General features: G+C 69.7%; 101 protein-coding genes, 3 tRNA genes and 1 pseudogene (1 of these 105 running past the window's edge). 60 read left to right on the forward strand and 45 right to left on the reverse strand.

Annotated elements, in window-relative coordinates; all coding sequences use genetic code 11:
- Positions 1–119: 119 nt before the first annotated feature.
- On the reverse strand, positions 120–1,502 hold the full coding sequence (locus ACIGXX_RS13735) for a serine hydrolase domain-containing protein (RefSeq protein WP_399975479.1): 1,383 nt from the start codon (positions 1,500–1,502) through the stop codon (positions 120–122).
- A 141-nt stretch (positions 1,503–1,643) separates the two neighbouring features.
- Positions 1,644–3,122 carry a replicative DNA helicase gene (dnaB, locus tag ACIGXX_RS13740; RefSeq protein ID WP_344525039.1) on the reverse strand — a complete coding sequence of 493 codons (1,479 nt, stop codon included), beginning with the start codon at positions 3,120–3,122 and terminating at the stop codon, positions 1,644–1,646.
- 460 nt (positions 3,123–3,582) lie between these two features.
- Between dnaB and ACIGXX_RS13745 the strand changes: the two genes are divergently transcribed.
- Positions 3,583–4,920, forward strand: coding sequence for an MATE family efflux transporter (locus ACIGXX_RS13745; RefSeq protein WP_361472684.1), 1,338 nt, complete (start codon positions 3,583–3,585; stop codon positions 4,918–4,920).
- A 94-nt stretch (positions 4,921–5,014) separates the two neighbouring features.
- Here the strand turns inward: ACIGXX_RS13745 and rplI are convergent, their stop codons facing one another.
- From rplI to rpsF, 4 genes are all read right to left on the reverse strand, one after another.
- Positions 5,015–5,461, reverse strand: coding sequence for a 50S ribosomal protein L9 (gene rplI, locus ACIGXX_RS13750; protein ID WP_249588914.1), 447 nt, complete (start codon positions 5,459–5,461; stop codon positions 5,015–5,017).
- Between the two features lie 18 nt (positions 5,462–5,479).
- Positions 5,480–5,716 carry a 30S ribosomal protein S18 gene (gene rpsR, locus ACIGXX_RS13755; RefSeq protein WP_003949403.1) on the reverse strand — a complete coding sequence of 79 codons (237 nt, stop codon included), beginning with the start codon at positions 5,714–5,716 and terminating at the stop codon, positions 5,480–5,482.
- Positions 5,717–5,773: 57 nt separating this feature from the next.
- A complete protein-coding gene (locus ACIGXX_RS13760) occupies positions 5,774–6,385 on the reverse strand; it encodes a single-stranded DNA-binding protein (RefSeq protein ID WP_351169228.1) in 612 nt (203 codons plus the stop codon).
- Between the two features lie 80 nt (positions 6,386–6,465).
- A complete protein-coding gene (gene rpsF, locus ACIGXX_RS13765; RefSeq protein ID WP_006604399.1) occupies positions 6,466–6,756 on the reverse strand; it encodes a 30S ribosomal protein S6 in 291 nt (96 codons plus the stop codon).
- Between the two features lie 276 nt (positions 6,757–7,032).
- On the opposite strand from rpsF, the gene ACIGXX_RS13770 reads away from it, so the two are divergent.
- The 3 genes from ACIGXX_RS13770 (at position 7,033) to ACIGXX_RS13780 (ending at position 9,734) form a co-directional block, all read left to right on the forward strand.
- Positions 7,033–7,344: a hypothetical protein gene (locus ACIGXX_RS13770; protein WP_249588912.1), complete on the forward strand. Its 312-nt coding sequence runs from the start codon at positions 7,033–7,035 to the stop codon at positions 7,342–7,344.
- A 146-nt stretch (positions 7,345–7,490) separates the two neighbouring features.
- On the forward strand, positions 7,491–8,612 hold the full coding sequence (locus tag ACIGXX_RS13775; RefSeq protein ID WP_351169223.1) for a peptidoglycan bridge formation glycyltransferase FemA/FemB family protein: 1,122 nt from the start codon (positions 7,491–7,493) through the stop codon (positions 8,610–8,612).
- A 90-nt stretch (positions 8,613–8,702) separates the two neighbouring features.
- Entirely contained in the window at positions 8,703–9,734 is a 1,032-nt protein-coding gene (locus ACIGXX_RS13780) for an alanine racemase (protein ID WP_351169220.1), read from the forward strand.
- 95 nt (positions 9,735–9,829) lie between these two features.
- Here ACIGXX_RS13780 and ACIGXX_RS13785 read toward each other — a convergent pair whose 3' ends face one another.
- Both ACIGXX_RS13785 and ACIGXX_RS13790 read right to left on the reverse strand, forming a co-directional pair.
- Positions 9,830–11,377, reverse strand: a complete 1,548-nt coding sequence (locus ACIGXX_RS13785; RefSeq protein WP_361472692.1) for a glycosyltransferase 87 family protein — start codon at positions 11,375–11,377, stop codon at positions 9,830–9,832.
- A 135-nt stretch (positions 11,378–11,512) separates the two neighbouring features.
- On the reverse strand, positions 11,513–14,263 hold the full coding sequence (locus ACIGXX_RS13790) for a transglycosylase domain-containing protein (protein ID WP_399975485.1): 2,751 nt from the start codon (positions 14,261–14,263) through the stop codon (positions 11,513–11,515).
- A 374-nt stretch (positions 14,264–14,637) separates the two neighbouring features.
- Between ACIGXX_RS13790 and ACIGXX_RS13795 the strand changes: the two genes are divergently transcribed.
- From ACIGXX_RS13795 to ACIGXX_RS13810, 4 genes are all read left to right on the forward strand, one after another.
- Positions 14,638–15,324 carry a helix-turn-helix transcriptional regulator gene (locus tag ACIGXX_RS13795; RefSeq protein ID WP_351169210.1) on the forward strand — a complete coding sequence of 229 codons (687 nt, stop codon included), beginning with the start codon at positions 14,638–14,640 and terminating at the stop codon, positions 15,322–15,324.
- 59 nt (positions 15,325–15,383) lie between these two features.
- Positions 15,384–16,466, forward strand: coding sequence for an inositol-3-phosphate synthase (locus ACIGXX_RS13800; protein WP_351169207.1), 1,083 nt, complete (start codon positions 15,384–15,386; stop codon positions 16,464–16,466).
- Between the two features lie 78 nt (positions 16,467–16,544).
- Complete coding sequence (locus ACIGXX_RS13805; RefSeq protein WP_361472701.1) at positions 16,545–17,801, forward strand: MFS transporter; 1,257 nt, start codon at positions 16,545–16,547, stop codon at positions 17,799–17,801.
- Between the two features lie 113 nt (positions 17,802–17,914).
- Positions 17,915–18,400, forward strand: coding sequence for a hypothetical protein (locus ACIGXX_RS13810; protein WP_351169201.1), 486 nt, complete (start codon positions 17,915–17,917; stop codon positions 18,398–18,400).
- Between the two features lie 100 nt (positions 18,401–18,500).
- Here ACIGXX_RS13810 and ACIGXX_RS13815 read toward each other — a convergent pair whose 3' ends face one another.
- Positions 18,501–19,943: a CCA tRNA nucleotidyltransferase gene (locus ACIGXX_RS13815; RefSeq protein ID WP_361472706.1), complete on the reverse strand. Its 1,443-nt coding sequence runs from the start codon at positions 19,941–19,943 to the stop codon at positions 18,501–18,503.
- A gap of 193 nt (positions 19,944–20,136) precedes the next feature.
- Between ACIGXX_RS13815 and ACIGXX_RS13820 the strand changes: the two genes are divergently transcribed.
- The 7 genes from ACIGXX_RS13820 (at position 20,137) to trxA (ending at position 29,876) form a co-directional block, all read left to right on the forward strand.
- Entirely contained in the window at positions 20,137–22,491 is a 2,355-nt protein-coding gene (locus tag ACIGXX_RS13820) for a DUF6049 family protein (RefSeq protein ID WP_399975993.1), read from the forward strand.
- Between the two features lie 47 nt (positions 22,492–22,538).
- On the forward strand, positions 22,539–24,821 hold the full coding sequence (murJ, locus tag ACIGXX_RS13825) for a murein biosynthesis integral membrane protein MurJ (RefSeq protein WP_399975492.1): 2,283 nt from the start codon (positions 22,539–22,541) through the stop codon (positions 24,819–24,821).
- A gap of 118 nt (positions 24,822–24,939) precedes the next feature.
- Positions 24,940–26,649, forward strand: a complete 1,710-nt coding sequence (locus ACIGXX_RS13830; RefSeq protein WP_399975495.1) for a protein kinase family protein — start codon at positions 24,940–24,942, stop codon at positions 26,647–26,649.
- A gap of 33 nt (positions 26,650–26,682) precedes the next feature.
- The gene (gene sigM, locus ACIGXX_RS13835; protein WP_399975499.1) at positions 26,683–27,417 is read left to right on the forward strand and encodes an RNA polymerase sigma factor SigM; all 735 of its coding nucleotides are present in this window, start codon (positions 26,683–26,685) and stop codon (positions 27,415–27,417) included.
- Entirely contained in the window at positions 27,414–28,358 is a 945-nt protein-coding gene (locus ACIGXX_RS13840; RefSeq protein ID WP_399975502.1) for a hypothetical protein, read from the forward strand. The genes sigM and ACIGXX_RS13840 overlap by 4 nt, the downstream gene beginning before the upstream one ends.
- Before the next feature lie 182 nt (positions 28,359–28,540).
- On the forward strand, positions 28,541–29,500 hold the full coding sequence (trxB, locus tag ACIGXX_RS13845; RefSeq protein WP_351169183.1) for a thioredoxin-disulfide reductase: 960 nt from the start codon (positions 28,541–28,543) through the stop codon (positions 29,498–29,500).
- A 43-nt stretch (positions 29,501–29,543) separates the two neighbouring features.
- Complete coding sequence (gene trxA / locus ACIGXX_RS13850) at positions 29,544–29,876, forward strand: thioredoxin (RefSeq protein ID WP_135332065.1); 333 nt, start codon at positions 29,544–29,546, stop codon at positions 29,874–29,876.
- Between the two features lie 120 nt (positions 29,877–29,996).
- On the opposite strand, the gene ACIGXX_RS13855 is transcribed toward trxA, so the two are convergent.
- The 9 genes from ACIGXX_RS13855 to rpmH form a co-directional block, all read right to left on the reverse strand.
- Positions 29,997–30,614 carry a GNAT family N-acetyltransferase gene (locus ACIGXX_RS13855; RefSeq protein WP_160506106.1) on the reverse strand — a complete coding sequence of 206 codons (618 nt, stop codon included), beginning with the start codon at positions 30,612–30,614 and terminating at the stop codon, positions 29,997–29,999.
- A gap of 308 nt (positions 30,615–30,922) precedes the next feature.
- The gene (locus tag ACIGXX_RS13860) at positions 30,923–32,023 is read right to left on the reverse strand and encodes a ParB/RepB/Spo0J family partition protein (RefSeq protein ID WP_399975507.1); all 1,101 of its coding nucleotides are present in this window, start codon (positions 32,021–32,023) and stop codon (positions 30,923–30,925) included.
- Positions 32,020–33,096 (reverse strand): ParA family protein, encoded by a 1,077-nt coding sequence (locus ACIGXX_RS13865; protein WP_351169253.1) that lies wholly within the window; start codon positions 33,094–33,096, stop codon positions 32,020–32,022. The genes ACIGXX_RS13860 and ACIGXX_RS13865 overlap by 4 nt, the downstream gene beginning before the upstream one ends.
- Before the next feature lie 307 nt (positions 33,097–33,403).
- Positions 33,404–34,120 carry a 16S rRNA (guanine(527)-N(7))-methyltransferase RsmG gene (rsmG, locus tag ACIGXX_RS13870; protein ID WP_351169176.1) on the reverse strand — a complete coding sequence of 239 codons (717 nt, stop codon included), beginning with the start codon at positions 34,118–34,120 and terminating at the stop codon, positions 33,404–33,406.
- A 99-nt stretch (positions 34,121–34,219) separates the two neighbouring features.
- A complete protein-coding gene (locus ACIGXX_RS13875) occupies positions 34,220–34,741 on the reverse strand; it encodes a R3H domain-containing nucleic acid-binding protein (RefSeq protein ID WP_135332061.1) in 522 nt (173 codons plus the stop codon).
- Between the two features lie 14 nt (positions 34,742–34,755).
- Positions 34,756–36,045, reverse strand: coding sequence for a membrane protein insertase YidC (gene yidC / locus ACIGXX_RS13880; RefSeq protein WP_351169173.1), 1,290 nt, complete (start codon positions 36,043–36,045; stop codon positions 34,756–34,758).
- Positions 36,046–36,048: 3 nt separating this feature from the next.
- Entirely contained in the window at positions 36,049–36,408 is a 360-nt protein-coding gene (yidD, locus tag ACIGXX_RS13885; protein WP_399975512.1) for a membrane protein insertion efficiency factor YidD, read from the reverse strand.
- Positions 36,405–36,776 carry a ribonuclease P protein component gene (rnpA, locus tag ACIGXX_RS13890; protein ID WP_351169169.1) on the reverse strand — a complete coding sequence of 124 codons (372 nt, stop codon included), beginning with the start codon at positions 36,774–36,776 and terminating at the stop codon, positions 36,405–36,407. Before rnpA ends, yidD begins: the two co-directional genes overlap by 4 nt.
- A gap of 20 nt (positions 36,777–36,796) precedes the next feature.
- Positions 36,797–36,934: a 50S ribosomal protein L34 gene (rpmH, locus tag ACIGXX_RS13895; protein ID WP_006381191.1), complete on the reverse strand. Its 138-nt coding sequence runs from the start codon at positions 36,932–36,934 to the stop codon at positions 36,797–36,799.
- A 367-nt stretch (positions 36,935–37,301) separates the two neighbouring features.
- On the opposite strand from rpmH, the gene dnaA reads away from it, so the two are divergent.
- The 9 genes from dnaA to ACIGXX_RS13940 all read left to right on the forward strand — a co-directional run bounded on the left by dnaA (position 37,302) and on the right by ACIGXX_RS13940 (position 50,035).
- Entirely contained in the window at positions 37,302–39,203 is a 1,902-nt protein-coding gene (gene dnaA, locus ACIGXX_RS13900) for a chromosomal replication initiator protein DnaA (protein ID WP_351169166.1), read from the forward strand.
- 862 nt (positions 39,204–40,065) lie between these two features.
- Positions 40,066–41,196: a DNA polymerase III subunit beta gene (dnaN, locus tag ACIGXX_RS13905; protein ID WP_160506115.1), complete on the forward strand. Its 1,131-nt coding sequence runs from the start codon at positions 40,066–40,068 to the stop codon at positions 41,194–41,196.
- Positions 41,197–41,285: 89 nt separating this feature from the next.
- Positions 41,286–42,170, forward strand: coding sequence for a phosphogluconate dehydrogenase (NAD(+)-dependent, decarboxylating) (gnd, locus tag ACIGXX_RS13910; protein ID WP_351169162.1), 885 nt, complete (start codon positions 41,286–41,288; stop codon positions 42,168–42,170).
- 73 nt (positions 42,171–42,243) lie between these two features.
- Positions 42,244–43,365: a DNA replication/repair protein RecF gene (recF, locus tag ACIGXX_RS13915; protein ID WP_399975519.1), complete on the forward strand. Its 1,122-nt coding sequence runs from the start codon at positions 42,244–42,246 to the stop codon at positions 43,363–43,365.
- Between the two features lie 22 nt (positions 43,366–43,387).
- Positions 43,388–43,951 (forward strand): DciA family protein, encoded by a 564-nt coding sequence (locus tag ACIGXX_RS13920; RefSeq protein ID WP_361472734.1) that lies wholly within the window; start codon positions 43,388–43,390, stop codon positions 43,949–43,951.
- A 265-nt stretch (positions 43,952–44,216) separates the two neighbouring features.
- The gene (gene gyrB, locus ACIGXX_RS13925; protein WP_351169153.1) at positions 44,217–46,286 is read left to right on the forward strand and encodes a DNA topoisomerase (ATP-hydrolyzing) subunit B; all 2,070 of its coding nucleotides are present in this window, start codon (positions 44,217–44,219) and stop codon (positions 46,284–46,286) included.
- Between the two features lie 42 nt (positions 46,287–46,328).
- Positions 46,329–48,926 (forward strand): DNA gyrase subunit A, encoded by a 2,598-nt coding sequence (gyrA, locus tag ACIGXX_RS13930; RefSeq protein WP_361472738.1) that lies wholly within the window; start codon positions 46,329–46,331, stop codon positions 48,924–48,926.
- A gap of 18 nt (positions 48,927–48,944) precedes the next feature.
- Positions 48,945–49,688, forward strand: a complete 744-nt coding sequence (locus tag ACIGXX_RS13935; RefSeq protein WP_399975524.1) for a DUF3566 domain-containing protein — start codon at positions 48,945–48,947, stop codon at positions 49,686–49,688.
- A 273-nt stretch (positions 49,689–49,961) separates the two neighbouring features.
- Positions 49,962–50,035: transfer RNA gene (locus ACIGXX_RS13940), tRNA-Ile, on the forward strand.
- Positions 50,036–50,142: 107 nt separating this feature from the next.
- Here ACIGXX_RS13940 and ACIGXX_RS13945 read toward each other — a convergent pair.
- Complete coding sequence (locus ACIGXX_RS13945) at positions 50,143–50,472, reverse strand: DUF6344 domain-containing protein (RefSeq protein WP_351169144.1); 330 nt, start codon at positions 50,470–50,472, stop codon at positions 50,143–50,145.
- Between the two features lie 336 nt (positions 50,473–50,808).
- Here ACIGXX_RS13945 and ACIGXX_RS13950 point away from each other — a divergent pair, with 336 nt between their 5' ends.
- Together ACIGXX_RS13950 and ACIGXX_RS13955 are read left to right on the forward strand one after the other, a co-directional pair.
- A complete protein-coding gene (locus tag ACIGXX_RS13950) occupies positions 50,809–50,937 on the forward strand; it encodes a DLW-39 family protein (protein ID WP_003999697.1) in 129 nt (42 codons plus the stop codon).
- Positions 50,938–51,160: 223 nt separating this feature from the next.
- Positions 51,161–52,549, forward strand: coding sequence for a hypothetical protein (locus ACIGXX_RS13955; protein WP_383816245.1), 1,389 nt, complete (start codon positions 51,161–51,163; stop codon positions 52,547–52,549).
- A gap of 103 nt (positions 52,550–52,652) precedes the next feature.
- Here ACIGXX_RS13955 and ACIGXX_RS13960 read toward each other — a convergent pair whose 3' ends face one another.
- Both ACIGXX_RS13960 and ACIGXX_RS13965 read right to left on the reverse strand, forming a co-directional pair.
- Positions 52,653–54,272, reverse strand: coding sequence for a serine/threonine protein kinase (locus ACIGXX_RS13960; protein ID WP_383815570.1), 1,620 nt, complete (start codon positions 54,270–54,272; stop codon positions 52,653–52,655).
- A 49-nt stretch (positions 54,273–54,321) separates the two neighbouring features.
- Positions 54,322–54,870, reverse strand: a complete 549-nt coding sequence (locus ACIGXX_RS13965) for a DNA-binding protein (protein ID WP_351169138.1) — start codon at positions 54,868–54,870, stop codon at positions 54,322–54,324.
- 182 nt (positions 54,871–55,052) lie between these two features.
- Between ACIGXX_RS13965 and ACIGXX_RS13970 the strand changes: the two genes are divergently transcribed.
- Positions 55,053–55,125 (forward strand) — tRNA-Ala (locus ACIGXX_RS13970).
- Positions 55,126–55,204: 79 nt separating this feature from the next.
- Here the strand turns inward: ACIGXX_RS13970 and ACIGXX_RS13975 are convergent.
- Complete coding sequence (locus ACIGXX_RS13975; RefSeq protein ID WP_351169135.1) at positions 55,205–55,927, reverse strand: DUF5324 family protein; 723 nt, start codon at positions 55,925–55,927, stop codon at positions 55,205–55,207.
- A gap of 250 nt (positions 55,928–56,177) precedes the next feature.
- Here ACIGXX_RS13975 and ACIGXX_RS13980 point away from each other — a divergent pair, with 250 nt between their 5' ends.
- Together ACIGXX_RS13980 and ACIGXX_RS13985 are read left to right on the forward strand one after the other, a co-directional pair.
- On the forward strand, positions 56,178–56,711 hold the full coding sequence (locus tag ACIGXX_RS13980; protein WP_361466636.1) for a peptidylprolyl isomerase: 534 nt from the start codon (positions 56,178–56,180) through the stop codon (positions 56,709–56,711).
- 116 nt (positions 56,712–56,827) lie between these two features.
- Complete coding sequence (locus ACIGXX_RS13985) at positions 56,828–57,721, forward strand: rhomboid family intramembrane serine protease (protein ID WP_361466633.1); 894 nt, start codon at positions 56,828–56,830, stop codon at positions 57,719–57,721.
- Between the two features lie 301 nt (positions 57,722–58,022).
- Here the strand turns inward: ACIGXX_RS13985 and crgA are convergent, their stop codons facing one another.
- Positions 58,023–58,277 (reverse strand): cell division protein CrgA, encoded by a 255-nt coding sequence (gene crgA, locus ACIGXX_RS13990; protein WP_160506128.1) that lies wholly within the window; start codon positions 58,275–58,277, stop codon positions 58,023–58,025.
- Between the two features lie 92 nt (positions 58,278–58,369).
- Here crgA and ACIGXX_RS13995 point away from each other — a divergent pair, with 92 nt between their 5' ends.
- Genes ACIGXX_RS13995 through ACIGXX_RS14020 form a run of 6 tightly spaced genes read left to right on the forward strand, consistent with a single transcriptional unit; the run spans position 58,370 to position 62,808 of the window.
- Complete coding sequence (locus ACIGXX_RS13995; RefSeq protein WP_351169126.1) at positions 58,370–59,140, forward strand: DUF881 domain-containing protein; 771 nt, start codon at positions 58,370–58,372, stop codon at positions 59,138–59,140.
- Between the two features lie 39 nt (positions 59,141–59,179).
- Entirely contained in the window at positions 59,180–59,869 is a 690-nt protein-coding gene (locus ACIGXX_RS14000) for a class E sortase (RefSeq protein WP_351169123.1), read from the forward strand.
- A gap of 31 nt (positions 59,870–59,900) precedes the next feature.
- The gene (locus ACIGXX_RS14005; protein WP_361466628.1) at positions 59,901–60,062 is read left to right on the forward strand and encodes a hypothetical protein; all 162 of its coding nucleotides are present in this window, start codon (positions 59,901–59,903) and stop codon (positions 60,060–60,062) included.
- Positions 60,062–60,712 carry an aminodeoxychorismate/anthranilate synthase component II gene (locus ACIGXX_RS14010; RefSeq protein ID WP_351169121.1) on the forward strand — a complete coding sequence of 217 codons (651 nt, stop codon included), beginning with the start codon at positions 60,062–60,064 and terminating at the stop codon, positions 60,710–60,712. The genes ACIGXX_RS14005 and ACIGXX_RS14010 overlap by 1 nt, the downstream gene beginning before the upstream one ends.
- On the forward strand, positions 60,709–62,025 hold the full coding sequence (locus ACIGXX_RS14015) for a class E sortase (protein ID WP_399975533.1): 1,317 nt from the start codon (positions 60,709–60,711) through the stop codon (positions 62,023–62,025). The genes ACIGXX_RS14010 and ACIGXX_RS14015 overlap by 4 nt, the downstream gene beginning before the upstream one ends.
- A 24-nt stretch (positions 62,026–62,049) precedes the next feature.
- Positions 62,050–62,808, forward strand: a complete 759-nt coding sequence (locus ACIGXX_RS14020; protein ID WP_351169115.1) for a class E sortase — start codon at positions 62,050–62,052, stop codon at positions 62,806–62,808.
- Between the two features lie 79 nt (positions 62,809–62,887).
- On the opposite strand, the gene pknB is transcribed toward ACIGXX_RS14020, so the two are convergent.
- The 6 genes from pknB to ACIGXX_RS14050 form a co-directional block, all read right to left on the reverse strand.
- On the reverse strand, positions 62,888–64,891 hold the full coding sequence (gene pknB, locus ACIGXX_RS14025) for a Stk1 family PASTA domain-containing Ser/Thr kinase (protein WP_351169112.1): 2,004 nt from the start codon (positions 64,889–64,891) through the stop codon (positions 62,888–62,890).
- A 168-nt stretch (positions 64,892–65,059) separates the two neighbouring features.
- Positions 65,060–66,523 (reverse strand): penicillin-binding protein 2, encoded by a 1,464-nt coding sequence (locus ACIGXX_RS14030; protein WP_351169109.1) that lies wholly within the window; start codon positions 66,521–66,523, stop codon positions 65,060–65,062.
- Positions 66,520–67,947, reverse strand: coding sequence for an FtsW/RodA/SpoVE family cell cycle protein (locus ACIGXX_RS14035; RefSeq protein WP_351169106.1), 1,428 nt, complete (start codon positions 67,945–67,947; stop codon positions 66,520–66,522). Before ACIGXX_RS14035 ends, ACIGXX_RS14030 begins: the two co-directional genes overlap by 4 nt.
- 26 nt (positions 67,948–67,973) lie before the next feature.
- Positions 67,974–69,521, reverse strand: coding sequence for a Stp1/IreP family PP2C-type Ser/Thr phosphatase (locus tag ACIGXX_RS14040; RefSeq protein ID WP_383815583.1), 1,548 nt, complete (start codon positions 69,519–69,521; stop codon positions 67,974–67,976).
- A 120-nt stretch (positions 69,522–69,641) separates the two neighbouring features.
- Positions 69,642–70,169 carry an FHA domain-containing protein gene (locus tag ACIGXX_RS14045; RefSeq protein WP_351169100.1) on the reverse strand — a complete coding sequence of 176 codons (528 nt, stop codon included), beginning with the start codon at positions 70,167–70,169 and terminating at the stop codon, positions 69,642–69,644.
- Between the two features lie 10 nt (positions 70,170–70,179).
- Entirely contained in the window at positions 70,180–71,088 is a 909-nt protein-coding gene (locus ACIGXX_RS14050; protein WP_351169097.1) for a DUF3662 and FHA domain-containing protein, read from the reverse strand.
- A gap of 397 nt (positions 71,089–71,485) precedes the next feature.
- Here ACIGXX_RS14050 and ACIGXX_RS14055 point away from each other — a divergent pair.
- Positions 71,486–71,572: transfer RNA gene (locus tag ACIGXX_RS14055), tRNA-Leu, on the forward strand.
- A 221-nt stretch (positions 71,573–71,793) separates the two neighbouring features.
- Here ACIGXX_RS14055 and ACIGXX_RS14060 read toward each other — a convergent pair.
- On the reverse strand, positions 71,794–72,426 hold the full coding sequence (locus ACIGXX_RS14060; protein WP_351169094.1) for a ScbR family autoregulator-binding transcription factor: 633 nt from the start codon (positions 72,424–72,426) through the stop codon (positions 71,794–71,796).
- A 154-nt stretch (positions 72,427–72,580) separates the two neighbouring features.
- Here ACIGXX_RS14060 and ACIGXX_RS14065 point away from each other — a divergent pair, with 154 nt between their 5' ends.
- The 3 genes and pseudogenes from ACIGXX_RS14065 to ACIGXX_RS14075 form a co-directional block, all read left to right on the forward strand.
- Positions 72,581–73,567 (forward strand): ScbA/BarX family gamma-butyrolactone biosynthesis protein, encoded by a 987-nt coding sequence (locus ACIGXX_RS14065; RefSeq protein WP_351169091.1) that lies wholly within the window; start codon positions 72,581–72,583, stop codon positions 73,565–73,567.
- 41 nt (positions 73,568–73,608) lie between these two features.
- Positions 73,609–73,929, forward strand: coding sequence for a LysR family transcriptional regulator (locus ACIGXX_RS14070; RefSeq protein WP_351169088.1), 321 nt, complete (start codon positions 73,609–73,611; stop codon positions 73,927–73,929).
- Between the two features lie 114 nt (positions 73,930–74,043).
- A pseudogene (locus tag ACIGXX_RS14075) lies at positions 74,044–74,643 on the forward strand (HAD family hydrolase); the annotation flags it as partial.
- Between the two features lie 19 nt (positions 74,644–74,662).
- Here the strand turns inward: ACIGXX_RS14075 and ACIGXX_RS14080 are convergent.
- The gene (locus ACIGXX_RS14080; RefSeq protein ID WP_399975543.1) at positions 74,663–75,301 is read right to left on the reverse strand and encodes a TetR family transcriptional regulator; all 639 of its coding nucleotides are present in this window, start codon (positions 75,299–75,301) and stop codon (positions 74,663–74,665) included.
- A 183-nt stretch (positions 75,302–75,484) separates the two neighbouring features.
- Between ACIGXX_RS14080 and ACIGXX_RS14085 the strand changes: the two genes are divergently transcribed.
- Both ACIGXX_RS14085 and ACIGXX_RS14090 read left to right on the forward strand, forming a co-directional pair.
- Positions 75,485–76,627, forward strand: coding sequence for an acyl-CoA dehydrogenase family protein (locus ACIGXX_RS14085; RefSeq protein ID WP_351169082.1), 1,143 nt, complete (start codon positions 75,485–75,487; stop codon positions 76,625–76,627).
- Between the two features lie 325 nt (positions 76,628–76,952).
- Positions 76,953–77,555, forward strand: a complete 603-nt coding sequence (locus tag ACIGXX_RS14090) for a MarR family transcriptional regulator (protein ID WP_366461906.1) — start codon at positions 76,953–76,955, stop codon at positions 77,553–77,555.
- Here ACIGXX_RS14090 and ACIGXX_RS14095 read toward each other — a convergent pair.
- Positions 77,552–78,043 (reverse strand): FBP domain-containing protein, encoded by a 492-nt coding sequence (locus ACIGXX_RS14095; RefSeq protein WP_351169076.1) that lies wholly within the window; start codon positions 78,041–78,043, stop codon positions 77,552–77,554. The genes ACIGXX_RS14090 and ACIGXX_RS14095 overlap by 4 nt on opposite strands.
- Positions 78,044–78,149: 106 nt before the next feature.
- Here ACIGXX_RS14095 and ACIGXX_RS14100 point away from each other — a divergent pair, with 106 nt between their 5' ends.
- Together ACIGXX_RS14100 and fusA are read left to right on the forward strand one after the other, a co-directional pair.
- A complete protein-coding gene (locus tag ACIGXX_RS14100) occupies positions 78,150–79,592 on the forward strand; it encodes a DHA2 family efflux MFS transporter permease subunit (protein WP_351169073.1) in 1,443 nt (480 codons plus the stop codon).
- Positions 79,593–79,657: 65 nt separating this feature from the next.
- Positions 79,658–81,778: an elongation factor G gene (gene fusA, locus ACIGXX_RS14105; protein ID WP_351169070.1), complete on the forward strand. Its 2,121-nt coding sequence runs from the start codon at positions 79,658–79,660 to the stop codon at positions 81,776–81,778.
- A 107-nt stretch (positions 81,779–81,885) separates the two neighbouring features.
- Here the strand turns inward: fusA and ACIGXX_RS14110 are convergent, their stop codons facing one another.
- The 11 genes from ACIGXX_RS14110 to ACIGXX_RS14160 are packed head-to-tail and all read right to left on the reverse strand — an operon-like array spanning position 81,886 to position 94,348.
- Positions 81,886–82,500: a dTDP-4-dehydrorhamnose 3,5-epimerase family protein gene (locus ACIGXX_RS14110; RefSeq protein ID WP_383815644.1), complete on the reverse strand. Its 615-nt coding sequence runs from the start codon at positions 82,498–82,500 to the stop codon at positions 81,886–81,888.
- 56 nt (positions 82,501–82,556) lie between these two features.
- Complete coding sequence (locus ACIGXX_RS14115) at positions 82,557–83,594, reverse strand: transketolase C-terminal domain-containing protein (protein ID WP_351169064.1); 1,038 nt, start codon at positions 83,592–83,594, stop codon at positions 82,557–82,559.
- 32 nt (positions 83,595–83,626) lie between these two features.
- Positions 83,627–84,604: a thiamine pyrophosphate-dependent dehydrogenase E1 component subunit alpha gene (locus ACIGXX_RS14120; protein WP_351169061.1), complete on the reverse strand. Its 978-nt coding sequence runs from the start codon at positions 84,602–84,604 to the stop codon at positions 83,627–83,629.
- A gap of 26 nt (positions 84,605–84,630) precedes the next feature.
- Positions 84,631–86,013 (reverse strand): NDP-hexose 2,3-dehydratase family protein, encoded by a 1,383-nt coding sequence (locus ACIGXX_RS14125; RefSeq protein ID WP_351169058.1) that lies wholly within the window; start codon positions 86,011–86,013, stop codon positions 84,631–84,633.
- Positions 86,013–87,293, reverse strand: coding sequence for an activator-dependent family glycosyltransferase (locus ACIGXX_RS14130; RefSeq protein WP_366461908.1), 1,281 nt, complete (start codon positions 87,291–87,293; stop codon positions 86,013–86,015). The genes ACIGXX_RS14125 and ACIGXX_RS14130 overlap by 1 nt, the downstream gene beginning before the upstream one ends.
- Positions 87,294–87,310: 17 nt before the next feature.
- Positions 87,311–88,384, reverse strand: coding sequence for a cytochrome P450 (locus tag ACIGXX_RS14135; protein WP_399975552.1), 1,074 nt, complete (start codon positions 88,382–88,384; stop codon positions 87,311–87,313).
- Positions 88,385–88,443: 59 nt separating this feature from the next.
- A complete protein-coding gene (locus tag ACIGXX_RS14140) occupies positions 88,444–89,646 on the reverse strand; it encodes an FAD-dependent monooxygenase (RefSeq protein WP_399975556.1) in 1,203 nt (400 codons plus the stop codon).
- A 5-nt stretch (positions 89,647–89,651) separates the two neighbouring features.
- Complete coding sequence (locus ACIGXX_RS14145) at positions 89,652–91,628, reverse strand: anthranilate synthase family protein (protein ID WP_399975559.1); 1,977 nt, start codon at positions 91,626–91,628, stop codon at positions 89,652–89,654.
- Positions 91,629–91,632: 4 nt separating this feature from the next.
- Positions 91,633–92,292, reverse strand: a complete 660-nt coding sequence (locus ACIGXX_RS14150; protein ID WP_351169043.1) for an isochorismatase family protein — start codon at positions 92,290–92,292, stop codon at positions 91,633–91,635.
- Positions 92,293–92,325: 33 nt separating this feature from the next.
- Positions 92,326–93,159 (reverse strand): 2,3-dihydro-2,3-dihydroxybenzoate dehydrogenase, encoded by an 834-nt coding sequence (locus tag ACIGXX_RS14155; RefSeq protein WP_399975562.1) that lies wholly within the window; start codon positions 93,157–93,159, stop codon positions 92,326–92,328.
- 31 nt (positions 93,160–93,190) lie between these two features.
- Positions 93,191–94,348 carry a 3-deoxy-7-phosphoheptulonate synthase gene (locus ACIGXX_RS14160; RefSeq protein WP_399975565.1) on the reverse strand — a complete coding sequence of 386 codons (1,158 nt, stop codon included), beginning with the start codon at positions 94,346–94,348 and terminating at the stop codon, positions 93,191–93,193.
- Positions 94,349–94,751: 403 nt separating this feature from the next.
- Here ACIGXX_RS14160 and rfbB point away from each other — a divergent pair, with 403 nt between their 5' ends.
- The 9 genes from rfbB to ACIGXX_RS14205 all read left to right on the forward strand — a co-directional run bounded on the left by rfbB (position 94,752) and on the right by ACIGXX_RS14205 (position 104,504).
- Entirely contained in the window at positions 94,752–95,780 is a 1,029-nt protein-coding gene (gene rfbB, locus ACIGXX_RS14165; protein ID WP_351169034.1) for a dTDP-glucose 4,6-dehydratase, read from the forward strand.
- Between the two features lie 35 nt (positions 95,781–95,815).
- Complete coding sequence (rfbA, locus tag ACIGXX_RS14170) at positions 95,816–96,685, forward strand: glucose-1-phosphate thymidylyltransferase RfbA (RefSeq protein ID WP_351169031.1); 870 nt, start codon at positions 95,816–95,818, stop codon at positions 96,683–96,685.
- Between the two features lie 80 nt (positions 96,686–96,765).
- Positions 96,766–97,971: an acyltransferase gene (locus ACIGXX_RS14175; RefSeq protein ID WP_351169028.1), complete on the forward strand. Its 1,206-nt coding sequence runs from the start codon at positions 96,766–96,768 to the stop codon at positions 97,969–97,971.
- Between the two features lie 104 nt (positions 97,972–98,075).
- A complete protein-coding gene (locus ACIGXX_RS14180; RefSeq protein WP_399975570.1) occupies positions 98,076–99,200 on the forward strand; it encodes a glycosyltransferase in 1,125 nt (374 codons plus the stop codon).
- Between the two features lie 4 nt (positions 99,201–99,204).
- Positions 99,205–99,654: a VOC family protein gene (locus tag ACIGXX_RS14185; RefSeq protein WP_361466594.1), complete on the forward strand. Its 450-nt coding sequence runs from the start codon at positions 99,205–99,207 to the stop codon at positions 99,652–99,654.
- Between the two features lie 50 nt (positions 99,655–99,704).
- Entirely contained in the window at positions 99,705–101,354 is a 1,650-nt protein-coding gene (locus ACIGXX_RS14190) for an FAD-dependent monooxygenase (RefSeq protein ID WP_383815660.1), read from the forward strand.
- Positions 101,355–101,439: 85 nt separating this feature from the next.
- On the forward strand, positions 101,440–102,210 hold the full coding sequence (locus tag ACIGXX_RS14195) for an SDR family oxidoreductase (RefSeq protein WP_351169016.1): 771 nt from the start codon (positions 101,440–101,442) through the stop codon (positions 102,208–102,210).
- A 52-nt stretch (positions 102,211–102,262) separates the two neighbouring features.
- Positions 102,263–103,348 carry a ketoacyl-ACP synthase III family protein gene (locus ACIGXX_RS14200; RefSeq protein WP_399975575.1) on the forward strand — a complete coding sequence of 362 codons (1,086 nt, stop codon included), beginning with the start codon at positions 102,263–102,265 and terminating at the stop codon, positions 103,346–103,348.
- Between the two features lie 16 nt (positions 103,349–103,364).
- A complete protein-coding gene (locus ACIGXX_RS14205) occupies positions 103,365–104,504 on the forward strand; it encodes a ThiF family adenylyltransferase (RefSeq protein ID WP_399975578.1) in 1,140 nt (379 codons plus the stop codon).
- 234 nt (positions 104,505–104,738) lie between these two features.
- Here the strand turns inward: ACIGXX_RS14205 and ACIGXX_RS14210 are convergent, their stop codons facing one another.
- On the reverse strand, positions 104,739–106,106 hold the full coding sequence (locus ACIGXX_RS14210; protein WP_399975581.1) for an aminotransferase class V-fold PLP-dependent enzyme: 1,368 nt from the start codon (positions 106,104–106,106) through the stop codon (positions 104,739–104,741).
- A gap of 73 nt (positions 106,107–106,179) precedes the next feature.
- Positions 106,180–106,977 carry a LuxR C-terminal-related transcriptional regulator gene (locus tag ACIGXX_RS14215; protein WP_351169247.1) on the reverse strand — a complete coding sequence of 266 codons (798 nt, stop codon included), beginning with the start codon at positions 106,975–106,977 and terminating at the stop codon, positions 106,180–106,182.
- Positions 106,978–107,248: 271 nt separating this feature from the next.
- On the opposite strand from ACIGXX_RS14215, the gene ACIGXX_RS14220 reads away from it, so the two are divergent.
- The 8 genes from ACIGXX_RS14220 to ACIGXX_RS14255 all read left to right on the forward strand — a co-directional run.
- Entirely contained in the window at positions 107,249–108,670 is a 1,422-nt protein-coding gene (locus ACIGXX_RS14220; protein ID WP_351169004.1) for a nitroreductase family protein, read from the forward strand.
- A gap of 5 nt (positions 108,671–108,675) precedes the next feature.
- Positions 108,676–110,112 (forward strand): class I adenylate-forming enzyme family protein, encoded by a 1,437-nt coding sequence (locus ACIGXX_RS14225; protein WP_399975586.1) that lies wholly within the window; start codon positions 108,676–108,678, stop codon positions 110,110–110,112.
- Positions 110,113–110,135: 23 nt separating this feature from the next.
- Positions 110,136–110,408: a hypothetical protein gene (locus ACIGXX_RS14230; protein WP_351168998.1), complete on the forward strand. Its 273-nt coding sequence runs from the start codon at positions 110,136–110,138 to the stop codon at positions 110,406–110,408.
- Positions 110,401–111,153, forward strand: a complete 753-nt coding sequence (locus tag ACIGXX_RS14235; protein ID WP_399975589.1) for a dihydrodipicolinate reductase C-terminal domain-containing protein — start codon at positions 110,401–110,403, stop codon at positions 111,151–111,153. The genes ACIGXX_RS14230 and ACIGXX_RS14235 overlap by 8 nt, the downstream gene beginning before the upstream one ends.
- Positions 111,150–111,905: a class II aldolase/adducin family protein gene (locus ACIGXX_RS14240; RefSeq protein WP_399975592.1), complete on the forward strand. Its 756-nt coding sequence runs from the start codon at positions 111,150–111,152 to the stop codon at positions 111,903–111,905. Before ACIGXX_RS14235 ends, ACIGXX_RS14240 begins: the two co-directional genes overlap by 4 nt.
- Positions 111,899–112,615, forward strand: coding sequence for a 4'-phosphopantetheinyl transferase family protein (locus ACIGXX_RS14245; RefSeq protein ID WP_399975595.1), 717 nt, complete (start codon positions 111,899–111,901; stop codon positions 112,613–112,615). Before ACIGXX_RS14240 ends, ACIGXX_RS14245 begins: the two co-directional genes overlap by 7 nt.
- Positions 112,612–113,793: an acyl-CoA dehydrogenase family protein gene (locus ACIGXX_RS14250; protein ID WP_399975597.1), complete on the forward strand. Its 1,182-nt coding sequence runs from the start codon at positions 112,612–112,614 to the stop codon at positions 113,791–113,793. Before ACIGXX_RS14245 ends, ACIGXX_RS14250 begins: the two co-directional genes overlap by 4 nt.
- 154 nt (positions 113,794–113,947) lie before the next feature.
- Positions 113,948–115,343, forward strand: partial view of a GMC oxidoreductase gene (locus ACIGXX_RS14255; protein ID WP_399975600.1) — the 5' portion only. Its footprint extends 368 nt past the window's final position; only the first 1,396 of its 1,764 coding nucleotides appear in the window; its start codon is at positions 113,948–113,950; its stop codon lies off the right edge, out of view.

The following is a 115,343-nucleotide window of genomic DNA, read 5'->3' on the forward strand; positions in this document are numbered from 1 at the left end:
TGTGGTGGGGGTGGTTGTTGGTCGGTGCTGGCGGGGGTTCTGGGGGGGGGGCCGGGGGGGGGGGGGGGGGCGGTCTTCCCCCCCCCCCCCCCCCCCCCCCACCGGCCTGTCGCAAACTCCTACTGGGGCAGCCCGCGCCAACCCTGCGGGTCCACACCGCCCGGCACGGGAGTCCCCGCGTCGTAAGGCTCCCGCGTGAAGAAGAACGACCCCAGATCGAGATGGCTCACCGACCCGTCGGGCCGCCGCACCGCCCGCAGCCGCTCCCCGGCGAAGTAGCCGTCGAGCCCGGTCCAGGCGCCGTCGCCGTGCGGCCGGAACAACGACCCGCGGCCATAACCCGTAAGAGGCGTCAGCTCCAGCGCCCCGTCAGCCTTCGGCCTCAGCACAAAGGTGCTCGTCCCCCAGTACCAGGGCCCCGCCAGCTCCAGCAGCCCCTCGTCCAGCTCGGGCAGGGGACGCCACTCCGCGGGGATACGCGGCTCGGCCTCGGCCACGATCTTCAGCAGGTCGAAAGCCAACGCGGTCACGGCAGGCCCGGAGGTGCAGTTGGTCAGCGTGACCGCCACCAGGCCGTCCTCCTCGCTCGCCCACAGCCCGGCCATGAAGCCCGGCAGCGAGCCCCCGTGCCCGACCAGCGTGCGCCCCTCCCCACGGATCAGCTGCGTGCCCAGGCCGTACGTCACGTCCCAGTCCCCCGGCAGCGCGGGCGACGCCGGCGCACGCATCTCCCGTACCGAATCGGCGGACAGGACCCGGTCGTCGCCCTTCAGAAGGAAGGCGGCGAAGCGCGCCAGGTCCGCCGTCGTGGACCACAGCTGCCCGGCCGGAGCCATGAGGCCCAGATCCTCGGCCGGTTCGGGCATCATCACGTCCGCCCACGGATGGACGGCCCAGCCGCCCGCGTGCGGCGCCTGCGGCTGCGCACTCGTACGGTCGAGGCCCAGCGGCTCCAAGACCTCCCGCCGCAGCACAGCTTCCCAGGAGTCCCCACGCAGCGCCTCGATCAACGAACCGAGCAACGTATAGCCGGGGTTGGAGTAGTGGAACCGGCGACCGGTGGGGTGCTTGAAAGGCTGCTCGCCGAGTACGTCCCCGAGCTCGGGACGCTGCGAGGCGGGCGTACGCTCCCACCACTCCCCGGGCGTCTCGGCCGCCAACCCGCTGGTGTGCGCGAGGAGTTCAAGAATAGTAGCGTCGCCTGCGGCCGTGCCCGGGAGGTGCTTCTCCAACGGGTCGGAGAGATCAAGGGCGCCCTCGTCGCGCAGCCGCATCACCAGCACGGCGGTGAAGGTCTTGGTGATCGAGCCGATGCGGTACTGGACGTTCTCGTCCGGCGCGTGCCCCTCGACGCAGGTGCGCCCCTCCGTCCACACCAACTCGCCGTCCCTGAGCACCGAGGCGACGAGCGAGGGGGCCCGCCCCTCCGCCTGAGCGGTGGCGACACGGTGCAGCAAAGCTCGGCGGGTGGTGGGCAGCAACTCTTCACGGGGTGATGTCATGGCCCTAGTCCACCCGCGAAGAAGCCGCACGTCGAACGAATTCCACCGACCGCGCTACGCGGAACGCGTACCCGTGGCGCCGAGGCATGGCAGCCCTCGGCGAAACCTCGCGGCACCCGCCCTGAGGTACCTCGGTCACTGCTACGTCTGTGCCATGTCCACGAAGCGTGAGTAGTGGCCCTGGAAAGCGACCGTGATCGTCGCCGTCGGACCGTTACGGTGCTTGCCCACGATGATGTCCGCCTCGCCCGCGCGCGGCGATTCCTTCTCGTACGCGTCCTCGCGGTGCAGCAGGATCACCATGTCCGCGTCCTGCTCGATCGATCCGGATTCACGCAGGTCGGAGACCTGGGGCTTCTTGTCCGTGCGCTGCTCGGGGCCACGGTTCAGCTGCGAGAGCGCGATGACCGGGACCTCGAGCTCCTTGGCGAGCAGCTTCAGGTTTCGCGACATGTCCGAGACTTCCTGCTGGCGGCTCTCGGCGCGCTTGGAACCACCGGACTGCATCAGCTGCAGATAGTCGATGATCACCATCTTGATGTCCGCGCGCTGCTTGAGACGACGGCACTTCGCACGGATCTCCATCATCGACAGGTTCGGGGAGTCGTCGATGTAGAGCGGGGCCGCGGAGACCTCGGGCATGCGGCGCGCGAGCCTCGTCCAGTCCTCGTCCGTCATCGTGCCGGAGCGCATGTGGTGCAGCGCCACCCGTGCCTCCGCGGACAGCAGACGCATCGCGATCTCGTTGCGCCCCATTTCCAGGGAGAAGATGACGCTGGGCAGGTTGTGCTTGATGGAGGCAGCGCGCGCGAAGTCGAGCGCCAGCGTGGACTTACCCATGGCGGGACGGGCGGCGATGACGATCATCTGGCCGGGGTGCAGGCCGTTCGTCAGCGAGTCGAAGTCGGTGAAGCCCGTCGGCACGCCGGTCATCTCGCCGCTGCGCGAACCGATCGCCTCGATCTCGTCGAGCGCGCCCTCCATGATGTCGCCGAGCGGCAGATAGTCCTCGCTGGTGCGCTGCTCGGTGACCGCGTAGATCTCGGCCTGGGCGCTGTTGACGATCTCGTCCACGTCGCCGTCGGCCGCGTATCCCATCTGGGTGATGCGCGTGCCCGCCTCGACGAGGCGACGCAGGACCGCCCGCTCGTGGACGATCTCCGCGTAGTACTCGGCGTTCGCCGCCGTCGGCACCGTCTGCACCAGCGTGTGCAGATACGAGGCCCCGCCGACCTTGGTGATCTCGCCGCGCTTGGTGAGCTCGGCCGCCGCGGTGATCGGGTCGGCAGGCTCGCCCTTGGCGTACAGGTCGAGGATCGCCGTGTAGATCGTCTCGTGCGCCGGCCGGTAGAAATCGTGGCCCTTGAGCACCTCGACCACATCGGCGATGGCGTCCTTGGAGAGCAGCATGCCGCCGAGCACGGACTGCTCGGCGTCGAGATCCTGCGGCGGTACGCGCTCGAAGGCGGTGCCTCCGCCATCCCAGCCGCCGCCCTCACGCCCGCGGTCGTGCTGCTCGTCGCGGCCCCTGCCCCCGTCGCGGCGCTGCCGGGAGGCGGGCAGACGGTCACTGGGACCGCTGTCGGCCCAGGGGTCGTCCAAGGGCTCGGAAATGCTCACCGGGCCACCTCCCTCACGTCCGCCACGCGGACCTCGCCGTGCCTTTCTTTCTTACGGCACGACACTGACAAATGGGCGGCCCAACTCCGGTTCTGACGCGTCGGTTTTACAGGCTTTCCGAGGTCGGATCACGAGGGGGGCGCCGCACCACGGTAGGCCCGTGGGCACCGTCAGCCAATCTGGTTATCCACAGGCGGTGTGGATGACGGGCGCGTTGCTGTGGAGAACCCCGCCAAACCTGTGCACGGCTCGGTGGACAGGCCTGTGAACAAGCACTCAGCGTTCCGAACAAACACGTCCTGACCTGCGACTTTCCCATCCACCGGCTGTGCAGAAGAAAAACTTCCCCAGTCGGACCAAGATCGTGCCAAACAGCGCCCCGAAGAGTGTCCCACTCGAGACCAAGTAAGGGTCCCTACTACATTGCATCTCTTACCTGTGGAAGATTAGATTGGTGTCCATGACACAGGCTCCCGCGGCACCCAAGGCCGCTCGGCGACAGCATGACCGAGAGATCATCGCCCTCGCCGTTCCCGCCTTCGGCGCACTCGTCGCCGAGCCTCTCTTCGTGATGGCCGACAGCGCCATCGTGGGCCACCTCGGCACCGCACAACTGGCCGGTCTCGGCGTCGCCTCGGCGCTCCTCACCACCGCCGTGAGCGTCTTCGTCTTCCTCGCCTATGCGACCACGGCCGCCGTGGCCCGCCGGGTCGGCGCCGGAGATCTCCAGTCCGCCATCCGCCAGGGCATGGACGGCATCTGGCTCGCCCTCCTGCTCGGGGCCGCCGTCATCGCCGTCGTCCTGCCCACCGCACCCGCGCTCGTGGAGCTCTTCGGCGCATCGGACACTGCGGCCCCGTACGCGATCACGTACCTCCGCATCTCCTCGCTCGGCATCCCCGCCATGCTCGTCGTGCTCGCCTCCACCGGTGTCCTGCGCGGTCTGCAGGACACCAAGACTCCGCTGTACGTGGCGATCGGCGGCTTCATCGCCAACGGCGTCCTGAACGTGGCCCTCGTCTACGGCGCCGGCTGGGGCATCGCCGGATCCGCCTGGGGCACCGTCATCGCCCAGTGCGCGATGGCCGCCGTGTACCTCTTCGTCGTCGTACGCGGAGCCAGACGCCACGGCGCCTCCCTGCGCCCCGACGCAGCCGGTATCAGGGCTTGCGCCCAAGCAGGCGCACCGCTCCTCGTCCGTACGCTCTCGCTGCGGGCGATCCTGATGATCGCGACCGCGGTGGCGGCCCGCCTCGGTGACGCCGATGTGGCCGCCCACCAGATCATCCTGTCCCTGTGGAGCCTGCTGGCCTTCGCGCTCGACGCCATCGCCATCGCCGGCCAGGCGATCATCGGCCGCTATCTGGGCGCGAACGATGCCCAGGGTGCGCGTGACGTCTGCCGCCGCATGGTGCAGTGGGGCATCGCCTCGGGGGTCGTGCTCGGCGGCCTTGTCGTCCTCGCCCGGCCGCTGTTCATCCCGCTCTTCACCAGCGACTCCGTCGTCCAGGACGCTGCCCTGCCCGCGCTCGTGGTGGTGGCCATCTCCCAGCCGATCTGCGGGATCGTCTACGTGCTCGACGGCGTCCTGATGGGAGCGGGGGACGGCCCGTACCTGGCCTGGGCGATGCTGGCCACGCTGGCCGTCTTCGCTCCGGTGGCACTCCTCGTGCCGACCTTCGGCGGCGGACTGACTGCCGTCTGGGCGGCGATGACACTGATGATGACGGTGCGCATGGTCACCCTGTGGCTGCGTACGCGCTCCGGGCGCTGGATCGTCACCGGCGCTACCCGCTGATCCCGGACCGCTCGCCGTTTCACGTGAAACACGTTGGGCCGCACCCTGAGGGTGCGGCCCAACGGTTGTGCTTCAGCTCTGCCAAGCGCAGTGCTTAGGCGGAGACGACCTCGATGTTGACCTTGGCGGCAACCTCGGGGTGCAGACGCACGGACGTCGCGTGGGCGCCCAGCGTCTTGATCGGCGCGCCCAGCTCGACACGACGCTTGTCGATCTTCGGACCACCGGCGGCCTCGATCGCCGAAGCGACGTCAGCCGGGGTGACGGAACCGAAGAGACGACCGGCGTCGCCGGAGCGGACGGCCAGACGGACCTTGACGCCCTCGAGCTGGGCCTTGACCTCGTTGGCCTGCTCGATGGTCGCGATCTCGTGGATCTTGCGAGCACGACGGATCTGCTCGACGTCCTTTTCGCCACCCTTGGTCCAGCGGATCGCAAAGTTCCGCGGGATCAGGTAGTTGCGGGCGTAGCCGTCCTTGACGTCTACGACCTCGCCGGCGGCACCGAGGCCGGAGACCTCGTGGGTGAGGATGATCTTCATTATTCGGTCACCCTTCCCTTATCGCGCGGTGGACGTGTAGGGCAGCAGCGCCATCTCACGGCTGTTCTTCACGGCCGTGGCGACGTCACGCTGGTGCTGCGTGCAGTTGCCGGTCACGCGGCGGGCACGGATCTTGCCGCGGTCGGAAATGAACTTCCGCAGCATGTTCGTGTCCTTGTAGTCCACGTACGTGACCTTGTCCTTGCAGAATGCGCAGACCTTCTTCTTAGGCTTGCGCACAGGCGGCTTCGCCATTGTGTCTCTCCTGTGTGATCAAGAAGTGTGGGAACGGCCCGCCCCTGGCCCTGAGGCCTAGAAGGGGGGCTCGTCCGAGTAGCCGCCGCCAGAGCCGCCGGAGGAGCCGCCGGAGCTTCCGCCCCAGCCACCGCCACCGCCCTGCTGCTGGCCGCCGCCGGCCGGCGCACCGGTCGCCCAGGGGTCGTCGGCGGGAGCACCGCCGCCGCCCTGAGGCTGACCGCCACCGGAGCCGCCGCCCCAGTTGCCGCCGCCCTGCTGGCCGCCGCCACCGCCGCCGAATCCGCCGCCCTGGCCGCCTCGACCCGTGGTCTTGGTGACCTTGGCCGTGGCGTTCTTCAAGCTGGCGCCGACTTCCTCGACGTCCAGCTCGTAGACCGTGCGCTTGACGCCCTCACGGTCCTCGTAGGACCGCTGCTTCAACCGGCCCTGCACGACGACGCGCATGCCTCGCTGAAGCGACTCCGCGACGTTCTCCGCCGCCTGACGCCAGACCGAGCAGGTGAGGAAGAGGCTTTCGCCGTCCTTCCACTCATTGGTCTGACGGTCGAAGGTGCGGGGAGTGGACGCGACACGGAACTTCGCGACCGCCGCACCGGACGGGGTGAAGCGCAGCTCGGGGTCGTCGACAAGATTGCCGACGACCGTGATGACGGTCTCGCCTGCCATGGGGGAACCTCTCGGCGGGTTTGCTGCTGGCTGCTTTTGCTGCTGCTACTCGGATCCCGAGTACCGCTGAGCTGGGAAGCTCAGTGGGTCTCGGGACGGAGGACCTTGGTCCGGAGGACCGACTCGTTCAGGTTCATCTGGCGGTCGAGCTCCTTGACGACCGCAGGCTCGGCCTGCAGGTCGATGACCGAGTAGATGCCCTCGGGCTTCTTCTTGATCTCGTACGAGAGACGACGACGGCCCCAGGTGTCGACCTTCTCAACCTTTCCGTTGCCCTCACGGACGACGGAGAGGAAGTTCTCGATCAACGGGGAGACAGCGCGCTCCTCGAGATCGGGGTCGAGGATGACCATCACTTCGTAGTGACGCATGTGGAACCCACCTCCTTTGGACTCAGCGGCCACGGTCGTTCCGTGGCAGGAGGGTCGTGATGCGTACGCAACGGTATCGGCAGCCACTGACAATCGGGCTCCCCGATCGGTAGACCGATCGGGAGTCCCTGCCATGGCCTGGGCAGACACCGGTGCAGACGGTACAGACTACCCGCACCTGGGCTTCCGGTTGAAATCCGGCGGGCGGCGGGCAGAATCTGTACACATCGGGTGTGTATGGCGCTACGATGCGCCGCCTTACGCAGGAGGTGCCTCATGGCACAGACATTGCGACCCAACACCGCTGGTTCTCTCTTCGCCACGGACGGCAAGGCCCATCCCATGCAGGACACGCTGCTCGGCGTGACCCTGATCCTGGGTGCGATCGCCTTCGTCTCGGCGATGTTCCACAACCTCCACCTGCTCAGCTCCTGGGCCGGTCTGGTGGGGATCGCCACGGGTGCTTGGGGACAGTTCATCTCCGAGACGACCCGCGAGCGCTTCGGTCTGATCCTCGGCCTGGGCGCATCGGCGGTCGGATTCTTCCTGGGCATGGCACACGGCGGCCTCTTCGGCGGCCTCTGGTAGCCGCCCCCTGGACGCCCCCGCCGCACAGAGGCCGGGGGCCAAGGTTCCGTACGCCCAGACGGGGCGCTCTCGGGGCACAGTAGGCTTCGGCGCGAGAGCCGGAGCCCCTGTACCCATGGGGACACACCAGCCGAGGAGCGCCCCGAATGAGTCTGACCCTGAGGACCATCAGTCGCGAGCAGCATCTGGCGTACATCCAGAGCCTGCCGTCGGCGAGTCATTGCCAGGTCCCGGCATGGGCGGATGTGAAGAGTGAATGGCGTTCGGAGAACCTGGGCTGGTTCGACGACCGGACCGGCGAACTCGTCGGTGCGGGCCTGGTGCTCTACCGGCAGTTGCCCAAGGTGAAGCGCTACCTCGCTTACCTTCCCGAAGGCCCGGTCATCAACTGGTACGCGCCGAACCTGGACGACTGGCTGCAGCCGATGCTCGCGCATCTGAAGCGGCAGGGCGCCTTCTCCGTGAAGATGGGCCCGCCGGTCGTCATCCGGCGCTGGGACGCCCCCGCGATCAAGTCGGGCATCCAGGACCCGGACGTGAAGCGACTGCGGGACGTCGAGGCCACGCACATCGAGCCGCGTGCCTTCGAAGTGTCCGACCGGCTGCGGAAGATGGGCTGGCAGCAGGGCGAGGACGGCGGCGCCGGCTTCGGCGACGTCCAGCCGCGTTACGTCTTCCAAGTACCGCTGGCCAACCGCTCCTTGGACGAGGTCCTCAAGGGCTTCAACCAGCTGTGGCGACGCAACATCAAGAAGGCCGAGAAGGCCGGCGTCGAGGTCGTCCAGGGCGGTTACGAGGACCTCGCCGAATGGCAGCGCCTCTACGAGATCACCGCGATCCGCGACAAGTTCCGGCCGCGGCCGCTGGGTTACTTCCAGCAGATGTGGCGGACCCTCAACTCCGAGGATCCCAACCGCATGCGGCTGTACTTCGCGCGGCACAACGGCGTGAACCTGTCCGCGGCGACGATGCTCGTCGTCGGCGGACACGTCTGGTACTCCTACGGCGCGTCGGACAACATCGGCCGCGAGGTCAGGCCCTCGAACGCGATGCAGTGGCGGATGCTCCGGGACGCCTACGCGCTCGGCGCCACCGTCTACGACTTGCGGGGCATCTCCGACTCCCTGGACGAGACCGACCACCTGTTCGGACTGATTCAGTTCAAGGTGGGCACGGGTGGAGAGGCTGTCGAGTACATCGGCGAGTGGGACTTCCCGCTCAACAAGCTGCTCCACAAGGCGCTCGACATCTACATGTCGCGCCGCTGACCGCACTGCCCGGGCACAATTCGCAGCATCACAAATAGTCTTCATACCTCTGATACACCGCAGCCACGAGAAAGGTTCCGGGATCCGGCCATGGCGCTCACGCTCTATGTCGACACCGCGCGCTGGCGGGCACACCACAAGCACGTGCTGGAGCAGTTCCCGGGAATCGTCCCGGTCTGCAAGGGCAACGGCTACGGCTTCGGTCACGAGCGCCTCGCGGAGGAAGCGACCCGCTTCGGCTCCGACATCCTCGCCGTCGGCACCACGTACGAAGCCGCCCGGATCAAGGACTGGTTCAGCGGTGATCTGCTGGTCCTGACCCCGTTCCGGCGGGGCGAGGAGCCCGTGCCGCTGCCCGACCGCGTCATCCGCTCCGTGTCGTCCCTGGACGGCGTACACGGCCTCGTGGGCGCCCGCGTCGTCATCGAGGTCATGTCCTCGATGAAGCGGCACGGCGTGAGCGAGCAGGAGCTCTCACAGCTGCACGCGGCCATCGAGGACGTACGGCTCGAGGGCTTCGCGATCCACCTGCCGCTCGACCGCACCGACGGCTCGGACGCCGTCGAGGAGGTCATCGGCTGGATGGACCGGCTGCGTGCCGCCCGTCTTCCGCTGCACACGATGTTCGTCAGCCACCTCAAGGCCAACGAACTCGCCCGCCTGCAGCAGCAGTTCCCGCAGACGCGCTTCCGGGCGCGCATCGGTACGCATCTGTGGCTGGGCGACCACGAGGCCACCCAGTACCGCGGTGCCGTCCTGGACGTCACGCAGGTGACCAAGGGCGACCGCTTCGGCTACCGCCAGCAGAAGGTCGCCTCCGACGGCTGGCTGGTCGTCGTCGCGGGCGGCACGTCGCACGGCGTCGGCCTGGAGGCCCCGAAGGCGCTGCACGGCATGGTGCCGCGTGCGAAGGGCGTGGCCCGCGCGGGTCTCGCGACCGTCAACCGCAACCTGTCGCCGTTCGTCTGGGGCGGCAAGCAGCGCTGGTTCGCCGAGCCGCCGCACATGCAGGTCTCCATCCTCTTCGTGCCATCGGACGCACCCGAGCCGAAGGTGGGCGAGGAGCTGGTGGCCCATCTGCGGCACACCACCACGCAGTTCGACCGCATCGTCGACCGCTGATCACAGCCGGGCCGACGACAGACTGAAGGGCCGGGAGCGACGGTTGTCGCTCCCGGCCCTTCAGTCATTTCCGGCCATTTCGGTGGCCTGTTCGCTCAGGGTGAAACGTCGGTCGACGTCGTTCCCCACCGCACGTAGGTCCCCTCGGTGGAGTGCGCCGCGTGCCTCGGTGGATGGGCCGCCTGCCCGAGGACGAAGACGTCCTGCGCACCGTCCAGGACGCCCCCGGAGGGGTCGTCGTCACCGGACCGGCGAACCGGGTCCCTCTCCGGCATCAGGATGTCGCGCACGACCACGGCACACAGGTACAGCGTCCCCAGCAGGTGCACCACGATGGCGAGTTGATAGCCCTCGGTCGGCAGTCCCTTGTGGGCGTCTCCGCTTGTCGTGTACGCGAGATACAGCCAGATCCCCAGGAAGTACGCGACCTCGCACGCCTGCCAGATGAGGAAGTCACGCCAGCGCGGCCGGGCCAGCGCGGCGAGGGGAATCAGCCACAGTACGTACTGCGGCGAGTAGACCTTGTTGGTGAGGATGAACGCGGCGACCACCAGGAAGGCGAGCTGCGCGAAGCGCGGGCGGCGCGGCGCGGTCAGGCCCAGCGCGCCGACTCCGAGGCAGGCCAGGAGCATCAGCGCCGTCGCCAGGGTGTTGACCGTGTCCGTCGACAGCGGATCGTCCATGCGCTGCGAGAGGATCAGCCAGAACGAGCCGAAGTCGACGCCCCGTTCCTGGCTGAAGGTGTAGAACTTCGCCCAGCCCTCACGGATGTGGAAGCCCGTAGCGTCGTGCGTGATCATCACGGGCAGGTTCACCACGAGCCAGGCCCCCACCGCGGCCCCGGCCGTCATGAAGAAGGGCCGCCAGCGCCCCGCCCGCCAGCACAGGATGAGCAGCGGGCCCAGGAGCAGCGCCGGATAGAGCTTCGCGGCGGTCGCCAGGCCGAGCAGGACACCGGCGGCCAGCGTCCCCCCACGGGCCCACATCAGCATCGCGGCGGCCGTCAGAGCGACGGCGAAGAGATCCCAGTTGATGGTGGCCGTCAACGCGAAGGCGGGCGCCAGGGCGACCATCAGGCCGTCCCAGGGGCGGCGCCGGTGGGTGCGGGCGACACAGACGGCGATGACTGCCGTACAGGCCATCAGCATCCCCGCGTTGACCATCCAGTAGAACTTCTCCTGGTGCTGGATGCTGCCGCTGCCCGGGGTCAGCCAGGAGGCCACCTCCATGAACACACCGGTCAGCACCGGGTATTCGAGGTACTCCATGTCGCCGGGCAGCTTGTCGAAGTAGGGCACGAGCCCGTCGGCGAAGCCGCGCCCCTGGTAGAGGTGCGGGATGTCGGAGTAGCAGGCATGCGTGTACTGCGAGCTCGCGCCCTGGAACCAGGCGCCGTCGTAGCACGGCATCTTCTGCACCATGCCGAGCGCGAACATCCCGATCGCCACGAGCGCGATGACGCGTACGGGAGTCCACCACGTCGCCGCGTACAGCACTCTGCGGCCGATGGGTCCACCGATCAGCTCGCTGCCGGCCGCGGCGACCTCGTCCTCCTTGGTCGGCCGTACGGGCTCCGGCTGGTGTGCACCTGGGGTCTTGTGCACGCTCGTGCGCGTCGTCTCTGCACTGGGCATGCCGCACATCCTGCCGTACGCACCTGAGAACACGACGAGGGCCGCCATACCGGTGCGGTGTGGCGGCCCTCGTCAGCGCCTGGCGGCGCATGTTTCACGTGAAACCGTGCGTTTCACGTGAAACACACGCACGGGGAACCCCGGTCAGCCTGTCGGACCTCCGAGCCAGCCTCCGTTGCCGCTTCCGTTGTTGCCACCGCCACCCGATGGCTCATCGGTGGCCGGTGGCGACTCCCCGCCGGTACTGCCGTCGCTGTCGCCGCCTTCTGCCGCACCGCCGTTGTTGTTGCACTGCAAGTCCCAGTCGGCACAAGACTCAGTGGGGTCGGGACTCCCCGAGGGGGTCGGGGACGGACCGGTGTCCGAAGGAGTCGGCGAGGGGGACTTCTCCGGCTCCTCGGTCTTCGACGGGGTCGGGCTCGGGGCCGGCGGCGGAGTCTCCCCGACGACCGTACCGATCGGATCCGGGACCGGGAAGTTCCGCACAGGCTCGCCCTTCAGGGCCCGCTCCATGTAGTCCTTCCAGATCTGCGCGGGGAACGAAGCTCCGTGGATCTTCTCCTCGCCACCCGTGCCGAACATCTCCAGGAACTCGCGCTTCTTGTTCCCTTCGTTGTCGTCGAGGCGGTACATGCTGATCGCGGTGGACAGCTGCGGGGTGTACCCGACGAACCAGGCGGACTTGTTTCCGTCGGTCGTACCGGTCTTGCCCGCGACCTGGCGGCCGCTCAGCTGGGCCGAGGTGCCCGTGCCCTTCTCGACGACGGTCCTGAGCACGTCGGTGACGTTGTCGGCGACCGAGTTGTCGAAGGCCCGCTTGGGCTGCGACTTGTGCTGGTAGACGGTGTTGCCCTTGTGCTCGACCTTCGTGACCGAGTACGGATCGTTCTGCTCGCCGCTGGACGCGAAGGTGGAGTAGGCGCCGGCCATGCGGATCGCACTCGGAGAGGACGTTCCGAGAGAGAAGGACGGATAGTTGGCGCTGGCCAGGCTGTTCTCCTTGATGCCGGAGGCGATGGCCGCCTCCTTCACCTTGTCCAGGCCGACGTCCATGCCGAGCTGCACATAGGCCGAGTTGACCGACTCCCTCATCGCCTCGCGGAGGTCGATCTGATAGGTCGGCGCGTTGTAGCTCTGGTCACCGTCGTTGGTCTGGAGCCACTCCTTGCCTTCCTTGTCCGTCCAGATGCTGCCGTCGTAGTTCTCGATCTTGAGCTTGTTCTTGCCGCTGTAGAGGCTCTTGGGGTTGACGATCGTGCGCTGGCCCTCGCCCTGATCCGGCAACCCCTCCTTGTCGCGCGTCCCGTCCTTGAAGGCCGCGGCCAGCACGAAGGGCTTGAACGTCGAGCCGACCTGCGCACCGGTCTGGTCCGCGTTGTTGGTGAAGTGCTTGGTCGCGTCCTCACCGCCGTAGATGGCCTCGATCGCGCCGTTCTTGGGATTCACGGACGCGCCGCCGAACTGGACGTGGGTGTCCTTGTCCTTGCGCAGCTTGGGCTTGATCTTCGCCTTGCGGACCTTCTCCACGGACTTTTCGAGCTTGTCGACCTTGCTCTTGTCGAAGGTCGTGTGGATCTCGTAGCCGCCCTGTTGGAGATCGTTGGCCGTGATCTGCCCGTCACTGTTGTTGATCACATACGCCTTGGCCAGGTCGACCAGGTAACCGACCTGACCGCCCAGCTGAGCGTTGGAGCGGGGGTTCTCCAGCCTCGGGAACTTCGTGTACTTGTTCCGGGTCTCGGCGGTCAGGTGACCGTCCTTGACCTCCTCGTCGAGGATCCACTTCCAGCGCTTCGTGGCGCGCGCGGTGTTGGCTTCCCGCGAGGCGGCAGGGTCGACCTCGGGGGAGCCCGCCGGGTCGTAGTACGTGGCGCCCTTGAGGACCGTCGCCAGGAGCGCGCACTCGCTGGGGTTCAGCTCCTGGGCGTCCTTGCCGAAGTAGGCACGGGCGGCGGCCTGGATTCCGTAGGCGCCGCGGCCGTAGTAGGCGGTGTTGAGATACCCCGCCATGATCTTCTCCTTGGACTCCTGCCGGCCCACCTTTATGGAGATGAAGAGCTCTTTGAACTTACGCGTGAACGTCTGCGACTGGTCGCCCAGGCGCGCGTTCTTCACGTACTGCTGAGTGATGGTCGAGCCACCCTGGGTCTCGCCGCCCTTGGCCATGTTGACCAGGGCGCGCGTGATGCCCATCGGGTCGACGCCCTTGTCGTCCTCGAACGTCTTGTTCTCGGCGGAGATGACGGCGGTCCGCATCTCCTTGGGGATCTTGTCGTAGTCGATGATCTGGCGGTTCGTCTCGCCGCCGGTGGCGACCATCTGCTTGCCGTTGGCCCAGTAGTAGACGTTGTTCTGCGCCTTGGCCGCTTCGTCGACCTTCGGCACCTCCACCAGGGCGTACGCGATCCCCGTGACCGCCATCAGGCTGCCGACGAACCCGACGAACAGGCCGGTGACAAGGCGCCAGGACGGCACCCAGCGCCGCAGACCGTCCTTGTCCGCGCGCGGGTAGTCGATGAACCGCTTCTTGCGGGGCTCATGACCGCCACGGCCTCGACCGCGGCCGGGCCCGTTCGGGCCGCCACCACCACGCCGACCGCCGCCACCGGCGCCTCCGCGCCCGGCACCGGACCCGTCGGGAGCTCTGCGGCGGCTTCCGCCCGCGCCGACAGCGCCACTGCGCTGCGCGGCACGACGGGCTTCGGCGCGGCCGCCGTAGGAACGGTCCCCGTCGTCGGGGGCCCCTGTTCCGTGCGAGCCGGTTGAGGAAGTGGGTGATCCAGTGGCGCCACGCGGTGCCGCGCGGCGACCCGACGACGCGCCTGGGACGCCGCGTCTGGCCGCGGCGCGTCCGCCGCCCTGCGGCTGCGGCGGTTTGCGACGGTGCTCGCTCATCGAACGATTACTCCTCGGGCAGGCGCAGGTATCCGCGCCTGGAAACGGCGGCTGGTTTCCGGTCCCCCCGAAGTACGGATGCGCCCATCCCAGCGCTCACCCGCACTACACCAGGGTCAACGACGCCCTCACGCGTCACTTGGTTCCCGGCGGTCTGCATGGCGCACAGACTACGCACCGTCAAAACCCTCTTAGGGCAGAAGTTCACCCCAAATCAGGCAAGTTACTTCCTACGAATCGGTGATGTGATGCCGTTCACCGTTTCCCCCCTTGCCTCAGCAGGTGGGCCGTTCTATCGTCTCGATGTATCGAGTCGATACATCAGCTCGGCATAAAGACCGTGCAGACAGACGCTGGCAGACGGGAGGGCGAAGATGAGCAGACGCTCCGGCATCCTCGAGTTCGCCGTGCTCGGTCTGCTGCGCGAGTCCCCGATGCACGGCTATGAGCTGCGTAAACGCCTCAATACATCGCTGGGAGTGTTCCGCGCCTTCAGCTACGGGACGCTCTACCCCTGCCTCAAGACGCTGGTCGCCAACGGCTGGTTGATCGAGGAATCGGGTGGCACCCCCGAGGAGGCCCTTGCGGCCCCCCTCACCGGGCGCCGCGCCAAGATCGTCTATCGGTTGACGGCAGAAGGTAAGGAGCACTTCGAGGAGCTGCTCTCACAGACCGGCCCCGACGCGTACGAGGACGAACACTTCGCCGCCCGCTTCGCCTTCTTCGGGCAGACATCGCGGGACGTACGCATGCGGGTGCTCGAGGGGCGTCGCAGCCGCCTCGAGGAGCGTCTGGAGAAGATGCGCGCCTCCCTGGCCCGTACCCGGGAGCGCCTGGACGACTACACGCTTGAGCTGCAGCGGCACGGAATGGAGTCCGTGGAGCGCGAAGTGCGCTGGCTGAACGAGCTCATCGAGAGCGAGCGAGCGGGGCGGGACCAGCAACGGTCCGCCCCGGACAGCTCCGCTCAGCACGACAGCACATCTGGGGAGTCGGGCGGCCTGCCCCGGCGGCGGGACACGAACCCGCCGCCGGATCCGTCCGATGACACCGCCAAGTGAGGCCCAGCGGTCCGCAGGGTCTCATCCGGAATACACGAATCACACAGGGAGCAACCGGAATGGGTTCGGTTCGCGTAGCCATCGTCGGCGTGGGCAACTGCGCCGCCTCGCTGGTCCAGGGCGTCGAGTACTACAAGGACGCAGACCCGGACGCCAAGGTCCCGGGCCTGATGCACGTCCAGTTCGGCGAGTACCACGTCGGTGATGTCGAGTTCGTCGCCGCCTTCGACGTCGACGCCAAGAAGGTCGGCCTCGACCTCTCGGACGCCATCGGCGCCAGCGAGAACAACACCATCAAGATCTGCGACGTGCCGAGCAAGGGCGTCACCGTCCAGCGCGGCCACACCCTCGACGGCCTGGGCAAGTACTACCGCCAGACCATCGAGGAGTCCGACGAGACCCCGGTCGACGTCGTCCAGACCCTCAAGGACAAGCAGGTCGACGTTCTCGTCTGCTACCTGCCGGTCGGTTCCGAGGACGCCGCGAAGTTCTACGCGCAGTGCGCCATCGACGCCAAGGTCGCCTTCGTCAACGCTCTTCCGGTCTTCATCGCCGGCACCAAGGAGTGGGCCGACAAGTTCACCGAGGCGGGCGTCCCGATCGTCGGCGACGACATCAAGTCGCAGGTCGGCGCCACCATCACGCACCGCGTGATGGCGAAGCTGTTCGAGGACCGCGGTGTCCGTCTCGAGCGCACGATGCAGCTCAACGTCGGCGGCAACATGGACTTCAAGAACATGTTGGAGCGCGACCGCCTCGAGTCCAAGAAGATCTCGAAGACGCAGGCCGTCACCTCGCAGATCCGCGACCGCGAGATGGGCGAGAACAACGTCCACATCGGCCCGTCGGACTACGTCGCGTGGCTCGACGACCGCAAGTGGGCGTACGTCCGCCTCGAGGGCCGCGCCTTCGGTGACGTCCCGCTGAACCTCGAGTACAAGCTCGAGGTCTGGGACTCCCCGAACTCGGCGGGTGTCATCATCGACGCCCTGCGCGCCGCGAAGATCGCCAAGGACCGCGGCATCGGCGGCCCGATCCTCTCCGCGTCCTCGTACTTCATGAAGTCCCCGCCCGTGCAGTACTTCGACGACGAGGCTTACGAGAACGTCGAGAAGTTCATCAAGGGCGAGGTCGAGCGCTAAAGCTCGTCGCTTGAACGGCTGTTGAGGGTCCCCGGGCAATCCGCCCGGGGACCCTCCTCGTATGTGAGGCTGTGCTCCATGGCTGTCGTCGGTGACCTGCGCGTACTGCTGCGTCTGCGGGACTTCCGGCGGCTGCTCGCCGTGCGGCTGATCTCCCAGGGCGCGGACGGCGTCTATCAGGTGGCCCTCGCCACGTACGTCGTCTTCTCCCCGGAGAAGCAGACCTCACCGGCCGCGATCGCCTCCGCGATGGCGGTGCTGCTCCTGCCGTACTCGCTGATCGGCCCCTTCGCCGGCGTGCTCCTGGACCGCTGGCCGCGCCGTCAGGTTTTTCTCTACGGCAATCTCCTGCGGACCGCTCTCGCCTCGGTGACCGCGCTGCTGATGCTGGGCGGCGTGCCCGACTGGCTCTTCTACGCCTCCGCGCTCTGCGTCACGGCCGTCAACCGCTTCGTCCTCGCCGGGCTCTCGGCGGCGCTGCCACGCGTGGTCGACGCCGAGCGCCTGGTGATGGCCAACTCCCTCTCGCCGACCGCGGGGACGCTGGCCGCCACCGCGGGCGGCGGTCTCGCGTTCGCCGTGCGCCTGCTGGGGTCCGACTCGGACGCGGCGGTGGTGATGCTCGGGGCCGCCCTGTACCTCTGCGCGGCACTCGCCTCGCTGCGGATGGCCCGTGAACTCCTCGGTCCGGACCCGGAGCTGATGCGTCCCCGGCTCGGCGCCGCACTGGCCGGTACGGCGCGGGATCTGGTGGCCGGGGTGCGGCATCTGTCGCAGCGGCGCCCCGCGGCCCGCGCGCTCCTCGCGATGACGCTCATGCGGTTCTGCTACGGCGCCCTGTCGGTCATGGTCCTGATGCTCTGCCGGTACGCCTGGTCGTCCTCGGAGTCCGACGGGCTCGCCCTGCTCGGGCTCGCCGTGGGGGTCTCGGGGGCGGGCTTCTTCGTGGCGGCCGTGGTGACGCCGTGGGCGGTTAACCGGCTGACGGCCGGCGGCTGGATCATCGCCTGCGCGGGGGCGGCGGCGGTCCTTGAACCGGCGCTCGCCCTCCCCTTCGCACCTGTCCCGCTGCTGATCGCGGCGTTCCTGCTGGGCCTGACGACCCAGGGCGCGAAGATCGCCACGGACACGGTGGTGCAGTCGGCGGTTGACGACAGTTTCCGTGGCCGGATCTTCTCGGTCTACGACGTCCTGTTCAACGTCGCCTTCGTCGGCGCGGCCGGAGTTGCCGCCCTGATGCTGCCGCCTGACGGCCGTTCGGTGCCGCTGGTGGTCACGGTGGCCGTTATCTACGCAGCAATTGCTGCCGCTATGACCAGGTTTGACGCGCAGTAAGTGTCACATCAATGCCACAGAGCCTCTTCGGACTTCAGAGATGTCACCACATCCCTATAACTTACGGACGTCGTATCCGCGCCATCGCGCTTCCGTTCGAGGGGGACCCCCAAGTGACTACTCCGCCCCAGGGCCAGAATCCGTACGGCCAGGGCGTGCAGCCGCCGCACCCCGGCCAGCCGGCACAGCCCGGCCAGCCCGGTGTTCCGCCGCAGCAGCCCTACCCGCCGTACAACCAGGGGGCGCCGGTTCCTCCCCCGGCTGCTCCGAGCGGCGGTGGGCGAGGCAAGAAGCTGGCCCTGCGGATCGGTGGCGTCATCGTCGTCGGCATCCTCATCGCTGTCGGCAAGTTCTACTTGGGCAAGAGCGACGCCGAGACCACCGCCGTCGGTGACTGCCTGCACAACAAGGGCACGCAGTCGCAGCCGGATCTGAAGAACACCGACTGCTCCTCCAGTGACTCCGAGTTCGAGGTCATCGAGAAGTTCGACGACACGAGCAGCGTCAGCAAGTGCGACACGGTGAAGGGGACCGAGGTCTCCTACTACCAGACCGGTGGCGGCCACGATGTGGTGCTCTGCCTGAAGACCACCAAGTAACGGCATACGCGAAGGGGCACTGTTTCACGTGAAACAGTGCCCCTTCGCATGTCCGGATGCGGTGCGATGTTTCACGTGAAACATCGCATCGAGCCGCATCTCACTCCTGTGCGGCCCACCACTCCTTGAGCGCCGCGATCGCCGCGTCGCGCTCCATCGGCCCGTTCTCCAGCCGCAGCTCCAGCAGGAACTTGTAGGCCTGACCGATCACCGGTCCCGGCCGTACATTCAGGACCTGCATGATCTCGTTGCCGTCCAGGTCGGGGCGGATCGAGTCCAGCTCCTCCTGCTCCTGAAGCCGCGCGATGCGCTCCTCCAAGCCGTCGTACGCACGCGAGAGCGCGTTGGCCTTGCGCTTGTTGCGCGTCGTGCAGTCGGACCTGGTCAGCTTGTGCAGCCGACTGAGGAGGGGCCCCGCGTCGCGTACGTAGCGGCGTACGGCCGAGTCCGTCCACTCGCCCGTCCCGTAGCCGTGGAAGCGCAGGTGCAGCTCCACCAGGCGCGAGACGTCCTTCACGAGCTCGTTCGAGTACTTGAGCTCCGTCATCCGCTTCTTGGTCATCTTGGCGCCCACCACCTCGTGGTGGTGGAAGGAGACCCGGCCGTCGTCCTCGAAGCGCCGCGTCCGCGGCTTCCCGATGTCGTGCAGCAGCGCCGCGAGCCGCAGCGTCAGGTCCGGACCGTCCTCCTCCAGCGCCATCGCCTGCTCAAGGACGATCAGCGAGTGGTCGTAGACGTCCTTGTGGCGGTGGTGCTCGTCACTCTCCAGACGCAGCGCCGGAAGCTCGGGCAGTACGCGGTCGGCGATGCCCGTGTCGACAAGTAGAGCAAGTCCCTTCGCCGGGTTCGGCGAGAGGATCAGCTTGTTCAATTCGTCACGGACGCGCTCAGCGGAGACGATGTCGATGCGCTCGGCCATCGCCTTCATCGCGGCGACGACATCCGCGGCCACCTCGAAGTCCAGCTGCGCGGCGAACCGCGCGGCCCGCATCATGCGCAGCGGGTCGTCGGAGAAGGAGTCCTCCGGGGCGCCAGGAGTACGCAGGACACGCTCCGCCAGGTCCTCCAGGCCCCCGTGCGGGTCGACGAACTCCTTCTCGGGGAGAGCGACGGCCATCGCGTTGACGGTGAAGTCACGGCGTACGAGGTCTTCCTCGATGGAGTCGCCGTACGACACCTCGGGCTTGCGCGAGGTCCTGTCGTACGCCTCGGACCGATAGGTCGTGACCTCGATCTGGTAGCCGTCCTTCTGGCTCCCGACCGTGCCGAAGGCGATCCCGACCTCCCACACCGAGTCCGCCCAGGGCCTGACGATCTTCAGGACGTCCTCGGGGCGGGCGTCGGTCGTGAAGTCCAGGTCATTGCCGAGCCGGCCAAGGAGCGCGTCTCTGACCGACCCACCGACCAGGGCGAGGGAGAACCCGGCCTCCTGGAAACGGCGGGCAAGGTCGTCCGCGACAGGGGACACACGCAGCAGTTCGCTGACCGCGCGGCGCTGCACCTGACTCAGTGCGCTGGGAATTTCTTCATTGGCGTTCGGCACAACAGAAAAGGGTACGTGCCCCGGACGCCCGCAGCCGCCCGGTTTTCAGCGGGGCCGCCGGGGCCGCGCGCCCCTCCCCGGCCAGGTCTTCCGATCATGTGGAGCAGTCCGCGGCACTTCGCCACAGCGCACCTCGTTACCATGCGTGGACGCACAACCGACGACCACTGACGACAACGAGGACGGGCAACGCGTGGCCGAGGCGGCAGACTTCCCGGGGACCAGTCCCTCACCTGCCCGCCGGTGGCTGCGGCGAACGGCAGCGTTGCTGGCTGGGGCTCCATTGCTGACCGGCATGCTGCAGCTGTCGGCGGCGCCGACCGCGCACGCCGCGGCACCGAGCGCGGCGGCGGACGCCACCGGTTCGAACACCGTGGACGTCTCGCTCAACAAACTCACACCCACCGCCCCGTCGGACGGTGACACGCTCACCGTCTCCGGCACCGTCACCAACGAGGGCAAGCAGACGGTAGCGGGAGCCACGGTCGGGCTGCGCCTGGGGCCGGTCCTGAACGGCCGGAGCCAGATCGACTCCGCCGCCAAGCGCACCGGCTACCAGTCGGGCGCCGACGGCACGGAGATCGGCGGCAAGTACGTCAAGAAGTTCTCCAAGCTCGCCCCCGGCATCCGCCAGGACTTCAGCATCTCCGTCCCGGTCAAGGCCCTGGACCTCGGCGCCGACGGCGTCTACCAGCTCGGTGTCTCACTCTCGGGCCGGACCACCACCCAGCCCTGGTCCCAGGTGCTCGGCTTCGAGCGGACCTTCCTTCCGTGGCAGTCGGGCGGCACCGGCACGAAGACCAGGACGACCTATCTGTGGCCGCTCATCTCCACCGCGCACCTCACGGCGGAGACCGGCTCGGACGAGCAGCAGACGCCCGTCTTCACGGACGACGATCTGGCCAAGGAACTCGCTCCCGGCGGTCGCCTGGAGCAGATGCTGGCCCTGGGCCGCCAGCTCGATGTCACCTGGGTCATCGATCCCGACCTGCTGGCCTCGGTCGACGCGATGACGCGGAACTACCGGGTACAGACCGCCGACGGCAAGAGCACCACGGCGGGCAAGGGCCAGGCGGTCGCCAAGGACTGGCTCAACAAGCTCGAGCAGACCGTGAAGGACAAGCAGGACAAGAAGGTCGTCGCCCTGCCCTTCGCCGATCCCGACCTGGCCTCGCTCGCCCACAACGGCAAGACCGTCACCGGCTCCCTGGGCCAGCTCAAGGACGCCACCGACGCGGGGGCGCTGGCCGTGGAGTCCATCCTCCACGTCAAGCCGCAGTCGGACTTCGCGTGGCCCGTGGACGGTGCCCTCGATCCGTCGATCGTCGATGTCTCCACCTCCGCCGGCGCCCACACGGTGATCGCCCGGAGCGACAGCCTGCGTGACTCCAGCGCGCTGCCGTACACGCCCAACGCCGCCCGGCCCATCGGCGGCGGCACGACGGCCGTGGTGGCCGACGCACGCCTCTCCACGGCCTTCCAGGGCGACATGACGGGGGCCGAGAACTCCACGCTCGCCGTGCAGCAGTTCCTCGCCCAGAGCCTGATGGTCACGCTGCAGGATCCGGACAAGCAGCGCACCGTCGTCGTCGCCCCGCAGCGCATGCCGTCCGCCAGCCAGGCCCAGTCGATGGCGAAGGCGCTGACCGCCCTCTCCGACGAGCGCTGGTCGGAGTCGCAGGACCTATCGGCGGCGGCCAAGGCGAAGCCGGACCCGCGGGCCACGACCCAGGTGCCCTCGACCGGTGCCTATCCGGCGTCGCTGCGCAAGCAGGAGCTGCCGAAGTCGGCCTTCAAGTCGATTCAGGGAACCCAGAACAAGCTCAACCGCTTCCAGACGATCCTCAGCGAGCCCGACCGCGTCATCACCCCCTTCGGGCGGGCCATAGACCGCGAGATGTCGACGTCCTGGCGGGGCAGGGCCGCCGAGGCCGCGACCTTCCGGGAGGGCGTGGAGAACTACCTGACCACGCTCGTCAAGCAGGTGGCGCTGATCGACAAGTCCGACGCGAAGCTCTCGGGGCGCAGCGCGACGATCCCGGTGACGGTGCAGAACAACCTGGTCCAAGACGTCGATCACATGGTTCTGCGCCTGACCTCGGAGAACCCCACGCGTCTCAAGATCGGCGACAAGGCCTACTGGGAACAGCCGGTGAAGGTCGCGGGCGGGCACGCCCAGTCGGTGAAGTTCACCACCACGGCCAATGCCAACGGCCCGGTCCCGGTATACGCCCAGCTCTACACCGAGGACGGCCAGCCGTACGGCAAGCCGGTCCGCTTCGACGTGAACGTCACCGAGATCACCCTCACCGTGATGCTGGTCATCGCGGGCGGCGTACTGCTCCTCGTGCTCGCCGGATTCCGGATGTACACGCAGCGCAAGCGGGCCGCCCGGCAGCAGGCCGAGGAAGGCCCGGAGGACGGCCCGGACGGCGAGTCCGGCACGGAGTCGGGGGAGGACGACCCCGAGCAGCCGAGTGACCCGACACCGGACACCGCTCCGGAAAGCACCGACCCGTCGGACACGGGTGAGAGAGTGGACCGTTGAGCGATGTCGTGGCCGGTGGGCCCGGGGACGATGAGGTGGGGTAATCCATGAACGCGCCGTACGACGGTGACCGTGGCCAGGGCGCGGGCGGGTCCGGTCCCCCTGAGGACGGGCACGTGCCACCCCAGCCTGCCCCGGACGTGTACCTCCAGGACGCCTACGACCAGGATCCCTACCGGGCACAGGACCTCACCGCCCAGGATCCGGTGACCGAGGCGCTGTACGACCGCGCCGCGCACCCCCCGCCGCCTCCCGGTTACTACCAGGACCCTCAGCCGCTCTACGCCCAGCCGCCCTCCCCGCAGCACGCCCCCGACCCCCGCGTGTGGGCCCAGACCCCGGCCCCCGAACCCGAAGGCCCGACCCGGCACCTCCCGTACGGCGACGACGCCCGTACGACGCAGTTCGTGGGCGTCGACGACCTGGTCACCCAGGCCGGCGAGGAGCGCCACGAGCCGGACGCCTTCGCCCACCTCTTCCGGGACCAGCAGCCCGGCGGCTACCGCGAGCAGTCCGGGGGCTACCAGCAGCAGGACGGCTATCCCCAGGGCAACGGCTACCCGCAGGGCACTGGATACCCGCAGGGCAACGGCTATCCGCAGCAGCCCGGGGGCTACCAGCCCCCCGAGCCCCCGATGGTCCCAGCCCCGGCAGCTCCCCCGACCCCCGCCCCGGCCCCCAAGTCGGGCGGCGGCGGTCGCGCGGCGAGCCTGCTGAAGTCGAGCGCGGTGATGGCCGCGGGCACGCTGGTGTCCCGGCTCACCGGCTTCGCGCGCACCCTGGTCATGGCCGCCGCGATCGGCGTCGGCACCCTCAACGACTCGTACCAGGTCGCCAACGTCCTTCCGACGATGATCTACGTACTCGTCGGCGGCGGCGCCCTGAATGCGGTCTTCATCCCCCAGCTCGTGCGCGCCATGAAGAACGACGACGACGGCGGCGAGGGCTACGCCAACCGCCTCCTGACGCTCGTCATGGTCCTGCTCGCGGGCGTCACCGTCATCTGTGTGGTGGCCGCGCCACTGCTCGTACGCATGATGTCGCCGACGATCGCCGACGACCCCGTCCGGTTGGACGTCACGGTCACCTTCGCGCGCTTCTGCATCCCGACGATGTTCTTCATGGGCGTGCACATCGTGCTCGGCCAGGTCCTCAACGCGCGCGGCCGGTTCGGCGCGATGATGTGGACGCCGGTCCTCAACAACGTCGTGGTCATCGCCACCTTCGGCGCCTTCATCTGGGCCTTCGGCAGCTTCAACTCGACCGACATGGACGCCTCCACCATCACGCCGGAAGGCGCCCGGCTGCTGGGCATCGGGACCCTGCTCGGCCTCGCCGTGCAGGCCCTGGCGATGGTGCCGTACCTGCGCGAGGCGGGATTCAAGATCCGGCTCCGCTTCGACTGGCGCGGTCACGGCCTCGGCAAGGCCGCCCGGCTCGCCAAGTGGACCCTCTTCTTCGTCCTCGCCAACCAGCTCGGCATGGTCGTCGTCACTCAGCTGGCCACCAGCGCGGGCGCGACCGCCGAGGATCTGGGGCACCCCGGCACCGGCATCACCGCGTACAACTACGCGCTGCTGCTGTGGCAGATGCCGCAGGCCATCATCACGGTCTCGGTGATGACCGCGGTGCTGCCCCGCATCTCCCGCTCCGCCAACGACGGAGATCCCGCAGCGGTCCGGGACGACATCTCCTACGGCCTGCGCACCTCGGCCGTGGCGATCGTGCCCTGCGCCTTCGCCTTCGTCGCCCTGGGCGTTCCGATGGCCACCCTGCTCTACGCCAGTTCCGGCTCGGGCGCGCTGAACATCGGCTACACGCTGATGGCCTTCGGCCTCGGCCTGATCCCGTACTCGGTCCAGTACGTCGTCCTGAGGGGCTTCTACGCCTACGAGGACACGCGCACGCCGTTCTACAACACGGTCATCGTGGCGGCCGTCAACGCGTCGGCCTCGGCGGCCTGCTTCTTCGTCCTGCCCGCCCGCTGGGCCGTCGTCGGCATGGCCGCGTCCTACGGCCTCGCCTACGCCGTCGGTGTCGGCGTCGCCTGGAGCCGGCTGCGCAAGCGGCTGGGCGGCGACCTGGACGGCGCACAGGTGGCACGTACGTACACGAGGCTCATCGGGGCGTCGATTCCGGCGGCCCTTCTTGCCGGCGCCGCCGGCTTCGGGATTCTCAAGACTTTGGGCGACGGCGCAGGCGGTTCCCTCATCGCTCTGGTGGTCGGCGGAATCGTCCTCGGCGGCGTCTTCTTCATCGCCGCCCGAAAGATGCGGATTGCGGAGCTCAATTCGATGGTCGGGATGGTCCGCGGCCGTCTCGGACGGTGAGATGCAGGGGTTCGCACAACCATCACCGGCCACCGCGTGTCGTGCATAGCGCCGGACTGTGGGCACAATTGGCTTTGGCGTCTGACGAAGCGCAACGGATGGGGAGGCAGGAACGACGGTGGCGGAACGGAGCACGGCTGCCGTCGACGTGGCAGACAACAGCGGCGATGAGCCGCTGACCGCGAAGGCGGACGAGGCCACGGCCGACGGGGTGGCCCAGACCCGGGAGCGGGAAACGGCAGAAGAAGGCGTAGCGGAGACCGGTGAGCCCACAAGCCCGGGGGCGGCATCACCCCCCGAGCTGCACAGCGGTCACAAGCTCGCCAGACGCTACCGACTCGAAGAATGCGTCACCCGTCTGGACGGTTTCAGCAGCTGGCGTGCGGTGGACGAGAAGCTCCGCCGGGCCGTCGGCGTGCATCTGCTGCCCGCCGACCATCCGCGGGCACGATCGGTCCTCGCAGCGGCCCGCTCGTCGGCGCTGCTCGGCGACCCCCGCTTCGTGCACGTCCTGGACGCGGTCGAGGAGAACGACCTCGTCTATGTGGTGCACGAGTGGCTGCCCGACGCCACGGAACTCACCGCGCTGCTCGCCGCGGGCCCTCTTGAGGCGCACGACGCGTACCAGCTCGTCAGTCAGGTCGCCCAGGCCATGGCGGCCGCTCACCGCGAGGGTCTCGCCCACCTGCGGCTGACCCCGAGCGCGGTCCTGCGGACGTCCTCCGGGCAGTACCGCATCCGCGGTCTCGCCGTGAACGCGGCGCTGCGCGGCATCAGCTCCGACACCCCGCAGCGCACGGACACCGAAGCGATCGGCGCGCTGCTGTACGCCTCACTGACCCAGCGCTGGCCGTACGAGGACGATGCCTACGGCCTCTCCGGACTGCCCAAGGGCGTCGGCCTGATCGCCCCCGACCAGGTGCGCGCGGGCGTGCACAGGGGCCTGTCCGAGCTCGCCATGCGCGCGCTCGTGAACGACGGTGCGACCGCCTCCCGCCAGGAGCCGCCGTGCACGACGCCGGAGGAGCTGGTGAAGGCGATCGGTGAGATGCCGCGCATCCGCCCGCCGGAGCCCGCGTTCACCGCACCGCCCGAGTACCAGCGCACGACCTATCAGCAGGGCACCTACGGCCGCACCACGCCCCGCCCGGGCGTCACCCAGCCCGTTGCGACCCCGCCGCCCCCGCTGCAGAGCCGTACGGGCAAGGCCCTCAAGTGGGCCGTGTCCGCGCTGCTCATCGCAGCCCTGGGTCTTGGCAGCTGGCAGCTGGCGGACGCACTGATGGACCGGAAGAACTCCGATGACCCCGGCAGCGCGGACACCTCCGACGAAGGCGACAAGAGCAAGCCGAAGACCGCTCATCCGATCAAGATCGCGAAGGGCGAGGAGTACTCCCTCGACGGCAACCCGCAGGATCTTGAGGGCGTCCCCAACACCTACGACGGCGACGACTCGACGTACTGGCGGTCCAAGAGCTTCATAGAGGGCCCCGAGCTGGCCCCGTACAAGCCCGGCGTCGGTATCGTCTACGACCTTGGCAAGGAGGAGCACGTGTCGACCGCGTCGCTCGGGCTCCGATACCCCGGCGACCACACGACGGTCGAGCTGTATGCCGCGGACTCGATGTCCTCGTCGACGCCCCCGACCTCGATGAAGAAGATCGGGACCGTCACCACCACGGGCACGACTGCGAAGATCAAGGCGAAGAAACCCGTCACGACGCAGTACGTACTCGTCTGGATCACGGATGTACCGAAGTCGCCCCGTGATGAGTACAGCAGCTCCGGGTACAAGCAGGCCATCACGGACGTGAAGTTCGCGGGCTGAGGCCGAGGCTCACCGGGGGAGGGGGGTTCGACGGTGGACGACACCACGCACGGCGAGATGAACGACCAGGAACTCCTGGCCCGCCACGTGGAAGGGGACAAGGACGCCTTCGGCGAGCTCGTCCGGCGCCACCGCGACCGCCTGTGGGCCGTGGCCCTGCGCACGCTGGGAGACCGCGAGGAGGCCGCTGACGCCGTCCAGGACGCCTTGGTCTCCGCCTACCGTGCCGCGCACACCTTCCGCGGACAGTCGGCCGTCACGACGTGGCTGCACCGGATCACCGTGAACGCCTGCCTCGACCGGGCACGCAAGGCGGCCTCCCGCAAGACCTCCCCCATCGACGACACCGAACGGCTCGAGCAGCTCCTGGAGCCGCACGAGTCCGCGGCGGCCCCCGTCGAGCGCGGCGATCTGCACCGCGAGCTCGTCGAGGCACTGGGCACGCTGCCGCACGACCAGCGCGCCGCCCTCGTCCTGGTGGACATGCAGGGCTATCCGGTCGCCGAGGCCGCCCGTGTGCTCGATGTACCCACCGGCACCGTGAAGAGCCGCTGCGCACGCGGCAGAGCAAGACTGCTGCCGCTGCTCACCCACCTGCGTACGGAGCCCCGTATTCAGAGTGGAGACGGCGCCACCGACAAGGACGGCAAGAAGTCGGGCCCGGGAAGGAACCGGACGCAGGGGACATCCGTCCCACCTGCAGCGGGACCACGGGATGCGGGACCAAGCGATTCAGCTGCTGTGAAGGGCGGAGGTGGGCGAGCGTGACAACCACGACCGACTCGGCCGAGCACCCAGAAGTCGCTGAGATCTCCGACCTCACAGAGGGCCTGCTCACCCCCTCCCGAACCGTCGACGTCCGACGCCACCTGGACGACTGCACGCTCTGTGCCGATGTCTACGACTCCCTGGAAGAGATCCGCGGCATGCTCGGCACGCTGCCGGGGCCGCCACGGATGCCGGCCGACATCGCCGGGCGTATCGACGCGGCACTGGCGGCGGAAGCACTGCTGGACTCCATCGCGCCCGGCTCCGTCGAGCTGATCGATCCGGAGCCGGTACGCGAGCCCGCAGCCACTGTGCGTGTTTCACGTGAAACAACGCCCGCCTCCAGCCCGCCCGCAGACCGGCCCGCCGGCCACCCCCGTGCCGCCACGGGGCCCGGACGCGGCGGCAGGTTCCGGAACGGCCGTCGGCGCAACGTCGTACTCGGTGCCGTCTTCACGGCGGCCGCCATCGGCCTCGGTTCCTTGTTGATACAGAACGTGGGCGGCGACTCGGGCGGTAACGGCGACACGGCATCGGGCCACTCCGACTCCGCGCACGCCTTCTCCGAGGGCACGCTCAAGGGCCAAGTGACCGACCTACTCGCCAAGGCCCCCACGACGGCGCCCGAGTCCGGCAGCAGCGACAAGCCGTCCTTCGACGTGCGCTCCAGCCCGGAGTCCCCGAAGGACAAGACCGTGCCGAAGCGCGAGCCCACGGTCACCGTCCCGCAGTGCATCCAGCTCGGCATCGGCGACCGCACACCGCTCGCCGCCGAAGAGGGCACTTACCAGGGGAAGGACGCCTACCTCGTCGTGGCGTCCCATGACTCCGACAGCACGAAGGTCTCCGCGTACGTCATCGACGCGACGTGCGTGGACAAGGCGTCCTCGGCCACCGCTGCGGGCAAGGTACTGCTGACCAACTCCTACACGCGGCCCTGACCATCTCGCCGCCGCGGCGGTGGACTCGGCCCAGCGTGGCATCCTGACGTCCCTGACATGCTTCCGTGCGCTCGGACACGTCGGGAATGCACGCCCCGTAGGATCCGTTGGGTGGGGTGAGAGACCTGAGACAGGCACCCACCAGCAGTACGCAGCAGTCTCCAGAGACGAGGAATCAAGCCGTGACCGACGTCCGTAACGTGATCATCATCGGCTCCGGGCCCGCCGGCTACACGGCGGCGCTCTACACCGCGCGAGCGTCGCTGAAGCCCCTGGTGTTCGAGGGCGCCGTCACCGCAGGCGGTGCGCTGATGAACACCACCGAGGTGGAGAACTTCCCCGGCTTCCAGGACGGCGTCATGGGCCCCGAGCTCATGGACAACATGCGGGCCCAGGCGGAGCGCTTCGGCGCCGAGCTGGTGCCGGACGATGTGATCTCCGTCGACCTCAGCGGCGAGATCAAGACCGTGACGGACACGGCGGGCACCGTGCACCGCGCGAAGACCGTGATCGTGACCACGGGCTCCCAGCACCGCAAGCTCGGCCTGCCGAACGAGGACGCGCTCTCCGGCCGCGGCGTCTCCTGGTGCGCGACCTGTGACGGCTTCTTCTTCAAGGACCAGGACATCGCCGTGATCGGCGGCGGCGACACCGCGATGGAGGAGGCCACCTTCCTCTCCCGCTTCGCCAAGTCCGTGACGATCGTGCACCGCCGCGACAGCCTGCGTGCGTCCAAGGCGATGCAGGAGCGCGCACTGGCCGACCCGAAGATCAGCTTCATCTGGGACAGCGAGGTCGCCGAGATCAAGGGCGAGCAGAAGCTCTCCGGACTGACGCTGCGCAACCTGAAGACGGGCGAGACCTCCGAGCTGCCCGTGACCGGCCTGTTCATCGCCATCGGCCACGACCCGCGCACGGAGCTCTTCAAGGGCCAGCTCACGTTGGACGACGAGGGCTACCTGAAGGTGGACGCGCCCTCGACGCGGACGAACGTGCCCGGTGTCTTCGCCGCCGGTGACGTCGTCGACCACACGTACCGCCAGGCGATCACGGCGGCCGGCACCGGCTGCTCCGCCGCCCTCGACTCCGAGCGGTTCCTCGCTGCCCTCGTGGACAGCGAGACGGCCGCAGCCACCGTCTGACACCCCATCCTCCCCACCGCACCACCAAGTTAAGGAGCCCGCCGTGGCCGGCACTCTGAAGAACGTGACCGACGCCTCCTTCGAGGAAGACGTCCTGAAGAACGACAAGCCCGTCCTGGTGGACTTCTGGGCCGCCTGGTGCGGACCGTGCCGCCAGATCGCCCCGTCGCTCGAGGCGATCGCGGCTGAGCACGGCGACAAGATCGAGATCGTCAAGCTCAACATCGACGAGAACCCGGGCATCGCGGCCAAGTACGGCGTCATGTCCATCCCGACCCTGAACGTGTACCAGGGTGGCGAGGTGGCCAAGACGATCGTCGGCGCCAAGCCGAAGGCTGCTCTGGAGCGCGACCTCGCGGACTTCATCGCCGAGTAGCGAGCAGCGGCGTCGCGACGAGCGACGCGTTGTTTCACGTGAAACACGAATGGGCCAACCCTCCGGGGTTGGCCCATTCGCATGACCGGGGTGATCGCCAGGCGTGAGGGACAGGGTGCGTCAGAGCGGCCGGAGCACGGGCTCCTTCTGCACCGCCCCAAGCAGTCGGTCGAGCGCCAACTCGACGTCCTCCTTCCAGGAGAGCGTCGTACGCAGCTCAAGCCTCAGCCGTGGATACGAGGGGTGCGGACGGACCGTCTTGAAGCCCACCGCCAGTAGATGGTCGGCGGGCAGGACGCAGGCGGGCTTCTCCCATCGCGCATCCCCGAAGGCCTCGATCGCCTTGAACCCGCGGCGCAGCAGATCCTTCGCGACCGTCTGGACGATCACACGGCCGATCCCCTGGCCCTGATAGCCCGGCATGATCCAGGCGGTCATCAGCTGCACGGCATCGGGGGACACGGGGCTCGTCGGAAAGGCGGTGGCGCGCGGCACGTACGCCGGCGGGGCGTAGAGCACGAAGCCGACCGGCACGTCATCGACGTAGACGACTCGGCCGCAGGATCCCCACTCCAGCAGGACGGCGGAGATCCACGCCTCCTTCTCGAGCTCCGGTGTACCGGCCTTTACCGCGGCCTGGCCGCTGACCGGGTCCAGCTCCCAGAAGACACACGTCCGGCAACGCTGGGGAAGGTCCGGAAGGTTGTCCAGCGTGAGCGGTACGAGCCGACGCCCCATGAAGGCTGTTCCTCACTTCCTTCGCCCGCCGCATCACGGGCGGCAGTCAGAGCGCTCCGTTCCTTCAGCAGGCTGCCGACGAATCCGCCGACGGCTCCCAGCCCAAGGCCCGCAGTCATCAGTCCGGTGCGGCTCACCGATCGCATGGCCCCTCCCCTCCCCAGTGAGGTGTCGCCAGCTGGATGCGCCATACCCAATCGCATCGTATCCACGATGCGATTGCACCGATACCGTAAGAAAGCAAAGAGCGGGCCGTGTTCCGGTACACACCGGACACGGCCCGCTCCAGGCGGACTGACTGATGAGGATCAGGCTTCGTCGCCCTCGGACGTGTCGTCCTCGGCGAGTCCGTTCTTCAGGACCGGACCCTCACCCGGGGCGAGCGTCGAGAGGATGCGCTCCAGGTCCTCCAGCGAGGCGAAGTCGACGACGATCTTGCCCTTCTTCTGCCCCAGGTCCACCCTCACCCGGGTCTCGAACCGGTCGGAGAGACGGGTGGCAAGGCTGGTCAGCGACGGCGACACTCGCGCGCCCGCACGCGGCCCCTTGGCCCGCGGAGCACTCTGCGGCCGCGAACCCATGAGGGTCACGATCTCCTCGACGGCCCGCACCGACAGCCCCTCGGCCACGATCCGGTGCGCCAGGCGGTCCTGCTCCTCCGAGTCCTCGACGGACAGCAGAGCACGGGCGTGGCCCGCGGAGAGCACTCCGGCAGCGACCCTGCGCTGAACCCCCGGCGACAGCTTCAGCAGCCGCAGGGTGTTCGAGACCTGCGGGCGGGAACGGCCGATCCGGTCCGCCAGCTGGTCGTGCGTGCAGTTGAAGTCCCTGAGCAGCTGGTCGTAGGCGGCAGCCTCTTCCAGCGGGTTCAGCTGCGCACGGTGCAGGTTCTCCAGGAGCGCGTCCAGGAGGAGCTTCTCGTCGTCCGTCGCGCGGACGATCGACGGAATGCGCTCGAGCCCTGCCTCCCGGCAGGCCCGCCAGCGCCGCTCGCCCATGATGAGCTCGTAGCGCGAGGGCCCTACCTGCCGTACGACGACGGGCTGGAGAAGCCCGACCTCCTTGATGGAGGTCACGAGCTCGGCGAGGGCGTCCTCGTCGAAGACCTCACGGGGCTGCCTCGGGTTCGGCGTGATGAAGTCGAGAGGCAGCTCGGCGAAGTGCGCACCGGCCGGGTTCTCCTCGACCTCCACCGCCCCGTTCGGCGGCTGCTCCGTTTCATGTGAAACGGGGCTTTGCGGGAGCGCCGTCACCTTCGCGGCCGCCACACCCCGCTCGGCGGTGAGTACCGGTACAGCACCGGGCGAAGCCGAAGCTCCGCTCATGGCCTGGGCGGTCGACTTCTCCGTCGGGGCCGCAGGGATCAGGGCGCCGAGGCCACGACCCAGCCCTCTCCGTCGCTCGCTCACTGCATCCCCTCCGTCGTGCTGTGCTGATCATTCTGAGCGCCCATGTGGGCGTGCTGGACGTCGTAGCGAATGCCGACGCCGCGGAGCGCGATCTCCCGTGCCGCCTCGAAGTACGAGAGGGCACCGCTGGATCCCGGATCGTAGGTGAGCACGGTCTGGCCGTAGCTCGGCGCCTCGGAGATGCGGACCGAGCGGGGAATGCTCGTCCGCAGGACCTCTTCACCGAAGTGGGTGCGCACCTCGTCCGCCACCTGTGAGGCGAGCCGGGTCCGGCCGTCGTACATGGTGAGCAGGATCGTCGAGACGTGCAGGTGGGGGTTGAGGTGCCCCCGCACCAGGTCGACGTTGCGCAGGAGCTGACCGAGGCCTTCCAGTGCGTAGTACTCGCACTGAATGGGGATCAGCACCTCCGCGCCGGCAACCAGGGCGTTGACCGTCAGCAGTCCCAGCGACGGCGGGCAGTCGATGAGGATGTAGTCCAGCGGCTGCTCGTACGCCTGGATCGCCCGCTGGAGTCGGCTCTCCCGTGCCACCAACGACACCAACTCGATCTCCGCACCGGCGAGATCGATGGTGGCCGGGGCGCAGAAGAGTCCTTCGACATCGGGGACCGGTTGCACGACTTCCGAGAGCGGCCGGCTGTCGATCAACACGTCGTAGATCGACGGCACTTCCGCGTGGTGGTCGATACCCAGAGCCGTGGAGGCGTTGCCCTGCGGGTCGAGGTCGATGACCAGGACGCGCGCGCCGTGCAGAGCGAGTGAAGCGGCGAGGTTGACGGTTGTCGTCGTCTTGCCCACTCCACCCTTCTGGTTGGCAACCACCATGACTCGGGTCTGCTCGGGTCGTGGCAGGCCCTCGCCTGCACGGCCCAGGGCTTCCACCGCCAGTTGGGCAGCACGACCGATAGGGGTGTCGTCCATCGGGGGCGGTGTTTCACGTGAAACATCCTCCCCCGCCGACTCGGTACGGGGACCGGGGACCGGATCGGTCATCGGTCCCGCGATGTTGGCGTCGGACCGCAAGGATTCACTCTCCTCGACTTCAGGCTCGCAATGAACAGAGCCTCCCATGCTTTGAGGTTCGTGAACCAGCGAGGCCCGGTCTTCTGTGGACGAATCCACCTCTGTGGACAACTCCGTCCCCTTGTCGAGGGAACCGAGTGGCCGCCGGTCGCGAGGTTCCGCAGCGCGGCCGCGACTGATGATGCCATGCAGCAGTGAGCGACGTTTCACGTGAAACACGATGCACGGCAGCCGGGGTGCCGCTTGCGCGACACCCCGGTATGCGTACGTTTGGCAGCTTTTGTGGAGTACGGCTCGTCGTCAGGACGGATGAACGACGAGCGCGGCACGCCTCGGCAGGAGGCTGGGTGACCGCTCAGCGACGACGCCGAGTCCGCCCTGTCCGGGCCGCCTTCGCGCGCTTGGCCGCGAAGCGCACACCGCCGGGGCTCTCCCCGACCTCCACCCGCACGACCGTGGACAGTGGGTCCACCACACCCTCACCGACATGCAGCACCGAGGTGTTCACGGCACCGAGCTTGCTCAGAGCGGCACCTGCGGCCTTGACCTCTTCCTCGGCCGTGTCGCCCTTGAGCAACAGCATCTCCCCGTAGGGACGCAGGAGCGGCACGCCCCAGGCCGCGAGGCGGTCCAGTGGCGCTACGGCCCGCGCGGTCACCACGTGGACGGGAGGCAGCTTGCCAAGGACCTCCTCGGCGCGCCCACGCACGACCGTCACGTGGTCGAGTCCGAGCAGCTCGACCACTTCGGTGAGGAAATTCGTGCGCCGCAGCAGCGGCTCAAGCAAGGTGATCTTCAGGTCCGGCCGCACGAGTGCCAGCGGAATGCCCGGCAGACCCGCGCCCGAGCCGACATCGCACACCATCACGTTCTCGGGTACGACCTCGGAGAGGACCGCGCAGTTCAGCAGGTGCCGCTCCCACAGCCGAGGCACTTCACGGGGGCCGATCAGGCCACGCTGCACCCCCGCGTCGGCAAGCAACTCCGCGTACCGGACCGCGTCCGAGAAGCGCTCACCGAATACCGCCCGGGCCTGCTCGGGCGCCGAGGGGAGCTCCGCTGCCTCCGTCACGGGGACCGTCCTTCCGTACCGCACTGGGGTGGCTGACTATCAGGCTGACAAAGACCGGCCCCGCCTGCGAACAGACGGGGCCGGGGGAACGACGTGCGATCAGGCGGGAAGCACGACGACGAAGCGCTGCGGCTCCTCGCCCTCGGACTCGCTGCGCAGACCGGCGGCCTTGACCGCATCATGCACGACCTTGCGCTCGAAGGGCGTCATGGGCTTGAGGTTCACCGGCTCGCCGGAGCTCTTCACCTCGGCCGCGGCCTTGGCACCCAGCTCGGAGAGCTCCTCGCGCTTCTTGGCGCGGTAGCCCGCGATGTCCAGCATCAGGCGGCTGCGGTCACCGGTCTCCCGGTGCACCGCGAGGCGCGTCAGCTCCTGGAGCGCCTCCAGAACCTCACCGTCACGGCCCACGAGCTTCTGCAGATCGCGGCTGTTCGAGTCGCTGATGATCGAGACAGCGGCGCGGTCGGCCTCGACGTCCATGTCGATGTCGCCGTCGAGATCGGCGATGTCCAGCAGACCCTCGAGGTAGTCCGCCGCGATCTCGCCCTCCTGCTCAAGGCGGGTGAGAGTGTCGCCGGCCTCGACCTCGGCCTCGGCGGGGGCGGTGGTGCCTTCCGTCACGGGATGGACTCCTTCTACTTCTTGGACGGGTGCTTGGGGCGCTGCTGGCCCTTGCGCTGCCCGGACTTGGCTTGGCTGCGTGCGTTCCCTGACCCGGTCTTGCCGCCCGCGGCCTTGCCCTTGGGAGCGGCGTCCTCAGGCTCGTCCGGAGTCTTCTCCAGCGACGTCTTCGCATCCGAAGGCGTCTCCGCGTCACTCTCCGCCTTGCTGTGTGCGGCGGCGGACTGGCGCTGCGACTTGCTCTGGCGCTTGGGCTGCTGCCGCTTCGGGGCGCCGGCGGCGGTGGCGCCGTCCTCGGTCTCCGTGGCGACGGACTCGCTCGGCGCGACGGAGCCGTCGGCCTGGGCCGCCAGGCCCGCCTTGCTCAGACCGTTGATGAACTTGCGCTCGAACTCGTTGCGGTCACGGCCCTTGGCGACGATCGCCTTGATGACGTTCGCGTTGCCGCGGCCCCGCACCTTCTTGGTGTGCGAGAGCTGCTTCTGCAGGCGCTCCAGGAACGCGGCCTGGGCCTTGGAGCCCGGAGTCGGGTTCCGGCGGATCACGAACATCTGCTGGCCCATGGTCCACACGTTGGTGGTCAGCCAGTAGACGAGAACACCGACGGGGAAGTTGATGCCGAACACGGCGAACATGATCGGGAACACGTACATCAGCATCTTCTGCTGCTGCATGAACGGCGTCTTGACCGTCGTGTCCACGTTCTTCGTCATCAGCTGGCGCTGCGTGTAGAACTGCGAGAACGACATCAGGACGATCATGATCGCGGTCACGACGCGGACGTCGGTCAGCGAGGCGTGGAGCGCCGCGACCTTTTCCTCGCTGTCCATGAACTTCGCGGCCAGCGGGGCGCCGAAGATGTGCGCCTTCTGCGCGCTCTCGAGCAGCGGCTTGTCGATGACACCGACGGTGTCGTTCGACGCGATGCCGGAGAGCACGTGGTAGAGGGCGAAGAAGAACGGCGACTGCGCCAGGATGGGAAGGCACGAGGAGAGCGGGTTGGTGCCCGACTCCTTGTACAGCTTCATCATCTCTTCGGACTGACGCTGCTTGTCGCTCTTGTAGCGTTCCTGGATCTTCTTCATCTCGGGCTGCAGCGTCTGCATCGCCCGGGTGGCCTTGATCTGCTTCACGAAGAGCGGGATCAGGCAGATACGGATCAGGATCACCAGGGACACGATGGACAAGCCCCAGGCCCAGCCCGTGTCAGGGCCGAAGATCGCCCCGTACAGCGAGTGGAACTGGACGATGACCCAGGAAACGGGTGTCGTGATGAAGCTGAACAGACTGGCAATCGTGTCCACTAATCAGGCTCCTTGAGCATGGGACGGGGTCTCGGCGGCCGGGCTCGGAGTATCCGGGGAGGTCTCCCCGGACGGCACGCCAGCGGCGGAGGGCCCGCCCTTGCGTTCCTGCCACGTGGCACGCAGCATCTCGTGCCACCGCGGGCGCTTGCGCGACGGGACATGGTCGACACCACCGAGCGACCACGGATTGCACCGCAGGATGCGCCAGGCAGTGAGCGCCGTTCCCTTGATCGCACCGTGCCGGTCGATGGCCAGGTAGCCGTAGCGGGAGCACGACGGGTAGTACTTGCACACCGGACCAAGCAGCGGACTGATCGTCCACTGATACAGCTTGATCAGAGCCAGCAGTGGGTACTTCATCGAGCGCCCCCTCCCAGCAGCCGCTGAAGGGCGGCGTCCAGGTCTTGGGCCAGCTGTGCATGGGCGGCGTCGCCCGCACCGGGCAACGCTCGTACGACTACCAGGCTACCGGGGGGCAGCTGGGCCACCCGGTCACGCATCAGATGGCGAAGCCTGCGCTTCACCTTGTTGCGTACGACTGCTCCGCCAACGGCCTTGCTCACGACGAAACCCGCACGCGTCGGGGGAACGCTCTCCCCAGGCGCGTGCGGGTCCGTTGGACCGCTACGCAGATGGACGACGAGAACCGGGCGTCCGGCTCGTCGTCCTCGGCGTACCGCGGTCGCGAAGTCTTCGCGCCGCCTCAGCCGATGCTCGGTAGGCAGCACGACGTCATGACCTAATGCGATTAAGCGGAAAGGCTGGCGCGACCCTTGCCACGACGGTTCGCGAGAATCGCGCGGCCGGCACGGGTGCGCATCCGCAGGCGGAAGCCGTGGGTCTTGGCGCGGCGACGGTTGTTCGGCTGGAAGGTGCGCTTGCTCACTCGGGGGCTCCAGAAATGATTGTGTGGTGGCGGGACATCGCCTGGCTGTCACCGTGCGCCCACGAGAAGCTCGCGAATACGCACCGAGTGCACCGCTTCACAATCACAGATCGTGATCTTTGCCCATCGGAGGCAGGCGGCAGCAGCCATCGACAACTCGACCTGGTCACGGTACGCGGGGCTACGCCATCCGGTCAAACCGACCGTCAGGGAGAGACACTGTGCACAGCCTGTGGACAACAACTTGAACCGCAGCCGTTGCCCTGACTACCGTGGCCAAACTCCGATTCATTCCCTTCTCCCTGCCCATCCCGATTTCCGTCCCAAGAACCACACCTTCGTGGGACCCCGTGAGAGAGCGTGCCTTGTGGCTGACGTACCTGCCGATCTTGCCGCAGTGTGGCCACGAGTGCTGGAGCAGCTGCTGGGCGAGGGGCGGGGGCACGGTGTAGACGCGAAGGACGAGCGCTGGATCAAGCGCTGCCAGCCCCTGGCGCTGGTGGCCGACACCGCGCTGCTGGCCGTACCGAACGAATTCGCCAAGGGCGTGCTCGAAGGACGTCTCGCACCCATCGTCAGCGAGTCGCTGAGCCGCGAGTGCGGCCGCCCGATCCGTATCGCCATCACGGTGGACGACTCGGTCGGCGACCCCATGGACCGGCCCACCCCGCCGGCGCCGCCCCTCCAGCAGCAGTCCGGCCAGCAACAACAGCAGCGCTACGACGAGCCGGAGCAGCACCAGGGCCCCGGTCAGGGACATGAGTCGTACGACGGTTACGGCCGCCGCACCCCGGACGAGCACTCCTCGGGCCGCGGGCCCGACCAGCTGCCGACCGCCCGCCCCGCGTACCCCGACTACCAGCGCCCCGGGCCCGGCGCCTGGCCGCAGCAGCAGCCCCAGCAGCAGGACGACTACGGCTGGCAGCAGCAGCGGCTCGGCTTCCCCGAGCGGGACCCGTACGCGAGCCCCCAGCAGCCCCAGCACGACTACCGGTCGCAGCCGCCGCAGGGGCGCTCCCCGTACGAGCAGCACCGCCAGGAGCGCCAGGACCAGCAGGACCGCCACGACCGGCGGGAGCGGCACGAGCAGTCCCCCGGGTCAGGGGGACACGACCCCAGAGGGGGCGGTGGCCACGGCAACGGGCACGGGGGCCATGGCGGCCACGGTGTCCACGGCAGCGGCTCTCCCGGCCCGCTGGCCGCACAGCCGGCGCCCGCGTCGGCCCCCGGTGAGCCCACCGCGCGCCTCAATCCGAAGTACCTCTTCGACACCTTCGTGATCGGTGCGTCGAACCGGTTCGCGCACGCGGCGGCCGTCGCCGTCGCCGAGGCTCCCGCCAAGGCGTACAACCCCCTCTTCATCTACGGAGAGTCGGGGCTCGGCAAAACGCATCTCCTGCACGCGATCGGGCACTACGCCCGCAGCCTCTATCCCGGCACGCGCGTGCGCTACGTGAGCTCCGAGGAGTTCACGAACGAGTTCATCAACTCCATCCGCGACGGCAAGGGCGACACCTTCCGCAAGCGGTACCGCGAGATGGACATCCTGCTCGTCGACGACATCCAGTTCCTGGCGAGCAAGGAGTCGACGCAGGAGGAGTTCTTCCACACCTTCAACACGCTCCACAACGCGAACAAGCAGATCGTGCTCTCCAGTGACCGGCCGCCCAAGCAGCTGGTGACCCTGGAGGACCGGCTGCGCAACCGCTTCGAGTGGGGACTGATCACCGACGTCCAGCCGCCGGAGCTGGAGACGCGTATCGCCATCCTTCGTAAGAAGGCGGTGCAGGAGCAGCTCAACGCCCCGCCCGAGGTCCTGGAGTTCATCGCGTCCCGCATCTCACGCAACATCCGTGAGCTCGAGGGCGCGCTGATCCGGGTCACGGCCTTCGCCTCGCTCAATCGGCAGCCGGTGGACCTGGGTCTGACGGAGATCGTCCTCAAGGACCTGATCCCGGGCGGCGAGGACGCGTCTCCGGAGATCACGGCTCCGGCCATCATGGCCGCGACGGCGGACTACTTCGGGCTGACAGTGGACGACCTCTGCGGATCCTCGCGCAGCCGCGTCCTGGTGACGGCCCGCCAGATCGCGATGTACCTCTGCCGTGAGCTGACGGACCTCTCCCTGCCCAAGATCGGCGCGCAGTTCGGCGGCCGCGACCACACGACGGTCATGCACGCGGACCGCAAGATCCGCGCGCTGATGGCCGAGCGGCGCTCGATCTACAACCAGGTCACCGAGCTCACCAACCGCATCAAGAACGGCTGACGGACGCGTCGAGCGGTTCGCTGAGAGCCACGCAGACGCAGCGACGACACGTCATCGAAGGGCGCCCCGGGACAACTTCCGGGGCGCCCTTTGCCGTTGCGCACCCGCCCGTGGACCCCCCGTGACCCCAGTCCGTCGCCCTCCACTGTTCGATTTCCCCAGCTGAGAGGCGTGTTCTCCACAGATCCGGGGTCTTTTTTCCTTCCACACCCTGGGGACCGGGAAGTTGTCCAGATGCTGTCCACAGGGGACCCTGCTGAAGGATCATCAAGCCAGGTCAGGTGGTTGTGGATTCGTGGACGACGATCCTCCACAGGCTGTGGATAAGAATTTCACCCACAGGGTGTGCATGAACTTGTCCACCGGCAACCCACAGGCTCGGGCCGGTTGTCCCCAGCTTTCCCCAGCTTCTCCACACGGCTGTCCACTGTTCGGCAACGCAACGCGCCCCGTCACCGTGCCGAGTGAAAGGCGTCACACCAAGGAGGTCGGTTGGCCTGTGGGGAAGGTGGGTAAAGCTGGGGACAGCGCTGGGGAGAAGTACCCCCTGCCTGTGCACCGGGTGTGCAGAACTTTCGCCCGTCCACAGAAACCACCGGTTGTCCACCGTCTCCGCCCACAGGCGCGGTGGATAAAAAACTGGCTCTGACCTGCGAATACACGGTTATCCACGGTTTCCACAGGCCCTACTACTACTCCCACTTAGAGTCACCGGGGAATTGGCTTCGAAGAGGGGCCTGTGCACAACTCTCGCTCCGGACCTCCAGCGCGCCTCGTCACGACTTGACCCCGAGAGGCACCCACTGTCAGTGCTGTGCGTCAGACTGGTCCCCAGTGCCAGCAACAGCAGGAGGGCGGCTAAGTGAAGATCCGGGTGGAACGCGACGTACTCGCAGAGGCGGTGGCGTGGGCGGCGCGCAGTCTCCCGGCCCGGCCTCCGGCACCTGTCCTGGCGGGCCTGCTGCTGAAGGCCGAGGAAGGCGCACTGAGCCTCTCCAGCTTCGACTACGAGGTCTCGGCGCGGGTCTCCGTCGACGCCGAGATCGACGACGAGGGCACGGTCCTCGTCTCCGGCCGGCTGCTCGCCGACATCTGCCGCGCCCTTCCCAACCGTCCGGTGGAGATCTCCACAGACGGTGTGCGCGCCACGGTGGTCTGCGGCTCCTCGCGATTCACACTCCACACACTTCCTGTGGAGGAGTACCCCGCGCTGCCGCAGATGCCCACGGCGACCGGCACGGTCCCCGGTGAGGTCTTCGCCTCCGCCGCCGCCCAGGTGGCCATCGCCGCGGGCCGCGACGACACGCTGCCCGTCCTGACCGGCGTACGCATCGAGATCGAGGGCGACACGGTCACCCTGGCCTCCACCGACCGCTACCGCTTCGCGGTCCGCGAGTTCCTGTGGAAGCCGGAGAACCCCGAGGCGTCCGCGGTGGCCCTGGTGCCCGCCAAGACGCTCCTGGACACCGCCAAGGCGCTCACGAGCGGCGACACGGTCACTCTGGCGCTGTCCGGCTCCGGTGCCGGTGAGGGTCTGATCGGCTTCGAGGGCGCCGGTCGGCGTACGACCACGCGTCTCCTCGAGGGCGACCTGCCGAAGTACAAGACGCTCTTCCCCACGGAGTTCAACTCGATCGCGGTCATCGAGACCGCCCCGTTCGTCGAGGCCGTGAAGCGCGTGGCCCTGGTGGCCGAGCGCAACACTCCGGTCCGGCTCAGCTTCGAGCAGGGCGTGCTGATCCTGGAGGCCGGCTCCAGCGACGACGCACAGGCTGTGGAGAGGGTCGACGCCCAGCTCGACGGCGACGACGTCTCGATCGCCTTCAACCCGACGTTCCTGCTCGACGGCCTGAGCGCGATCGACTCCCCGGTCGCCCAGCTGTCGTTCACGACGTCGACGAAGCCCGCACTCCTGAGCGGCCGGCCGGCCGTGGATGCGGAGGCCGACGAGGCGTACAAGTACCTGATCATGCCTGTACGTCTGAGCGGCTGAGCCCACAGGTGTGAGCGGGCGTCCGGGCGTAGGCTCGGACGCGGGTACGAAGGTGCCTCCACGCCACATCGCTACTTAAGGAACCACTGATGGAGCTCGGTCTCGTCGGCCTCGGCAAGATGGGCGGCAACATGCGCGAGCGCATCCGCCGCGCAGGCCACACCGTCATCGGATACGACCGCAACAAGGACGTCGCGGACGTCCACAGCCTCGAAGAGCTTGTGGGCAAGCTCAAGGGTCCGCGTGTCGTATGGGTGATGGTTCCGGCCGGAGCCGCGACCCAGTCCACCGTCGACGAGCTCGCCGAGCTGCTCCAGCCCGGTGACGTCGTCGTGGACGGCGGAAACTCCCGCTGGACGGACGACGAGAAGCACGCCGAGGAGCTCGCGGCCAAGGGCATCGGCTTCGTCGACTGCGGCGTCTCCGGCGGCGTCTGGGGCCTGCAGAACGGCTACGCGCTGATGTACGGCGGCGACGCCGAGAACATCGCGAAGGTCCAGCCGATCTTCGACGCCCTCAAGCCCGAGGGTGACTTCGGTTCCGTGCACGCCGGCAAGGTCGGCGCGGGCCACTTCTCGAAGATGGTTCACAACGGCATCGAGTACGCCATGATGCAGGCCTATGCCGAGGGCTGGGAGCTCCTGGAGAAGGTCGACTCCGTCACGGACGTGCGCGAGGTCTTCCGCTCCTGGCAGGAGGGCACGGTCATCCGTTCCTGGCTGCTCGACCTGGCGGTCAACGCCCTGGACGACGACGAGCACCTGGCGAAGCTGCGCGGCTTCGCGCAGGACTCCGGCGAGGGCCGGTGGACGGTGGAAGCCGCCATCGACAACGCGGTGCCGCTGCCCGCGATCACGGCCTCGCTCTTCGCCCGCTTCGCCTCGCGGCAGGACGACTCGCCGCAGATGAAGATGATCGCGGCGCTGCGCAACCAGTTCGGCGGCCACGCCGTCGAGTCCAAGAGCGAGCACTGATCCACAGCCTGTGCGGGAAACCGCGCGGGGCTGACAGCAAGTGAAGTAGGGCCGGGGGAGGTCGGCGCACACCATGCACGTCACGCATCTGTCGCTGGCCGACTTCCGCTCGTACGCCCGGGTCGAGGTCCCTCTCGACCCGGGCGTCACCGCGTTCGTGGGCCCGAACGGCCAGGGCAAGACGAACCTCGTGGAGGCCGTCGGCTATCTCGCCACGCTCGGCAGCCACCGGGTCTCGTCGGACGCCCCGCTGGTGCGCATGGGCGCCGAGCGTGCCGTCGTCCGGGCCGCGGTCCGGCAGGGCGAGCGCCAGCAGCTGATCGAGCTCGAGCTCAATCCGGGCAAGGCCAATCGCGCCCGTATCAACAGGTCATCGCAGGTCAGGCCCCGTGACGTACTGGGAATCGTCCGTACGGTGCTGTTCGCGCCCGAGGACCTGGCGCTGATCAAGGGCGACCCCGGTGAGCGCCGGCGCTTCCTCGACGAGCTGATCACGGCGCGTTCCCCGCGCATGGCGGGCGTGCGCTCGGACTACGACCGTGTGCTGAAGCAGCGCAACACCCTCCTGAAGTCGGCCGCCCTCGCCCGGCGGCACGGCGGGCGCACCATGGACCTGTCCACGCTCGACGTCTGGGACCAGCACCTCGCGACCGTGGGCGCCGAGCTGCTCGCACAGCGGCTCGACCTCATCGCCGCGCTGCAGCCGCTCGCCGACAAGGCGTACGAGCAGCTGGCACCCGGCGGCGGCCCCGTCACGCTGGAGTACAAGCCGTCGGCGCCGGGCGACGGCCATACGCGCGAGGTTCTGTACGAGCAGTTGATCGCCGCCCTCGAAGAGGCGCGCAAGCATGAGATCGAGCGGGGCGTGACGCTGGTCGGGCCGCACCGCGACGACCTGCTCCTGAAGCTGGGCCAGCTCCCCGCGAAGGGGTACGCGAGCCACGGCGAGTCCTGGTCCTACGCCCTGTCGCTGCGGCTGGCCTCGTACGACCTGCTGCGCGCCGAGGGGAACGAACCGGTGCTCGTCCTGGACGACGTGTTCGCGGAGCTCGACACGCGCCGCAGGGAGCGCCTGGCGGAGCTGGTGGCGCCGGGCGAGCAGGTCCTGGTCACGGCCGCGGTGGACGACGACGTGCCGGGCGTGCTCGCCGGGACGCGGTTCGCTGTGGCGGACGGCGCGGTGGAACGCGTATGACGCGTCGGAACGGGGAGTCCGTATGAGCGCCGAAGAGCCCGCCGAGAACACCCCCAAGGACGCTCCCAAGGACACGCCGAAGACGCCCGAGCCCTCCGGCATCGACCTGGCCCGGGTCGCCCTGCGTGCCGCCAAGGAGCAGGCACGCGCGCGTGGCGACGCGGCGCAGCAGAAGAAGCAGGCCCGCAGGGGCGGCCTTCGCTCCGGTGCGCGCGCCGACGGGCGCGACCCGCAGCCGCTCGGCTCCGCGATCAACCGTTTGATCACCGAGCGCGGCTGGGAGACGCCGGCCGCGGTCGGCGGGGTGATGGGCCGCTGGCCGCAGATCGTCGGCGAGGACCTGGCCAAGCACTGCGTCCCGCAGAAGTACGACGAGGGCGAGCGCATCCTGACGGTGCAGTGCGACTCCACGGCGTGGGCGACGCAGCTGCGTCTCATGGCCCCCCAACTGGTCGCGCGCCTCAACGAGGACCTCGGTCACGGCACCGTGCGCCTCATCAAAGTCCTCGGTCCCGGCGGCCCCCCGCGCCGCTTCGGACCCTTGCGCGCCCCGGGCAGCACGGGCCCCGGTGACACCTACGGCTGAGGCCGTACCGGGTGGTAGCTCGGGGTTGACGCTCCGAAGCGCTGAGTGCCGCTGTGAGCCTCCTAGGGCCCCGCTCCGCATATGGGGAGTCGGAGGATGCCGCTTCAGGACGGCACATGCGGACTCAGGTACCGGCAAACCCCCATCACTGTCGGCGCTACCGGTAGACTGGAAGCTAATCCCGCCCCACTTGTGGGACGCATAGAACAACGCTGACTATCGCTGAACGACGCAGCCGCTCCGGCCACCGCCGGGTGCTTGGCTTGTGCTGTGCCAGAAAGGGCGCTTCGTGGCCGATTCCGGCAACCCCAACGAGAACATCCCGTCTACCGTCGTTGGCGAGAACGGCGAGGTCACAGCCTTGTACGACGCCAGCGCGATCACCGTCCTCGAGGGTCTGGACGCGGTCCGCAAGCGGCCCGGCATGTACATCGGGTCGACCGGTGAGCGCGGCCTGCACCACCTCGTGCAAGAGGTCGTCGACAACTCCGTCGACGAGGCCCTCGCCGGTCACGCGGACACCATCGACGTCACGATCCTCGCCGACGGCGGCGTGCGCGTCGTCGACAACGGCCGAGGCATCCCGGTGGGCATCCACCCCGTGGAGAAGAAGCCGGCCGTCGAGGTCGTGCTCACCGTGCTCCACGCGGGCGGCAAGTTCGGCGGCGGCGGCTACGCGGTCTCCGGTGGTCTGCACGGCGTCGGTGTCTCCGTCGTGAACGCCCTGTCGACGAAGCTCGCCGTCGACATCAAGACCGACGGCTACCGCTGGACCCAGGACTACAAGCTGGGTGTGCCGACGGCCCCGCTGGCCAAGCACGAGGCGACCGAGGACACGGGCACCACGGTCACCTTCTGGGCCGACCCGGACGTCTTCGAGACGACCGAGTACTCCTTCGAGACGCTGGCACGGCGCTTCCAGGAGATGGCGTTCCTCAACAAGGGTTTGACCATCAAACTCACTGATGAGCGCGATTCGGCGAAGGCGACGGCGGGTGCGGACTCGGCCGAGGCGACCGACGACGAGGCCGACGAGGCGCGCACGGTGACGTACTTCTACGAAGGCGGCATCGTCGACTTCGTGAAGTACCTCAACTCCCGCAAGGGAGAGATGATCCACCCGACCGTCATCGACGTCGAGGCCGAGGACAAGGAGCGCATGCTCTCGGCCGAGATCGCCATGCAGTGGAACTCGCAGTACACCGAAGGTGTCTACTCCTTCGCGAACACGATCCACACGCATGAGGGCGGTACGCACGAAGAGGGCTTCAGGGCCGCGCTGACGGGCCTGGTCAACCGGTACGCGCGCGAGAAGAAGCTGCTGCGCGAGAAGGACGACAACCTCACGGGTGAGGACATCCGCGAGGGCCTGACGGCCATCATCTCGGTGAAGCTGGGCGAGCCGCAGTTCGAGGGCCAGACCAAGACCAAGCTGGGCAACACGGAGGCGAAGACCTTCGTGCAGAAGGTCGTGCACGAGCACCTCACGGACTGGTTCGACCGCAATCCGAACGAGGCCGCGGACATCATCCGCAAGGGCATCCAGGCCGCCACGGCCCGTGTCGCCGCCCGCAAGGCGCGCGACCTGACCCGCCGCAAGGGCCTGCTCGAATCGGCCTCGCTGCCCGGAAAGCTCAGCGACTGCCAGTCGAACGACCCGACGAAGTGCGAGATCTTCATCGTCGAGGGTGACTCCGCCGGTGGTTCGGCGAAGTCCGGCCGTAACCCGATGTACCAGGCGATCCTGCCCATCCGAGGCAAGATCCTGAACGTCGAGAAGGCACGGATCGACAAGATCCTGCAGAACCAGGAAGTCCAGGCCCTCATCTCGGCCTTCGGCACGGGTGTGCACGAGGACTTCGACATCGAGAAGCTCCGCTATCACAAGATCATCCTGATGGCGGACGCCGACGTCGACGGTCAGCACATCAACACCCTGCTCCTGACCTTCCTGTTCCGCTTCATGCGGCCGCTCGTGGAGTCCGGCCACGTCTACCTGTCGCGCCCGCCGCTGTACAAGATCAAGTGGTCCCGTGACGACTTCCAGTACGCCTACTCCGACCGTGAGCGCGACGCCCTGGTCGAGCTCGGCCGCCAGGCCGGCAAGCGCTTCAGGGACGACTCGGTCCAGCGCTTCAAGGGTCTCGGTGAGATGAACGCCGAGGAGCTGCGCATCACGACGATGGACCAGGAGCACCGCGTTCTCGGCCAGGTCACCCTGGACGACGCGGCGCAGGCCGACGACCTGTTCTCGGTGCTGATGGGTGAGGACGTCGAGGCACGGCGTTCGTTCATCCAGCGCAACGCCAAGGACGTCCGCTTCCTCGACATCTGAGTCGGCCGTACAAGCCGCACCTCGAAAGGACTTTGACCAGCAATGGCCGACGAGAACACCCCTGTGATGCCCGAAGAGGAGCCCGCTGTCCCCGGCGTGGGCATGCGTGTCGAGCCCGTCGGGCTCGAGACGGAGATGCAGCGCTCGTACCTCGACTACGCGATGTCCGTCATCGTGTCGCGTGCGCTGCCCGACGTACGAGACGGCCTGAAGCCCGTCCACCGCCGCGTCCTGTACGCGATGTACGACGGCGGCTACCGCCCCGAGAAGGGCTTCTACAAGTGCGCCCGCGTCGTCGGCGACGTCATGGGCACCTACCACCCGCACGGCGACTCCTCCATCTACGACGCCCTGGTCCGCCTGGCCCAGCCGTGGTCGATGCGGATGCCCCTGGTGGACTCCAACGGAAACTTCGGCTCTCCGGGCAACGACCCGGCCGCCGCCATGCGGTACACCGAGTGCAAGATGGCGCCGCTGGCCATGGAGATGGTCCGTGACATCGACGAGGAGACCGTCGACTTCACGGACAACTACGACGGCCGCAACCAGGAGCCGACGGTCCTGCCGGCGCGCTTCCCGAACCTGCTGATCAACGGTTCGGCGGGCATCGCGGTCGGCATGGCCACGAACATCCCGCCGCACAACCTCCGCGAGGTCGCGGCGGGCGCGCAGTGGGCGCTCGAGCACCCGGAGGCTTCGCACGAGGAGCTGCTCGACGCACTGATCGAGCGCATCAAGGGCCCCGATTTCCCCACCGGCGCACTAGTAGTGGGCCGTAAGGGCATCGAGGAGGCGTACCGCACGGGCCGTGGCTCCATCACGATGCGCGCGGTCGTCGCGGTCGAGGAGATCCAGAACCGCCAGTGCCTGGTGGTCACCGAGCTCCCCTACCAGACCAACCCCGACAACCTCGCGCAGAAGATCGCCGACCTGGTCAAGGACGGCAAGGTCGGCGGCATCGCCGACGTCCGCGACGAGACGTCCTCGCGCACGGGCCAGCGCCTCGTCGTCGTCCTGAAGCGGGACGCGGTCGCCAAGGTCGTCCTGAACAACCTCTACAAGCACACCGACCTGCAGTCGAACTTCAGCGCCAACATGCTGGCCCTGGTCGACGGTGTGCCGCGCACCCTCTCCCTTGACGCGTTCATCCGCCACTGGGTGACGCACCAGGTCGAGGTCATCGTGCGGCGTACGAAGTTCAGGCTGCGCAAGGCCGAGGAGCGGGCCCACATCCTGCGCGGCCTGCTGAAGGCCCTGGACGCCATCGACGACGTCATCGCGCTCATCCGGGCCAGCCAGACGGTCGACGTCGCGCGTGAGGGCCTGATGGGCCTGCTCTCGATCGACGAGATCCAGGCCAACGCCATCCTCGAGATGCAGCTGCGCCGGCTCGCCGCCCTGGAGCGCCAGAAGATCGTCGCCGAGCACGACGAACTGCAGGCGAAGATCAACGAGTACAACGCGATCCTGGCCTCGCCCGAGCGGCAGCGTCAGATCATCAGCGAGGAGCTCGCGGCGATCGTCGACAAGTTCGGCGAGGACCGTCGCTCGGCGCTCGTGCCCTTCGACGGCGACATGTCCATGGAGGACCTGATCGCCGAGGAGGACATCGTCGTCACGATCACGCGCGGCGGCTACGTCAAGCGTACGAAGACGGTCGACTACCGCTCCCAGAAGCGCGGCGGCAAGGGCGTCCGCGGCACGAAGCTGAAGGAGGACGACATCGTCGACCACTTCTTCGTGTCGACGACCCACCACTGGCTGCTGTTCTTCACGAACAAGGGCCGCGTGTACCGCGCGAAGGCGTACGAACTGCCGGACGCCGGACGCGACGCCCGCGGCCAGCACGTCGCGAACCTGCTCGCCTTCCAGCCGGACGAGAAGATCGCCGAGATCCTCGCGATCCGTGACTACGAAGCGGTGCCCTACCTGGTGCTCGCCACCAAGGGCGGCCTGGTGAAGAAGACCCCGCTCAAGGACTACGACTCGCCTCGCGCCGGTGGCGTCATCGCCATCAACCTGCGCGAGACGGACGACGGTTCGGACGACGAGCTGATCGGCGCCGAGCTCGTGTCGGCCGAGGACGATCTGCTGCTGATCAGCAAGAAGGCGCAGTCGATCAGGTTCACCGCAACGGACGATGCGCTGCGTCCCATGGGCCGTGCGACCTCGGGCGTCAAGGGAATGAGTTTCCGCGGTGGCGACGAACTGCTCTCGATGAATGTCGTCAGGCCGGGTACGTTCGTCTTCACCGCAACCGACGGTGGGTACGCCAAGCGCACCAACGTCGACGAGTACCGCGTCCAGGGTCGTGGCGGCCTCGGCATCAAGGCCGCCAAGATCGTGGAGGACCGCGGCGAACTCGTGGGCGCGCTGGTGACGGAGGAGACCGACGAGATCCTCGCCATCACCCTGGGCGGCGGTGTGATTCGTACGCGAGTCAACGAGGTTAGGGAGACGGGCCGTGACACCATGGGCGTCCAACTGATCAACCTGGGCAAGCGCGATGCCGTGGTCGGTATCGCTCGTAACGCCGAGGCCGGGCGCGAGGCGGAGGAAGTCGACGGCATCGTCGACGAATCGGCCGACGGCGAGCCGGTCGTCGGTACGGACGAGGGCACGGAGTCCACGGCCGAGTAGCGCGAGGAGAGAGTCATCGTGAGTGGAGCCACGGGCGCCGGAGCAAGTGGAACCGGCCCAGCCGGTACAGACGGTGTCCGTGGCTCCGCCACTGATTCTCCCGAATCGCATGAGCCTCGTGGATCCCAGGGGGGAACCGTGACCGACACCCGAGGGCCGCAGTCGGCTCAGTCAGCGCAGTACGAGGGGTCCTATGCGGCCGGTGCTCAAGGGACCCAGGGGTCCCAGGGCTCGCAGGGCGCCACTGGTGCGCTTCCCGGGGAGCGCCAGCCCCAGCAGGCCCAGCAGGCCCAGCAGGGGTCCCAGGCGTACCACCCGCCGCAGGCCTACCAGCAGGACTCCCAGACGGGTTCCGTGCGCAGGCCGCGGACCGGGGCGCGCACGACGCCCCGTACGCGCAAGGCGCGACTGCGGGTGGCCAAGGCCGACCCGTGGTCGGTGATGAAGGTCAGCTTCCTGCTCTCCATCGCGCTCGGCATCTGCACGATCGTCGCGGCCGCCGTGCTGTGGATGGTCATGGACGCCATGGGCGTCTTCTCGACGGTGGGCGGCACGATCTCGGAGGCGACGGGCTCGAACGAGTCCAACGGCTTCGACCTGCAGTCCTTCCTGTCGCTGCCGCGGGTCCTGATGTTCACGACGATCATCGCGGTCATCGACGTGGTCCTCGCCACGGCGCTGGCGACGCTCGGCGCCTTCATCTACAACCTCTCCGCGGGCTTCGTGGGCGGCGTCGAGCTGACGCTGGCCGAAGACGAGTAGTTCTTCTTAACGCTCTTCTCCCCGCTCGCTCCGCGCTCTCCTGCTGAGCTGTCTTGGGTCCAGGGCCCCGTCCGTACCGGGCGGGGCCCTGTTCTTCTGCCCGCGGCTCTCCCGTGGCTGTCCCGTGGCTCTGCCGTGGCTGTACGGTCGCGCACCGGTTGCTCGGGGGCCGCTCACGGGGTGTCCGGCCCCCACGGAGCTATCGATTTTGGGACTGGCCCGCACGTGCGCTAATCTTCAGAGGTCAGCGCGCGGGACACACCGCAGCGCGGCGGGGCTATAGCTCAGTTGGTTAGAGCGCATCCCTGATAAGGATGAGGCCACAGGTTCAAATCCTGTTAGCCCCACAGACATGAAGAAGACCCCCAGCCGATACGGGCTGGGGGTCTTCTTCATGTCTGTGGGGCTGTGGTGCCCCTGGGGGGGGCAGCGGCCGGGCCGGCCGGGGCCGTGACTACGGCTCCGCGGCGAGCCCGCCCGGATGGGCCTCGGCCTCAACGGCCGTCTCCGTGTCGTCCGTGGGGATCTGACGGCAGCTGGGGGATGATCCGTGTGCCTCGGCGCGGATGCGCTGCTTCATCGTGGGCGGCAAGGACCGTTCGTACGCTGCTGCCCAGTAGGCCGCGAGTGGAGCCGTCATGGTCGGCGCGCTCTTGCACGTTTCCGTGGCCTGCTGTACCGGCGTGGCCGCCGTTGCCGTGGTCGTGAATCCCAGTGTGGCGAAGAGTGCGAGGAAGGCGGTGATGAGCGTGGTCCACAGCTTCATGGCCTTGGTGCCGGTCATGGCTTCTCACTTTCGGGTTGGGCGATTTGCGTACTTTCCTCATGATGTGTATGCGGGGCCGAGAGTGGGGGACCGACGCTCGTGGCGCGTCGATGTTCAGATGAACACCACCCGGATGGCCGTAAACGGCCTCTGAGGGGCCTGGGAGAGGTCCGGGTGAGGTTCAGAGCGGCGAATGTCGCGACGGGCCGTGAGACGCCGAGGAGTGGCGGCGCCCGATTCGACTGCTGTGTTCGGGGCGGGAGTTGGGGTGGATCCAGGTCACCGATCGGTATCGATCGGTGTGTATAGTCGGGCGCCAGAAGTCCCTTACGTCAAGAAAGACGAGGTCGCGCGGTGAAGAAGCTTCTCCTGGTCGCACTGGCCGCCATCGGCGGGCTCCTCGTGTACCGCCAGATCCAGGCGGATCGCGCCGAGCAGGATCTGTGGACGGAGGCGACTGACTCCGTGCCCACGGGTTCGTGAGTACTGGCAACAGTCTCTTCACAAGGCCCCGGTCGCTTCTGCGGCTGGGGCTTTGTGCTGTCCGGATCTTTCCGGCCCCTCGTCTTTGCTCACGCAAGCCATCTCCGCGCGCGGGCAAAGGTTGTCGCGCCGCCGCGCGGGCATGTGTGGCCGGGACGACTGGGGCGGTCGGGGTGACCGGGATGGCCGGGGTGGGCGGGTCTTCGGGGAGGGGTGGCACGTGATGGGGCGGCTGCGCAGAGTCCGGCCGACGCTGGCCGCGGGAGCGGCGCTGTGCGTGGTGATGGCGCTGCCGGGCCAGGCCGCGGCGGGCACGCCGAGTCCGTACGCCTTCGACGGCCGGGCCATGCCGGTCGACGGCGCGCGGAACACCGTCGACAGCGTGAAACTCACGCCAGGGTCGACGTACAAGAGCTCCCTCGCGCGCGGGGGAAAGGTCTACTACCAGCTGCAACTCGATGGCAGGGAGACCGTGTACGTCTCTGCCACCGCCGTTCCCGGGCTCGACGCCAAGGTCGTCTACGGGGATGGCGTCGAGGTGTCCCTCCAGGACGCGAACGGCAACAGGTGCGACTCCGGAGACGCGCGATTCGGTACGTCGCAGAGCCCGCGGCCCATCACCGCCTGGGCGGTACGGGCCGTGGGTCCCGCCGAGAACCGGTGCAAGGTGGCCGGCACCTACTACGTAGTGGTCGAGCGGAACAGCGATCCGGGCTCCAGCACGGAGACGTGGGACACGGAGCTGCGCGTCGTCTCGGAGCCCGGAGTGGCCAAGAGCGCCTCCACGACGCCGCCCGAGTCGTGGAACTCCGCATCGCCCACGCCTCCCACCGGTACCCGCGCGGAACGCAGGGGCGGCACGGGCTTCAACGACGCCAGGGCGCTGCGGACGGGCGTGTGGGGCGACCGGATCGAGCCCGGTCAGACGCTCTTCTACCGCGTGCCGGTCGACTGGGGGCAGCAGATCTCCGCCAGTGCCGAGCTGGGCAGTGCGAGCGGGGGCAGGTCCGAGTTCGTCGCGTCAGCGCTTGTCATGTCGCTGTCCAATCCGGTGCGCGCACGCCTCGACGACGTCGACACGGCGTACGACGGCCAGCAGAAGACGACCACGCTCGACCCACTGGCTCCCGTTGCGTACGAGAACCGATACTCCCCGATCGACGGAGTGGCCGGAACGCGGTTCGCCGGGTGGTACTACCTCTCGGTCCACCTCAATCCGAAGGTCGCCCCGCAGTTCGGCAAGGGGCCGCTGGATCTGACGCTGCGGGTGAATGTCGACGGAGCAGCGAAGTCGGGGCCCGCGTACGTCGGGAGGGCGCGGCCCGCGGACCAGTTCAGCGTCACCGGCCAGGACAAGGACGCGGCGGTGCGGGGCGATACGGCTGCCGGGGACGGAAGCGGGGACGGGGGCTCGGGCGGCAACCGGGACGGGATGAAGTTGGTCGCTGCCGGGGGATTCGGTGCCGGGTCCGCGCTGTTGCTGGTCCTGGGCGTGTGGACGCTGATCGGGCGGAGGCGGGCCGCGGCTTCGGCTGCGGCCGCGGCTTCGGATTCAGCGGCAGCTTCGGGCTCGGCTCCGGCTTCGCAGTACGGGCCGCCACCGGCTTGGTAGCTGGGGCGGCGCCGGGCAGCGGGGCAGGGCAGGGCTGGGCAGGGCTGGGCTGGGCGCGGCAGGCGGTGGGTCAGCTCTGGGGCAGCTCAGGGTCAGCTCTGGGTCAGCTCTGGGTCAGCTGGGTCAGGGCCCAGATGCCCACCGCGAAGCACGCCAGCGAGGCCAGCAGCATCGGGATCGCCACTTTCAGGGGCGGCCCCGGTCGTTTCTGCCGATGGCGCTGCGGAACCGGTCGGCTTGCGAGCGGAACCTGCGGGGCGTGAGCGGTGTATGGATAAGTAGGGGTGGATACGTGGTGCACCGATGGTGTCACGGAGAGTGATGGATCGTGAGCCGGGAGGTGCGTGGGAGCTTGGGCGGCCGGGGTCGGAGTCGGGGCTTGGGCGTGGACCGGAATCGGCACCTGGGCCGGAACTTGATTTGGCACCTGAGCCGGCACTTGAGCAGGCATCTGATGGGGGGAGGGGACGTGCGGGAACTGAGCGGGGGGCGGAGGCGGGGGCGGCGTGGCCGGCTGCTGCTGCGGCGGCGCTTGCTGTGGCTGGTCCTGTTGGTCCTGCACCGGCTGGGCTTGCAGGGACTGGGTCTGCACCGGCTGGGCCGGGATCGGCTGGGCCGGGACGGGCTGTGCCGGGACCGGCTGACCCGGCACCGGCTGGGCCTGGACGGGCTGTACCGGCAGGCCCGACGGCGGCGTGCTCTGTGGTGGCATGGCCTGCGGTGGCGTGCTCTGCGGTGGCGTGGACTGCGGTGGTGGAGCCGGTGGGAAGCTTCCCGTCTGCGGAGCGGAGAGGGGCGGGGGCGGTACGGAGGGGGGAGCGAAATCCGGCGGGGGCGGGGTCGTGAGGGGGCCGTCGGGCCCGAACCCCCGGGGGAGCGGCCCCAGTTGGTCGAAGATCTCGACGATCTCGTCGTCGGGCCCCGGCTCGGGCAGCAGCTCGGTGACCGAATTCAGCGCCTTGCGCGCGCCCGTGGCGGTGCGGAACCGCGCGAGCGGGTCCGGCTGGAGAAGCGTGGCGACGACCTGCCACAGCGGCTCCGGCACGCCCTGCGGCGCCCTGGGCGTGCCGTGCGCGGCGAAGTGCTCGATCAGGGCCTTGGCGTCCGGCTTGGCACCCTGAAGCAGATAGAGGGTCACCAGGCCGACGGCGAAGAGGTCGGCGGTGAAGTCCGGCTCGGCACCCATCATTTGCTCGGGAGCGAAGTAGCCGGGCGTCCCCACCACATGGTCGGTCTCGGTCAGCCGGGGCTCGCCCAACCGCATCGAGATCCCGAAGTCGGAGAGCCGCAGATGCGGACGCGCGGTGCCGGTGGCCTCCATCAGGATGTTGGCGGGCTTGATGTCACGGTGCACGACCCCCTCGGCGTGCACCGCGGCGAGACCGGAGAGCAGCTGGTCCAGAAGCGTGCAGACCAGGCGGGGCGGCAGCGCACCGTAGTCACCGATCACATGAGCCAGCGAGCCGCCGCCGACCAAGGCCATGGTGAACAGGACCTTGTCGTCGTCGGCGGCCCAGCTGGCGGGCGCGAGCACATGGGGGTGGTCGATCCGGAGCGCCTGCTCCCGCACGAAGCGCAACAGGGCGTGCGCGTCGCGCTGTTGCAGGACCTTGGCGGCCACATACCGACGCCGCCGGTGGTCCCAGGCGCGCCAGACCGCTCCGACTCCCCCGCGTCCGACCGGGTCGACCAGTTCGTAGCGGCCGGCGAAGACCTCACCCATGGTCGCGCATTGCTTCCCCTCCGGGCCGCCCGGTGGCCCGGCCGACGGCTCAGTTCTGGTGCGCCTCGTAGTGGGCGACCGCGTCCGCGGTGCGTCCGGCGCCGTATACCCGAAGGAACTCTGCCAGTTCCGGGTGGGTCGGGGCGAGCGAGTCAGCGGCATCGATGATGTCGCCCGCCGCCGCGACGGAGCGCAACAGCGACTGGATCTCGCGCACCACACGCTTCACCGTGGGCGCACCCGAACTCGTCGTCGTCTGCGAGGCGTTGGTCAGGACGGAGCCGCCCTGGGACTTCTTGATCTCGTCCATGCGCTCGGTGGCCTCGGCGGCGCTCACACTGCCGTCGGCGACCTGGCCCGCCAGCTCCTGGAGGAGCTGGACGCGCTGGACGACCGCGGGGTTGCCGATCTTGGCGCGCTGCCCGCTCATCAGCTGGGACAGCATGGGCGCGGACAGACCGAGTACGCCGGCGAGGCGTGCCTGGTTGAGGCCCAGATCATCGATGAGACGACGGAAGAGCGCCCCCAGCGGCTCTCCGTACCAGTTCCGCTGGAGCTCTCGTGCTCTCGCGGTCGTCTCTTGTTGTGCGGCGTCCATTGCGTCTCCCCATCGCTTCCCCAAAAACCGTGGTTCGCTGCCGCGAACCACGCCGAGCATCTTACGGAGCGTGGTCGTTCACCGGGACCCCCAATCCTTTTGCGAGATCTGGGGGGTGACCCGGTACTCTGGTCTGCGTTGCTCACCGGAGCGAGATCCTTCCGGCTGGGCGCACCCTTTTCGGGGCCTTAGCTCAGTTGGTAGAGCGCTGCCTTTGCAAGGCAGATGTCAGGAGTTCGAATCTCCTAGGCTCCACAGAAACGCCGTAGGGCGGGAGAACCTCAGCTGAGGTTCTCCCGCCCTACGGCGTTGTTGCTGTGCAGATAAGTGCAGGTCAGCGCAGGTCGTCGTGGTCCGCGGCCTCGGACTCGGCCTGCTTGGCCTGGACCTCGGGGTCGAGGGAGGTCTGACCGCTGCCGTCGACCGAGGTCAGCGGCGCGCTGTCGGGAACCTCGGTCGCGGCCGGCGGCTCGACGAGCCAGTCCGGGTTGGCCTGCTTGTCCCACCACTTCCAGGCAGCGACCGCACCACCCGCCAGGACGCCCAGGACGATCAGGCCCTTGGCGGCACGTCCGGCGCGGGCCCGGCGGTTGTGCTTGCGGGCCAACCGCTGGATCTCCTTGGGCGAGACCTCGCCGCGCAGCGCGGCGAGTGCCGCGGCCCCGCGGGACGCAGCCTCGTCACGGACGGGCTGAGCCACGGCCACGGCGTGCTCGATCCGCGGCTTCGAGTAGTCGGCGGCCTGTCGGGCGGCCTTGCGGGTCTGCTTGGCCGCCCTGCGGGTGCGGACGGCTGCTTCGTGCGCGGCCTGGTCGACCTTCGGCGGCACATGCGTACGGGCCTGTTCGAGGCGCGGTCCGACGTGAGCGCCGTACTGGGCACGGGCTTGTTCGGCGGCCTGCGAGACCTTGGGCGCGACGCGGACGCGAGTTTCATGCACGTAGTGGACGGCCTGTCCCTTGGCCGTGCCGGCGTAGGGGGCCACCGCCTCCGCGGCATGCCGCACGCTGTCCCTCGCCGAACCGGTCGCGGCGCGCACGCTGTCGATGCGGGTCACGGGATCCTCCTCCTCGGTGGCTTATAGGTATGTCACCTTTCCACCCTTTCAAGGATCATGCCTTCCGGATGACTCCGAGGCATGAGAGGGCGGGCATCCGGGTGTGATCAATTTGATCAAATCGGTACAAGGAGAGTTCTTCGCCGACAATGCCACGGATCGTCGCGGCGCGCTCCCACTCGGTGGCTACTCGTCGCAATCCGGTCCGTGCGAGGATCGGGGCGTCACAGAAGACAACGGAAGGCAGATCGTGGCCGAGCAGCTCTACGCCACCCTGAAGACCAACCGCGGCGACATCGAGGTGCTGCTGCACCCGAACCACACGCCCAAGACGGTCAAGAACTTTGTCGAGCTCGCGCAGGGCGAGCGGGAGTGGGTCCACCCGGAGACCGGCAAGAAGACGACGGGCCGGCTCTACGACGGCACGGTCTTCCACCGCGTCATCAGCGGCTTCATGATCCAGGGCGGCGACCCGCTGGGCAACGGCACGGGCGGCCCCGGCTACGAGTTCGAGGACGAGTTCCACCCCGACCTCGCCTTCGACAAGCCCTACCTGCTTGCCATGGCCAACGCGGGCCCGGGCACGAACGGCTCCCAGTTCTTCGTGACGGTCTCCCCGACCGCCTGGCTCACGCGCAAGCACACCATCTTCGGTGAGGTCACGAACCCGGCGAGCCAGAAGGTCGTCGACGAGATCGCGGCCACGCCGACCAACCCGCGCACCGACCGCCCGGTGAACGACGTGGTCATCGAGTCCGTCGTCATCGAGACCCGCGCCGCCTGACACCGGCGCACCCCGCGAGGGAACCAAACCGCCCCGCCCATCCGTAAGGAAGGGCGGGGCGGTGCGTTCGCCGCGTGCGCGTAGCTGTGCCTTCGTACGGATATTGAGGGGACCCCATGGACCAGGCACCAGGCAGCCCGCAGGGGCCACAGGACGCACCGGACCTGCCCGGCTGCTACCGGCATCCGGACCGTGAGACCGGCATCAGCTGCACCCGCTGCGAGCGCCCCATCTGCCCGGAGTGCATGATCAACGCCTCGGTGGGCTTCCACTGCCCCGAGTGCGTGCGCGAGGGATCGGGCACCGGCCACTCGCCCGCGGCCAACCAGCCGCGCACCATCGCGGGCGGCTCGATCGCCGCGGACCCGCGTCTGATCACCAAGATCCTGCTTGCGATCAACATTCTCTTGTTCATCGCGATCAGTACGAACGACCGGCTCGTCGGCGATCTCGTCCTGATCGGCGAATGGCCGCCCTATCCGTACGCGCCGGACGAGGGCGTCGCCCAGGGCCAGTGGTACCGCCTGGTCACGTCCATGTTCGCGCACCAGGAGATCTGGCACATCGCGTTCAACATGCTGGGTCTGTGGTGGCTCGGCGGCCCGCTGGAAGCCGCGCTCGGCCGCTCCCGCTACCTGGCGCTGTATCTGCTCTCCGGCCTGGCCGGCAGCGCGCTCACCTATCTCCTCGTCGGCCCGAGCGACGCCTCGCTCGGGGCATCCGGAGCGATCTTCGGTCTGCTCGGCGCGACCGCGGTCCTGATGCGGCGCCTGAACTACGACATGCGCCCCGTGATCGCGCTGCTCGCGCTGAACATGCTCTTCACCTTCACGTGGAGCGGCATCGCCTGGCAGGCGCACGTCGGCGGTCTGGTCGCCGGTGTCGCGATCGCGTACGGGATGGTGCACGCGCCCCGCGAGCGGCGGGCGCTCGTGCAGTGGGGGACCTGTGCCGTGGTGCTGATCGTGGTCCTGGCGGCTGTGGCCATCAGGACCGCTCAGCTCGGCTGAAGGCCCTCGAAGGTCCCTCCGAAGCTCACCGATGTCGTCCGATGGCCAAGGTTGTCCACAGCGTGTGCCCACGCTTGTGCATTCTGTGGGGAACAACAGTGCCCCTTGTCGCTGACCTGGGTTTCCCCAGGAAGGACAAGGGGCCTGCGAGGGCTTGCATGGCGATCAGCCAGTCGTACCGGCGTCAACGCCCAGTGGGTTATCCACAGATCGTCTTTCTTTTCCCCAGCCGGGGCCGGGATGTGGATAGCGCTGTGGATAACTCAGGGCAAGGCTTGCGCGCGGCCCTGTGGGATGCGCGCTACTTCCACTGCGTGGAGACGCCGAACCCTGCGGCGATGAAGCCGAAGCCGACCACGATGTTCCAGTTGCCCAGCGGGTCGATCGGCAGCTTGCCGTCGGTGACGTAGAAGACGACGATCCAGGCGAGCCCGATGAGGAACATCGCGAGCATCACCGGAGCCACCCAGCTACGGCTGGTCAGCTTGATGTTCGTCGCCTTCTTGGCGGGCGGCGTGTAATCGTCGGCCTTCTTGCGGATCCGTGACTTCGGCACGAGGGTCTCTCCTGTCGATACGGGGAGCTGAGCCCTCCCCCGGGCGTCCGTTAGCGTAGTGCTTCCGCGGCGCTGAAGGAGATAAGGGTACGTTGAGCAATTCTGCCGACTCCCCCACAGGTCCGGGTCGTCGTCCACGCTGGCGGGCGGTCCGGTTCCTCACGGCCGCCGTTTTCGCGCTCGCGGGCCTCCTCTTCTTCACCAGCTTCAACACGGCCAAGGGCACGAACATCCGCACCGACGCCTCGCTCCTGAAGCTCTCCGACCTGATCGAGGAACGCAGCCACAAGAACGGCAAGCTCGACGAGTCCAACGGCTCGCTGCGCGACGACGTCGAGTCCCTGGCCGAGCGTGACAACGGCGGCACGAAGGCCGACGACGCCCGGCTCAAGGCCCTGGAGAAGAACGCGGGCACCAAGAAGCTCAGCGGTGAGGCCGTCTCCGTCACCCTCGCCGACGCCCCGCCGAACGCCACCGCCAAGCTCCCCGGCTACCCCGAGCCCCAGCCCAACGACCTGGTCATCCACCAGCAGGACCTCCAGGCCGTGGTCAACGCGCTCTGGCAGGGCGGCGCCAAGGGCATCAAGGTCATGGACCAGCGGCTCATCTCCACCAGCGCCGTCCGCTGCGTGGGCAACACCCTGATCCTCCAGGGCCGCGTCTATTCGCCGCCGTACAAGGTGACGGCGGTCGGTGACCCGGAGAAGCTCAAGACGGCGCTCGCCGCGTCCCCGCAGATCCAGAACTACATGCTGTACGTGAACGCGTACGGCCTCGGCTGGAAAGTCGATGACGACGGGGCGATGACTCTTCCCGGCTACTCGGGCACAGTGGATCTCCACTACGCGAAGCCCGTGGAGTAAGCCGCCCGTGGAGCAAGCCGCTGGGGGAAGCCTGTGTCGGTGCGAGTGCTCGTCAGGACGTTCAGCGAACTGTGCATCACCGTCGGCACCTTGATCGTGCTCTTTGTGGTGTACGTCCTGTTCTGGACCGGCGTGAAGGCCGACAACGCCATGGACAGCCAGATCGACACCCTGCAGGACCAGTGGGCGCAGGGCTCGGTGCCCTCGGGGACGGACGACGAGCCCGCCGAGGCCTCTTTGAAGAAACCGGGCCCCTACGAGGACGGCAAGCCCTTCGCCGTCATGTACATCCCGCGCTTTGGTTTCACGTGGAACAAGCCGGTGCTCCAGGGCACCGGGACCGACACCCTCAAGAAGGGACTCGGTCACTACGCAGACACCGCGCAGCTCGGCCAGAAGGGCAACTTCTCCGTGGCGGGCCACCGCCGCACGTACGGGGACCCGTTCAAGGACTTCCCGAAGCTGCGGCCGAACGACCCCGTGGTCCTGACCGACGGCACCACGTGGTTCACGTACCGCATCGACAAGAAGCCCTACAAGACGCTCCCCGGCGACACGGGGGTCATCGATCCGGTTCCCCGCAAGTCCGGATACGAGGGGCCGGGGCGTTACCTCACCCTTACAACCTGTGAACCAGAGTGGGGCCACAGCCACCGGCTGATCGCCTGGGCGCACCTCGACGCGACCCAGCCCGTCGAGGCCGGGAAACCGGAGGCACTGCGCCGTTAGTCTGGTGCCGTACGGCTACGGAAGGGACGGCATGTACGGCTGGATCTGGCGGCATCTGCCGGGAAACGCTTGGGTAAGGGCGCTGCTTTCGCTGATGCTCGTCTTCGCTGCGGTCTACGTGCTCTTCCAGTACGTCTTCCCCTGGGCCGAGCCGCTGCTTCCCTTCAACGATGTGACGGTGGACGGCCAGTGATGACCGAAGAGCGCCCCCGCCGCATCCTGGTCGTCGACAACTACGACAGCTTCGTCTTCAACCTCGTCCAGTACCTCTACCAGCTGGGCGCCGAGTGCGAGGTCGTGCGCAACGACGAGGTCGAGCTGCGCCACGCGCAGGACGGCTTCGACGGCGTCCTGCTGTCGCCGGGCCCCGGAACGCCCGAGCAGGCGGGCGTCTGCGTGGACATGGTGCGGCACTGCGCCGGCACCGGTGTGCCCGTGTTCGGCGTCTGCCTCGGCATGCAGTCGATGGCGGTGGCGTACGGCGGAGTGGTGGACCGCGCGCCGGAGTTGCTGCACGGCAAGACGTCCGCGGTGGTCCACGAGGGCAGGGGTGTCTTCGCCGGACTGCCGTCGCCGTTCATCGCGACGCGCTACCACTCGCTCGCCGCCGAGCCGGCCACGGTCCCGGCCGAGCTGGAGGTGACCGCGCGCACGGAGGACGGCATCATCATGGGCCTGCGCCACCGTGAACTGCCGGTCGAGGGCGTGCAGTTCCACCCCGAGTCGGTACTCACCGAGCACGGCCACCTCATGCTCGCCAACTGGCTGGTCGAGTGCGGCGACAAGGGGGCGATCGGTCGGTCGAGGGGTCTTGCCCCGGTGGTGGGCAGGGCCACGGCGTGACCGCGCTGCGCCCCGAGCGCGACTCCTCCGGACTTCCGTACGACGAGCACCACGCGGCGTACGGGGACCCTGGGGCGTTTGAGGAGCCCGGGGCGTACGAGGAGCCTGGCGCGTACGAGGCGGCCGTGGACGACCTCGCCGATCCGCTGACCGATCCACTGCCGGGCCAGCAGCCGGGTCAGCACCCTTCGCCGTGGTTCCGCAGCGGGCCCGCGGAGCCGGAACCGACGCCGACGCCCGCCCCTGAGCCGGTCGTCCAGCAGCCGGTCGTCCAACAGCCGGTCGTCCAGCCCCAGGAGTGGTACGACCCGCAGGGGTACGCCCGCGACTGGCACGGGGAGCGGCAGCCGCAGCAGTACCAGGAACCGCCGTCCCAGGAACCCACGTACGAGGAGCTGTACGGCGCGTACGCCCCCCGATCCGTGCCGCGGCCCCAGGAGCCGGTCGACGACGAGACGGTGGCCCTGCGGGCGGCGGACACGCGCCGAATAGCCGAGCCGGCACCGGAGCGCCCCACAGAGGGCCGTGCCGCCCGCCGCAAGGCCGCCAAGAAGGGCGCCCCGCGCGCCTCCAGCGCCACGGCAGGCTCCGCGGCCCCCCTCTCCCGCGTGGAGGCCCGTCGCGCCGAGCGCGCCCGTAAGCCCTCCGCGGGCACGGTGATCAGCCGAGGGCTCGGCGAGGTCTTCATCACCGTCGGCGTACTGATGCTTCTCTTCGTCACCTACCAGCTGTGGTGGACGAACATCCGTGCCCACCAGCAGGCCAACGGCGCCGCCAGCGACCTCCAGCAGAGGTGGGCCGACGGCAAGGGCAAACCGGGCGCCTTCGAGCCCGGCCAGGGCTTCGCGCTCCTGCACATCCCCCGCCTCGACGTGGTCGTGCCGATCGCCGAGGGCATCGACAAGTCGAAGGTCCTGGACCGCGGCATGGTCGGCCACTACAACGAGGGCGGCACCAAGACGCCCATGCCGGACGCCAAGACGGGCAACTTCGCGGTCGCCGGGCACCGCAACACCCACGGCGAACCGTTCCGCTACATCAATCAGCTCGAACCGGGCGACCCCATCGTCGTGGAGACGCAGGACAAGTACTACGTCTACAAGATGGCGAGCATCCTGCCGCAGACCCAGCCCAGCAACATCTCGGTGATCGCGCCGGTCCCCCCGGGGTCGGGCTTCACCAAAGCGGGCCGGTACATCACACTGACCACCTGTACCCCGGAATTCACGAGTAAGTATCGAATGATCGTCTGGGGCAAGATGGTCGAGGAACGGCCGCGCGGCAAGGGAAAGCCGAGCGCGCTCGTCAACTAGCACGGTGAGAACGGGGCAGATCCAGTGGCAGCGACGACCGACCACGCCGACCACGACGAGGAGCGGACCGAGGAGCGGACCGAGGCACCCGCACCCGTGCGCGCACCGCGGCCGCGGGGACGCGGACCCATCGCCACGGCGGTCAGCGTCTTCGGCGAACTCCTCATCACCGCGGGCCTGGTGCTCGGTCTCTTCGTCGTCTACTCCCTGTGGTGGACCAACGTCGTCGCGGACCGCGAGGCGCACAAGCAGGGCGACAAGGTGCGCGACCGCTGGGCGGGCGGCCCGGGGAACCTGAACACCAAGGACGGCATCGGCTTCCTGCACGTGCCCGCGATGGGCAACGGCGACATCCTCGTCACCAAGGGCACCGGCACCAAGGAACTCAACCACGGTGTCGCGGGCTACTACACGGACCCGATCAAGTCGGCGCTCCCGCAGGACAAGGAAGGCAATTTCACGCTGGCCGCGCACCGCGACGGGCACGGCGCGAAGTTCCACAAGATCGACAAGATCAAGAAGGGCGACGCGATCGTCTTCGAGTCCCGGGACAAGTGGTACGTGTACAAGGTGTACTCGACGCTCCCCGAGACCTCGAAGTACAACGTGAACGTCCTCAACCCGGTCCCGAAGGAATCAGGCGCGAAGAAGCCCGGCCGCTACATCACCCTGACGACGTGCACGCCGGTCTACACGTCCAACTACCGCTACGTGGTGTGGGGCGAGCTGGAGCGCATCGAAAAGGTCGACAACAAGCGGACGCCGCCGGCGGAGCTGGACTGAGCCCCCCCGGACACGAGAGGAGCCCCGGACACCGCCGAGCAGGCGGGTCCGGGGCTCCTCTCATGTACTGCCGAGGGGGCTAGTCCTCGTTGTGGCGGGAGAACCCGGCGCTGCCTCCGAGGAAGCCTCCGCCGTCGTCCCCGCCGTTGCCGCCACCGTTGTCGCCGCCGCCACCGCCGCCGGCGGTCGTCAGGTTGATCGCGGTGTCGGGTGCGACCTCCTGATTGGCGGGCGGGTCGGAGAGGACCACGAGAGCGTCGTCCTCCTGCGGGCCCGTGATGGTGCCGACCGTCAGACCGGCGTCCTCGATGGCCTTGCGGGCGTCCTTGAGCTTCTGGCCCGCGAGCGCCGGAACGGTGGTCTTCTCGGCGGCCTTGGCGACCTTCAGCGTGACCGTGGAGCCGGGGTCGGCCTGGCTCTGCGGGGGCAGGCTCTGGGAGATGACCTTGCCGGGATCGACCGAGTCGCTCTCTTCTTCCTCGCACGTACCGGTGAGGTCGTTGCTCTGCAGCTGAGCCTTGGCCTCGGCGCAGGTCTTGCCGGTGACGTCGGGGACCGTGGACTTGGCGGCCTCCTTGGCGACGTCAAGGGTGATGGTGCTGCCCTTCTGCACCTCGGTACCCGAGGTCGGATCCTGTTCGAGGACCTCGCCCGGAGTCTCAGGGGACTCCACCGGGTTGGGCTTGACCCTCAACTGGTACTTGTCCGCTTCGAGCTTTTCCGTGGCTTCGTCGATGTCCAGGCCGATGACGCTCGGCACAGCCACCTTCGGCGCCCCCGTCGAAACGGTCACCGAGATCGTGTCGCCCTTTTTGACCGTGGCGTTCGCGCCCGGGTCCTGGTCGCAGATCTCGCCCTTGGGGTACTTCTCGCACGGCTTGCGCTCGGAGGCGTCCAGTACGAGGTCGACGTTCTTGGCCGACTCCTTCGCGTCCGCGAGCTTCTCGCCGACGAAGTCGGGTGCCTTGATCGTGTCGTCGCCACCGCCCCCGGTGAACGCCCACTTCCCGATCAGGATCGCGCCCACCAGGACGAGGAGTCCCGCCAGGATCAGCAGCACCGTAGAAGTGTTGCTCTTCTTCTGGCGGCGCCGTGAGTGGTCGTCGTACCCGTCGTCCGGGCCGACCGGCGGCATCATCGACGTCTGGGCGCCGCCGTTCTGCGGGCGCAGCATCGCCGTCTGCTGGTCGTCCGGGTGGCCGCCGTAGCCGACCGCGCCCATGGCAGCGGTGGCCTGGACGGGCTGGCCGTCCAGGCAGGCCTCGATGTCGGCGCGCATCTCGTCGGCCGACTGGTAGCGGTAGTCCGGGTCCTTGGTGAGGGCCTTCAGGACGATGGCGTCCATCTCCGGCGTGATCTCGCCGTCGAAGACGCTCGGGGCCTGGGGCTCCTCCCGTACGTGCTGGTAGGCGACCGCGACCGGGGAGTCGCCCACGAAGGGTGGCCGCACCGTCAGGAGCTCGTAGAGCAGGCAGCCGGTCGAGTAGAGGTCGCTTCGCGCGTCCACCTGCTCGCCCTTGGCCTGCTCCGGCGAGAGGTACTGCGCGGTGCCGATGACCGCCGCGGTCTGCGTCATCGTCATCCCGGAGTCGCCCATGGCGCGGGCGATGCCGAAGTCCATGACCTTGACCTGGCCGTTGCGCGTCAGCATGACGTTCGCGGGCTTGATGTCGCGGTGGACGATGCCGTTGCGGTGGGAGTACTCCAGGGCCTGGAGGATCCCGATGGTCATCTCCATGGCGCGCTCGGGCAGCAGCTTGCGCCCCGAGTGCAGCAGCTCACGCAGGGTGGACCCGTCGACGTACTCCATCACGATGTACGGGATGGAGACCCCGTCCACGTAGTCCTCGCCGGTGTCGTAGACCGCGACGATCGCAGGGTGGTTGAGCGAGGCGGCCGACTGGGCCTCACGGCGGAACCGGGCCTGGAACGACGGATCACGCGCGAGGTCGACCCGCAGCGTCTTCACCGCCACGGTGCGTCCGAGGCGGGTGTCGTGCGCGAGGTAGACCTCCGCCATCCCGCCTCGGCCGAGCACCTGGCCCAGCTCGTACCGCCCGCCGAGGCGACGCGGCTCTTCCATAGCTAATCCAGCCCTCTCCGTCAGTCCCGACCGCACCCTTGTGTGGTCCGGCGGTGTGCTGTCCGGGCATACCGTACCCGGCTCGCCTTACGTGACCCGGCCACCACCGTCACCCGATACAGGACCGGTATCGCAACGTGCACTGATGTGAAGGGGCCGTGACGGGGGTCACTTCTTGCTGTCGAGCACCGCCTGCATCACGTCCTTGGCGATGGGGGCGGCCAGACCACCACCGGAGATGTCGTCGCGGCCGGCCTTGCTGTCCTCGACGACCACGGCGACGGCCACCGGCGAACCGGAGTCGGTCTTGGCGTAGCTGATGAACCAGGCGTAGGGGTTTTCGCTGTTGTCGACGCCGTGCTGGGCGGTACCGGTCTTGCCGCCGACCGTCACGCCGGGGATCTTGGCGTTCGTGCCGGTGCCGTCGTTGACGACCGTCTGCATCATGTCCTGGAGCTTCTGCGCGTTCTCCTCGGAGAGCGGCCGGCTCATCTCCTTGGGCGCGTGCTTCTCGATCACGTCCAGGTTCGGCGCCTGCAGCTCGCTGACCATGTACGGCTCCATCAGCTTGCCGTCATTGGCGATGGCCGAGGCGACCATGGCCATCTGCAGCGGCGTCGCGGCCGTCTCGAACTGGCCGATGGAGGAGAGCGCGGTCTGCGGCCGGTCCATCTTCTCGGGGAAGACGGAGGCGTTCGAACGGACCGGCACGAACTGCTCTTCGTTGAAGCCGAACTTCTCGGCCGTCTCGAGCATCTTGTCCTTGCCGAGGTCCGAGCCGATCTTGCCGAAGACCGTGTTGCAGGACACCCGCAGCGCCTCGCGCAGCGAGGCGTTCTTGCAGGGGATGTTGCCCTCGTTCGGCAGCGGGGTCTGGGTGTCGGGCATCGTCCACGGCAGCGGCGACTTGGTGGGCGAGTCGATGTCGGTGTACAGATCGTGCTCAAGGGCCGCAGCCGCCGTGACCGCCTTGAAGGTGGAGCCGGGCGGGTACGTCTCGCGCAGGGCGCGGTTGAGCATCGGCTGGTCTTTGTCCTTGTCCAGCTTCCCGAACTGCTCGGCTTCCTTGTCCGTGTTGCCCGCGAAGGTCGAGGGGTCGTACGAAGGAGCGGAGGCCAGCGCCAGGATCGCGCCGGTCGACGGGTCGAGCGCGGCGACCGCGCCCTTGCCGCGGCCCTTGAGACCGTCGTACGCGGCCTTCTGCGCGGCGGCGTTGAGGGTCGTGACGGCGTTGCCGCCCTCCTTCTTCTTGCCCGTGATCATGTCCAGGCTGCGGGTGAAGAAGAGCCGGTCGTCGTTGCCGGTGAGGATGCCGTCCTCGAGGCTCTCGATCTGCGTGGCGCCGATGCGCTGCGAGGCGAAGCCGGTGACGGGGGACCACATGGGCCCGTTCTTGTACGTCCGCTGGTACTTGTAGTCGCCGCCGCCGGCTTCCTTGGAGCCGGTGATGGCCTTGCCGTCGACGATGATGTCGCCGCGCGGCTGGGCGTACCGCTCGATGGAGACACGGCGGTTCTTCGTGTGCTCGGCGAGGGTGTCGGCCTGCACGTACTGGAGCCAGTTGTCCCGGGCGAGCAGGGCGAGGATGAGGAGCCCGCAGAAGATCGCGATCCGGCGCAGGGGCTTGTTCACGGTCGGACCACCTGGGTCATTTCGGCGTCGGGGTTCGGGGCGGGGGCGGGCGCCGGGCGGCGCGCGGTGTCGCTGATGCGGATGAGGATTCCGATCAGCGCCCAGTTGGCGATCACCGAGGAACCGCCGTTCGCGATGAACGGCATGGTCATACCGGTCAGCGGGATCAGGCCCATGACGCCGCCCGCGACGACGAACACCTGGATGCCGAAGGCGCCGGACAGGCCGATCGCCAGGAGCTTGCCGAACGGGTCACGGGCCGCGAGGGCGGTGCGCACGCCGCGTTCCACGATCAGTGCGTACATGAGCAGGATGGCCATGACACCGGCCAGGCCGAGCTCCTCGCCGAAGGTGGCGAGGATGAAGTCGGAGTTGGCGGCGAAGCCGATCAGGTCGGAGTGACCCTGACCGAGGCCGGTGCCGAGCACACCGCCGGAGCCGAACGCCATCAGGGACTGGGCGATCTGGTCGCTGCCCGTGGAGGCGATGACGGCGTCCGAGAACGGGTTCAGCCAGGCGTCCACACGCTCCTGCACGTGCGGCTCGAACGTGGCCACACCCACCGCGCCGGCCGATGACATCACCAGACCGAACACGATCCAGCTGGTGCGCTCCGTGGCGACGTACAGCATCACGACGAACATGCCGAAGAACAGCAGCGACGTACCGAGGTCGGTCTCGAAGACCAGGATGAGGATCGACATCGCCCAGACGACGATGATCGGGCCCAGGTCACGGCCACGCGGCAGGTACATGCCCATGAAGCGGCGGCTCGCCAGGGCGAGCGCGTCGCGCTTCACCATCAGATAGCCCGCGAAGAAGATCGCGATGACGATCTTCGCGAACTCACCGGGCTGGATGGAGAATCCGCCGACGCTGATCCAGATCTTGGCGCCGAAGACATCCATGCCGAGCCCCGGCACGAGCGGCAGCAGCAGCAGGACCAGGGACGCGACCATGGAGATGTACGTGTAGCGCTGCAGGACGCGGTGGTCCTTCAGCACGAGCAGCACGGCCACCAGGAGCGCGATGCCGATCGCGGAGTACATCAGCTGCTTGGGCGCGGACGGGCTGAAGGAGCCGGTCGCCGCCTTGGCGAGACCCTGCAGCTTCTCCGACTGGTCCAGGCGCCAGATGACCACCAGACCGAGGCCGTTGAGCAGCGTCGCGATCGGCAGCAGCAGGGGGTCCGCGTAGGGCGCGTACCTGCGCACCACGATGTGACCGACGGATGCAAGGAGTCCGAGCCCGCAGCCGTAGCCGAGCATGCCGGACGGCAGCCTGCCGTCGATCGCGAGGCCCACGTTGATGTAGGCGAACAGCGGGATGACGACGGCGAACGCAAGAAGCGCGAGCTCGGTGTTGCGCCTGCTCGGCGCCCCGATCGCGCCGATGGTCGACGTGTGTGTAGTGCTACTGCTCATGGCGTGCAAAGGCCCCCAACGGCTGCTTACTGCTTACCGCACAGCGGGACCAGCTTCTCCTCGTCCTCGGAGAGACTGGGGCCGGGTGTGGGAGTCGGTGCGGTCTTGGACTTGTTCTTGTCGGTCGAGCTGTTCTTGTCGTTCTTGTCGTTCGTGTCCGCCGGGTCGGTCGGATCGTCGGTGGGCGCCTTGGCGGCCAGACCGGTGGTGCCGCCCGCCTCGCCCTCGCCCGGCTTGGCGTTCTCCCGCTCGGCCTCGCGGCGCTTGGCGTCCTTCTCGCAGGCCGAGGCCTGCAGACCCAGCTCCTCGATCTTGCTCTTGGCGTCGTCGAGGTTGCCCTCGGCGATGGTCGCCTCGACCTGCTTGCGCTGGTACGGCGGCAGGTACTTGAGTTCGATCTTCGGGTAGTTCTCCTCGACCTTCGACAGGCTGACCCACGCCAGATCCTGGTCGATGCCGCGGTACAGGGCGACGTTCGTGTCGTTCGTGCCGACGTAGTACTGGGTCTGGGTCCAGCGGTAGCCGCCGTACAGGCCGCCGCCGACGACCGCCAGGGCGAGCACGGTGTAGAGCGATCTCTTGAGCCACTTGCGGCCGCCGCCGGGCTTCACGAAGTCCTCGTCGCTGTACGCGCCGAAGCTCCCCTCGGGGACGTATCCCGCCGTGTCGCCGCTCCCGGGCGGCCCGAAGCCGCCTCCGGAGGGCTGCGGGGGGACGGGACGGCCGAGGCCGGACGCGCGGCCCGCGGGGGTCTGCATGGCGCCGTCGTCCTGCGCCTGGAGCTGGTTCTCGGCGACCGCGCCGACGACCACGGGGGTGTCGGAGAGCTGGCCCGCGAGGGTGTCGCCGCTGTCGATGTCCAGGACGTCGGCGACGATCACCGTGATGTTGTCGGGGCCGCCGCCGCGCAGCGCGAGCTGGATGAGCTCCTGCACGGTCTCCTGGGGGCCCTGGTAGCTCGCGAGGGTGTCTTCCATCGTCTGGTGCGAGACGACGCCGGAGAGACCGTCCGAGCAGATCAAGTAGCGGTCGCCGGCGCGGACTTCGCGGATGGAGAGGTCCGGCTCGACGTGCTCACCACTGCCCAGCGCGCGCATCAGCAAGGAGCGCTGCGGGTGGGTGGTGGCCTCCTCCTCGGTGATCCGGCCCTCGTCGACCAGCCGCTGCACCCAGGTGTGGTCCTGGGTGATCTGCGTGAGGACGCCGTCCCGAAGGAGATAGGCGCGCGAGTCGCCGACATGGACGAGGCCCAGCCGCTGTCCCGTCCACAGCAGGGCGGTCAGGGTCGTCCCCATGCCCTCGAGCTGGGGGTCCTCCTCGACCATCAGCCGCAGCTGGTCGTTGGCGCGCTGCACGGCGGTGCCGAGCGACGTGAGGATGTCCGACCCCGGCACGTCGTCGTCGAGGGTGACGAGCGTCGAGATCACCTCGGAGCTCGCCACCTCACCCGCGGCCTGGCCCCCCATGCCGTCGGCGATCGCGAGGAGACGCGGACCGGCGTAACCGGAGTCCTCGTTCCCCTCCCGGATCATGCCTTTGTGCGATCCGGCGGCGAAGCGCAAAGACAGACTCATGCGCACCTCGCCCGTCGGCTCCGGGTACATCCGCACGGTGCCCACCCTCCGGTCGGGAGCGCGCTGGCGTCCAGTGTGTGGACCGCGTCGGCTCGCTCGCTCCGCTCGCTCATTGTCGTACTACTTCCGCAGCTCGATGACGGTCTTGCCGATGCGGATCGGCGCGCCCAGCGGAACGGGCGTCGGGGTGGTGAGTCGGGTCCGGTCGAGATACGTGCCGTTGGTGGACCCGAGATCCTCGACGATCCACTGGCCGTCACGGTCCGGGTAGATCCTGGCATGCCTGCTGGACGCGTAGTCGTCGTCCAGCACGATCGTCGAATCGTGCGCTCGGCCCAGCGTGATCGTCTGACCCTGCAGGGCGACCGTCGTGCCCGCCAGGATTCCTTCGGACACGACCAGCTTGCTGGGGGCGCCGCGGCGCTGCCGCCCGCCGCCCTGCTGCTGGCGCTGGGGAGGTGGTGCGGCCGCCGCCTGCTGTTGCTGGCGTGCGGCCTGCTGCGGTCGCGCGTTCTCGCGGCGCGAACCGCGCTGCGTGACACGTGTTCCAAACAGGTCGCTTCGGATGACCTGGACGGCCACGATCACGAACAGCCACAGAACGGCTAGGAAACCCAGCCGCATGACCGTCAGGGTCAGCTCTGACATTGCCCCCGCTTCACCCTTCGGCTTGCCGGTAAACGATGGTGGTTTGGCCCACGACGATCCGCGAGCCGTCGCGGAGCGTAGCGCGGGTGGTGTGCTGCCCGTCTACCACGATGCCGTTGGTAGACCCGAGATCCTGGATCGTCGAGGGCGTTCCGGTCCGGATCTCACAGTGCCGGCGCGATACGCCGGGGTCGTCGATCCGCACATCGGCGTCGGTGCTGCGTCCCAGCACCAGCGTCGGGCGGGAGATCTGATGGCGATTGCCGTTGATCTCGATCCAGCGCCGCACCTGCGCACCCGGAAGAGGCCCGGCGCCGGGCCCCTGGGGGCGGCTCGGTACCGGAGCGGGCCCGCCCGGGCGACCGCCCGGGGGCGGCGCGGCGGGCATGGGGGGAGCGCCGGAGGGCTGAGGAGGCGGGTAGCCGTAGCCGCCGCCCTGGCCGCCCGCGGGCGGTCTCGCGGGGCTCTGGCCGGCGTTCGTGGGGCCCCCGGAAGGGCCGACCCCGGGGGGACCGGCAGGAGCGCGCTCGGAGCTCTGCGAGGTGCTGGACGCGAGCGTGCGACTGCGCACTCGGTACAGACCCGTGTCGAGGTCCTCGGCCTTCTCCAGGTGGACCTTGATGGGGCCCATGAAGCTGTACCGCTGCTGCTTGGCGTACTCGCGCACCATCCCGGAGAGCTCGTCGCCGAGCTGTCCCGAGTAGGGGCTCAGACGCTCGAAGTCGGGCGCGCTGAGCTCCACGATGAAGTCATTGGGGACGACGGTCCGCTCGCGGTTCCAGATCGTCGCGTTGTTGTCGCACTCGCGCTGCAGGGCGCCGGCGATCTCGACGGGCTGGACCTCGGACTTGAACACCTTGGCGAAGGTGCCGTTGACGAGACCTTCGAGTCGCTGCTCGAACTTCTTCATGACTCCCATGGGGCACCTCCTCCGTCGTAGTCATCCTGGTACTGCTTACTGATCGTATCCACGCGCCGGGAAATCGGCTGGTTCCCCCTGTCCGCCCAGTCGATGAGTGTCGCCTCTCACAAGGCATGCCCGCACCAGGGTTCCGGGATCCTTCCGGACTCCTCTCGGGCTCCTCTACCAGGGATCGTAGAGGGGGCCTCAAACCAGTGTCCCGCACCCGGCCGCGGAGCTTCGCCGGGTACGGCGCAAGTCGGTCGCCCGGGTCCCGGATCCCTCCGGATCTCTACGCATCACTCGGGCAGGTGCCCCCGAATACGGATGTGAATCCACCCCCGGCAGCGTGCTAATCTTCTGGATGTCGGAAGGCGCTCGCACCAAGCAGTGAGAGACCCAAGACAACACCCATGCGCGGGTGGCGGAATAGGCAGACGCGCTGGATTCAGGTTCCAGTGCCCGAAAGGGCGTGGGGGTTCAACTCCCCCCTCGCGCACCATGTGGAGCGGGTCTCCACCAGGACGGAAGTCCTGGTGGGGGCCCGCTTCTCGCGTTGGGGGCGGACTGCGGGCCGGACGTTGACGGGGCGGGCGGAGTCGCGGGCGGAAGCCGACCGCCGACGGCTCGGCGCCGTCGGCGGTGGCAGGGGTGTCGCGTCGGTGTGAGGAACGCCTCAGAGCTGGTGGCGGGACCCGACGGTTCACGTGGTCCGCGGTCGGTTCAGGTGACGGTGAACCCCTTGAAGAGGGCGTCGCGCATCTCGGCGTAGCGCTCCATGAAGTCGGCGCGGCCCGTGAGGACGTCCGAGATGTGCTGCACGCCGAAGAAGGACGCGACGACGACCCGGGCCAGGGCCTGCGGGTCGGTCTCGGGACGCAGCTGTCCGGCCTCCTTCGCCGCGGCGATGAACCCGACGAGCAGCTTGGACCACCCGACGTACGGCTGGGGCAGGTCGGTGCCGATCAACGAGCGTTCGATCTGCAGCCGGGCGCCGGCCTGGACGATGCTGTCGGTGTGGAAGGCCTCGGCGGTGCGGTCCAGGATCGTCAGCAGGGTCTGGAGCGGCGGCAGTTCCATGGCCTCCACCTGCTCGACGAGGGGCGGCCAGTGCGCGTAGTGCCCTTCCATGACGGCGACGGCCAGCGCCTGCTTGTTGGCGTAGTGGAAGTAGACGGCACCCTTCGTCATCGAGGCGCGTTCGGCGACGGCCTGCAGGGTGACGGTCGGATACCCCTGCTCCGCGAAGATCTCCGCCGCGACCCGCAGGATCTGGGCCTTCGTGCGTCGTGAGCGCTCCTGTTTGGGCTGGCTGGTGGCTTGCTGGGTCGCGCCCGAACTGTTCGTGTTCCGCACCGGCTCCGTCCCCTTCCTGGGTCAGCACTCCGGGATCCCGACGAGTGAGCTGCGGTTGTACGTGCCTTGTAATATACATTCGAGAAGGTATATTTTCCTTCCGCTAGCCGATTGGTAGTCCCACATTCTGGGACTGGGCCGGGGGGGTTCACCTATGTCGATCAGCACGTTTCCGGAAATATGTACCGAGGACGCAAAGCCGGTACGCCATCTCCTCACGTACGACCAGACGGTGCCGCGCACCCTGGTCCACCGTGCGGCCGTGACCGAGGTCTTCCTGACGGACGGTTGCAGGATGGAGGATTCGGAGCGGGTCCTCATCGCTGCCCAGTGGCCGCGCAGCCACGCGCTGTACGAGCCGGACGCGGCGGGGTTCAGTGATCCGGTGCTGCTGGTCGAGACCGTGCGCCAGGCCGCCATCTACACCGCGCACCGCTTCCACGAGGTGCCGCTGGCCCACCGTTTCATCTTCTGCGACCTCGACTTCCAGATCCAGGATCCGGCCCCGCTGCGCGTGGGCGGTGCCCCGCTGCGGGTCGTGCTCGACGGGCGGTTCACGCCCGACACCAACCAGTCCACCAAGCGCTTCGGCGCCCGCTTCGAGACCGCGCTCAAGGTCAACGGCCTGCACTGCGGCCGGGCTTCGGTGCGGCTCCTGTCGGTGGGCGACGAGCTCTACAGCACCCTTCGCTACCGCAGCGCCCCGGCCGGCGGTCCGCAGCCGCCGTGGTCCCGGACGCTGCTCCCGGCCGCCGAGGTGGGGCAGGTCCGCCCGGAGAACGTCCTGTTGAGCAGCGAGGGACCGGGGACGTACGGCATGCACCTGGACACGAAGCACCCCGGGTACTTCGAGCACGCCAGCGATCACGTGCCCGGCATGGCCCTCGTCGAGGCCTTCCGGCAGGCGGGGCACCAGCTGCTGCGTCAGTCCGGCGACCCGCGGTCCCATCTGATGACGGCGTGCGAGGTCAGCTTCGACTGCTTCGGCGAACTGGACGCGCCCGTCACGGTCCAGGCGCACGAAGGGCTCGCGGACGCCCCGGCCGACCGGCTGATCCGGCTGGCTGCGGTCCAGGGCGAACGCACCCTCGCCCGCGCGACTTCCGTGTACCGGCCGCACCGCGTCGTGCCGGCCTGTTGACCGGCATCCGGAACCGAGCGCGCACCCCGAGGGGACGAGCGATGGAACTTCAGCAGCTGCGTGTCTTCCGTGAAGTGGCACGGGAGTTGAGCTTCACCCGGGCGGCCAGGAACCTGCACTGCGCCCAGTCCACCGTCACCGGCCAGATCAAGAGTCTGGAGTCCTCCCTCGACGCCGTGCTGTTCCTGCGTCGCGGGCGCTGCCCGATCGAGCTGACACCGGCGGGCGCGGTGCTGCAGGGCCGGGTGGACCAGATCCTCCAGGCGGTCGACACGACGGGCCGGGAGGTCCGCGGCGCGGTCGGCCGCCGCGGCGACCTGGTCCGGCGTCCGGTCCACCATGCGCACGCCCACCCGCTGTAGGGGCAGGGCGTCGCCGCCGCGCCGTCCTTCGCTCCCTTCCGTCTGCTTCCGTTCGTTTCCGTTCGTTCTCTCCTGACTCGATGCCGCCCGCTCGCGGGCGGTGGCAAGGACTTCATGAACGCCGTTCCGCCGGCCGTCGCATTCTTCGATGTGGACGAGACGCTCATCAACGTCACGAGCCTCTCCCGCTTCCTCGCCTTCCACTGGGACCGGGCGGGCGAGGACCGGGCCCGCTTCCTGCGCGCCCGCGACGAGCACCTCCGTGACCAGGCGGCGGGTGTGCCGCGCAGCCGGCTCAACCGCTCCTTCTACCGCCACTTCCGGGGAGTCCCGGTCGCCGAGCTGAACCGGGCGGGGCGTGCCTGGTTCGCGGCCGAACAGGCGGGGGGAGGCCTCTTCCACCAGCCTGCCGTGGACGCCCTGCGAGGCCACCGCCGCGACGGAGCCCTCGTCGCGCTGGTCTCCGGGTCGTTCCTGCCGTGCCTGGCGCCGATAGCCGAGGAGCTGCGGGCCGACGTGGTCCTGTGCACCACCGCCGAGGAACACGACGGGGTCCTGACCGGGAACGTCGGCACCCCGGTGATCGGTCCGCGGAAGGCGGAGCTCGCCCGGCGGACGATGAGCGGTCACCGGGCGTCCCCACGCGACTGCCACGCCTACGGCGATCACGCCAGCGACGTGGATCTGCTGCGGGCCGTCGGTCACCCGGTGGTGGTCGGCGACGACCCGGTGCTCAACTCCCTTGCGGGGAGCGAGGGATGGGGGCTGCTTGCCGGGCCGGTCCGGCCGCCGGGTGGCGCATGGCGGGCAGCAACGTCTTCCACAGGTGATGTGTCTGCCGGCCGTCCTGTTCCGGCGGCCCGGCGGGAACCGTGTGGGTCTGCCCGAGGAGTACGGCCAGGAACAGCTGGCTGAGCACCTCGGGCCGGTGGCCCGGGTCGATCCCGCCGCTTTCCTGCGCGCCCGCCACCAGGTGCAGCAGCAGGGTCCGCAACTGCTCCACCTGCACGGTGTTCGTGCCCTCGGCCCAAGCCTTCTCGGTCACCAGACGCAGGCCCGCGCGGAACCGCGTGTCGTGCTGCGCGTGGTCGGTGAGCTGGGTCAGGAGCAGGTCGAGCACCCGCAGGGGCTGCGCCCCCGAGGCCTGGGCCGCGTTGAGCAGCGCCTGCCAGCGCTCCTCGAACTGCCGGGTCAGCTCGGCGGCCAGTTCGGCCTTGGAGTCGAAGTGTCCGTAGAGCGCACCTTTGGTGAGGCCGGTACGCCGGGCGACCACCTGCAAGTTGGTGGCGGCGAACCCCTGTGCGGCGAACTCCACGGCGGCCGCGTCGAGGACCAGCGCGTGCGTACGCCGCGCCCTGTCCTGCTTCCCCATGGTCAGGCCCCCAGCCGGCACCGTCGCTCTCCAAAAATTCCTACGCAACGGAATCTTTTCCTGTAGGGGCGCTGGAGGGCAAGTCAATCCCGTAATTCCGATCGTAAACAGCTTCGTATTCGGACAATCCAGCTGCGTGCAGCCGCGAGATGCCCCGAGACGCCGCAAGAAGGGGACAAGTTGATGCCCACCACCACGCAGGCCGCGGCGACGCGCGCCGTCCGTGCCCATGACGCCGCCGCTCTGGGAGCCCGGTACGCGACGGAGTCGGAGCAGGCGCGCACCCTGCACCCGGCCGTGGCCGACGCCCTGGTCCGGGCAGGCTTCGCGCGCCACTTCGTGCCCGCCGAATTCGGCGGTTCCACCGGCACGTTCGCCGAACTCCTGGAGGCGGTCGCCGAGGTGGGAGAAGGGTGTACCTCCGCCGCCTGGTGGGCCGCGCTGCAGGCCGCCCACGGCAGACTCGCCGCGCATCTCCCCCGCCAGGGCCAGGCCGACCTGTGGGAGACCGGCGCGGACACGCCCGTCGCGGCCGCCGTGGTGCCGCCTGCCGGGGAGCTCGCCGCGGCGCCCGGCGGCTATCTGCTGACCGGGCGGTGGAACCTCGCGAGCGGGGTCGACCACGCCCGCTGGATCCTGCTCGCCGCGCCGGACCTCGGCGGCGGTGGTGGTCAGCGGATACTCGCCGTGCCGCGCGCCGACTTCCTGATCCACGACACCTGGCACAACAGCGGCCTGCGGGGCACCGGGAGTCACAGCGTCACGGTCGACGCCGCTTTCGTGCCCGAGCACCGCACCGTCCTGCGCGACGCGCTGGCCGCGGGGCGCGACGAGGAGGACGCCGCGCGCTGCCACCGCATCCCGTACACCCTGGTCGCGTCTCTGATGTTCGCGGCGCCCGCGCTCGGCGCGGCGCGCGGCGCCCTGCGCGCCTGGACCGCGCTGGCCGCGGGGCGCGCCACGGCGGGCGGTGGCCGCCTCCTCGACGACGACGCCGTCGCGCAGCAGACCCTGGCCGTCTCCTCCGCCGAGGTCGACGCGGCGCATCTGCTGCTGCGGCGCGCGGCCGAACGGGCCGACCGGGCGCCGCTGGACGACCTGCCGGTGGCCCTGAACATGCGTGACGCGGCGGTCGCCGTGGAGATGCTGGTCGGTGCCGTGGAGCGGCTCATCCGCAGCGGCGGCGCACGCGCCCAGGCCGACGGGGAGCCGCTGCAGAGGTTCTGGCGCGATGTGCACGCCCTCGCGGGGCACGGCGCCCTGCGGCTGGCGCCCGCCGCGGCGGCCTACGGCCGGTGGGCGGCGGCCGGGGCGGACCTGCGCTGACGCGCTGCGCCGACGTGGTGGGGTCACGGGCCGTGCGGTGAGCCCGCCCACCGCACGGCCCGCACCCTTCCGAAGAACGGCCCCCGGCATTGCCGGGGGCCGTTCGCGTTGGGGCAGGGGCAGGGGCAAGGGAGGGCCAGGGACAGGGGCAGGGGCAAGGGAGGGCCAGGGGCAGGGACGGGGGCCGTGTCGGCGCAGGCTGTCGGGCGCTCGGGACACCTGTTATCGGGATCCCTGATCCAATTTGAAACCTTCTCGAAGGAATGATTCTCTCGTTGCAGGCGCCGCCCCCCACCTGGCATCGACCGAGATTGGGTGATCCTCAGTGACGACGGCATATCCCGAACCGACCACCACATTCGCCGCGCACCGCCCGGTCCACCCGGGCGATCAGGGCGGCGGCCATTCCCGCCGTCCTGCCCCTCGGGTCGCGCTCGCCGCCCCGGCCTGTGGCGAGGGAAGCGGCAGGGGAGGCGCGCCGGCCCTGCCGGAGGCGTCCGTCCTGCCCGGCTCCCGTCGCGCCAGACGCGAGGCGTCCGAGGGGGAGCTCACCTGGTGGCAGCGCATGGAGGAACTGCGCTGTCACTTCGAGCGGGCGCTGACGCGTGAGCTCGCCCGCCTCGGGCTGTCCCCGTCGACGTATCTCGCCCTGGAGCAACTCGCTCTGCACCCCGGGCAGTTGCGTATCGCGGAACTCGCCCAGGAGATCCGTCTCAGCCCCTCGTCGACGTCCCGGGTCGTGGACCGCCTGGTCCGGGACGAGCTGGCCGTGCGCATGCCCAGTACGGGCGACCGGCGCACGGTGCACGGCCGGATAACCGAGCGGGGACGCGACCTGTACGAGGCCGCGGTGCCCGCCTACCGGATGGCGCTTGCCCAGACGCTGGACGTCCTGCGCGGAGCCCCGGGCGCCCCGCAGGGCCGCTAGAACAGCTTGTTCAGGAAGTCGGCGAGCTTCGTCCGCATGCGCTCGACCTTCTCCTCCACGGTGAGGGACTCCTGGAGGCGGCCCCCGGGCTGGGCCCGCTTCTTGCCCCGCACGTACAGGGAGCAGGCCAGATTGCTGCAGATGTACTCGCCCACCGTGTCCTCGTTGTTGCCGCTCTCGCGTGCCTTGCGGGCGGTCATCAGCGTCACCCCGCTCGCGGGGTGGGTGGTCAGGCAGATGGAGCACATGGCGCGGTGGTACGCGTTGCCGCTGCGCGGCGCCAACAGGAGCGCGAAGCCCACCAGTCGGCCTTCGTGCTCGGCCACGATGTAGCTGCGCTGCGGCGCGCCCGGGTCACGCCAGCCGAGGAAGTCCAGGTCGTCCCAGGGCAGTTCGGGAAGATCCCGCGGCACCGTGAGCCGACTGGCCTCGCCCTTCGTGCAGTTGACGAACGATGCGCGGATCTGCGGGTCGGTCAATTCCTTCATGATCCCGGACCCTAGCAATGCCTGTGTATATTAGGCAAAGCCCAAGGGGGTCTAGGTTAGAGCCCAGGCATCACCGCCCCGACGCTGTACAGGAAAGGAAGAGTTCATGTCCGAGGAGATCAGCACCACGAGCGCCCAGGAGGAGGCGCCGGCGGAAGCGGCGGCCGCTCCGCCAGTGGAGCGCTCACCGGTCGTCGTGGCTCTCGTCCTGGCCCTGGGCGCGTTCGTCGCCCTGCTGGACACCACGATCGTCGGCGTCGCCATGCACTCGTTCACCGAGTACTTCGACGCCGGCCTCGCGGACGCGCAGTGGGCGTCCACCGCGTATCTCCTCGCGATGTCGTCGGTCATCCCGGCGACCGGATGGGCGGCTCAGCGCTTCGGCGCGGCGGCCACCTGGACCGCCTCGCTCTCCGTCTTCCTGCTGGGCTCGGTGCTGGCCGGTGCCGCCTGGTCGCTGGGCAGCCTCATCGCCTTCCGGGCGCTCCAGGGCTTCGGCGCCAGCATGCTCTTCCCACTGATGCGGATCATCGTGGTCGAGGTCGCGGGCCGGGCCCAGATGGGCCGGATGATGACGATGATGGCCGTCCCGCTCCTGGTCGCGCCGGTGCTCGGCCCCGTGCTCGGCGGCACGCTCATCCAGGAGTTCTCCTGGCGGTGGGCGTTCTTCCTGAACGTGCCGATCATCCTCGCGGTGATCGTCCTGTCCGCGCGGCTCCTGCCGAACTCCAAGGGGCAGGCGCCCGGGCGCCTCGATCTCGTCGGACTGCTCACCATGGGCGGTGGTCTGGCCGCGGTCATCCTCGGCTTCAGCAACCTGGCCAAGGGCACGTCGCTGACCAGCACGCCGGTACTCCTGCCGGTCGCGGCGGGCGCGGTCCTGCTCGCGGTGCACGGAGTGCGGGCCGCCCGCGCCCAGACCCCTGGCGTCGTGGACTTCTCGCTCTTCCGCGACCGGATGTTCACGGCCTCGACCTCCATCACCCTGCTCAACAACTTCGGTCTGTACGGAGTCGTGGTGCTGGTTCCGCTGTTCTTCCAGCAGGCCGGCGGCAAGGGCCCGCTGGGCGCCGGAGCGATCATGGTGGCGCAGGGTGTGGGAACGGCGGCCGCGGTGCTGCTCGTCAGCCGGGTCATCGACACCAAGAGCAACCCCCGGGCCCTGGTCCTCGTCGGGCTCCTCCTGGTCGCGGTGGGCCTCACGACCTTCGCCATGGCCGACACCGCGGAGGTGAACGCCCTGCTGCTCGGCGCCCTGTTCGCCCAGGGCATCGGCCTGGCGCTGGCGGCTGCGCCCATCATGGTCACGCTCTACCACTCGCTCCCGGTCACCAGCGTGCCGGCCGCGACCACGGCCAACGCGGTCTCGCAGCAGCTCGGCGGTGCCGTGGGCACCACCGTCGTCGCGCTGCTCCTGCAGCACTACGTCTACTCGGCCGACGGCACGGCGGCGGACTTCGGCCCCGTGTTCTGGTGGGCCCTCGCCTTCGTGGTCGTCACCGCGATTCCCGCGCTGTTCCTCCCGTCGGGCGCCCCCAAGCAGGCCTGAGCAGGCCCCGCGGGCCCGAGCCCGCGGAACCCGCCCCACCCCTCCGTCCAGGAAAGTACTCAGTCATGGCTATCACTTCGCTTGGCCTGGCCAAGGTCCGCAACATCGGGATCATGGCCCACATCGACGCGGGCAAGACGACGACCACCGAGCGGATCCTGTACTACACCGGTGTCTCGTACAAGATCGGCGAGGTCCACGACGGTGCCGCCACCATGGACTGGATGGAGCAGGAGCAGGAGCGCGGCATCACGATCACGTCCGCCGCGACGACCTGCCACTGGCCGCTGGAGGACGTCGACCACACGATCAACATCATCGACACCCCCGGCCACGTCGACTTCACCGTCGAGGTCGAGCGCAACCTCCGGGTGCTCGACGGCGCCGTGACCGTGTTCGACGGCGTCGCCGGTGTCGAGCCGCAGTCCGAGACCGTCTGGCGCCAGGCGGACCGCTACGGCGTGCCGCGGATCTGCTTCGTCAACAAGCTGGACCGCACCGGGGCGGAGTTCCACCGCTGCGTCACCATGATCACCGACAGGCTCGGCGCGACCCCGCTGGTCATGCAGCTGCCCATCGGGGCGGAGGCCGACTTCAAGGGCGTCGTCGACCTGGTGACGATGAAGGCGTACGTCTGGTCGGCCGATGCCGCCAAGGGCGAGGCCTACGACACCGTCGAGATCCCCGCCACGCACACCGAGGCCGCCGCCGAGTGGCGCGGCAAGCTGCTCGAGGCCGTCGCGGAGAACGACGAAGAGCTCATGGAGCTGTACCTGGAGGGCCAGGACCCCTCGGTGGAGCAGCTGTACGCCGCGATCCGGCGCATCACCATCGCGTCGGGCAAGTCCTCGGACACCACGGTCACCCCGGTGTTCTGCGGCACCGCGTTCAAGAACAAGGGCGTCCAGCCCCTGCTCGACGCGGTCGTGCGCTATCTCCCGTCCCCCCTGGACGTCGAGGCCATCGAGGGCCACGCGGTGAACGACCCCGAGGAGGTCGTGCTGCGCAGGCCCGCCGACGACGAGCCGCTCGCGGCGCTCGCGTTCAAGATCGCCAGCGACCCGCACCTGGGCAAGCTCACCTTCATCCGGGTCTACTCCGGCCGCCTGGACGCCGGCACCGCGGTGCTCAACTCCGTCAAGGGCAAGCGGGAACGCATCGGCAAGATCTACCGGATGCACGCCAACAAGCGCACGGAGATCGACTCGGTGGGCGCCGGTGACATCGTCGCCGTCATGGGCCTGAAGCAGACCACCACCGGCGAGACGCTGTGCGACGACAAGAGCCCGGTCATCCTGGAGTCCATGGACTTCCCGGCCCCGGTCATCGAGGTGGCGATCGAGCCCAAGTCCAAGGGCGACCAGGAGAAGCTGGGCGTCGCCATCCAGCGCCTGGCCGAGGAGGACCCGTCCTTCCGCGTCAAGACCGACGAGGAGACCGGGCAGACCATCATCGCCGGGATGGGCGAACTCCACCTCGACATCCTCGTCGACCGCATGAAGCGCGAGTTCAAGGTCGAGGCGAACGTCGGCAAGCCGCAGGTCGCCTATCGCGAGACGCTGCGCAGGACCGTCCCGAAGCACGACTTCACGCACAAGAAGCAGACGGGCGGCTCCGGCCAGTTCGCGAAGGTGCAGATCGCACTCGAACCCCTCGACGGCGACGGCTACGAGTTCGAGAACAAGGTCAGCGGCGGCCGTGTCCCGCGCGAGTACATCCCGTCCGTGGACGCCGGCTGCCAGGAGGCCATGGACTTCGGCGTGCTCGCCGGTTACCCCCTCACGGGTGTCCGGGTGGTCCTCCTGGACGGCGCCTACCACGAGGTCGACTCCTCCGAGATGGCCTTCAAGATCGCCGGTTCGATGGCCTTCAAGGAGGCCGCGCGCCTGGCCTCCCCCGCCCTGCTCGAACCGATGATGAAGGTCGAGGTGACGACGCCCGAGGAGTACATGGGCGATGTCATCGGGGACATCAACTCCCGCCGCGGTCAGATCCAGTCCATGGAGGACCGCCACGGCGTCAAGCTCGTCACCGGTCTGGTGCCGTTGTCGGAGATGTTCGGCTACGTCGGGGACCTCCGCAGCAAGACCTCGGGCCGGGCGAACTACTCGATGCAGTTCGACTCCTACGCCGAGGTCCCCCGGAGCGTCGCCGAGGAGATCATCGCGAAGACCAAGGGCGAATAGCGGCCCGGACGGACCCCGGACGGCCCGCCCCGGCACAGACACCGAACGCCGTGGCGGGAGGCCCTTCACAGGGAGCCTCCCGCCACGGCGTTCGTGCGTCTTGGCCCTCAGCCGCCGCGCACCGCTCCCGACCGCGCGTCGAGGCGCAGGCTCTGCGCGTAGTCGGGGAGGATGCCGAGCTCCTTCGCCTCGGCCAGCGTCGGGGCCGCGCGGTCGCGGTCCGACAGGACGAGGTCCAGGCCCTGCGGGTAGGGCAGGGCGATGTCGGGGTCCAGCGGGTGGATGGCGTGCTCCCGCTGGGGTTCGTAGCCGGTGGAGAGCAGGTAGGAGATGGTGGTGTCGTCCTCCAGGGCCACGAACAGGTGCCCGACCCCGATCGGGATGTGCACCGACCGGCGGTCCTGCGGATCGAGCTCCACCGAGTCCCACATGCCGAAGGTCGGGGAGCCCACCCGGGTGTCGATGATGTAGTCGACGGCCTTCCCGCGCGTGCAGTAGGCGTACTTCCCCATGCCGGGCGGAATCGCGGTGAAGTGGATGCCGCGCACGACGCCCCGCTTGGAGACGCTGTAGCTGGACTGCACCACCGGGTAGAGCGGGCGCCCCACGGCCTTCGTGAACACGTCCTCCTGGTAGGGCGAGAGGAAGACGCCGCGCGCGTCCCCGAACACCTGCGGGGTGAACTCGTAGGCCCCTTCGATCTTCAACTGGCGTACCTGCACCGGTTTCTCCTCATGTAGTGACGGTGTGCCGCCCCGGGACGGCACACCGAACGCGTTCAGAACGGACCCTGGAACCCTGCGGACACATCGGCCAGCTGCGGCAGCACGGCCTCCCGCTCGCCGCACACGTCCAGGCAGGCGGACACGATGCTGCTCGCGCCGGGGTGGAAGGCCTCCTCCAGCGGGCGCGACACGGGCGCCGGGCTGTCCGGCAGCGACACGCGGCGTACCGGCGCGCGCAGCATGTGCGGGACGTGTTCGGCGACCACCGCGGCCACCTCGGAGGTGAACCCGTACCGGGCCCAGCTGGTGTCGGCGACGACGAGCCGCCCGGTCTTGGCGACGGACTCGCAGATGATGCCCTCGTCCAGCGGACGCAGACTGCGTACGTCCACCACCTCGACGCTGATGCCGCGCTCGGCCAGCTGCTCGGCCGCGCGCTCCGCCTCGTGCACCATCAACGACGCCGCGACGACGGTGACATCGCTGCCCGCGCGTGCGATGCGGCCGATGCCGAACGGCGTCGGTATCGGCTCCTCGGGGACCTCGCCGGTGAGCTGGTAGAGGTTGCGGTTCTCGATCAGTACGACGGGGGTGTCACCGGTCAGGGCCTGCACCAGCATGCCCTTGGCGTCGGCCGGGGTGGCGGGCGTCGCCACATGCAGCCCCGCGTAGTGCGCGAACGTCGCGTGGGGGCTCTGGGAGTGGGTGGAACCCTGCCCCCAGCCCCGTCCGACGACACCGCGGGTCACCACCGGGACGCCGCCCTTGTCGCCGCCGTAGGTGTAGCGCCACTTGGCGGCCATGTTCACGATCGGGTCCATGGCGAGGAACATGAAGTCCGCGCGGACGTGCACCACGAGGGGGCGCTGTCCCGCGGCGGCGGCTCCGATGGCGAAGCCGGCCGTGGCGTTCTCCGCGTTGGGCATGTCGACCACCCGGCCGGGGCCGAACCGGGCGAAGGCCTCCTTCGTGGTGCCGAAACTGCCGCTCACGTCGTCGACGCCCTCGCCGGCGACGAAGATCCGCTCATCGCGTTCCATGCACTGCACGGTGGCTTCGCTGATGGCCTGCCAGTAGGTCAGGGTGCGCATATCCGGTCTCTCTTCCCTGGGATGTGCGGTGGTCAGTGGGTCGCGGGCAGATACGCGCCGTCGAGCAGACGGGCGGTGTCCGGGAACGGCAGCGCCTTGGCGCGGTCGATCGCCGCGTGGATCTCCTGGCGGAACTCGGTGCGCCAGGCGGACACGGCCGCGTCGATGTCGGGCTCGTCCGCGCGCAGGGCGTCCGTGGCCCGCAGGATCGGGCAGCCCGCCATCCAGGAGTCGATCTCCTCCTGGGAGCGGTAGCCGTGGTCGTGGTCGAGACCGGGCCCCACGTGGGCGCGCCACCGGTACGTCGCCAGTTCGAGCAGGACCGGTCCCTCGCCGCGGCGGGCGTGCTCCACCGCGTCCCGCGCGGCCGCCTCGACGGCGAACACGTCGTTGCCGTCGACCGACAGGGCCCGCACTCCGGCGGCCTCGGCGCGCCCGTGCACCGAGGTGCCCTCGGCATGCCGGACACCCAGCGGCGAGGAGATCGAGTACAGGTTGTTCTCACAGACGAAGACCACCGGAATCCGGTGCACCGCCGCGAAGTTCAGGGATTCGGCGAACACGCCCTCGTCGGCCGCGCCGTCACCGAAGAAGGTGAGCGCGACGCGCTTCTCACCGGTACGGGCGAACGTCCAGCCGGTGCCGACGGCCACGGAGATCATCTCGCCGAGGATGGCGGCCGAGCCCGCGAAGCCCACCGACTGGTCCATCACGTGCATCGAGCCGCCACGGCCGCGGGAGCAGCCGTCCTCCTTGCCGTAGAGCTCGGCCACCAGCGCTTCGAGGTCACCGCCCTTGGCGAGGTAGGGCGCGTGCGAGCGGTGCCCCGAGTAGAGCCAGTCCGCGGTGGTGGTGGCCGAGCACACCCCCACCGCGGTCGCCTCCTGCCCGATGGAGAAGTGCGTGGGCGTACGCATCTCCTGCTCGTCGCGGTAGTAGTCGGCGAGGATCTCCTCCACCGTGCGGATGCGCACCATGTCCCGGATCAGCCGGGCGCGGGCAGACACCATCTTCAAGTCCTTTCGGTGTGTTTGCGTCACTGCGGCCCGGTGAGCAGGCTCCGCAGGCAGGCGACGAGGCTGCGGGCTTCCACGTTGAGGTAGTAGCTGTGGCGCAGCAGGTCCGTCAGCTGCCGCAGGGTCACCCAGCGGAAGTCGGGGTGGTCGTCGGCGGCGTGGCCGTCGGTGTCGGCGTTGTCGTCCGTCTCGACGACCAGGTAGCGGTTGCGGGTGCGGTAGAAGCGCCCGCCCTCTTCGGACAGGACGGTGTCGAACCGGATGCGCCGGGGGTCGGCGGCGAGCACCTCGTCGAGGAAGGCAGGCCGGGCCTCGGCCGGCAGGACGGTGTAGTTGTCCGGGGTGCACTGCACCGTCGGGGCCAGCTCGATGACGTCGTTGTGGCCCGCTTCGGCCTTGGCCTGCACGAGGACGTGCAGGACGCCGTCGATCCGGCGGGTCAGGAACGCGATCAGACCGGTCCGTTCGGCGGCGATCATGGGCTGGGTCCACCGGTCGACCTCGCGGCCCCTGGCGCGCACCCGTACGCCCATCACGTCGAAGAAGAGCCCGCTCTCGTGGCTGATCCGGCCGTCCGTCTCGTGCCATCCGGTGACCTGGTCCAACGGCACCCGGTGGACCAGGAGTTCCGTGGTGCTGCGCGACTCGGTGATCCAGTTCAGGATCTCGGCCGTGGTGTGCCGGCCGCCGTCGGCGCCGATCTCGCAGGACCTGAGCAGCGCGGCCTGGAACGCGTCCGGTTCCCGGGGCGCGGCGCGGGCGACGCCGGGGCCGGTGAAGGGCAGACAGGACAGCACGGCGCGGGAGTCCATGTTCACCATGTCGTCCAGGGCGAGCAGTTCATGGATCTGACTCAGCGTCAGCCAGCGGAAACCGTCGTGCACCGGGACGGGTTCGCGGACCTCGACGATCATGTTGCGGTTGCGCTTGCGGTAGAACCAGGCGCCCTGCTCGGACTGGCGTACGTCGGCGATGACCGTGTGCCGTGCGGCGTCGCGGAAGTACTCGACATAGGGGACCGGACGCCCGCGGTGGGCGCCGGTGTAGTTGCTGCGGGTGGCCTGCACCGTGGGTGACAGCTGGAGCCCGTTGTGGTTGCCCGGCTCCACCTTCGCCTGCATCAGGAAGTGGGCGACGCCGTCGAACTCGGACGTCAGGATGCCGAGGATGCCGGTCTCGGGCTGGTTGATGACCGGTTGGCTCCAGCCGGGGACCGCGGCGCCGGGCCGCTCGACCGCGACTCCCCCGACGGAGAAGAAGCGCCCGCTCTCGTGCACGAGGTTGCCGGTGCCCGGCTCGCGGTGCCAGCCGGTCAGCTCGTCGAGCGGGACGGGCTCCACCTCGGTGGAGGACCGTTCGGCGCACGCGGCGAACCACCGGTGGTAGTCGGAGAGCGCCGTCATCAGGCCGCCTCCGCCCGCTCGCCCACCAGGCGTTCCAGCGTCGCGACCAGGTCGGCGGGGGAGGGCTGGGCCAGCAGCTCGGCACGCATCCTGGCGGCGCCCGCGGCGAAGCGGGGCTCGTCCAGGAGCCGGGCGACGTGATCGCGGACGGTGTCGGCGGTCGCGCTGTCGGCGGGCAGGGCGAGCCCCGCCTCCAGCTCCTCCTGCCGCCGGGCGATCATCAGGGTGTCGTAGCCGTGGCCCAGGACCAGTTGGGGCACGCCGTGGTGGACGGCGGTGAGACGGGAGCCGATGCCGCCGTGGTGCACGACGGCGTCGCAGGTGGGCAGCAGGTCGTGGAGCGGGACGAAGTCCACCAGGCGGACGTTGTCCGGGAGCCGGCCGATCCCGGCCGCGTCGTCGGCGCTCAGGGTGGCGACGACCTCCACGTCCAGGCCGGCGAGACCGGCGAGGATGTCGCCGACCGTGGTCGTCGTGTTCTCGATCTCGTTCGAGAGGCCCAGCGTGAGGCACACCCGCCTGCGCCCGGCTGGTTCGCGCAGCCAGTCGGGCACCACGGAGGGCCCGTTGTAGGGGATGTACCGCAGGCTCTCGACGGGGCCCGCGGTGTCCAGGCGGGTGCCGGGCACCGATGTGTCGATGGTGAAATCGCCGGTGCGCAGCCGCTCGGTCCACGTGCCGCCGAGCCGGTGCATGGTCTCCTCCAGCCACTCGCGGGTGGGGTCCTCGCGGTGCGCCGGGGGCTGCTCGTCGTGGCGGCGCAGGAACGCCTCGCGGGCCCGGCCGATGAAGTCCAGGCCGTACACGAACCGGGCGTGCGGTACGCCGATGAGTTCGGCGGCCACGGCGCCGGCGACGGTGAGCTGCTCCCAGACGACGAGGTCGGGCTGCCAGTGGCGGGCGTAGGCGACCATCTCGTCGATCACCGGGTCGTTGTTGATCCCGGCGTACAGGGCGGACACGAGAACCTTCTCCAGGCCGAGCAGCCCCTCCCAGCTCCAGGCCGCGGCGTCGGTCATCGGCCAGTCGAAGGTGCCGAGGAAGTCGGACGCGCCGTTGCCCATCAACTGTCCGTACAGCTCGGGCTCGTAGGTGTCGTTGCGGTACCAGCCGGGCTCGCCGACCGGCACGGCGGTCATGCCGCTGCCGGTGGTGGTCTCCGTCAGGTCGGGGTGCCCCGTGACGCGCACCTCGTGCCCGGCCGCGCGCAGCGCCCAGGCCAGCGGCAGCATCGGCTGGAAGTGCGTCGGGTGGGGCATGCTGGCGAACAGAATCTTCATGTCGTGTTCTTCCTGGCTCAGACCGTGGCCATGGGGCGGGCGACCAACGACGGGGACACCGGGGCGGCGGCGCGGCGGACGAGCGGCTCGGTGCCGACCGGGCGGGGGCGACGAGCGGCGAGGGCGCGCAGCCCTTCCCGGGCGCAGGCCACCGCGAACGGCAGCACCGACGACCGGGCCGTGTCCGGTACGAGGACGGCGTCCTGCTGCTCCCGGGGACGGTCCGCGTCGAACCGGTCGGGGTCGGGGAACACCTCAGGGTCCCGGTGGGCGGCGCCCAGGACCGTCACCACGCGCTCACCGGCCTCGATGTGCTGCCCGCCGAGCTCGCAGGGGGCGTCGGCGACGGCGACGTGCAGCCGGAGGGGAGGGGCCAGGCGCAGGGTCTCCCGCACCACCCGATCGGCGTGGCCCGGCTCCGCCGTCAGCCGGTCCCACAGTTCGGGGGCGCCGTCGCCGGTCGCGGCGCCATGGGTGACGGCGTCGGCCACCAGGTCCGTCGCCATCGGTATGCCGGCCACGGCGATGTCGAACCCGGCGGGGACCAGGGCCCGCAGGGCCGCCAGGCCGTCGGCGATCTCCCGGGTGCGGGTCCGGCTCTGCGGATAGAACGGGGCGTCCAGTGCGCCACGGGTCCGCAGGACGGCGGTGTGCAGGGCGCGTTCCGCGGCCTCGTCGAGCCCGCAGGCCCGCGCCAGCGCGCCGACGGCCGCGTCGCGGGCGACGGCGACCAGGTCGGCTCCGTCGGAGGCCGTCCGGTCCAGGGTGTGTTCCCAGGACGTCGCGGCGCGGCGGGCCGCGGCCGCCACGGCGTCGGGCCAGGAGGCGTCGTCGTGGGCGTCGAACAGCGGCAGGCCGCGCAACTCGGGTGCCGTCAGGGCGGCTTGCGCGACCGGATGCCGCGCGGCGACCCAGTCGCCGGTGGCGCTGCGGGACAGCGGCTGTGCGCGCAGGGCGCGCCAGTGGTCCCGGGGGTCGATGTCGAGTCCCCGCAGCAGCGCCGCGTAGGTGTCTCCCTGCGCGGCTGCCAGCCATATGAGGCCCTGCTGCAGTTGCAGCCGACGCCCCAGACCTCGGTCCGTGTGTGACACGTTGGGAATCCTTCCTGTCCAGGGTGGTGGAGGGCGGTACGGCCGCTACCGGAGCGCCGCTACTGGAGCGCCGCGGCCGGCGCGAGGCCGGCGTGGAGCCAGTCCATGGCGTCCATCAGGCCGTCGGGGGAGAGCGAAGCGAGCAGCGCGTCGCGGGTGCCGGCTTCGGCACCCTCCGGGTGGTACAGGGCGTGGCCCATCCACCGGGACACCTCCTGGACCCGCGCGGTGCGCTCCCGCCGCAGTGCGGCGAACCGGGCCAGACGCTCCGCGACGTCCGGGCCCGCGGCGTGCGGGGACGCGCCGTCCAGCGTCTCGCCGAGCACCACCGCGTCCTCCAGCGCCATGCAGGCGCCCTGGGCGGCGTACTGAAGCATGGGGTGCGCGGCGTCACCGGTGAGGGCGACCCGCCCGTCGGTCCAGGTGTCGGTGGGCGCACGGTCGCAGAGCACCCAGGTCCGCCAGTCCCGGCCCAGTTCGAGCAGGCGGCGGGCGTCCGGGTGCAGCTCGGGGAAGCCCGCGAGCACCTCGTCCCGGCCGGTCGGGACACCGGACACCGCGTCCCGGGCGCCGTCGTCGCGGGTGATCGCGAGGTTCAGCTTGGTGCCGCCCGCGATCGGGTAGTGCACGAAGTGCCAGCCGGGGCCCGCCCACAGGTTGACGGAGTTCCAGCGCAGCGCAGGAGGCACCTCCTCCATGGCCACGACCGTGCGGTGGATGGTGTGGCCGGAGACCCGCGGCGGGCCGTCGCCCACCATCTGGGCGCGCACTTTGGAGCGCATCCCGTCGGCGCCGATCAGGGCGTCCGCCTCGATGCCGGGGCCGTCGGAGGTCAGGACATCCACCGAGCCTGGGGTGTCGCGGTAGCCGGTCACCGCCACGCCGGGGAGCAGCGTGACGCGGTCGTGGTCGTGGCAGGCACGCAGCAGCGCGGTGTGCAGATCGCCGCGCTGGACCACGGAGTACGGGTTGCCGAACCGCCGTCGGTACGCCTCGCCGAGCGGCAGCGAGACCAGGGCGGCGCCGGAGCGGCCGTCCATGAGCCGCAGGGCGTCGACGTGGACGGCACGGGCGCGTACGGATTCCTCGACGCCGAGCCGCTCCAGGGCGTGGAAGGCGTTGGGCGCCAGCTGGATGCCCGCGCCGAGCTCGACGAACTCGGCGCTGCGTTCGATGACATGGGCGGTGTGGCCGGACCGGGCGACGGCCAGGGCGGCCGCCAGGCCGCCGATCCCGCCGCCCGCTATCGCGATGTTCAGCACTCTTCTTACCTTGTGGCTGGCAGGGACAGGGTCAGGTGGGTGGGTTCGCGGTGGGCCGGCGGGGCCGCCGTGAGCAGCGCGGTGACCGTCTCGCCGAGCACGGCCGCCCCGTCCCGGCTGAGCACCGACTCCGGATGGAACTGCAGAGAGGCGAAGCCGGGGCCGCGCAGGCCGTGCACCTGACCGGTGGCCGGGTCGCGGCTCACCTCGACGGTGCCCCGGACCGCGTCGGAGCCGATCGTGTCCTCGGCGCTGCTCAGGGCGAAGGTGTTGTAGAAGCCGACGACGACCGGCCGTCCGAAGAGGTCGATCTTCTTCTGCACGCCCTGGTTGGGGCGTTCGCGGCGTACGGCGTCGAGCCCGAGCAGGGTGCCGAGCACCTGGTGGCTGAGGCAGACGGCGAGGAAGGGTGTCGACGTGTCGAGCAGGTGCCGGATCGTCCCGCGCAGGGAGCGGATCCTGGCGTCGGTGGTGTCGCGGGGGTCGCCGGGACCCGGGCCCATGACCACCAGGTCGTACGCCGTCGTGGCGTACGACGCGTCGAAGCGGCGCACGTCCACCTCGAACCCCAGCGCGCGCAGCAGGTGGGCGATCATCGCGGTGAAGTTGTCCTCGGCGTCGACCACGAGGACGCGCCGGCCACCGGGTGTCCGGGTGAGCGGCCGGTCGTCGTCGGCCGGGGACGAGCTCAGCCAGAAGCGCGCGAGGCTCTCGTTGCGTGCTTCGAGGGCACCGCGGACCAAGGGGTGGCCTGCCAGCGCGGGGGCCACGGACCGCCGGGCGGCCGACGGTTCGGCGATGCCCAGGGCGCGCAGCACACCGCGCGCCTTCGCGTGCGTCTCGGCCACTTCGGATTCGGGGTCGGAGTCGCGCACCAGGGTGGCGCCCACCGTCAGTTCGAGCCGCCCGGCGGTGACCGCCGCGGTCCGCAGCAGGATCGCCGAATCCAGGGACGTACCGCCGTTGATGTCACGGCTGACCAGCGCGGCGACCCCGCTGTAGTAGCCGCGGCCACCGCGTTCGTAGGCGTGGATCACCCGGCACGCGCTCTCCAGGGGGCTGCCGACGACCGTGGGCGCGAACATCGTCTCGCGCAGGATCTCGCGCACGTCGCAGGTGGTACGGCCCTTGATGAGGTACTCGGTGTGCGCGAGGGTGGCCATCTCCTTCAGATACGGACCCACGACCCGGCCGCCCTCGGCGCAGATCCGGGCCATCATCTTCAGTTCCTCGTCCACCACCATGTACAGCTCACCGGCCTCCTTGGGGTCGGCGAGGAACCGCATCACGTCGCCGAGCGCGGGGCCCTCGGGCGGATAGCGCAGGGTGCCGCTGATGGGGTTCATCACGGCGGTGCCGTCGAAGAGGCTGACGTGCCGCTCGGGGGTGGCGCCGACGAAGGTGCGGTCCCCGGTGTGCACGACGAACGTCCAGTACGCACCGCGCTCACCGCCGAGCAGCCGGCGGAACAGGCTCAGGGCCACCGCGGGGGACCAGTTGGTGATGTCGGCCGTGAAGGAGCGGCTGATGACGAAGTTGGCGCCCGTGCCGTTGCCGATCTCGCGCTCGAGCACCCGGCGCACGATGGAGGCGTACTCCTCGTCGTCGACGTCGAAGTGCGCGTCCGACACGTCGACCGGCACGTCGGGCAGCAGCGCCAGGACGTCGTCCAGGGGGCGGGCGGCCTGTTCGGTCACGGTCAGGGCCAGCAGCGGTGCGCCGTCGTCGTGGCAGACGAAGCCGCGCTCGGAGACCTGGCGGTAGGGAACCAGGACGAGCGTCTCGTGGTGGGGTCCGGGCGGGCCCTCATGGGGTGCGGTGAGCGGCAGGTCGGCCAGGCGGGCCACTTCGTCGACGTCGCCGAGCAGCAGCTCCACCCGGTCCCCGACCGCCTCGGGCCGGTGCAGCAGTGCGAAGGCGGGCGCGTCGGGTCCGAGCACGCGTCCCAGGAGGTCGGTGAACCGACGGTCTTCGGGCGCCATCGTGTCAGTCCTGTCCGATGAGTTGGGCGGCGCCCAACTGGCTGAGCAGCGTGTCGGTGGACGCGACGACCGAGCACCGGGACGCGGCGTACTCCAGGGCCATCCGGTGGTGGTCCGCGGAGAAGTCGGCGACGGCGTCCGCCACCAGGAACGTCTCGATGTCGTGGGTGAAGGCCTCGACGGCCGTCATCAGGACGCCGACGTGGGCGTAGACACCGCAGATGATCAACTGATCGCGGCCCGCGCGCCGCAGATGGTCCATCAGGCCGTTGCCGTGGAAGGCGCTGTAGCGCCACTTCGTGAAGACCGCCTCGTCCGCGGCGGGCGCCACCTCGTCGATGACCGCGCGGTGTTCGGGCGTCGTCCGCATGCCCGGACCCCAGAAGTCCTTGAGCAGCCCGCGCTGGTCCTCGGTCATGTCTCCCGGCTGCGCGGTGTAGGAGACCGGGATGTCCAGCGACCGGCACCGCTCCACCAGCTTGCGGGCGTTGCCGACCAGGCTGAGCGCGGGCTCCTCGGCCGCGGGGAAGGGAGCCACGAAGTAGCGCTGCATGTCGTGCACGAGGAGGGCCGCGCGCCGGGGATCGGGCCGCCACGAGGCCGTGTTGGCCGGCAGGACGTCCTGATGGGGCATGGGGTAGGGGGCGATGCCGGGTATGGCCATGAGGGGGTTCTCCTGGGGGTTCGAGGCGGGTGTCTAGCGACCCAGAGCGGCGCCGCCGTCGACGTGGAGGTCGTGCATGGTGATGTGGGCGGCACGGTCGGACAGCAGGAACGCGACGGCGTCGGCGATGTCGCCGGGGGTGGCGAACTTGCCGAGCGGGATGCCGACCCGGTACTCCGACAGCACGCCGTCCAGGGAGTGGGCGGGCCCGGACTCGTCCTCCCACAGGGAGCGGAGCATGGGCGTGTCGGTCGAGCCGGGGCACACGGCGTTGCAGCGGATGCCGTCGCGCGCCAGCTCCAGGCCGAGGTTCTTCGTGAACGCGACGGCCGCGGCCTTCGAGGCCGCGTAGGCGGCCATGTGGACCCGTGGCACGACGGCGGCGTTGGAGGCCACCGTGACGATGGAGCCCCGGCGCCCGTGCCGCTTCATGCGGCGGGCCACGGCGGTGGAGACCCGGAAGACACCGGCGGTGTTGACCGCGAAGGTCTGCTCCCAGTCCTCCTCGGTGAGCGAGAGCGCCGGCGCGGCACGCAGCACGCCCGCGGTGTTGACGAGCTGGTCGATCGGGCCCAGCCGCTCCTCCACGGTGGCGATCACGGCCTCCACCCGGGCTGCGGAGGTGACGTCCGCGGGGAACCCGGTCACGGACAGGCCCTTGTCCCCGGCGGTCCGCTCCAGTTCTTCGAGGGCCGCCGTGTCGAGGTCCACCGCGGCGACCGAGGCACCGGCCTCGGCGAGCGCGTGCACGACCGCCCGTCCGATGCCGCCGGTGGCCCCCGTCACCAGCGTGACCTTGCCGGCGTGCTCCGTGCCGGCGTGCCCCGTGCCGGGGCGCTCCCTGAAGGTGTGCTCCTTGCCCTTCAACAGCGTTTCTCCTTGGGTCGCTCGGGGTGGATCAGGCGTGCCAGGCGAGTGCCAGGTGGCGGGCCTGCGTCAGATTGAGCCGGGGGTCGCACAGCGTCGTGTAGGGGGCGCCCGGCAGGTCGTCGGGCGCCCAGACGCACTCGGCGACCGGCTGGGCGGTCGCCTCCAGGTGCAGGCCGCCCGCGACACCGCGCTCGGCGAGCACCACGTCCTGGAAGGCCTCGGCCTCGTCGATGAGCGCGGCCACGATCCGCGTCTTGCGCCCGTCCGCCGCGCGCACGGTGTTGCCGTGCATGGGGTCGCACAGCCAGATCACCGGATGCCCCGCGGCGCGGACCGCCCGCACCAGCTCCGGAAGCCGGTCGCGGACCCGGGCGGTGCCCATCCGGGTGATCAGGGTCAGCCGGCCGGGGGTGCGGCCGGGGTCCAACGCGGCGCACAGCGCCAGCAGTTCGCCGGTCGTCATGGAGGGGCCGACCTTGCAGGCCACGGGGTTGACGACCCGGGACAGCAGATGGACATGGGCGCCGTCCAGCTGCCGGGTGCGCTCCCCGATCCACGGCAGGTGGGTGGACGCCAGCAGCAGTCCGCCGTCGTCCAGCCTGCGCAGCAGCGGCCGTTCGTAGTCGAGCAGCAGCGCCTCGTGGCTGGTCCACACGGCGGAGGCGGCGTCCGCCGCCGGTCCGCGGCCCTGTGCCGCCACGGCCGACTGGACGGTGCGGGACAGGTCGTAGCCCGTCAGGAGCCGCCGGGGGTCGGGCTCCCGGGCGACCTGATCGGCCTCGGGCGCGTTCACCATGGGGCCCCGGTAGGCGGGCAGTTCCAGGCCCCCGACCCGGTCGACGGGCTGGGAGCGCGGCTTGGCGAACTGGCCGGCGAGACGCCCGATCCGCAGCACCTCGCGTCCGGTGCCCTCGCGCATCACCCCGGCGAGCTCGTCGAGCAGGCGCAGGGTGCGCCGGACGCCGGGCGTGGTGCACTCGGCCGGGTCCTCGGCGCAGTCGCCCGCCTGGAGGATGCGCCGGTCACCGGTGACCACCTCGCCGAGGAGTGCGAGCAGCCGGGCCGTGTCCTCGGCGGTGACGAGGCCGGGGCGGTCGCGCAGGTTCGCGCGGACCCGGTCGAGCAGCCATCGGTCACGCCAGACGGGCTGCTGTTCCGCGGCCAGGGGTGGGGGGACCTCTTCCACGTTCGCGGCGTGGACTGTGGCCGTATCTCGCCCCACGTAGCTCCCCCTTTTTGAATATGCAGAACGTCCGATCCGGTGCTCCGAATTCGGGCTTCGAATTAAGTCGCCGCCGAATTGGTGACGGGCACTTTCGGCAATGCGACACGCAATGGATCTGCAACATATGCAGATGCCGTGGGCTTCGTCAAGCGATCATTGGCGGGCGCAGAGTGCCTGTACAGACACGGTTTTAATGCGGTTGCGCGCATCTTTCAAAGCGTGTGCGGTTACATGCACCGCTTTGCTTTTGCTTGACTCGACCATTGATGGATCAAGGCTTTACAGTCGCCGCCGAAAAGGATTAGGTTGACGTCGCTCTGCCGTATTGGCGGCCCGTTTTCCATTTCATTTCCAGGGGGAGTACATGCAGAAGGGCACGCACCTGCTCGTCACGGGGGGCGCGGGTTTCATCGGCTCCCACTACGTCCGTACGCTGCTGCGCGGCGCGGACACGGACGTGCGCACGGTCACGGTCCTGGACAAGCTCACCTACGCGGGCAACCTCGCCAATCTGGCCGACCTGGCCGACGACGAGCGGCTGCGCTTCCGGCAGGGCGACATCTGCGACCCCGGTGTCCTCGACGCGCTGCTGCCCGGCGTGGACACGGTGGTGCACTTCGCCGCCGAGTCCCACGTCGACCGCTCGATCGAGGACAGCGGCGCATTCCTGCGCACCAACGTCCTGGGCACCCAGAGCCTGCTGGACGCCTCGCTCCGGCACGGCGTACGCACCTTCGTGCACATCTCCACGGACGAGGTGTACGGGTCGATCGAGCACGGGTCCTGGGACGAGAACCGCCCCCTGCGGCCGAACTCCCCCTACTCCGCGTCGAAGGCATCGGCCGACCTCCTGGCGCTGGCCTGCCACCGCACCCACGGCCTCGACGTCCGCATCACCCGCTGCTCGAACAACTACGGCCCGATGCAGCACCCGGAGAAGGTCGTCCCCCTCTTCGTCACCCGCCTCCTCGACGGGCTGTCCGTACCGCTGTACGGCGACGGCGGCAACGTCCGCGACTGGCTGCACGTCGAGGACCACTGCCGCGGCATCGAACTGGTGCGCCGCACGGGCCGTCCCGGAGAGGTCTACAACATCGGCGGCGGCACGGAACTCACCAACCGGCAGCTGACCGAACGGCTGCTCCTGGCCACCGGCCGCGACGGGTCGTCCGTACGCCCCGTGCCCGACCGCAAGGGCCACGACCTGCGCTACTCGGTCGACTGCCGCAAGGCGCGGGAGGAGCTCGGCTACCGGCCGCTGCACGACCTCGACTCCGGGCTGGCCGCCACCGTGAGCTGGTACCGGGACAACCGCGACTGGTGGCGCCCGCTCGGCACCGACCCGCTGCCCCGCACCGCGCCGCCCGTCGCCCTGGCCACCACCGCCCACTGACCGCTGATCGCCCCTAGGCAAGGAAACCCATCGCGATGCGCGGAATACTGCTGGCCGGCGGCTCGGGCACCCGGCTGCTGCCCCTGACCACGATCAACTCCAAGCAGCTGCTGCCCGTCTACGACAAGCCGCTGGTGTACTACCCGCTGTCGGTGCTGATGCTCGCCGGGATGCGGGAGATCCTCGTCATCACCAACAGCCTCCACATCGAGTCCTTCCGCTCCCTGCTGGGCGACGGCAGCGACCTCGGCCTCGATCTGCGGTACGCCGTCCAGGACGAGCCGCGGGGCATCGCCGAAGCCCTGCTGATCGGCCGGGAGTTCGCGGGCGACGAGGACGTCTGCCTGATCCTGGGCGACAACATCTTCTACGGGCAGGGCCTGCCCGCCGCGCTGCACAGGGCCGCGGAGACCGTCGACGGCTGCACGGTCTTCGGCTACCCGGTCTCCGACCCCGAGCGCTTCGGCGTCGCCGTGCTCGACGAGGACGGCGAACTCGTCGACATCGTGGAGAAGCCCGCCGATCCGCCGTCCAACATCGCCGTGACCGGGCTGTACATGTACAGCAACGACGCCCTGCCCTACGCCGAGAAGATCTCGCCGTCCGCCCGGGGCGAGCTGGAGATCTCCGACGTCAACCGGCTGCTCGTCCAGGAGGGCCGCGGCCGGATCGTCCAACTCGGCCGCGGCAACGCCTGGCTCGACGCCGGCACCCACGACAGCCTCCTGGAGGCCAGCCAGTACGTGCAGGTCCTGCAGAAACGGCAGGGCATGCAGATCGCCTGCCTGGAGGAGACCGCGTTCCGCATGGGGTACATCGGCATGGACCAGCTCAGCGAACTCGCCGAGCGGTTCTCCTCCGGCTCGATGTACGGCAGGCACGTGCGATCTCTGGTCCAGGCCTGATCCCCCGGCACCTCGCCACCGGAAGCCCGGACTCCCGACAGGACGCACGGAGCAACGGGCCATCGACACAGGAGACATCTATGGAGAGCGCTGCTGGTGCTCCGCGCAACCACCCCCGTCTGGATTCCCTCACCGGCGCGCGCTTCGTCGCCGCGGGCCTCGTGTTTCTGTGCCACATCGCGACCGGAGGCCTCTTCGCCGCCGGGACGGGACCGGCCGACGGACTGATGACGGCCACCAAGACCGCCGGAACCATCGGCGTCTCGTTCTTCTTCGTCCTCAGCGGCTACGTGCTGACCTGGTCGGCCCGCCCGGGCGAGACCTACGGCAGCCTGCTGCGCCGCCGCCTGGTGAAGATCCTCCCCAACCACGCGGTGACCTTCGCCCTGGCGATGGTCGTGTACGCCGCGGCCGCCACCCCGCTGGGCACGGCCCTGCTCAACCTGCTGCTGCTCCAGTCCTGGTCGTCCGACCCCGCGGTGTTCCTGAGCGTCAACGGCGCGAGCTGGTCGCTCTCCTGCGAGCTGCTCTTCTACGCGCTGTTCCCGGTGCTGCTCCCGCTGGTCGGCCGGATCCGCGCCGCACGGCTGTGGTGGTGGGCGGCCGGTGCCGCCGCGGCGGTCATGGTGCTCCCCCTCGTGGCGATGGGCCTGCTGCCGCGGTCCCCCGCCTTCCCCGCGGTGGGTTCGTGGCTCGACGGCGTGTCCATCGAGGGCCTGTGGTTCGTCTACATCTTTCCGCTGACCCGGCTCCTCGAATTCGTGCTCGGCATGCTGATGGCGCGCATCGTGCTCAGCGGACGGTGGATCGGCCTGAGCCCCGTCCGGGCCGCGCTGCTGACCGCCGTCGCGTACGTCGCGGGGATCTACACGCCCATGCTGTTCACCGCCGCGGCCGTGACCGTCGTTCCGCTGGCGCTGCTCACCGCCGCCCTCGCGGCCACCGACGCGGGCGGCGGCCGTACGGTCCTCGCCGGGCCGGTGACGCGTCGCCTCGGGGAGGCGTCGTTCGCGTTCTACCTCGTCCACGGCATCGTCCTGGCCTACGCGGGAGAACAGGTGGCGGCCGCGGGCCGGCCGCTGACGACGCTGGAGAGCGTGCTGCTCTCGCTGCTCGCCCTCGCCGTGAGCCTGGGGCTCGCGCTGGCCATGTACCACTGGATCGAGACCCCCGCGATGCGCCTCTGGGGTCGCTCCCGGCACCGGAAGGCCGCCGCACCGGCCGATGCCGCGGCGCTCCCCGAGCCGGCACCGGGCCGCGCGGACGAGAGCGCGTCGCCCGCGTGAACCGAGCCGCGCCGCTCCTCTCCTCCACCCCTGCCTCTCCCCTTGCCTCTGCCCTTGCGACTGAGGCTCCGACTCCCCTCCGACACCGAGACGAGGTCTCTTCCTTGCGCATCCTCTTCGTCACCGGTGGCAGCCCGGCCACCGTCTACGCACTCACCCCGCTGGCGACGTCCGCCCGCAACGCCGGGCACGAGGTCCTCGTCGCCTCCAACAAGGAGACGATGGAGGCGATCGCCGGGGCCGGGCTCCCCGGCGTCTGCGTCTCCGACGTCCCGATCCGGCACCTCATCACCACCGACCGCGCGGGCGACCCCGTCCCGAAGTCCGACGACCCGGACGAGCAGATGCGGTCCATCGGCCACGCCTTCGGCCGGATGGCGGCGCTCTACCAGGAGCCCCTGTACGAACTGGCCCGGTCCTGGCGCCCCGATCTGATTGTCGGCGGCACCCTCACCTACTCGGCCGCGGTCCTCGCCGCCCGCATCGGCGTGCCCTACGTACGGCAGTCCTGGGACTCCGGCGAGCCGCAGGTCGTCGACGTGGCCGCCGAGATCGAGATGCGGCCGGAACTCGACGCACTGGGCCTGGGCGGCATCCCCGGCTCCGCCCTGTGGATCGACGTCTGTCCGCCGAGCGTCCGGGACCCCGAGGCCCCGCGGGGGACCTCCATGCTCTGGGTCCCCTGCAACCTCCAGCCCCAGCTCGAACCGTGGATGTACACGAAGGGCTCCGCGCCCCGGATCGCCATCACCGCCGGCACGAAGACCGCCCCCGGCTACTTCTTCGACTACCTGGTCCAACTCGTCGACAAACTCCGGCCCTTGGACGCCGAGCTGCTGGTCAGCGCGCCGCCCGCGGTCGCCGGTGAACTCAGCCGGGCGACGGGCACGAAGGTCGGCTGGCTGCCCTTCGACACGGTGGCCCGCAGCTGCGACCTGCTCGTCCACCACGCGGGCGGCGGCACGGCGCTGACCGGCATGGTCTACGGCATCCCTCAGCTGCTCGTCCCCAACATGCCCAAGCTGATCGCCCCTTCGGAGCGCCTCGCCGCCTACGGCGCGGCCCGCTCGATCCTGCCGGGCGACGACACCCCGGACGCGGTGGCGACGGCGGCGGAGGATCTGCTGACGAAGGAGACCTACCGCGAGCGCGCCCGGTCGCTGGCGGTCGAGGCCAACGCCATGCCCGCCCCCGCCGAGGTCCTGAACCTGATCGAGAAGTTGGTCTGAACTCGTGTTCTACCACGTGTGTTTCGTCGTACCGGACATCGAACAGGCGATGAGCGACCTCACCGAGAGCGTCGGCGCGCAGTGGTCCGGCATCCTGGAGGACTCCCTCGGGGAGTGGGACTACCGGCTCGCGTTCACCCGCGGCGGCCCGCCGTACATCGAACTCGTCCAGGGACCCCCGGGAAGCCCCTGGGACTCCTCCCTGGGAGCCCGCTGCCACCACCTCGGTTACTGGACCGAGGACGTGACCCGCAGCTCCGCCCGGCTGTCCGACGCGGGCTTCACCCAGGAGTTCAGCGCCTGCCCGTTCGGGCGCCCGTACGCCTACCACAAGGTGCGCAGCCTCGGCATCGACCTGGAACTGATGGACGTATCGCGGCAGCGGAAGTTCGTCGCGTCCTGGGACCCCGGGGCCCCGCAGATGCCCGTCTTCGACGCGGTGTCCGACACGTGACTCCCCCCGTCGCAGTGCCAGTTCAGCCGTACGAATGGAGCGGAGACCGAATGCGCAGCGAGAATCCCGACGTCCTGGTCGTCGGCGGCAGCACGGTGGGGCTGTGCACGGCCCTGTTCCTGTCCCGGGCCGGGATACGCACCCTGGTCGTCGAGCGGCGCCAGGCCCCGCCGGAGCACCCGCGCGCCATGGGGATCGGCCCGCGCACCGTGGAGATCCTGCGCGCGGCCGGGATCGCCGACGCGGTGGACGCCCAGTGCGTGGACATGACCGGCGACGACCTCCAGATGTTCGCCACGCCCACCCTCGCCGAGGCCGACCTGGACGCCCTGTCCCGGCAGGCACCGCCCCGCGGGGACGCCTTCGGCCGGCTGACACCGCAGACCCTGCGCGGCACGTGCCCCCAGGGACGCCTCGACCAGGTGGTCGCCGACGAGGCCCGCGCGGCGGGCGCACGCGTCGAGTTCGGCACCGAGCTCCTGGACTTCGTACAGGACGACGACGGAGTCACCGCACGGGTCGCGGGCCCCGACGGTGTCCGCGAGATCCGGGCCCGCTACCTGGTGGCCGCCGACGGCGCCCGCAGCGGCGTACGGGAGCGGCTCTCCATCGCCACCAGCGGCCCCGGCACGCTCGGCGACCCCCTGATCAGCGTGCTCTTCCGCGCCGACCTGACGGAGCTGACGCACGGCCACACGTTCGTCGTCTGCGACATCACCACCCCGAAGGCCCCCGGCGGGCTGCTGCCGGTCGACGGCAGGACGGAGTGGATCTACCACTTCCGCTATGCGCCCGAATCCGGCCAGAAGGCCGAGGACTTCACCCCGCAGAAGTGCGCCGAACGGATCAGGGAGGCCATCGGCCCCGCCGCCGACGTGCGGCCCGATGTGGTGAGCATCCTGCCCTGGCAGGTACGCGGACTGGTCGCCGACCGCTTCCGCTGCGGCCGGGTGTTCCTCGCCGGGGACGCGGCCCACGTCATCCCGCCGGTCGGTGCCTTCGGCATGAACACCGGGGTGGCCGACGCCCACAACCTCGCGTGGAAACTCGCCCACGTGCTGGACGGCACCGCGGGCGAGGCGCTCCTGGACACCTACGAGGCCGAGCGGCTGCCGGTGGCGAGGACCGCGCTGGAGCAGTCGATGCTGCGTCTGGAGGATCCCTCCCTGCACTGGGCGTCCGGGCAGGAAGGCCGCGAGCGCCGGGCCGGCGCCGGGGCGCTCAACGCCCCGGTGGTCCACCTCGGTTACCGCTACGACTCCGCGGCCGTGCTCGACGCGCACCCCGAGCTGCCCTCCGGCGAGGACGTCGAGCGGGACCTGGACGGATCTCCCGGCTCCCGGCTCCCGCACCACTGGCTGCCCCGGGGGCACGGCCGGGTCTCCACACTCGACCTGATCGACCACCGGTTCACCCTCCTCACCGGCGCACGCGGGCAGGAGTGGCTCGACGCCCTGGGCAAGGCGGCGGCCCGGATCGGCGTGCCGGTGGACGGGCACCGCGTCGAGGACGGCGAGGGCGCCGCGGACGGGACGGGCACCCCCTGGACCACCCAGGTCGGGATCGAGGACTCCGGCGCCCTGCTGGTGCGCCCCGACGGCTTCGTCGCCTGGCGTGCCCGGAGCGTCGACGACGCGCCCGCACTCCGGCTCGGACAAGCCCTGTCCGCGCTCGTCGCCCGCCCGGCACAGCCCTCCTGAGGCACACCCGCCCCACCACCTGGCCCACCACCCGATCCATCAGCCGATCCATCACTCGAAACCGACTCACATGGGGGAGACGACCGTGGCAGCGGACATCGCACCGCGCACCGCTCTGGTAACCGGCGGCAGCAGGGGAATCGGCCGGGCCGTCGCCGAACGGCTGGGCCGCTCGGGCGCCGTGGTGGCCATCCACTACGGACACGACACCGCCGCGGCGGACGAGGCCGTGGCCGCGGTGCGCGCCGCGGGCGGACAGGCCTTCCCGGTGCGCGCCGACCTGACCGAGGAGGCCGCGTTCGACGCGCTGGCCGCGGGCGTCGAGCAGGGCCTGGTTGAGCACACGGGCTCTGCTGGGCTCGACGTCCTGGTCAACAACGCGGGCGTCGGATGCCGCGCCGACATCACCACCCTCACCGGTGCGGACATCGACCGAGTCTTCGCGATCAACGTGAAGGCTCCCGTGTTCGTGGTCCAGCGGCTCCTGCCGCTGCTGCGCGACGGCGGGCGGATCGTCAACGTCTCCTCCGTCGCCAACCGGATCGCCCACCCGCACGTGCTGGCCTACGCCATGAGCAAGGGCGCCCTGGAGGCGTTCAGCCGCTCGCTCGCGGCGCAGCTCGGCCCCCGCGGCATCACGGTCAACACCGTCGCGCCGGGCCTGATCGAGACGGACTTCCACCGCGCCCGGCTGCGCGCCCACCCCGAGGACGCCGCCGAGGCGGCGGCGCTCACCGCGTTCGGACGGCTGGGACAGCCGCAGGACGTCGCGGACGCCGTCGCCTTCCTCGCCTCGGAAGAGGCGCGGTGGATCACCGGAGAGCGTGTGGAGACCACCGGGGGCGCCTATCTGTGAGATCCCTCCGGTCCCGCTGTGAACCGCCGTTGCACGTCAGAAAGGCCTGGTCTTGCTCCTCAACGACATCTACCTCACATCCCTCGGCGTCCGTCTGGGACGGCGCCTCGACCTCGAAGAGGCCGTGGCCGACGGGCGTTACGCCTCCGCCGAGCACGTCGCCAACGCCCTCCTGGGGGTGACCGTGTCGGACGACGTGTTCGCCCCCGACCTGGCCGTGGACGCGGCCCGCGTGGCACTCGAACGCGCCGGGACCGATCTGGCCCCCGAGGACGTACGGCTGCTGCTGCACGCCAGCGCGTACTTCCAGGGCCAGGACATGTGGACGCCTGCCTCCTACATCCAGCACCACACCATCGGGGGCAACGCACCGGCCGTCGAGATCGACCAGAAGTCGAACGGGGGCATGGCCGCGCTCTCCCTCGCGGCCGGGTTCCTCGCGGGCTGCGACGACGACGCCGCCGTCCTGGTCACCACCGGCGAGCGGTTCTGTCTGCCGGGGTTCGACCGGTTCCGCACCGAGAGCGGCACGGTCATGGCCGACGGGGGCACGGCCCTCGTGCTCGGCCGGACCCCCGGCTTCGCCCGGGTCGTCTCCTGCGTCCTCACGTCGGACTCGTCGCTGGAGCACATGTACCGGGGCCGCGGGCTCAAGGACGCACCGGCCTCCGGCGACAAACCCCTCAACATGCGGGCCCGCAAGACGGACTTCATGCGCAAGAACCTCAACGACCTGGAGTCGATCTCCCTGCAGATCGCCGGGGGCATCGGTGACTGCCTCCAGCAGGCGCTCGACGAGGCGAAGACCGACGTCGCCGACGTACGGCGCTTCGTCATGCCGCACAACGGCCAGACCGTGCGCTGGTGGAACATGCTCGCCGACATGGGCGTCGGCCAGGAGCGCACCACCTGGGAGTTCGGGCGCCAGGTCAGCCACCTCGGGTCGGGCGACCAGTGCGCCGGGCTCGAACACCTCCTCACCACCGGCCAGTTGGAGCCCGGCGACCGTGTGGTGCTCGCCGGTACCGGATACGGCTTCAACTGGGGCGCCGCGGTCATCGAGATCCTGCACCTGCCCTCCTGGGCCACCGCCGCCGACGGGGACACGGCCGCGTCGGCTCCCGTACCCCAGAAGTGAAGAGGAGCTGACCGCCATGCCCTTTCCGCCCCTCGTGCGGCCCGTTGCCGAGCTGTCCGACAGCGAAGTCCGCCGCCACGCACACCAGTTGATCCTGTCCGGCCACGGCGCACCGGGCCAGCGACGGCTCGCCGCCGGCAGAGTGCTGGTCATCGGCGCCGACGAGATCGGAGCGCCGCTCATCGCCCATCTCGCCGACTCGGGCGTCGGTTTCATCGGCGTCTCCGACGGATCACCGCTCAACCCCTGGGACCGCTACCTCGGCATTCCGGGCGAGGAGCCGACCGACCGGGCGTCCGCCTGGACCAGGGCCCTGCGGCGCACCCATCCCTCCGTGCGGACGGCCGTCGAGGGCCGGTTCGACGTGACCTCGGCACGGGAACTGGTCGAGGGCTACGACCTGGTGGTGTGCGCGGGCGAGGACCAGGCCAGGTGCCGGCTCGTCGACGACGTCTGCGCCCAGGCCGGCATCCCCTTCGTGTGGGGCTCCATGGACGCCACCGGCGGTCGCGCCGCCGTCTTCTGGGACCCGCACGGGCCCGGCTTCCGGGACCTGTACCCCGAGCCCCCCGCCCCCTACTTCCGCGGTATGGCCGGGACGCTGAAGGTGGTGGGGGCCTGGCTCGCCGTGACGCTGGCCACCGAGACCGTCAAACTGCTCACCGGCGCGGGCGAGCCCCTGGTCGGCCGCGTGATGAAGTACGACGCGATGGCCGCCACCTGTGTGACCGTGCCGCTGCGGCCGGACGCCCGCACCCGGCGGCCGGACGAACTCACGGCCGCCGAGCCCTTCTTCGGCCTGCTCTCCCCGGAGGCGGCACAGGCCGCACGGGAGTCCACCGTGTCGGCGGAGGAGCTCAAGGCCCTGCTCGACGGGGGCGAGCCGGTCACTCTGGTCGATGTCCGTGAGCCGGACGAGTACGCCTTCGCCCATCTGCCCGGCTCGGTGCTCATCCCGCAGGGGGAGTTCCTGCGCGGTGACGCCGCCGACCGGCTGCCCAGGGACCGCAGGACCGTGTTGCTGTGCCGGGCGGGCATCCGCTCGGCGGAGGTGCTCGCGGTGGTCAAGAGGAGCGGCCACCCGGAGGCGGTCCATCTGGGCGGCGGCATCCTGGCCTGGGCCGAGCGGATCGACACCGCCATGCCCTCCTACTGATCCGCCCGCACCCCCGGCACGACTACTCTCCGTGCAGATTTCCGTGCCGGACGGACCCCCGACAGGCAACTCCCGGACCGCGGAGAAATGCGGGGTCCGAAATTCGGTATTCCCGGATCTGGCCGTGTGTGAAGACCGTGCGTGAAGAATGCATTCGCATTCTATCGGCATCACCGATAACAGCGGCGTGCCCGCCTGTCCCGTGACAGGCGGGCACATGTCGTAGCGGCCCTTTCAGCGCACCGGAACGCAGCGCCCCGCCTCGGTGCGATAGGTCCACCGCGCGCCGTCGCGGGCGAGCCGGGCGACCGCGGCCACCAGCCGGTCGACGTGCTCGACGGGGGTGCCGGCGCCGAAGCTCGCCCGCACGGCGTTCACCGGCCGCTCGCCCGGCGCCAGCGGCTCCGGGGCGCCGCACTCGTCCGGCTGGTCGGGGGCGTTGCCGAGCAGGGCGCGGACCAGCGGGTGGGCGCAGAACATGCCGTCACGCACCCCGATCCCGTGCTCGGCGGAGAGCGCCGACGCCAGGTGCGAACTGTTCCAGCCCTCGACCACGAAGCTGACGACACCGACCCGCGGAGCGCAATCGCCCAGCAGCGACAACACCTTGACCTGCGGTATCGCCGCCAGACCGGCCAGGGTCCGCCGCAGCAGCGCTTCCTCGCGCGCCACCAGCGATACGAAACCCTGCGACCGGAGCGCGCGGCAGGCGGAGGCCAGCGCGTAGGCGCCGACGACGTTCGGCGACCCGGCCTCGTGCCGCGCGGAGCCGTGCTGCCACTCGACGCAGAACCCGTCGCCGCCGCGCACGACCCGCCTGCTCGCCCCGCCCCCGGCCAGATACGGCTCGGCTTCGCGCAGCCAGTCCGCGCGCCCGGCCAGCACACCCGTTCCGAACGGCGCGTACATCTTGTGCCCGGAGAACGCGACGTAGTCCACGCCCAGTTCGCCGATGTCGACCGGGCGGTGCGGCACGAGCTGGGCGGCGTCCAGGACGACCCGCGCCCCGGCCGCGTGCGCCACCTCGGTGATCTCCGCGACCGGCCACAGCTCGCCCGTGACGTTGGAGGCGCCGGTGACACAGACGAGGCCGGGCCGCTCCGGGTCGTGGCCCGCCAGGGCCTCGGCCACGATCTCGACCGCCTCGTGGCGCGTGCCGGGCGCCCTCAGCAGGGTCAACTCCGTGTCGCGCCACGGCAGCAGGGCGGCGTGGTGCTCCGTCTCGAAGACGTACACCTTGGTCCCCGCGGGCAGCACCGCGGCCATCATGTTGAGCGAGTCGGTGGTCGACCGGGTGAAGACGACCTCGTCATCGGCCCGGCATCCGAGGAACTCCCGGACGGTCTCCCGGCTCTGCTCGAACAGGTCGGTGGACAGCTGCGAGAGATAGCCCGCGCCGCGGTGCACGCTGCCGTAGTACGGCACGTACGAGGCCACGTCGTTCCACACGGAGGCGAGGACCGGGGAGCTGGCCGCGTAGTCGAGGGCGGCATAGGGCACTTCGCCCCCGGTGACGAGCGGCACCGTCACATCGGAGCCCAGCACGGGCAGCGGGTCACCGAGTTCCACCTCGGTGGTCGGCAAGGACGGCTGAACAGACATGTCGCACTCCTGGTAGGTGAACAGAGACGGCCCGTGCGGGCCCAGAGGGCAAAGCGGTGGGGGAGGTGGGCGGTCAGGGCAGCGGCACCCGCTCGGTGTCCTCCAGGAGCCGATGCGTGCGCGCGGCCACGACACCGGCCTCGAAGCGGCTGCTCACCCCGAGACGGCGCAGCAGCACGGACACCATGCGGCGCAGTGTGCGGTCGGAGACCCGCAGCTCACGGGCGACGTCGGGGTCCTGGCGGCCCTTCGCCCACAGCCTGAGGATGACCAACTGCTGCTCGCTCAGGGGCGCCGGGCCCCCACCGGGCGGGGCGCCGGGCGCCGACATCTCCTCGTGCGGGGTCTCCGCCGCCGGCTTGCACAGGTCGCGTGCGTCGTCCCAGCAGAACTCGAACATCCGGGCAAGGAGCTGGAGCAGGGCGGGCTGGCGCACCAGCAGCGTCGTGTCCGGCGGGCAGACCAGCGCGAACGTCTCGTCCACCATGATCAGGCGGAACGGCAGCAACGGCGCGACCCGGACGCGTACTCCGCGCCGCGCGAGACGGTCCAGGTAGGAGGCGGCCCGCTCGCTGTGCAGCAAAGAACTCTGGTGGATCGTGCGGACCTCGACGCCGTCCTCGGGCCCGTATCGGTCGTCGCCGAGCCAGTCCGCGATCAGATGCCGGGCCACGGCGGACGGCTGGATGACACGGATCCGGTGCCGGGCCATCGTGGCCACGGAGTCGAGCAGGGCGCGCACCCGGCCCGGGTCGTCGATCTCCTCGACGCCCGCGACGGCCGTGGCCGCCGTGCCCGGGGCCCCGCTGTGGTGCAGGGCGATGGCGGACAGCTGCAACTGCAGGGAATGGGTGACCTCACCGGCCTCCACCAAGGCCCGCTGCTGCCTTCCTATCAGTTCCGACAGCGTTTCCAGGGTGGAGTTCTCTCCATTTGTATTTGCCTGCAGGAGCACTTAATTAATCCTTTCCCCCGCCTGTCCTTTTCCGGTCACGACCGTTGCTGGTCACTAAAGGGTCTACACGGTTCTGCGCTTATCTGGCAAGATTGCAACCGTTGTTGGAGAAAGCATTGGTCCTGCTTTTCGGCATTACTGCACGTAGTCGTCGAGCCCGCCTCGGCAGGAAGGAGAAGCGATACCGGTGAAGGACAAAGGCTCCGTCATGGACGACCGGCCCGCCGACGCGGAACGGGACGCCCTGCGCTTCTGGCAGCAGATGGCGCTCGCCGCCGCTCCCGACGGCGCCCCCCGGCCCCAGGGGATGGCCGTCCCCGCCGAACTGCGCGCCGCACTGGCCCTGTTCGAGGCGTCCGCCGAGGGGTCCCTCAACGGCGGCCCCTCCGTACCGTCGGCCGGCGCCCTCTACCCGTACGAGCACTACGTGGTCACCGGCGGCCCCGCGGGCCCCGCGGTGTTCTCCGTGGACGTCACCCGGCGCAGCTGCCGGCTGCTGCACCGCGGCGAGCAGGTGGCCAAGGCGCTGGACGGCGGCGGGCTCACCCTGCCGGGACCGGACGCCTTCCTGGTGCTGATCGCGGTCCGCCCGTGGCTGTCCATACGCAAGTACGACGACCGGGGCTATCTCTACGCCCAGTTGGACGCCGCACACCTGGGCACCCACCTGCTGTGCCTGGCGGAGCGCAGCCACCGCCGTGCGCAGTGGCTCACCCGCGCGGCGACCGGACCCCTTAGCGGCCTGCTGCGCCTGGGCGACAACCACGTCTTCCCGCACAGCGTCCTGCTGGCGGCCGACCCCGTCACCGAACACGAGCGCTCGCCGGGCACTTGGACCTGTACGGACTGGCGGAGCGTGCCCCCGGTGCACCGTCTCGCGGACGGCTCCGAAGGACGATGTTGGCGGGGCCTGGTGTCCCACCTCCAGCAGCCGCCGGCCCAGTCCACCGCCGCGCGCCCGCGCCCCCTGCTGACCGGTCCGGGCGGAGCGGACCCGGGCGTCCCCGCGCTCCACTCGGCCCTTGCGGATCTCACCGCCTGGCGGCGCTCCGCGAAGGACTTCGGCGACGCCGACCTGCCGGCCGACCGGGTGCGGGAGGCGCTCGCCGTCCTCGGCACCCCGCTGACGACCGACCTGTCCCCCTCCGACGGCTTCGGCGCCACCCTCATCGCCCGCCGGGTCACCGGGCTCGCCCCGGGCGCGTACCCGATCCACGCCACCGGTGACATCGCCGTCGAGCCCGCCGGGACCACCGAGGCGACCGGCGACGACATCGTGCGGATCTGCATGGGGCAGGAGCAACTGCGCCACACCGGCGCGGCCGTCGTCTTCCACGCCCGCCACCAGGACATCTTCCGGCTCGGCATGCGCGGCGTCGACGAGGCCCTGCTGCGCGCGGGCAGCCTGGCCCACCTGCTGTACCTCGGCGCCACCGGAACCGGCATCGCCGTCACCACCATCGGCGGCTTCGACGCCGGACGCTGGCACACTCTGGCGGGCCTGGCGGACGAGGACGAGGTCCTCTACGTCGCGATGCTCGGCACCCCCGGCACCTCCGCCGTCAAGATCGACCGCCTGCAGCCCGCCCACGCCCACGGGCAGCGGTGACGCCCATGCTGATCGACGTCATCACCCAGGCCCTGCGCGCCCACGGCGACGCCCCCGCCGTCGCCGACCGCCGCTCGGCGCTCGGCTACCGGGAGCTGGACGAGACGAGCGGCCAACTGGCGCTCGCCGTAAGGGAACTGCTGCCCGGCCGGGACCGGCCGCGCGTCGGCATCCAGGCCGGCAACTCCGTCGCGTACGTGGTGACGTATCTGGCCGCCCTCAAGGCCGGATGCGTACCGTTCCTCATCGACCGGGCCGCGGGCCCGCAGGAGACCCGCGTCATCCAGGAGGACTGCGGGCTCGATCTGCTGGTCCACGAGGAGAGCACGCCGGTCCCGGAGCACGGCACCCCGTGCGGCACCCTCGGACCCCTGCACGCCACCCGCTTCCCGGCCCGCGGCGACCGCCCCGCCCTGCACGACGAGACGGAGGTCTGCCGTTTCACCTCCGGATCCACCGGCCGCCCCAACTGCATCGAGTTCCGTGGCGGTGCCGTGCACCGCGCCGCCGCCAACTGGGCCGACGGCACCGGACTCCGCGGCGACGACAGCATCCTGTGCTTCGCCTCGCTGTCCAACGGCCTCGCCTTCAACACCTCCCTGCTGTCGGCGTTCCTCGTCGGGGCACGGCTGCACCTGGGCAGCGGACTGCCCACGGCCGGCGCGGTCTCGCGGATGCTGCGCGGCAGCGCCGCCACCCGCCTGGTCGGCTTCCCCGCGCTCTACGAATCCTTGGTGCGGCGCCCGCTGTCTCCCGAGGCGCTGCCCGATCTGCGGATGGCGATCTCCTCGGCGGCGCCGCTCGGCCCGGACACCAAGCAGCGGTTCGTGCACAGCACCGGCGTACCGCTGCAGAACTACTTCGGCATCGCCGAGGCCGGACCACTCACCTTCGCCACCGACCCGCTGACCGACCCCGGCCTCGGCCAGCCGCTTCCCGGCGTCGAACTGCGGGCCGGCAGCGCCGAAGAACCCGGCGTCGTCGAGGTCAGGAGCCAGTCCATGGGCACCCGCTACCTCAACGCCCCCGGAGTGCTGGAGAGCCGTATCGGCGCGGACGGCTTCTACCGCACGAGCGACACGGGCCACCTGTCCGGCACGAGCCTCGTACTGACCGGCCGCACCAGCCAGGTCATCAACGTCGGCGGCCGCAAGATCGACGCGGTCGAGGTCGCCGAAGCCCTCGCCGGGGCGCCGGGAGTACGGGACGCGATCGTCCTGGAGGTCCCCGACCGGCACGGCAGCGCCGCACTCGCCGCGGTCCTCGCCGCCGCCCCCGGCCTGGACCCGGCCGTGCCGCGCCGGCACCTGGCCGAACGCCTGGCCCCGTACAAGATCCCCAGCCTCGTACGCATCGTGCCGCAGATCCCCCGCAGTTCCAGCGGCAAGCCCGCCACCGCGGCCCTGCGCCGCATGTTCGACGACACCGAGGACATCCAGTGACCACGCTCAAGGAGAACGCAGCCATGCCGGCCTCCCCGGACGACATCCGTTCGCGCATCGTGCGCATCGTGCTCAGCTCGGCAGAGGGCGACCTGACCGAGCGGGACCTGGCGGCCGCGAACTGGTCGCTGCCCGAGGTGAGTTACTCGTCGCTCGCCTACATACGGATGATCGACACGGTCGAGAACGAACTCGGGGTCTATCTCGACCCCGAGGAGGAGAACGAGCGCTTCCAGACCATCGACAGCCTCGTCGAACTGATCGGTCAGCACCTTCGGGAGTCGGCCGATGCCTGAACCCGCCATCGGCGTCTTCGGGGCGGGCCGCCTCGGCCGGGCGATCCACCGGACGGCCACGGCCGAAGGGGCCGTTGTCCACCTCTACGACGCGCGGCGCCCCGACCAGTGGGACGCCGCGCCGGTGCCCGACGTCCTCGTCGACTGCTCCGCGCCCGCCGCCGTCGCCCAGGCCGTCGCCCTCAGCGCCCGCCTGGGAGTGCCCCTCGTCGAGTGCGTCTCCGGCCTCGACGAGGAACGGCTCCGGCTGCTCGACGCACACGCGGCCGGCACCCCGGTCGTCCTCGCCCCCAACCTGTCGCTCGGCAACTACCTCCAGACCCGCGCCCTGCGGCACATCGCGGAAGTGGTCGCCACCATGGAACGGGCCGGCATCACCGGAGCCGTACCGGAGGCCGCCGTCCTGGAACGCCACCCCGCCACCAAGGCACACCGGCCCAGCACCACGGCCACCCGCCTCGCCCAGGAGTGGCTGCGGCACACCGGCAGCCCCACCGCCGACGTCGCCTCGCTGCGCAGCGGCCCGGCCGTCAGCGACCACGAGATCCGGCTCGCATGGCCCGAACAGGCACTGACCATCGGCCACCAGGTCCACTCCCTCGACGCGGCCGCGTCCGGCGCCATCGGAGCCGCGGGCTGGAGCGTGGGCCGCGCCCCCGGCACCTATCCGATCCACGAGGTGTTCGACGACATGCTCGCCACCATGGGCGGCGCGGTGACCGACCGGCAGGAGGACCCACGATGACACCGGCCGCAGCCGCCGCGGAGGACCGCCGCACCCTGCCCCGCGTACCCGCCCGGCTGGCCGGGCAGATCGCCGCGGGAGCCCGCATGCTCTCCCTCGACGGGCACGACGACTTCAACCAGGGCCAGATATCGGCCCGGATGCCCAACTCCGACACCTTCTTCATCAAGAACGCCCTGTGCGGCTTCGACGAGGCGACCCCCGACCAGGTGGTGGCCGCGTCCATCCACGTGGACGCCCCCGTCGACCCGCTCGCCCCGCCCGAACTCCCGCTGCACCAGGCGATCTACCGGGCCCGCCCGGACGTCAACGGCATCGTCCACAGCCACGCCCCGCACACCCTGGTCTTCGGCGCCACGGACCTGGAGCTGCGGCCCCTCTCGCACGACGGCGCGCACTTCACCGGCGCCCTCGGCCTGTTCACCCGGACCAGCAACACGGTGCTCGACCAGGAGACCGGCGACGCCATCGCCGAGTCGCTCGGCGACGCCGAGGGCGTCCTGCTGCGCAACCACGGCGGGGTGATCGTCGGCAAGAGCGTGCGGCACGCCGCGGTCTTCGCACAGGTCCTGGAGCGCGCCTGCCGCCTGCAACTGCTGGCGGAACAGAGCGGCACCCCCTACACCTGGGCCTCCGAGGCGGACGTCGCCCTCAAACGGGACTTCATCTACGCGGACCTCTCCGTGCGCTCCTACTGGGACTACGCCGTCCGACGCGTCCGCGGCGTCTGGCCCGAAGCCGCCTCGTGGTGACCGCGGGCCCGCGCCACGACATCCTCGTGGCCTGCGCGCCGGCCGCCGCCGCGGCACGCCACGCGCACCTGCTCAGCGCGGAGGAGGCGCTCCGGGCGCAGGCCTACGCGCCGGGCAGGGCCCGGGAGTTCACCGCGGGCCGGGCCCTGCTGCGCTGGGCACTGGAGCGCAGCCTGGGCAGCTGGACGCGGGCCTGCCGGATAGGCCGCACCGACCGGGGCAAACCCGTCCTCGACGACCTGCCGTCCACGGGCGTCAGCGTCTCCCACAGCGGCGGTACGGTCGCCGTCGCCGTCGCCGTGGGCCGCGCCGTGGGCATCGACATCCAGGGGCCGGTACCGCCCACCACCGGCCTGCTGAACCGCTGTTGCTCGGCGGAACAGCGGCGCGAGCTGGCCGTGCTCCCGCCCGAGCGGCAGGCGGCGGTGCTGGCCCGGCGCTGGACGATCCACGAGGCGTGCGCCAAGGCCACCGGGACGGGGCTGACGCGCAGGCCCGAGACCTGCCCCGGAGCGCTGCTGGCGGACGCCGGGAGCTGGCGGGGCCTGCGGTGGCGGGTGCTGCAGCACCTCCCCGCGACCGCCCTGGCCGTCGCCTTCGACCAGCCGCACCGCCCGGCCGCGGTCCGCCTCGCCCTGATGGCCCCGGAAGCCGGGCCCCACCACCTCACCTCCGCCCCCGCACCAGAGAGAAGAGCGGTGTCACGATGACCAGCCCTCCGTACGCCGAAGCCCCCTCGCCGGGCAGGACAGGGACGCAGGACGAAGAGGTCCGCGATCTGGTGGCGCTGGCCGTACAGCTGGCGGAGAAGGAACTCGCCCCGAACGCCGACGACTTCGAGGCCCGCGCGCGGTTCCCGCGGGAGATCCTGCGGACCCTCGGCCGCGCCGGGCTGCTCAGCCTGCCGTACCCCACGCGGTACGGCGGCGGCGGGCAGAGCCAGGAGGTCTACCTCACCGTGCTGGAGATCCTGGCCAAGCGGTGGCTGGGCGTCGCACAGTCCGTCAACATCCACGTCCTGTCCTGCTATCCACTGGCCGCCTACGGCACCGAGCGCCAACGTGAGCGCTGGCTGCCCGGCATGCTCGGCGGCGAACAACTGGGCGCCAACTGCATATCGGAGGCCGAGGCGGGCTCCGACATCGCGGCCATCGCCTGCACGGCACGCCAGGCCGCCGAGGACGGCCCCTACACGGTCGACGGCACCAAGGCATGGACCAGCCACGCCGGGCAGGCCGACCACTACAACGTCTTCTGCCGCACCGGAGGGCCCGGCATCCGGGGCCTTTCCGTGCTCCTCGCCGACGCCGGGACACCGGGCCTGCATGTCCAGCGGCTCGAGAAGAAGATGGGGGTGCGCTCGTCGCCCACCGCGGCCGTCGCGTTCGACGGGGCCCAGATCCCGGCCGAGCGGCTGATCGGCCGCCCGGGCAAGGGGTTCCTCATCGCGACCGGCCTCTTCGACCGGGGCCGCCTGGCCATCGCCGCCTGCGCGGTGGGCCTGGCCTCCGCCGCCCTGGACCACGCCGTCGCCTACACCAAGACCCGGCGGCAGTTCGGCCGTCCCGTGGCGGACTTCCAGGGCCTCGCCTTCATGCTCGCCGACATGTCCACGCAGGTCGACGCCGCCCGCGCCCTGGTGCGCGAAGCGGCCCGCACGCTGGACTCCGGCGCGAGCGCCTCGGCCGTGACCGCCGCGGCGGCCCGCGCCAAGCTCTTCGCCACCGAGACCGCCATGCGCGTCACCACGGACGCCGTACAGGCCCTGGGCGCCTACGGATACGTCCAGGATCACCCGGTCGAACGCTGGATGCGCGAGGCGAAGCTGCTCCAGATCATCGAGGGCACCAACCAGATCCAACGCGTTGTCATCGCCCGCTCGCTCTAGAGCCGTTGAGCTGCCGCAGAGCAGCCGTAGAGCAGCCGCAGAGCAGCCGCAGAGCTGCCGCAGAGCAGCCGTAGAGCAGCTGTGAGCAGCCGTAGAGCCATAGACCCGTAGACCCGTAGAGCCGTAGAGCCATAGACCCGCAGACAGGAGCAGCGTGTCGGTCCAGAAGTCCACCGGGACGACCGAGAGCACGGAAGCCGTCGACGTAGTCATCATCGGCAGCGGTCCGACGGGCGCGACCTACGCCCACCAGATCCACCAGGCGCACCCCTCGGCCGGCGTGCTGGTGGTCGAGGCGGGACCCGCCCTGACGGATCCGCCGGGACTGCACCTGACCGCCGTCGCCGACGCCGAGGAGCACGACCGCGCCCGGGTCGCCGCCCAAGGGCCGTTCCAGCACCCGTACGGCATCGCCACGGCGTCGGCCATCGCGCACAACCAGTCCCGCGAGGAGCGGGGGCGGGCCCTCGTCACCAGGCCGGGCATGTTCCCCGTCGGATCGGGGGACTTGACCGGCGACGGGCTGCCCGCGGCACAGCAGTCCTGCAACGTGGGCGGCATGGGGGCGCTCTGGTTCGGGGCGTCCCCCCGGCCCGGCGACGCCGAGCGCATCGACTGCGTGGACCCGGAGGGGCTCGACGAGGCGTACGCGATCGCCGAGCGGCTTCTCCAGGTGTCCGGCACCCAGTTCTCCGACTCGGCCTTCGCCGCCCATCTCGAACGCGTCCTGGGCGAGGAGCTCGACGAGGGGCGGGCGCAGGACCGGAGGGTGCGGGCCATGCCCATGGCCGCCGTACGCAGCGGGAACCAGGTGCGGCGCAGCGGCACGGACGTGATCCTGCGGGAGCTGCCGACGGGACCCGGCGCGGGCGTCGAACTGCGCGCGGACACGCTGTGCGAGAAGGTGCTCGTGGAGGACGGGCGGGCCGTCGGAGTACGGCTGCGCGACCGGGCCACCGGAGCCGTCCACGTCGTGCGCGCCGACTACGTCGTCGTGGCGGCCGACCCGCTGCGCACCCCGCAGCTGCTCTTCGCCTCCGGCGTACGCCCCCAGGCCCTGGGCCGCTACCTCAACGAGCACCCGCAGGTCTCGGTCATCGCCGAGGTCCACGGCTTCGGCGGCGCCGAGGGCGGCGACGGTGGGGAGGGCGGCGACGGCGGCGGCGCAGGCGGCGACGGCGGTTCAGGCGGCGAAGGCGGCTCGGGCGGTTCAGGGGCGAGCGAGGCTCCGAGCGGGGTGACCTGGATCCCTTACGAGGGCGAGAGGTATCCGTTCCACTGCATGCTCACCCGGATCGACCCCGCCACGGTCGCGCAGAGCGCCGACAGCGGACGGGCGGGCAGACCGCTGGTCTCGGTGCACCTGTTCACCTCGCAGGAGCCACGGGCCGACAACCGGCTGGAGTTCAGCGACACCGAACGCGACTGGATCGGCATGCCCGCGATGACGATCCACCACACCCTCGACGACGGGGACCGCGCGACGCTCGCCGAGGCCGAGGCCGAGGCGCTGCGCCTGAGCAAGGTCCTCGGCCGCCCCGCCGACGGCG

This window comes from Streptomyces sp. NPDC055243, assembly GCF_044544025.1.
Lineage (GTDB): Bacteria > Actinomycetota > Actinomycetes > Streptomycetales > Streptomycetaceae > Streptomyces.

Coding starts and splice junctions, on each gene's coding strand:
- murJ (WP_399975492.1), top strand. CDS start 22,539: ATGAACGCGCCGTACGACGGTGACCGTGGCCAGGGCGCGGGCGGGTCC.
- ACIGXX_RS13920 (WP_361472734.1), top strand. CDS start 43,388: ATGAGCGCCGAAGAGCCCGCCGAGAACACCCCCAAGGACGCTCCCAAG.
- ACIGXX_RS14115 (WP_351169064.1), bottom strand. CDS start 83,594: ATGCGCACCCTGACCTACTGGCAGGCCATCAGCGAAGCCACCGTGCAG.
- ACIGXX_RS13780 (WP_351169220.1), top strand. CDS start 8,703: ATGGCGCTCACGCTCTATGTCGACACCGCGCGCTGGCGGGCACACCAC.
- ACIGXX_RS13735 (WP_399975479.1), bottom strand. CDS start 1,502: ATGACATCACCCCGTGAAGAGTTGCTGCCCACCACCCGCCGAGCTTTG.
- ACIGXX_RS14130 (WP_366461908.1), bottom strand. CDS start 87,293: ATGAAGATTCTGTTCGCCAGCATGCCCCACCCGACGCACTTCCAGCCG.
- ACIGXX_RS13760 (WP_351169228.1), bottom strand. CDS start 6,385: ATGGCAGGCGAGACCGTCATCACGGTCGTCGGCAATCTTGTCGACGAC.
- pknB (WP_351169112.1), bottom strand. CDS start 64,891: ATGGAAGAGCCGCGTCGCCTCGGCGGGCGGTACGAGCTGGGCCAGGTG.
- ACIGXX_RS14250 (WP_399975597.1), top strand. CDS start 112,612: ATGACCAGCCCTCCGTACGCCGAAGCCCCCTCGCCGGGCAGGACAGGG.
- ACIGXX_RS13785 (WP_361472692.1), bottom strand. CDS start 11,377: ATGTGCGGCATGCCCAGTGCAGAGACGACGCGCACGAGCGTGCACAAG.
- ACIGXX_RS13945 (WP_351169144.1), bottom strand. CDS start 50,472: ATGACCGGCACCAAGGCCATGAAGCTGTGGACCACGCTCATCACCGCC.
- ACIGXX_RS14045 (WP_351169100.1), bottom strand. CDS start 70,169: ATGTCAGAGCTGACCCTGACGGTCATGCGGCTGGGTTTCCTAGCCGTT.
- ACIGXX_RS14125 (WP_351169058.1), bottom strand. CDS start 86,013: ATGACGGCGCTCTCCGACTACCACCGGTGGTTCGCCGCGTGCGCCGAA.
- ACIGXX_RS13800 (WP_351169207.1), top strand. CDS start 15,384: ATGGGTTCGGTTCGCGTAGCCATCGTCGGCGTGGGCAACTGCGCCGCC.
- ACIGXX_RS14210 (WP_399975581.1), bottom strand. CDS start 106,106: ATGTCTGTTCAGCCGTCCTTGCCGACCACCGAGGTGGAACTCGGTGAC.
- ACIGXX_RS13855 (WP_160506106.1), bottom strand. CDS start 30,614: ATGGGGCGTCGGCTCGTACCGCTCACGCTGGACAACCTTCCGGACCTT.
- rplI (WP_249588914.1), bottom strand. CDS start 5,461: ATGAAGATCATCCTCACCCACGAGGTCTCCGGCCTCGGTGCCGCCGGC.
- ACIGXX_RS13775 (WP_351169223.1), top strand. CDS start 7,491: ATGAGTCTGACCCTGAGGACCATCAGTCGCGAGCAGCATCTGGCGTAC.
- ACIGXX_RS14040 (WP_383815583.1), bottom strand. CDS start 69,521: ATGAGTCTGTCTTTGCGCTTCGCCGCCGGATCGCACAAAGGCATGATC.
- ACIGXX_RS13955 (WP_383816245.1), top strand. CDS start 51,161: ATGGGGCGGCTGCGCAGAGTCCGGCCGACGCTGGCCGCGGGAGCGGCG.
- ACIGXX_RS13965 (WP_351169138.1), bottom strand. CDS start 54,870: ATGGACGCCGCACAACAAGAGACGACCGCGAGAGCACGAGAGCTCCAG.
- ACIGXX_RS14050 (WP_351169097.1), bottom strand. CDS start 71,088: ATGGGAGTCATGAAGAAGTTCGAGCAGCGACTCGAAGGTCTCGTCAAC.
- ACIGXX_RS13770 (WP_249588912.1), top strand. CDS start 7,033: ATGGCACAGACATTGCGACCCAACACCGCTGGTTCTCTCTTCGCCACG.
- ACIGXX_RS14080 (WP_399975543.1), bottom strand. CDS start 75,301: ATGGGGAAGCAGGACAGGGCGCGGCGTACGCACGCGCTGGTCCTCGAC.
- ACIGXX_RS13805 (WP_361472701.1), top strand. CDS start 16,545: ATGGCTGTCGTCGGTGACCTGCGCGTACTGCTGCGTCTGCGGGACTTC.
- ACIGXX_RS13865 (WP_351169253.1), bottom strand. CDS start 33,096: ATGGGAGGCTCTGTTCATTGCGAGCCTGAAGTCGAGGAGAGTGAATCC.
- recF (WP_399975519.1), top strand. CDS start 42,244: ATGCACGTCACGCATCTGTCGCTGGCCGACTTCCGCTCGTACGCCCGG.
- rfbA (WP_351169031.1), top strand. CDS start 95,816: ATGCGCGGAATACTGCTGGCCGGCGGCTCGGGCACCCGGCTGCTGCCC.
- ACIGXX_RS13790 (WP_399975485.1), bottom strand. CDS start 14,263: ATGAGCGAGCACCGTCGCAAACCGCCGCAGCCGCAGGGCGGCGGACGC.
- ACIGXX_RS14120 (WP_351169061.1), bottom strand. CDS start 84,604: ATGGTGTCTGCCCGCGCCCGGCTGATCCGGGACATGGTGCGCATCCGC.
- ACIGXX_RS13745 (WP_361472684.1), top strand. CDS start 3,583: ATGACACAGGCTCCCGCGGCACCCAAGGCCGCTCGGCGACAGCATGAC.
- ACIGXX_RS14005 (WP_361466628.1), top strand. CDS start 59,901: ATGTACGGCTGGATCTGGCGGCATCTGCCGGGAAACGCTTGGGTAAGG.
- ACIGXX_RS13795 (WP_351169210.1), top strand. CDS start 14,638: ATGAGCAGACGCTCCGGCATCCTCGAGTTCGCCGTGCTCGGTCTGCTG.
- gyrA (WP_361472738.1), top strand. CDS start 46,329: ATGGCCGACGAGAACACCCCTGTGATGCCCGAAGAGGAGCCCGCTGTC.
- rpsR (WP_003949403.1), bottom strand. CDS start 5,716: ATGGCGAAGCCGCCTGTGCGCAAGCCTAAGAAGAAGGTCTGCGCATTC.
- yidD (WP_399975512.1), bottom strand. CDS start 36,408: ATGAAGTACCCACTGCTGGCTCTGATCAAGCTGTATCAGTGGACGATC.
- ACIGXX_RS14150 (WP_351169043.1), bottom strand. CDS start 92,292: ATGGCCATACCCGGCATCGCCCCCTACCCCATGCCCCATCAGGACGTC.
- ACIGXX_RS14190 (WP_383815660.1), top strand. CDS start 99,705: ATGCGCAGCGAGAATCCCGACGTCCTGGTCGTCGGCGGCAGCACGGTG.
- rpsF (WP_006604399.1), bottom strand. CDS start 6,756: ATGCGTCACTACGAAGTGATGGTCATCCTCGACCCCGATCTCGAGGAG.
- rfbB (WP_351169034.1), top strand. CDS start 94,752: ATGCAGAAGGGCACGCACCTGCTCGTCACGGGGGGCGCGGGTTTCATC.
- ACIGXX_RS14230 (WP_351168998.1), top strand. CDS start 110,136: ATGCCGGCCTCCCCGGACGACATCCGTTCGCGCATCGTGCGCATCGTG.
- ACIGXX_RS14235 (WP_399975589.1), top strand. CDS start 110,401: ATGCCTGAACCCGCCATCGGCGTCTTCGGGGCGGGCCGCCTCGGCCGG.
- ACIGXX_RS14070 (WP_351169088.1), top strand. CDS start 73,609: ATGGAACTTCAGCAGCTGCGTGTCTTCCGTGAAGTGGCACGGGAGTTG.
- ACIGXX_RS14205 (WP_399975578.1), top strand. CDS start 103,365: ATGCCCTTTCCGCCCCTCGTGCGGCCCGTTGCCGAGCTGTCCGACAGC.
- fusA (WP_351169070.1), top strand. CDS start 79,658: ATGGCTATCACTTCGCTTGGCCTGGCCAAGGTCCGCAACATCGGGATC.
- ACIGXX_RS13985 (WP_361466633.1), top strand. CDS start 56,828: ATGGACCAGGCACCAGGCAGCCCGCAGGGGCCACAGGACGCACCGGAC.
- gnd (WP_351169162.1), top strand. CDS start 41,286: ATGGAGCTCGGTCTCGTCGGCCTCGGCAAGATGGGCGGCAACATGCGC.
- ACIGXX_RS14225 (WP_399975586.1), top strand. CDS start 108,676: ATGCTGATCGACGTCATCACCCAGGCCCTGCGCGCCCACGGCGACGCC.
- ACIGXX_RS14145 (WP_399975559.1), bottom strand. CDS start 91,628: ATGGCGCCCGAAGACCGTCGGTTCACCGACCTCCTGGGACGCGTGCTC.
- ACIGXX_RS14035 (WP_351169106.1), bottom strand. CDS start 67,947: ATGAGCAGTAGCACTACACACACGTCGACCATCGGCGCGATCGGGGCG.
- ACIGXX_RS14065 (WP_351169091.1), top strand. CDS start 72,581: ATGTCGATCAGCACGTTTCCGGAAATATGTACCGAGGACGCAAAGCCG.
- ACIGXX_RS14095 (WP_351169076.1), bottom strand. CDS start 78,043: ATGAAGGAATTGACCGACCCGCAGATCCGCGCATCGTTCGTCAACTGC.
- ACIGXX_RS14175 (WP_351169028.1), top strand. CDS start 96,766: ATGGAGAGCGCTGCTGGTGCTCCGCGCAACCACCCCCGTCTGGATTCC.
- ACIGXX_RS14100 (WP_351169073.1), top strand. CDS start 78,150: ATGTCCGAGGAGATCAGCACCACGAGCGCCCAGGAGGAGGCGCCGGCG.
- ACIGXX_RS14240 (WP_399975592.1), top strand. CDS start 111,150: ATGACACCGGCCGCAGCCGCCGCGGAGGACCGCCGCACCCTGCCCCGC.
- ACIGXX_RS14010 (WP_351169121.1), top strand. CDS start 60,062: ATGACCGAAGAGCGCCCCCGCCGCATCCTGGTCGTCGACAACTACGAC.
- ACIGXX_RS13960 (WP_383815570.1), bottom strand. CDS start 54,272: ATGGGTGAGGTCTTCGCCGGCCGCTACGAACTGGTCGACCCGGTCGGA.
- ACIGXX_RS14085 (WP_351169082.1), top strand. CDS start 75,485: ATGCCCACCACCACGCAGGCCGCGGCGACGCGCGCCGTCCGTGCCCAT.